The organism is Burkholderia sp. 9777_1386 (assembly GCF_015712265.1).
GTDB lineage: Bacteria > Pseudomonadota > Gammaproteobacteria > Burkholderiales > Burkholderiaceae > Burkholderia > Burkholderia cenocepacia.
Genome location: NZ_JACCQB010000004.1, coordinates 1 through 113,588, shown reverse-complemented (window position 1 = coordinate 113,588; position 113,588 = coordinate 1). Strand labels below are relative to the sequence as shown.

Genomic DNA, 113,588 nt, shown 5'->3' with positions numbered 1-113,588 from the left:
ACTTCGGCTTTCCCGCAAATTTAGAATCGCCTACGATGGCTTACGCATCATTTTCTGCGCCGCCCCGGATTCGCCACCACCCGCGCGAAGGCCCGTCGCATAGCCTTTCCCGCGGGACATCGACGCGCACCCCTGTGGTTTTCAGCTTTCGGCATTATCGGCCACTCGGTTATTTGCCAACCCATTTCCCTTTCGACGAATCGCAGCACTTCGATTAATTCCCGCCATTCGCCAGAATGAATACAAGACGGGATCAAACGGACTCAAGATTCGCCGATTAGAACATCCGGATAAAAAATCGCCAGTCATCAGGAGGGACATCAACATGCATCGCCTTGCGAAGTCGCTGTGTCTCGGGCTCGTCTGTGCCGGCCTGCTGTCGGCCTGCAACGACGACGACGTCCAGTCGAACACCCCGCCATCGAACACCGCCGCGTTGTCGTTCCGCATGGATACCGGCGGCCAGATCAACGCGTTCTACCGGCAGGACAAGGTCGCCGCACACCTGCTGGTGCGCTCGTCGACGAAGCCGCGCCTGCTGGTGGTCTTCCCCGCCGGCAACAGCGGCACCGGACTATGGTTCGACGACACCGCGCAGCCGGTGAACTGGAGCCTCGACACGCCGCCGTCCGCGCTGTCGGCCCCTGATGCGCATGGCCGCCCGCTGTACGGCATCGGCGCCGACGTGTCGGTCGACACCACGTCGCTGACGATCCGCCAGGGCGTGCTCAGCAACGTGCGCTTCCTGCGCGACTTCAACGGCGGCGCCACGATTCCGCCGCAGATCCTCACCGCGCCGACGGTCCAGGGCAGCACCGCGCAATGGCAACGCGACCGCATCGACGGCGCACCGGGCTATGCGCTGCGCATCACGCTGCGCGACGGCGGCAGCATCGCGCCGGCTGCGGGTGGCAAGCTGGTGCTGAACGCGCCGGCGGGCGCACGCACGCTGAAGCTGCACATCGATGCGCTGTCGGGCGAGACGCCGCTGTCGCCGATCACGCACGCCGACCTGTTCGCGCCGTCCGTGAATCCCGACCCGGTCAGCCAGAACGTGCTCGAATTCCTGAGCTTCAACGACAAGCTGCTGGCCGGTTCGTGGCAATACGACACGTACTTCGGCCGCGACACGCTGATTTCGGTCCGCATGCTGATGCCCGTGCTCGAACCCGCGGCGATCGAGGCCGGCCTGTCGTCGGTGCTCAGCCGCCTGTCGGCGGACGGCAAGGTCGCGCACGAGGAAGGCATCGGCGAATTCGCGCTGATCGACAACCAGAAGAACGGGCGGCCTAACGATGCGACGCCGACCTACGACTACAAGATGATCGACAGCGACTACCTGCTCGCGCCGATCGCGGCCGCGTGGCTGATCGACGATACGCGCGGCCAGGCCCGCGCGGCCGCGTATCTGGCGCAGCGCGGCAGCGACGGGCAGACCAACGGCAGCCGCCTCGTCGTCAATCTGCTGCACGTCGCGACGACCGCGCAGCCGTTCGCGCAGCAGCCGTCGGTCGCGAACCTGATCCACCTGCGGCCCGGCGAAATCGTCGGCAACTGGCGCGACAGCACCGATGGCCTCGGCGGCGGCGTCTACCCGTACGACGTGAACGCGGTGCTCGTGCCGGCCGCGCTGCGCGCGGCGAACGCGTTCCTCGCCCGCGGCCTGCTCGATCCGTACCTCGATGCCGGGCAGCGTGCGACGCTCGCCAACACGGCGAATCAGGCGGCCACCTGGGAAACGCAGGCGCCGCCGCTGTTCCAGGTCAGCGTGCCGGCCGCACAGGCGGCCACCGACGTGTCGGCCTATGCGCCGTCTGCCGGCGTGCCGGCCGGCGCCGCGCCCAACGCCCCGCTGGCCTTCTACGCGCTGTCGCTCGATCAGCAGGGCAACCCGATTCCGGTGATGAATTCGGACGGCGGCTTCGCGCTGCTGTTCGGCACGCCGCCGGACGATCAGCTCCAGCGGATCGTCAGCGACGTCACGCGGCCGTTCCCGACCGGGCTCGTGACCGATGCCGGGATGCTGATCGCGAACCCCGCGTATGCGAGCCAGACGCTGTGGCCGAAGTTCACGAGCTCCGCGTATCACGGCACGGTGATCTGGTCGTGGCAGCAGGCGATGTGGGTGGCCGGGCTCGATCGCCAGCTCGCGCGTCAGGACCTGTCGGCCACGACCCGCACGCTGCTCACGCAAGCGCGGCAGACGATCTGGCAGGTGATCTCGAACGGGCGCGACATGCGCACGTCGGAAATGTGGACGTGGTCGTACGTGAACGGCAAGTACCAGACCGACGCATTCGGCACGCGCAGCGCCGATGCGACCGAAGCCAACGCGGCGCAGCTCTGGAGTACGACGTATCTCGCGATCCGTGATCCGCAGCAGCGCGCGGGCAAGTACTGGTGGCAGGCGTCGCAGCCGACGCAGGACGCACAGCCGAAACAGGCGACGGCGGTGGCGGCGCGCTAGCGCGTCGCCGCGCGCATACCGACGGGCAACGGCATCGGCATGCAAAAAACCCGGCGGCACGCCCGCCGCCGGGACGTCGAAGGAATCCGGATCACCGCGACACCACGCGATTCCGCCCTTCCCGCTTCGCCTGATACAGCCGCTCGTCGACCACCCGCAGCAGCGTATCGACCGTGCTGCCGTCGACCCCGTACTGCGCGACGCCGACGCTGACCGTCACCTGCACGCGCTTGAAGTCGAGCCCGAACGGCGAACTCGAGATCGACGAACGCACGCGCTCGGCCGTCATCCGTGCACCTTCGAGCGGCATCTCCGGCAACAGCGCCATGAACTCCTCGCCGCCGACCCGCGCGAGCGCGCCCGCCGGCCGAATTGCCTCGAGGCACTGGCGCACGACGCCGCGCAGCACCTCGTCGCCGATCTGGTGCCCGTACGCATCGTTGATGTTCTTGAAATTGTCGAGATCGAGCGCGAGCAGGCAGAACGGCGTGCCGTCGCGCTCGGCCCGCACGATCTCGCGCTCGACTTGCGCGATGAACTGCCGGCGGTTCGACGCGCCCGTCATCGGATCGGTCGCGGCCATGTATTCGAGCTTCTGGTTCGTGCGCCGCAGCTCCTGCAGCGCGCTTTCGGTGCGCGCCATCGATTCCGACAGCCGGCTCATCAGGTCTTCCTGGCTGTAGATCGCCGAGAACGAGCGCGTCGTCTGCAGCGCCTGCACGACGCCGTAACTGAGCAGGAAGAATCCGCCCGCGAAGATCGCATGCGCGAGCCACCACATGTGATTCCATGGCTTGCCGAGGATGAACGCGAGCGACGACAGCGCGAACGCCATGATCGACACGCCGTAGATCACCATCAGCGGCGAGCGGATCCGCCGCGCGAGCAGCAGGCACACGTTCAGCAGCGAAAACACCAGCGCGCCGCCTTCCATCGACAGCCGCGTGCCCGGCGCGCCGGCGACCGGCGAATAGGCGATGTACGCGACCGCCACGTTGACGATCAGGAAGAACACGATCCACGGCAGCCAGGTGCGCACGCTCGTGCGCTTGTCGAGCCGGTCGGGCGGCCGCGAATACGACAGCAGGCCCGTGAGCAGCAGCGCCGACATCACGAACCGCGACGCGGGCCCGTACAGCAGGAACAGCCAGATATTGTGGTGCGCCATCCCGGTGAACGCCCCGTGCAGCGCATAGATCATCGCGAAGCCGAGGAAGCCGAGCGTGAGCCAGCGCAGCAGCGGCTCGCCGGACGACCGGTAGCACACCCACGTCACGTAGGTGACGAACGCGCCTTCGACCGTCGCCGCCGCAATCGCGATTTCATGGAAAGCGTGGCTCTCGAACACGACGCCCGGGTCGCTGAAGAACCACAGATAGGCAATCAGATAGGCGGGCAGCAACGCGAATCCGACCAGCAGGCATTTCGCGTAGAGCCTCGCGGCCGCGCTGACGACGCGCGGCGGTTCCCCGGCTGCATAGGTCGTACTCATTCGGTCCCCGGTCGGTCTGCTGCGTTGGTTCGATTCTTCGCGGCACGGATCGCACGACGCACGATCTGGCCCATCGTGCCGAAAGGCAAATGTCAGAGCAAGTATAGGTGGGGCAATTCGTTTGACAAGTCAGGGGAAACGGCATTGCCGGGCGCATGCCTTTTACTTCCCGATCGTTGCGAATCGCGCGTGCGCCGCGCCGATTCACCACGGCGGCGGGCGGTGACGCGAAAGCGCAACCGCGGCCGCCGCCGGTCAAAGATCAGAGGATTTCGAACAGGCCGGCCGCGCCCTGCCCGCCGCCGATGCACATCGTGACGACCACGTACTTGACGCCGCGCCGCTTGCCTTCGATCAGCGCATGGCCCGTCAGGCGTGCGCCCGACACGCCGTACGGGTGGCCGACCGCGATCGCGCCGCCGTTCACGTTCAGGCGATCCTCAGGGATCCCGAGCGTGTCGCGGCAATACAGCACCTGCACCGCGAACGCCTCGTTCAGCTCCCACAGGCCGATGTCGTCGACCTTCAGCCCCGCCTGCTTCAGGAGCTTGGGCACCGCGAACACCGGGCCGATGCCCATTTCGTCGGGTTCGCAACCGGCCACCGCGAAGCCGCGGAACGCACCCAGCGGCTGCAGCCCTTCGCGCTGCGCGGCCTCGGCGCTCATCACGACGCACGCCGACGCGCCGTCCGAGAACTGGCTCGCGTTGCCCGCGGTGATCACGCCGCCCGGCACCGCCGAACGGATCTTCGACACGCCTTCGAGCGTCGTGTCGGGCCGGATGCCTTCGTCGGCCGACACCGTCACTTCCTGCGTGAACAGGCGGCCCGTCGCCTTGTCGGCGATGCCCGCGAGCACGGTGATCGGTACGATCTCGTCGCGGAACAGCCCGGCTTCCTGCGCGGCCGCCGCGCGCAGTTGCGACTGCACGCCGTACGCGTCCTGCCGCTCCTTCGAGATACCGTAGCGCTTCGCGACGTTCTCGGCGGTCTGCAGCATGTTCCAGTAGATCTCGGGCTTGTGCTGGACGAGCCAGCCTTCCTGGATCATGTGCCGGTTCATCTCGTTCTGCACGCACGAGATCGACTCGACGCCACCGGCCACATAGATCTCGCCTTCGCCCGCGATGATCCGCTGCGCGGCCAGCGCAATGGTCTGCAGCCCTGACGAACAGAAGCGGTTCACCGTCATCCCCGGCACGCTCACCGGCAAGCCGGCGCGCAACGCGATCTGCCGCGCGATGTTCGCGCCCGTCGCGCCTTCGGGGTTCGCGCAGCCCATGATCACGTCCTCGACGCGGGCGGGGTCGAGCTTCGCGCGCTCGAGCGCGGCCGCGACCACGTGGCCGCCGAGCGTCGCGCCGTGCGTCATGTTGAATGCACCGCGCCAGGATTTCGCCAGCGGCGTGCGTGCGGTCGATACGATTACGGCTTCGGTCATGCGAGTCTCCTTCGGTCCTGCTTCATGTCCTGAATCGGATGGGAAATGCGCTACGCCGCCGGGCGCGCGCCCGCGGACGTCGCATGCGCGACACCCGCTGCCTGCATCTGCTGCCATGCGTGCGCGAGCGACCCGTTCAGGTCGATCGCACGGCACGCATCGTTGATCACCGCGGCTTCGAAGCCTGCCGCGCGCGCATCGAGCGCCGACCACGCGACGCAATAGTCGGTCGCGAGCCCGCAGCACCACACGCGTTTCGCGCCGAGTTCGCGCAGATAGCCCGCGAGCCCGGTACGCGTCGTGCGGTCGGCTTCGACGAACGCGGAATAGCTGTCGACCTGCGCGTCGCCGCCCTTGCGGATCACGAGCCGCGCGTGCGGAATGTCGAGGTCGCGATGCAGCGCCGCGCCGTCGGTGTCCTGCACGCAGTGCACGGGCCACAGCACCTGCTCGCCGTACGGCAGCGCGAGCGTCGAGAACGGCTCGCGGCCCGGATGGTTCGCCGCGAACGACACGTGTTCGCGCGGATGCCAGTCCTGCGTGAGCACGACCTGGTCGAAGCGTTGCGCCAGTGCGTTGATCACCGGCACGACCGCATCGCCGTCGGGCACCGCGAGCGCGCCGCCCGGCATGAAGTCGTATTGCACGTCGATCACGAGCAGGACGTCGTCGGTGCGTTTCATTGCGTGTCTCCAGACAGGATCGGTCGCGCCGCGATACGGCGGCGTCAGCCGTTGAACCCGCGGCCGGCCTTCGCCAGTTCCACGATCGACGGCGCGAGCTGCCATGCGTCGCCGTTCGGCGCGGCCGCATAACGGCGAATCGCGCGCTCGACGTTGTAGAGACCGACCGTATCCGCGTACAGCATCGGGCCGCCGCGCCACAGCGGGAAGCCATAGCCGGTCAGGTAGACCATGTCGATGTCGGACGCCTTCGACGCGATCTTCTCTTCGAGGATCTTCGCGCCTTCGTTGACGAGCGCGAACACGAGCCGCTCGACGATCTCGTCGTCGCCGATCTTGCGCCGCTCGACGCCGCGCTCCTTCGAGTACGCGACGACCATCTCGTCGACGAGCGACGACGGCTTCGCCTTGCGGTCGCCCGGCACGTAGTCGTACCAGCCGGCGCCCGTCTTCTGACCGAAACGGCCCTGTTCGCACAGACGGTCGGCGATCTTCGAATACTGCAGGCCGGGCTGCTCGACGTAGCGCCGCTTGCGGATCGCCCAGCCGATGTCGTTGCCGGCGAGGTCGCTCATCCGGAACGGCCCCATCGCGAAGCCGAATTTCTCGATCGCGCGATCGACCTGCGCGGGCAGCGCGCCTTCCTCGAGCATGAACAGTGCCTGGCGGATGTACTGCTCGATCATCCGGTTGCCGATGAAGCCGTCGCACACGCCCGACACGACCGCCGTCTTGCGGATCTTCTTCGCCACCGCCATCACGGTCGCGAGCACGTCCTTCGCGGTCTGCGCGCCGCGCACGACCTCGAGCAGCTTCATCACGTTCGCCGGGCTGAAGAAGTGCATGCCGACCACGTCCTGCGGACGCTTCGTGAACGCGGCGATCTTGTCGACGTCGAGCGTCGACGTGTTCGACGCGAGGATTGCGCCCGGCTTCGCGACTTCGTCGAGCTTCTTGAACACCTGCTCCTTCACGCCGAGTTCCTCGAACACGGCTTCGACGATCAGGTCGGCGTCCTTCAGGTCGTCGTAGGACAGCGTCGGCGTGATCAGCGCCATGCGCGCGTCGAGCTTCTCCTGCGTGAGCTTGCCCTTCTTCACCTGCGCGTCGTAGTTCTTGCGGATCGTCGCGAGGCCGCGCTCCAGCGCGTCCTGCTTCGTCTCGAGCAGCGTGACGGGCAGCCCGGCGTTGATGAAGTTCATCGCGATCCCGCCGCCCATCGTGCCCGCGCCGATCACGCCGACCCGGCGGATTTCGCGCAGCGGCGTGTCGGCCGGCACGTCGGGAATCTTGCTCGCCGCCCGCTCGCCGAAGAACGCGTGGCGCAGCGCGCGGCTTTCCGGCGTCATCATCAGCGCGACGAAACCTTCGCGCTCGGCGACGCTGCCCTTGTCGAAACCGTTCAGCACGCCGGCCTCGATCGCGTCGATGCACTTGTGCGGCGCGGGGTAGTTCGGCGCGGCGGCCCGCGCGGAATTGCGCGCGAACTGGATGAAACCGGCCGCGTTGTCGTGGACGATCTTGCGATCGCGCACGCGCGGATGCGGCCCCTTCTGTGCGCCGACCTTGCGGGCGAACGCCACGGCCGCGTCGAGCAGGTCGCCGTCGGCCATTTCGTCGAACAGCCCGCTCTTCGCGAGCTGCTCCGACGGCACCGGCGCGCCCGACACGATCATGTTCAGCGCGGTTTCGAGGCCGACCGCGCGCGGCAGGCGTTGCGTGCCGCCCGCGCCCGGCAGCAGCCCGAGCTTCACCTCGGGCAGCGCGACTTGCGCGCCCGGCGCCGCGACGCGGTAATGCGCGCCGAGCGCGAGCTCGAGGCCGCCGCCCATCACGACGCTGTGCAGCGCCGCGACGACCGGCTTCGCGCTCGCCTCCACCGCGCGGATCACGGTGTGCAGCGTCGGCTCCTGCAGCGCCTTCGGCGTATTGAATTCGGTGATGTCGGCACCGCCCGAGAACGCGCGGCCCGCGCCGGTCAGCACGATGGCCGTGACCGACGGGTCCTGCGCGGCGCGATCGAGCGCGTCCATGACGCCCTGGCGGGTCGACAGGCCGAGCCCGTTGACGGGCGGATTGTTGAGCGTGATGACGGCCACGCCGTCGCGAGTCGAGTAATCCACTGCCATCTGCCTGCCTCCATGCATCGCGCGCCGGATTGGCTGCGCTTCATTGTGCGCGGTCGAACAGCCGCATGTCCGGGTGAACGGAGGCAGCATACAACGAAAAAGCACGGTCGTTCAATTTGAATTTTGTTCCCGATCCGGGGACGGATCGGGCGACCGATGCGGAGGTTGAAGCGGCGGCGGCCCGGGCCTGGGCCTTACGGCGCGCACACCGCCGTGGGCAACACGTAATCGCGGAACGTCTCGCGCAGCTTCAGCTTCTGCAGCTTGCCGGTCGCGGTGTGCGGCAGCGATTCGACGAACACGACGTCGTCCGGAATCCACCATTTCGCGACCTTGCCCTCGTAGAACGCGAGCAGCGTGTCGCGGGTCAGGTTCGCGCCTTCGCGCGGCACCACGACGAGCAGCGGCCGCTCGGTCCATTTCGGGTGCGCACACGCGATGCACGCGGCTTCGGCCACCCCGGGATGCGCGATCGCGACGTTCTCGATGTCGATCGAACTGATCCACTCGCCGCCCGACTTGATTACGTCCTTGCTGCGGTCGGTGATCTGCAGGAAGCCGTCGGGGTCGATCGTCGCGACGTCACCGGTCGGGAACCAGCCGTCCGCGAGCGGCGACGCGTCGCCGCGAAAGTAGTGGTCGATCACCCACGGCCCGCGCACCTGCAGTTCGCCGAACGCGACGCCGTCCCACGGCAGCTCGCGGCCATCGTCGCCGACGATGCGCATGTCGACGCCGCAGATCACGCGCCCCTGCTTCTCGAGCAGCCGGCGCTGCGCGTCGAGCGGCCGCTGCGACTGCGCCCAGTTGAGCTTCGCGAGCGTGCCGAGCGGCGACAGTTCGGTCATCCCCCACGCATGGATCACGCGCACGCCGTATTCGTCCTCGAACGTGCGCAGCATCGCGGGCGGGCACGCGGAGCCGCCGATCACCGTGCGGTTCAGCGTCGAGAAACGGACACCGGCTTCGCGCATGTAGTTCAGCAGCCCGAGCCACACGGTCGGCACGCCTGCGGAAAACGTCACGCGCTCGGCCTCCATCAGCTCGTACAGCGATTTCCCGTCGAGATCCTTGCCCGGCAGCGCCAGCTTGCCGCCCGTCAGCGGCACCGCGTACGGCAGCCCCCATGCGTTGACGTGGAACATCGGCACGACGGGCAGCACGGCGTCCATCGCGGACAGGTTCATCGCGTCGGGCAGCGCGGCGCCGTACGCATGCAGCACGGTCGAACGATTCGAATACAGCACGCCCTTCGGGTTGCCGGTCGTGCCGGACGTGTAGCAGAGCCCCGACGCCTGCTGTTCGTCGAGGCGCGGCCAATCGTAGTGGCCGTCTTCCGCTTCGACGAGCGTTTCGTAGCAGAGCAGCGGCGTGGCGGCGGACGGCAGGTGTGCGGCGCCCGTCATCGCGATCCAGCCCTTCACGTGCGGGCATTGCGGCGCGATCGCGTCGACCAGCGGCGCGAAATTGATGTCGAACAGCACGTAGCGGTCTTCCGCGTGATTGACGATGTACGCGATCTGTTCGGGAAACAGGCGCGGATTGATCGTATGGCACACGGCGCCCATCCCGCCGATCCCGTAGTACGCTTCCAGATGCCGGTAGCCGTTCCACGCCAGCGTGCCGACGCGGTCGCCGGTTTCGACGCCGAGCCGCGCCAGCGCCTGCGCCAGCTGCTTCGCGCGGCGTTCGCAATCGCGGTACGTGTAGCGATGCAGGTCGCCTTCCACGCGCTTCGACACGATCTCCGTGTCGCCGGCGTGCCGCGCGGCATGCGAAATCAGCGACGACACGAGCAACGGCACATCCATCATCTGGCCCAGCAACGGCTTACCCATCGTCTTGTTCTCCCTGAGGATGCGAATCGGTGACCAGCCTGGGGGCTGTTTCCGTAGCGAAGCAGCCCTGGTGTGCGCCCGTCAGCGGCCCCGGACGGGCGTGGCGCACGGTGCGCGGGCCGCCATGCGGGCGGCGCGGCGCCGCCTTACAATATCGGCTTACCCAGAGGCGCTCAACATGTCGTTTTCCCGAAGCGCAGCCGATGCGGCTGACACCCTCCCCGACCTCGCCGCGACGCTCGGCGCGCCCGCCGAGGGCGCGTTCGTCACGCTCGGCGACGCGTTTCATACGCGGCTGCCGGCCGCGCCGCTTGCCGCGCCGTACGTCGTCGGCTTTTCCGACGAAGTCGCGCAGCTGCTCGATCTGCCGCCCACGCTCGCCGCGCAGCCCGGCTTCGCCGAGCTGTTCGCCGGCAACCCGACGCGCGACTGGCCCGCGAACGCGATGCCGTATGCGTCGGTCTATTCCGGCCACCAGTTCGGCGTGTGGGCCGGCCAGCTCGGCGACGGCCGCGCGCTGACGATCGGCGAATTGCCCGGCACCGACGGCCGGCGCTACGAACTGCAGCTCAAGGGCGGCGGCCGCACGCCGTATTCGCGGATGGGCGACGGCCGCGCGGTGCTGCGCTCGTCGATCCGCGAGTTCCTGTGCTCGGAAGCGATGCATCACCTCGGCATCCCGACCACGCGCGCGCTGACGGTGATCGGCTCCGACCAGCCGGTGGTGCGCGAGGAGATCGAGACGGCGGCCGTCGTCACGCGCGTGTCGGAAAGCTTCGTGCGCTTCGGCCACTTCGAGCACTTCTTCTCGAACGATCGCCCCGACCTGCTGCGCCAGCTTGCCGATCACGTGATCGACCGCTTCCATCCGGCGTGCCGCGACGCGGACGATCCGTACCTCGCGCTGCTCGAGGCCGCGACGCTGCGCACGGCCGACCTCGTCGCGCAATGGCAGGCCGTCGGTTTCTGCCACGGCGTGATGAACACCGACAACATGTCGATCCTCGGCGTGACGATCGACTACGGTCCGTTCGGCTTCGTCGACGCGTTCGATGCGAACCATATCTGCAACCACTCCGATACCGGCGGCCGCTATGCGTACCGGATGCAGCCGCGCATCGCGCACTGGAACTGCTACTGCCTCGCGCAGGCGCTGCTGCCGCTGATCGGGCTGCAGCACGGCATCGCCGACGACGATGCGCGCGCCGAGCGCGCGGTGGACGACGCACAGGCCGTGCTCGCGAAGTTTCCGGAACGCTTCGGCCCCGCGCTCGAACGCGCGATGCGCGCGAAGCTCGGCCTCGCGCTCGAACGCGAGGGCGACGCCGAACTCGCGAACAAGCTGCTTGAGACGATGCATGCGAGCCACGCGGATTTCACGCTGACGTTCCGCCGGCTCGCGCAGATCTCGAAGCACGACGCGAGCCGCGACGCGCCCGTGCGCGACCTCTTCATCGACCGTGAAGCGTTCGACGCATGGGCGAACCTCTATCGCGCGCGGCTGTCCGAGGAAACGCGCGACGACGTGGCACGCGCGGTTGCAATGAACCGCGCGAACCCCAAATACGTGCTTCGCAACCATCTGGCCGAAGTCGCGATCCGGCGCGCGAAGGAAAAGGATTTTTCGGAAGTCGAGCGGCTCGCGCAGATCCTGCGCCGCCCGTTCGACGAACAACCGGAGCATGAAGCGTATGCGGCGTTGCCGCCCGACTGGGCCGGCTCGCTCGAAGTGAGCTGCTCGTCCTGAGCCCGCAACCCGCGCATCTCGACCGACCGATCAGGAGAACCCCCATGTCCCACGATTCCGACGACAAGACCTTCCCGTACCAGAAAGACGACGCCGAGCTGCGCCGCCGGCTCACGCCGATGCAGTACGAGGTCACGCAGCACGCGGCGACCGAGCGCGCGTTCACCGGCGAATACACCGACACCGAGGATGCCGGCATCTACAAGTGCGTCGTCTGCAGCACGCCGCTGTTCGAATCCGGCGCCAAGTTCCACTCGGGCTGCGGCTGGCCCAGCTACTTCAAGCCGCTCAACGGCGAGGTGATCGACGAGAAGATCGACTACTCGCACGGAATGGTGCGCGTCGAGGTGCGCTGCAACCACTGCGGCGCGCATCTGGGCCACGTCTTCGAGGACGGCCCGCGCGACAAGACCGGTTTGCGGTACTGCATCAATTCGGCTGCGTTAAACTTCGAGTCCCGACCCGAAAACGAATGAGCGGCGCCGGGCGGATCGCCGCGGCAGCCAGCCCCGGGCTGGCCGCCCCGATCCGCGACGGCGATGCCTGGCGGGTCCCTACAACGGTGACAGGCCGCGCCCGCGGCCCGTCACGCAGCTGCGAGCGCCATGAAATTCCTGTTCGATCTGTTTCCGATCATCCTGTTTTTTGTCGCCTTCAAGGTCTGGGGCATCTTTACCGCCACCGCCGTCGCGATCGTCGCGACGCTGGCCCAGGTCGCATGGGTCGCCTTCCGGCACCGGAAGGTCGACACGATGCTGTGGGTCAGCCTCGGCGTGATCGTCGTGTTCGGTGGCGCCACCCTCGTCCTGCATGACGAGAAATTCATTCAATGGAAACCGACTGTGCTGTACTGGCTGTTTGCGATCGGGTTGCTCGCCGCGCGCTATGCGTTCAGCAAGAACCTGATCGAGAAGATGATGGGCAAGCAGCTCACGCTGCCGTCCCCCGTGTGGGACAAGCTGAACCTCGCGTGGGCGCTGTTCTTCGCGGTGCTCGGCGTCGCGAACCTGTACGTGGTGCACAACTTCACCGAATCGCAATGGGTGAACTTCAAGCTGTTCGGGACGACGGGCGCGATGGTCGTATTCATCATCCTGCAGAGCCTGTGGCTCACGAAGTACCTGAAGGACGAGTGACATGACCGACGCCTTTCTCCACGCCTCCGCCGACGAACGCATCGCGCTGATCGAAGCGCGCCTCACCGCGTCGCTCGCGCCGCTGTCGCTCACCGTGCGCGACGACAGCGCGCAGCACGCAGGCCACGCCGGCGCGGCCGCCGGCGGCCACTTCACGGTCACGATCGTGTCGTCCGCGTTCGCGGGCAAGCCGCGCGTCGCGCGGCACCGGCTGGTGTATGATGCGCTCGCTGATGCGATGCAGCGCGGCATTCACGCGCTCGCGATCGTGGCTTACACGCCCGAAGAATTCAACGAATCTTCAATCTAGTCTCATTAGGAATTCCCGATGATCCTGACATCCCCCCGCCTGTGGGTCGCGGCGGCTGCATTTGCAGCGGCACCGGCATTCGCCCAGAACATCGCCGTCGTCAACGGCACGCCGATTCCGAAGTCGCGCGCCGACGCGATGGTCGCGCAGCTCGTCCAGCAAGGCCAGACCGACGGCCCGCAACTGCAGCAGGCCGTGCGCCAGGAGCTCGTGAACCGCGAAATCCTGATGCAGGAAGCGATTCGCGAAGGCATCCCGAACCGTCCGGACGTAAAGGCGCAAGTCGCCGTCGCGCAGCAGACCGTCGTGCTGCGCTCGATGATCGAGGGCTTCCTGAAGAAGAACCAGCCGACCGACGCCGAAGTGAAGGCGCGCTACGACGAGCTCGTCAAGGGCGTGGGCGGCAACCGCGAGTATCACCTGCACCACATCCTCGTCGACAACGAGCAGCAGGCGAAGGACCTGATCGCGAAGATCAAGGGCGGCGCGAAGTTCGAGGATCTCGCGAAGCAATACTCGAAGGATCCGGGTTCGGGCAAGAACGGCGGCGATCTCGACTGGTCCGATCCGAAGGCGTACGTGCCGGAATTCGCGGCGGCCGCGCAGAAGCTGCAGAAAGGCCAGATGACCGACACGCCGGTGAAGACGCAGTTCGGCTGGCACATCATCCGCGTCGACGACATCCGTGACATCGCCCCGCCGCCGTTCGACCAGGTGAAGGCGCAGATCGCGCAGCAGCTCGTGCAGCAGAAGCTGCAGGCGTTCGAGGAAGGTCTGCGCCAGCAGGCCAAGATCCAGTAACGCCGGCGCACGTCACACGCGCATCGATCAGCCGCTCTTCGGAGCGGCTTTTTCTTTTGGCGCGCACGAACAGGGGTGCCGCGATGCGATGGGGCTTAGCCGACGCACAATAAAAAACCGCTCCGAGGAGCGGTTTTTTATTGTGCCAGGCCGTCACCCGCCCGCAGCGTTCGCTACGCGGGATAAAACACGTCGTGGTAACGCACGTCGCCTGCCGGAAGCGGCGCGGAATCATCGAGCGACAGCGCGAGGAAATACTCGGCCGGCACGCCCGCAAACACGATGTCGCCGTGCGGTTCGAATCCGAAACGCGCGTAATACGCCGGCTCGCCGAGCACCACGCAGCCACGCGCGCCGAGCCGGCGCAATGCGTCGAGCCCCGTGCGCACGAGCCCCGCGCCGATGCTCTGCCGCTGGCAATCGGGCCGCACCGCGAGCGGCGCCAGCCCGTACCACTGCTGACTGCCGGCCGGCTCGCCGCCGATCGCGACCGGCGAGAACGCGACGTGCCCGACGATGCGCCCGTCGCGCTCCGCGACGAGCGATACGCTCAGCGCACCGTCGGCACGCAGCGTGTCGACGATGCGCTGCTCGAACGCGCCGCCCTGCGGCTCGCCCGCGAACGCCGCACGGATCACGCGGCCGATCGCGTCGGCCTCGCTCGCACGCTCGTCACGCAGCGTGACGATCTCGACCGGCGCGTTCGGGTCGAACATCATCCGGATCAGCCGATCCAGCGACGTGCGTTGCGGAACACCCGCATCCACGGGCTCGCGTCACCCCAGCCTTCCGGGTGCCAGCTCATCGTCACCGTACGATGCACGCGCTCCATGTGCGGCATCAGCACCGAGAAGCGGCCATCAGCCGTCGTGACCGACGTGATGCCGGCGGGCGACCCGTTCGGGTTGAACGGATAGCGCTCGGTCGCTTCGCCGCGGTGGTCGACGTAACGCATCGCGACCGCGACGCGGTCGATGTCGCCTTGCTGCGAGAAGTCCGCATAGCCTTCGCCGTGCGCGACCGCGACCGGAATCCGCGAGCCTTCCATTCCCGCGAAGAAGATCGACGGCGATTTCTCCACTTCGACGAACGAGAAACGCGCCTCGAACTGCTCGGACTTGTTGCGCGTGAACTTCGGCCACGCTTGCGCGCCCGGGATCATCGACGCGATGCTCGACAGCATCTGGCAGCCATTGCAGATACCGAGGGCGAACGTATCGGGACGCGCAAAGAAGGCCGAGAACATGTCGGCGAGGTTCGCGTTGAAACGGATCGTCTTCGCCCAGCCTTCGCCCGCGCCCAGCACGTCGCCGTACGAGAAGCCGCCGCACGCGACCGCACCCGCGAAATCGGCCAGCGTCGCGCGGCCCGCGAGCAGGTCGCTCATGTGCACGTCGTGCGCATCGAAGCCGGCGCGGTCGAACGCATACGCCGTTTCCAGATGCGAGTTCACGCCCTGCTCGCGCAGGATCGCGACGCGCGGCCGTGCGCCCGTCGCGATGAACGGCGCGGCGATGTCGTCGGCCGGATCGAACGTGAGCACCGGCGAGAGGCCCGGGTCGGCCGCGTCGAGCAGCGCGTCGTATTCGGCATCCGCGCAGGCGGGGTTGTCACGCAGGCGCGCGATGCGCCAGCTCACTTCGCTCCAGGCGCGATGGAGCTCGGTACGCGGCGCGTCGAAGATCTTCTTCGCATCGCGGTACACCTCGATCACGTCGCGATCGTTGACCGAGCCGATCACGTGCGAGCACGTCGACAGGCCGAATTCGCGCAGCGCGCCGAGCACCGCGTCGCGGTCGGACGCGCGCACCTGCACGACGGCGCCGAGCTCTTCGGAGAACAGCGCGCGCAGCGTGCGGTCGTCGCGACGGCCGCTCGTCTGCTTCGCCCAGTCCTTCGCGTCGCCGTAGTCGGATTCGTGGTTCGGGTCGAGCGTCAGCATGTCGACGTTCAGCGATACGCCCGCGTGGCCCGCGAACGCCATTTCGCACACGGTCGCCCACAGGCCGCCGTCCGAGCGGTCGTGGTACGCGAGCAGCTTGTCCTGCGCATTGAGCGACTGGATCGCGTTGAAGAAGCGCTTCAGGTCTTCCGCGTCGTCGACGTCCGGCGTCGTGTCGCCGACCTGCTGCGTGACCTGCGCGAAGATGCTGCCGCCCATCCGGTTCTTGCCGCGGCCGAGGTCGATCGCGATCAGCACGCTGTCGCCCGCATCCGCCACGCGGCGCAGTTGCGGCGTGAGATGGCGGCGCACGTCCTCGACCGGCGCGAACGCGGAGATGATCAGCGACACCGGCGACACCACTTCCTTCGCGACGCCCTGCTCGTCCCACTTCGTCTTCATCGACAGCGAATCCTTGCCGACCGGGATGCCGATCCCGAGCGCCGGGCACAGCTCCATGCCGATCGCCTTGACCGTGTCGAACAGCGCGGCGTCTTCGCCGGCCGTGCCGCACGCGGCCATCCAGTTCGCGGACAGCTTCAGCTTGTCGAGCGACGCGATCGGCGCGCTCGCGATGTTCGTGATCGCTTCGCCGACGGCCATGCGGCCCGATGCGGGTGCATCGATCACGGCGAGCGGCGTGCGCTCGGCCATCGTCATCGCCTCGCCCTTGAAGCCCGCGTAGTCGAGCGCGGTGATCGCGCAGTCGGCCACCGGCACCTGCCACGGGCCGACCATCTGGTCGCGCACCGACGTACCGCCGACCGAACGGTCGCCGATCGTGATCAGGAACGACTTGCTGCCGACCGTCGGGTGCTTCAGCACGTCGAGCGCGACCGCCGACAGCGCGATGCCGGTCACGTCGACCGGCGCACGCTCGGTGTTCACGCGCGTGACGTCGCGGTGCATGCGCGGCGGCTTGCCGAGCAGCACTTCCATCGGCATGTCGACCGGGTATTCGTCGGCGCCCGTCGCTTCGTCGTCGACGAGCTTCAACTGGCGTTCGTCGGTCGCGACACCGACCACCGCGAACGGGCAGCGCTCGCGCGCGCAGATCGCCTCGAAGCGCGGCAGGTCGGCCGGCGCGATCGCCAGCACGTAGCGCTCCTGCGCCTCGTTCGACCAGATTTCGCGCGGCGACAGGCCCGATTCCTCGAGCGCGACCTTGCGCAGTTCGAAGCGCGCGCCCTTGCCCGCGCCGTCGACGATTTCAGGGAACGCGTTCGACAGGCCGCCCGCGCCGACGTCGTGGATGCTCAGGATCGGGTTTTCCGCGCCGAGCTGCCAGCAGCCGTTGATCACTTCCTGCGCGCGCCGCTCGATTTCCGGGTTGCCGCGCTGCACCGAGTCGAAGTCGAGTTCGGCCGTGTTCGCGCCGGTCGCCATCGAGCTCGCGGCGCCGCCGCCCATGCCGATCCGCATGCCGGGGCCGCCGATCTGGATCAGCAGCGAGCCCGCCGGCACGTCGTGCTTGTGCGTGTGCTGATCCGCGATGTTGCCGAGGCCGCCCGCGATCATGATCGGCTTGTGATAGCCGTGCACCGTGCCGCCGACGTTCTGCTCGTACACGCGGAAGTAGCCGCCGAGGTTCGGGCGGCCGAATTCGTTGTTGAAGGCGGCGCCGCCGAGCGGGCCGTCGATCATGATCTGCAGCGGCGACGCGATGCGGTCCGGGCGGCCGTACGGGCCGTGCTGCTCGTTCGGGTTGCGCTCGGTCACCGGCTGCGCGGCGTCGCGCGCGTTTTCCCACGGCTGGCGGGCGTCCGGCAGGTCGAGGTTCGACACGGTGAAGCCCGTGAGGCCGGCCTTCGGGCGCGCACCGCGGCCCGTCGCGCCTTCGTCGCGAATCTCGCCGCCCGCGCCGGTCGCCGCTCCCGGGAACGGCGAGATCGCCGTCGGGTGGTTGTGCGTCTCGACCTTCATCAGCGTGTGCGTGAGTTCGGTGTGGCGGCCGTAGCGCTCGCCCGGCTCGCCGGGCGCACCGGCCTTGCGCGGGAACCAGCGCTCGGCCTCGGCGCCGACCATGATCGACGAGTTGTCCGAATACGCGACGATCGTGCCCTGCGGGCTCAGCTTCTCGGTGTTGCGGATCATCGCGAACAGCGACATGTCCTGCGCTTCGCCGTCGATCGTCCACTGCGCGTTGAAGATCTTGTGGCGGCAGTGCTCGCTGTTCGCCTGCGCGAACATCATCAGTTCGACGTCGGTCGGGTTGCGTTCGAGCTTGCGGAACGCGTCGACCAGATAGTCGATCTCGTCGTCGGCGAGCGCGAGGCCCAGCTCGACGTTCGCGCGCTCCAGCGCGCCGCGGCCGACGCCCAGCACGTCGACGGTCGACAGCGGCTTGGCCGGCAGTTCGTCGAACAGGTGCTTCGCGTCGTCGCGCGCCGCGACCACGCTTTCGGTCATCCGGTCATGCAGCGCGGCCGCGACGGCCGCGCGCGCGTCGTCCGACAGCGCCTTCTTGCCGCCGAGCAGGCCCGACTTCAGCGTGACCGTGAATTCGACGCCGCGCTCGATGCGGCGCACCTGCGTGAGGCCGCAGTGCTGCGCGATGTCGGTCGCCTTGCTCGCCCACGGCGAGACCGTGCCGAAGCGCGGCAGCACGACGAAGGTCTCGGTCGTGCCCTTCTCGCCCGCCGGCTGGAACGGCTCGCCATAGTGCATCAGCGCATCGATGCGCGCGCTGTCGTCGGCCGACAGCGGCTCGGCCGCATTGACGAAGTGCAGGAACTGGCCGCGTACCGCGACGATGTTGGCGTCGATTTGCCTGAGCGTATCGAGCAGACGGGTTTGACGGAAATCGGAGAGGGCCGAAGCGCCGGGAAAACACGAGAAGTGAGCCATGGGCTGGACTGACGTCGATGAGTCGCGCGAGGTGGCGACGTGGGGCGAAAGGAAGGCCGTAATTATACCCGGAAGTCGGCCGCCCAAGACCGACCGATCGGTAGTCCGCATGCACCGCGACGGTGCCGGGACGCGTGGCGCGCACGGCCGCCCGCCGGGCCGGCCTGCGCGGGCCCAGGATGCCCGCCGCCGTGGCCCGACCGCACGACCCATGCTCGGCCGGCGCCGGCTCGCGCACTTTTGGCGCTATCATTCCGGGTTCACCGGGCCCGGCCCTCAGCGAATTCTCACCGGGCGGCGTGCGCGCCGCCCGTCATCGAAGCACTCCATGGATGTCATCGTCATCGGCGGCGGAATCAGCGGCGTCGCCACCGCCTACCAGCTGCGCGCGGCCGGCCATCGCGTGTGCGTGGTCGAACGCCACGCGACCGTCGCGCAAGGTGCGACCTACGGCGACGGCGGCGCGCTGCTGCCGAGCCCGCTCGACGTCTGGTTCGGCCCGACTTTCATGCGCCAGCGCCAGCCGCGCGACAGCGGCATCGTCTACAAGCCGGGCTTCAACGGCGGCGTGCGCCGCTTCGTCAAGCAGCTCGGCACGCTGCGCGAGCCCGACGCGTTCGCCGCGCAGTACGCGCGGCTGCGTCCGCTGATCGACGCGTCGCGCGACGCGCTCGCCGATATCGACGCGCGTTTCGAGCTCGAATTCGAACAGAAACCCGGCATCCTGCACGTCGTGCGCGATCCGCGCGACTGGGATGCGCTGCAACCGGCGCTCGACCTGCTGCGCACGCTCGACCAGCCGTACCGCACCCTCACCGCCGACGAATGCGCGGCGCTCGAACCGTCGGTGCCGGCCGAACCCGGCTTTGCCGGCGGCGTGCTGCTCGAAACCGAGCGCACCGGCAATTGCCCGCTGTTCGCGAAACTGATCAAGCAGACGCTGGACGAGCACGGCGTGCAGTTCCGCTTCGGCGCGGACGTCGCCGCGATCCGCGTCGACAGCGGCCGCGCCGCGGTCGAGCTCGTGCCGCCGGGCAACCGGCGCGCGGCGCAGGCGCGCGAGGTCGACGTGATTTCCGCGGACGCGATCGTGGTCGCCGCCGGCGCCGGCAGCCTCCCGCTGCTCGAACGGCTCGGCTGGCGCCTGCCGCTGCACCCGGCGCGCGTCCATACGCTCACCGCACCGGTCGCGTACGAGGAACACTCGCCGCACCTTTGCGTCGTCGATTCGATCAAGCGGATCTCGATCACGCGCACCCACCAGCGGCTGCGCGTCGGCGGCGCCGCCGTGCTGCAGAGCGTCGCCGATACCGCGAAACCGCTTGCCGAGCCGTTGTCCGAGGCCGCGCTCGCGTTGCTCGGCCAGGCCGTCCATGACTGGGTGCCCGGCGCCGCCAAGATCTCCGCCGCCCTGCCGTGGCGGGGCATGCAACTGCTGTCGCCGGACGGCCTGCCCGTCGTGGGTCCGACCCCGCACCCACGCGTGTTCGTCAATTTCGGCCATGGCCCGGCCGGCTGGGGCCTCGCGTGCGGGTCTGCTAAAGTGGTGACCGACTATCTGGGCGGCAACGTCCAGCACTGGCCCGCCGACACGCTCGCCGCGCTGAGCGCCGGCCGCTTCACGATCTGACCGCCGCGGGCCGACCCGTGGCGGCCTCCTTGCCCGCCGCCACGATCCCGCGATGACCGTTACCCGCCCGCTTCCCGATTCCGATCCGATCGCACTGCTGCGCGTCGCCGACCTGCGCGCGGCCGAAGCCGACGCCGCCGCCGCGCTGCCGCCGCACACGCTGATGGGCCGCGCCGGCGCCGCCGCCGCGCACTGGCTGTCCGAACGCGTCGCCGGCGACGATCGCCCCGTCTGGTTCGCGGTCGGCCCCGGCAACAACGGCGGCGACGCGCTGGTGGCCGCCGCGCAGCTCCAGCAGCTCGGTGTCGCCACGCATGCGTGGATGCCGGTGCCGGTCAAGCCGGACGACGCGCAATGGGCGCTGGGCCTCGCGCGCACCGCCGGCGTGCCGTTGTCGGCCACCGCGCCCGCGTCGCTGGAGGGCTACGCGTGGGTCGTCGACGGGCTGTTCGGCATCGGCCTCGGCCGTGCGCTCGACGGCGCGTTCGCGGAGCAGGCCGCACGCATCGCCGCCCATGCGCGCAGCGGCGGCCGCGTACTCGCGCTCGACGTGCCGAGCGGGCTCGACAGCGACACGGGCCGGATCGTCGGCGCGGGCGTCGCCGTCGCGGCCACCCACACGCTCACCTTCATCGGCGCGAAGCCCGGCCTCTACACGGGCGACGGCCGCGATCTCGCCGGCGAGATCCACGTCGCGTCGCTCGACGTCGCGCCGCCCGCCGCGCCGGCCATCGTGCTGAATACGCCCGCGCGGTTCGCCGCGGCGCTGCCCGCGCGCGCCTTCGCGTCCCACAAGGGCACGTACGGCAGCCTCGCGGTGCTCGGCGGCGACACGGGCATGTGCGGCGCGCCGATCCTCGCCGCCCGCGCCGCGCTGTTCGCGGGCACCGGCAAGGTGCACGTCGGCTTCCTTGGCGCGGGCGCGCCGCCGTACGACCCGCCGTTCCCCGAACTGATGCTGCATCCGGCCGACACGCTCGACCTCGGCGCGATGACCGCGATCGCGGCCGGTTGCGGGCTCGGCACGCGCGAGGCCGCGGCGACGCTCGTGCGCGACGTGCTCGCGCACGACCTCCCGACGCTGCTCGATGCCGACGCGCTGAACCTCGTCGCGACGCACGCGGACCTCGCGGCCGCCGTCGCCGCGCGCGGCGCACGCGGCAAGCCGTGCGTGCTGACGCCGCATCCGCTCGAAGCCGCGCGCCTGCACGGCAGCGACACGGCCGCGGTGCAGCGCGATCGCGTCGCGGCCGCGCAGACGCTCGCCGCCCGTTACGCCGGCATCGTCGTGCTGAAAGGCTCGGGCACGGTGATCGCCGCGCCCGACGGACGCGTAGCGATCAACCCGACCGGCAACGCGGCGCTCGCCACCGGCGGCACCGGCGACGTGCTCGGCGGCCTGATCGGCGCGCTGCTCGCGCAACGGGTCGCGCCATACGAAGCCGCGCTGGCCGGCGTCTACCTGCACGGCCTCGCGGCCGACACGCTGACCGCGAACGGCACCGGCCCGGCCGGGCTCACCGCGGGCGAGCTCGCGCCGATGGTGCGCACGCTGATCAATCGCCTTTTTTATCCGTCGCCGCGCGCCGACACGTAACGCCGCTATACTGACTGCCCCGCCGCACGGCGGGCCTTCTCGTCCGCCGGCTTTCCGATCCCGATGAGCCGGCGCGGCATTCCTCCCGATTCACGCTTCACTCGAACCGTCATGACGCTGAAATCGCTCCCCGCCTGGACTGCCCTTCAATCCCACTTCGAACAGATCCGCCACGCGCGGCTGCGCGACTGGTTCGCGCCGGAAAACGACCGCGCGCCGACCCGCGCCGAACGCTTCACGATTCCGGGCGGCGGTCTTGCGGCCGATTTCTCGAAGAACCGCATCGACGACGAAACGGTGCGCCTGCTCGTGCAACTCGCGCGCGACGCGGGCGTCGAAGCGCGCCGCGACGCGATGTTCGCGGGCGAGATCGTCAACCCGACCGAAGGCCGCGCCGCGCTGCACACCGCGCTGCGCGCGACCGACCCGCAAGCGCCGTTCCACGCGCAGGTGAGCGCCGAGCGCGCGAAGATGGCGACGTTCGCGCGCGCCGTGCGCAGCGGCACGTGGACGGGCTATACGGGCAAGCGGATCCGCCACGTGATCAACATCGGCATCGGCGGCTCGGATCTCGGGCCGAAGATGGTCGTGCATGCGCTGCACCACGTCGCGACGCCCGAGATCTCGACCCACTTCGTGTCGAACGTCGACGGCGCCGATCTCGCGCGCGTGCTCGAACAGGTCGATCCCGAGGAAACGCTCGCGATCATCGTGTCGAAGACCTTCACGACGCTCGAGACGATGACGAACGCACGCTCGCTGCGCGACTGGTTCGTCGCGCGCGGCTGCCCCGAGGACGCGCTCGCGAAGCACTTCGTCGGCGTGTCGGCGAACCCGGCCGAAGTCGTGAAGTTCGGCATCGCCGCGGACAACGTGTTCGAAATGTGGGATTGGGTCGGCGGCCGCTATTCGCTGTGGTCGGCGGTCGGCCTGTCGATCATGATCGCGGTCGGCCCGGAGCAGTTCGACGAGCTGCTGGCCGGCGCGAACGACATGGACCGCCACTTCCGCGAAGCGCCGCTCGAGCGCAACCTGCCGGTGCTGCTCGGCCTGATCGGCATCTGGTACCGGAATTTCTTCGGCTCGCAGAGCTATCTCGTCGCGCCGTATTCGGAAGCGCTGCACTACCTGCCGTCGTACCTGCAGCAGCTCGAAATGGAGAGCAACGGCAAATCCGCGCGGCTGGACGGCACCTTCGTCGACTATCCGACGTCGGCCGTCACGTGGGGCGAGCCGGGCACCAACGGCCAGCATGCGTTCTTCCAGATGCTGCACCAGGGGCCGACGATCGTGCCGATCGACTTCATCGCGGTGCTGACGCCCGAGCATCCGCTCGCCAGCCACCATCCGAAGCTGCTCGCGAACTGCTTCGCGCAGAGCGAGGCGCTGATGCTCGGCCGCACGCTCGAAGAAGCGCGCCAGGTCGCCGGGCCCGGCAAGGAAGCGCTCGCGCCGCACCTGACGTTCCCCGGCAACCGCCCGACCACGACGCTGCTCGTCGATGCGCTGACGCCGCGCGCGCTCGGTGCGCTGATCGCGCTCTACGAGCACAAGGTGCTGGTGCAGGCGACGGTGTGGGACATCAATCCGTTCGACCAGTGGGGCGTCGAGCTCGGCAAGATTCTCGGCAAGGTCGTCGAAGCCGACCTGTCCGCCGAATCGGTCGACCCGGCGAAGCACGACTCGTCGACCACGGCGCTGATCGAGCGCGCCCGTGCGGCGCTCAAGCGTTGAAGCACTGACGCATCAACGCCCATGCCCGTGCGGGCCGCGCCACTCAGGTTGCGCGGCCCGCACGACCCTTCACGCGTTGCGCGATGCCGCGTGCGGCGCGACGATGCGCCCCGCTTCGATCGTCACCGTCGTCGCACAGCGGCGCGCGAGTTCGGCATCGTGTGTGACGAGCACGAGTGTCGCGCCGTGCGTGCGGTTCAGTTCGAACATCAGGTCGATGACCGCGTGGCCGGTGGCCGCGTCGAGGCTGCCGGTCGGCTCGTCGGCGAACAGGATCGCCGGACGCGTGACGAACGCGCGTGCGAGTGCGACGCGCTGCTGTTCGCCGCCCGACAGCAGCTTCGGATAATGCGTGGTGCGTTCGCCCAGACCGACCTGCACGAGCAGCGCCCGGGCACGCTCGGCCGCCTCGCGCGCGCTGATGCCGCCCTGCAGTTCGAGCGGCAGCATCACGTTCTCGAGCGCCGTCAGGTGCGGCATCAACTGGAACGACTGGAACACGAATCCGACCGCGCCGTTGCGCAGCGCCGCGCGCTCGTCCTCGTCGAGCTGGTCGAGCGCGCGGCCGAGCAGGCGAACCGTGCCGCTCGTCGCGCTGTCCAACCCCGCAAGCAGGCCGAGCAGCGTCGATTTGCCCGACCCCGATGCGCCGACGATCGCGAGGCTGCTGCCCGGTTGCACGGCGAGCGTGATGCCGTCGAGGATCGTCAGCTCGCCCGTTGCATCGGCAACCCGCTTGCACACGTCATGGACTTCGATGATCGGATCGGTAATCTTGAACATGGACACGACATTTCGCTGGAAAAGACGCGCGGCGGCCGCCGCGCTGCTGGGCACCCTGCTGGCCGTCACCGTACCCGCGCGCGCCGCGACGGCGTCGGCATCGAGCCAGCCCGTGATCGTCGTGCTCGGCGACAGTCTCTCGGCCGAATACGGACTGCCGCGCGACACAGGCTGGGTTGCACTGCTGCGGCAACGGCTCACGACCGAGCGAATCGATTATAGCGTCGCGAACGCCAGCGTCAGCGGCGACACCACGAGCGGCGGCCGTGCGCGGTTGCCCGCGGTGCTGCAGCGACTCAAGCCGTCGATCGTCGTCGTCGAACTCGGTTCGAACGATGCGCTGCGCGGCGTGCCGCTCGCGACGACCGAGCAGAACCTGCGCGACATCATCGCCAGTGCGCAGCGTGCGCGGGCGAAGGTCGTGCTGGTCGGCATGTACGTGCCGCCCAATTACGGCCCCGACTACACGCAGAAGTTCCACGCGGTCTATACGCGGCTGTCGAAGGACCTCGCCGTGCCGCTCGTGCCGTTCCTGCTGGCCGGTATCGAGAACAAGCCGGAGATGTTCCAGGCCGACCAGATGCATCCCGCGCAGCAAGCCCAGGGCATTCTGCTCGACAACGTGTGGCCGGCGCTGAAACCGTTGCTCGGCAAGCCGCACGGCTGAGCGCAGCCGCGCACCGGAAAACAAAAAGCCCCGCTTCGAGCGGGGCTTTTTGATGGTTGCGGGCGAAACGACGTTCAGTTGTCGCCGTCTTGCTGCTGGCTGGCCGTCGTGCCGTACAGCTTCACCTTCGAGCGATCGCGCAGCGCGGCGAGATACGCCTCGCCTTCGCTTTGCGCGTCGACCTGCGCCATCTGCTGCTGCGCGGCCGCCAGTTGCTGCGGATCGACCGCCGAACCCGGGATCACCGCGTTCACGCGATAGATCGCATAACCGTCCGCACCAAGATCGACCCCGACGTACGCCGGCAGCGTCTTCGCATCGACCTTGTAGACGGCGCTCAGCGCAGCCGGCGTCAGGCCCTGCGATTGCGTGCGCGACACCTTCTGCGCGGCCGCGAAGCCGTCGGTCGACTTCGACTTCTGCAGCTCGGCCAGCTTCGCCGCCCCATCCTTCTTCGCGAGTTCCGCGGCTTGCTCGGCGATGACCTTCTGGCGCACGACGTCCTTGATCGCATCGAGTGCGGGCACGGCAGCCGGCTTGTAGTCGGTCACGCGCGCGGAGATCAACGTATTGTTGCCGACGTCGATCGCCTGCGTGTTGTTCTGGTTCTTCACCGAGTCGTTCGCGAACACGGCGGCCAGGAACTTCGCGTTGTTCAGCGGGCTCGTCGCCGGCAGTTGCGGATTCGGCGTCGGCGTGACGGTGGCCGTCTGGATCGTCAGCTTGTACTTGTCCGCGGCCGGTTGCAGCGTCTTCGCCTTTTCGTAGACGGTTGACGTGAACCCTTCCGCGTTGTCCGAGAACGCCTTCGATGCGTACTGCTGCTTCAGGTCGATCGCGATCTGGTCCTTCACTTCCGCGAACGGTTTGACGACCGCCGGCTTCACTTCGGTCGCCTTCAGGATGTGGAAACCGAGGTCCGACTGCACGATACCGCTCACGTCGCCCTGCTTGAGCGAGAACGCGGCATCGTCGAACGCCTTGCCGCCCGCGGTCGAGCCGCGCGTGATGAAGCCGAGGTCGCCGCCCTTCGCCGCCGACGGCGCGTCCTGCGAGCTCTTCTGTGCGATCTGCGCGAACTGGTCCGGATGCGCCTTCACGTCGGCGAGCAATTGCTCCGCCTTCGCTTTCGCGGCCGCCTTGTCGGCCGCGCTGGCGCTGCCCGGCGCGGCGATGAAGATGTGGCTCACGCGCACCTGCGCTTCGGTACGGAAGTGCGTCGGATTGTCGTCGTAGAACTTCTTGATGTCCGCTTCGGTCGGCTGCGCGCTCGCGGCCGCTGCGGCCGGCGAATAGACGAGGTACTGGATCGTCGCGGTTTCCGGCGTCGCGAAGCTCTGCTTGTGTGCGTCGTAGTACGCGGTGAGCTGCGCGTCGGTCGGCTGCACCTTCGCTGCGAAGTCGCTCGTCTTCAGCACGAGCGCCTGCACTTCACGCTGTTGCGCGGCGAGTTCGGACAGGCGTTGCGCGAGGCTCTTCGGCGTGAACGCACTCGACACGATGCTCGCCGGAATCTGCTGCAGCGCGAGGCTGTAACGCACACGCTCCTGGTACTGCTCGGGCGTCATTCCCTGGAACGACAGCAGCTGTGCATAGCGTTCGACGTCGATCGATCCGTCGGGCTTCTTCAGCGACGCGATCATCGGGTCGCTCATCAGCGCGTCGCGCACGGCGTTGTCGGAGGCGGTCAGGTGCAGACGTTGCGTCTCGTCGGCCAGCACGCGTTGCTGGATCAGGCCGTCGAGGACCTGCTTGCGATGCTCGGGCGTGTCGAACATCTTGATGTCGAACTGCCCGCCGAGCGCCTGGCGCGCCTGGTCGATCTGCTGGCGAAACGCGCCGTCGAATTCGACCCGCGTGATCTTGTGCCCGTTGACTGCCGCGACGTTCGCACTGTCGTCGAAGAAGCCGCGGAAGCCTTGGATCCCGACGAAACCCAGCCCCGGCAACACGATCAGGAGCAGGAGCGCCATCATCAGGCGCTGGTGATTACGGAAGAAATCGAGCATGCGTGACGGGAAAATTGGACAAAACGTCCGATATTACAACATACGGGGTGGGACGGGAAAAAACGCAGACGTACCGTGCGCGAGCGGGATGCGACAACGGGACACGGGAAATGAAAAAGCCGGCACGAGAGACGGGCTTCTTCACGCACCCGCCAGCGGGCGCAAAACCGAATGCCCGAATGCACAAACGACAATGCCCGCACGACGCGGGCACTGTCGTTTGTTTAGCGGAGCGGACGAGACTCGCCTGCATCCCGCAGGCCGCGGATACGCGTACACGCGCATCCCTTCTCGTCCCGCCGCAAGCCGCGCAAGCGGCTTCCTCCGCCCCGCCGTCACACTGCCCGCAAGCGGGCACGACGCACGATGCAAATGAAAAAGCCCGCACGAGGCGGGCTTCTTCATTTTCTGGCGGAGCGGACGGGACTCGAACCCGCGACCCCCGGCGTGACAGGCCGGTATTCTAACCGACTGAACTACCGCTCCTTGGTCTGGCTGAATCGGGAAACTGGTGGGTGCTGAGGGGTTCGAACCCCCGACCTACGCCTTGTAAGGGCGCCGCTCTACCAGCTGAGCTAAGCACCCGTTTCCGATTCGTTCTGACTGCGATCTGCGTTTCCGCATCAACAATCAGCGAGCCCGCAAGTTTAATTCATCCCCGATCATTTTGCCAAGCCCGCACGCGAATTTTTTTAACGCGCGCGCACGATTCCGATACGCATAAAAAAACCCGCGGACAGCGCCGCGGGTTTCGTGAACGACCGTCAGCAACGACGGCGTTCAGGGCTTCAGTGCTTGACCACTTCGGTCGAGCCGGCATCCTTCGCCGCCTCACCGACCGGCGCTGCTGCCTTCGCTTCTTCTTCCGGCGGCAGCGGCGTCGGCGAACGCTCGAGCGCGAGCTCCAGCACCTTGTCGATCCAGCGGACCGGCACGATCTCGATCGCGTTCTTCACGTTGTCCGGAATGTCCGCGAGATCCTTCACGTTTTCTTCCGGGATCAGCACGAGCTTGATGCCGCCGCGATGCGCAGCCAGCAGCTTTTCCTTCAGCCCGCCGATCGGCAGCACTTCGCCACGCAACGTGATTTCGCCCGTCATCGCGACATCGGCACGCACGGGGATACCCGTCAGCACCGATACCAGCGCGGTCGTCATCGCACCGCCGGCGGACGGACCGTCCTTCGGCGTCGCGCCTTCCGGCACGTGGATGTGGATGTCCTGCTTCTCGAACGCTTCGTCCTTGATGCCCAGACGGCGCGAACGCGAGCGCACGACCGAACGTGCGGCCTCGACCGACTCCTTCATCACGTCGCCGAGCGAACCCGTACGAATCACGTTGCCCTTGCCGGGCATCACCGCGGCTTCGATCGTCAGCAGATCGCCGCCGACTTCCGTCCACGCGAGGCCCGTCACCTGACCGACCTGGTTTTCCTTCGCCGCGAGGCCGAAGTCGTACTTGCGCACGCCGAGGAACGTGTCGAGATTTTGGCCATCGACCTTGATCGCGCCCGATGCCTTCTTCAGCAGCAGCATCTTCACGACCTTGCGGCAGATCTTCGACACTTCCCGCTCGAGCGAACGCACACCGGCTTCGCGCGTGTAGTAGCGGATGATGTCGCGGATCGCCTGCTCGGTGACGTCGATCTCGCCTTCCTTCAGCCCGTTGTTCTTCTTCTGCTTCGGCAGCAGGTAACGCTGGGCAATGCTGACCTTCTCGTCTTCCGTGTAGCCCGACAGACGGATCACTTCCATCCGGTCGAGCAGCGGCGGCGGGATGTTCAGCGAGTTCGACGTCGCGACGAACATCACGTCCGACAGATCGAAGTCGACCTCGATGTAGTGGTCGGCGAACGTGTGGTTCTGTTCCGGATCGAGCACTTCGAGCAGCGCCGACGACGGATCGCCGCGGAAATCCATGCCCATCTTGTCGACTTCGTCGAGCAGGAAGAGCGGATTGCGCACGCCGACCTTCGCGAGGCTTTGCAGGATCTTGCCCGGCATCGAACCGATGTACGTACGGCGGTGGCCGCGGATCTCGGCTTCGTCACGCACGCCGCCGAGCGCCATGCGGACGAACTTGCGGTTCGTCGCACGGGCGATCGACTGGCCGAGCGAGGTCTTGCCGACGCCCGGAGGCCCGACGAGGCACAGGATCGGCGCCTTGACCTTGTCCACGCGCTGTTGCACCGCGAGATACTCGAGGATCCGTTCCTTGACCTTCTCGAGGCCGAAGTGATCCTCGTCGAGCACCTGCTCGGCGTTCGACAGGTCGTTGTTGACCTTGCTCTTCTTGCGCCACGGCAGGCCGATCAGCGTGTCGATGTAGTTGCGCACGACGGTGGCTTCCGCCGACATCGGCGACATCAGCTTCAGCTTCTTCAGCTCGGCGTCGGCCTTCTTCTTGGCTTCCTTCGGCATGCGCGCGGCGTTGATGCGCTTCTCGAGCTCCTCGAGATCCGCGCCTTCTTCGCCTTCGCCCAGTTCCTTCTGGATCGCCTTGACCTGTTCGTTCAGGTAGTACTCGCGCTGGCTCTTTTCCATCTGGCGCTTCACGCGCCCGCGGATGCGCTTTTCGACCTGCAGGATGTCGATCTCGGCTTCGAGTTGCGCGAGCAGGTGCTCGAGGCGCTCGATGACCGGGAACATCTCGAGGATGTGCTGCTTCTGGTCGAGCTTCAGCGGCAGGCGCTCGGCGATCATGTCGGCGAGGCGGCCTGCTTCGTCGATGCCCGACAGCGACGTGAGAATCTCCGGCGGGATCTTCTTGTTCAGCTTCACGTACTGATCGAACTGCGACACGATCGCACGGCGCAGCGCTTCCGTTTCGGCGCTGTCGGCGTGATCGGGCTCGAGCGGCATCACTTCGCAGGAGAATTGGGTCTCCTGTTCTTCGATGGACAATGCCTTCGCACGCTGCAGGCCCTCGACGAGCACCTTCACGGTGCCGTCCGGCAGCTTCAGCATCTGCAGGATGTTGGCGATACAACCGACCTCGTACATGTCCTTTTCGGTCGGTTCGTCCTTGGCCGCGGTTTTCTGGGCGACGAGCATGATGTGCTTGCCGCCTTCCATCGCTGCTTCGAGGGCCTTGATCGATTTCGGCCGGCCCACGAAGAGCGGAATGACCATGTGCGGGAAAACGACGACGTCCCGCAGCGGCAGCAGCGGGAGCGTGATGCGTTCCGGCGGGAGAAGTTGGGTGCCTGACATTTCATTTCCCCATGAGTGGAATCAATTGTTCGGTAATTGAGGCCGCCACAACGAATTGCAAGCCTTCAAGTGCGGGAAATATTCGGTAAGAAAGTAACCACCGCGTGTCGAGTCAGAGTTACCCACAAGATAAACGAAAAAAAGCCGCCCACGGACTCATGAACGGCCTTTTTCGCTGAACATCGTCGGCAAGCCGGTCAGTTCGAACCCGCCACCTTCGGCGTGTCCTCGTAGATCAGCAAGGGCTTGCCGTCCCCATCGATGACGTTCTCGTCGATGATGACCTTGCTGACCCCTTTCATCGTCGGCAGCTCGTACATCACGTCGAGCAACGCCTGTTCGATGATCGAACGCAAACCGCGCGCGCCGGTCTTGCGGCGAATCGCCTTGCGGGCGACTGCCTGCAACGCGCCCGGCCGGATTTCCAGCTCGACACGCTCCATCGCGAACAGCTTGTGATACTGCTTGACGAGCGCATTCTTCGGCTCGACCAGGATCTTCATCAGCGCGGCTTCGTCCAGCTTGCCGAGCGTCGCGACCACCGGCAGGCGGCCGATCAATTCGGGGATCAGACCGAATTTGATCAGGTCTTCCGGTTCCGTTTCGCGCAGCACTTCGCCCGCGTCGCGTTCCTGCTTGCTCTTGACCGTCGCGCCGAAGCCGATGCCGGTCTTCTCGGTGCGATCGGTGATCACCTTTTCGAGACCGTCGAACGCGCCGCCGCAGATGAACAGGATGTTGGTCGTGTCGACCTGGATGAAATCCTGGTTCGGGTGCTTGCGGCCGCCCTGCGGCGGCACCGACGCCATCGTGCCCTCGACGAGCTTCAGCAGCGCCTGCTGGACGCCCTCGCCCGACACGTCGCGCGTGATCGACGGGTTGTCCGACTTGCGGCTGATCTTGTCGATTTCGTCGATGTAGACGATCCCGCGCTGAGCCTTGTCGACCTCGTAGTTGCAGTTCTGCAACAGCTTCTGGATGATGTTCTCGACGTCCTCGCCGACGTAGCCGGCTTCGGTCAGCGTCGTCGCGTCGGCGATCACGAACGGCACGTTGAGCAACCGCGCGAGCGTCTGCGCGAGCAGCGTCTTGCCGGAGCCCGTCGGGCCGATCAGCAGGATGTTGCTCTTCGACAACTCGACGTCGTCCTTCTTGTCGAGATGCTTCAGGCGCTTGTAGTGGTTGTACACGGCCACCGCGAGGATTTTCTTCGCGCGCTCCTGGCCGATCACGTACTGATCGAGGATGTCGCGAATTTCCTGCGGGCTCGGCAGATCCGACCGGGACAGGCTGGCCTCGACGCCGGCGGCAGCCGCCTCGTCGCGAATGATTTCGTTGCAGAGGTCGATACATTCATCGCAGATGAACACCGACGGGCCCGCGATGAGTTTTTTCACCTCATGCTGGCTCTTCCCGCAAAACGAGCAATACAACAGCTTCTCGCTGTTCGAACCTTTTTTGTCCGCCATGAATGTAGAGCCTCCGGACAGGTAAATGACATGATACGCCGATTGCTCCGAACGCCGCGCCTAGGGCGCGACCGGAGCCGGCTGGATGCGCTTGCCGCAGATGCTCAGGGCACTCGGGACGTTGCGGGGCGCCGCGCGAATCGGGGCGGCACCCCGTTTAAGCTCACGGGCGCTTCAGCAGCACCTGATCGATCAGCCCGTACGCCTTCGCGTCCTCGCTCGACATGAAGTTATCACGGTCGGTGTCGCGCGCGATGCGCTCGACGTCCTGGCCCGTGTGCTGCGCGAGCAGGTTGTTCAACCGTTCCTTCAGGTAGAGGATCTCGCGTGCCTGGATCTCGATGTCGGATGCCTGGCCGCGCGCGCCACCCAGCGGCTGGTGAATCATCACACGCGAATTCGGCAGCGCGAAGCGCTTGCCCTTCGCGCCCGACGCGAGCAGGAACGCGCCCATGCTGGCCGCGAGGCCCATGCACAGGGTCGACACGTCCGGCTTGATGAACTGCATCGTGTCGTAGATCGCCATCCCGGCCGACACCGAGCCGCCCGGGCTGTTGATGTAGAGGCTGATGTCCTTGTCGGGATTCTCGCTCTCGAGGAACAGCAATTGCGCGACCACGAGATTGGCGGTCTGGTCGTTCACTTCGCCGACCATGAACACCAGGCGCTCCTTCAGGAGACGCGAATAGATATCGTACGAACGCTCGCCGCGGCCGCTCGTTTCGACGACGATCGGCACCAGCCCCAGCGCTTGCGCCTCGAAACCCTGCGGCGCGTTCGAAGCAAGCATGTCCAGCAATTCAGCGCGAGTGATCATTCAATGAACCTTGTTCGAATGGAAATTGAACGGAAGGAAGCCGCCCGCTCAATCGCCATATTAATGGCAACCGTGCGCTTGACGTAAAAACGGCGTGCGGGCCGTCGCTCCGACAGCCGGCACGCCGCTAGAGCAACACTTACGCTTGCGCCGATGCGCTCGCGAGTGCCTCGAAGCTCACTTCCTTGTCCGTCACCTTTGCCTTGCCCAGCACGAAGTCGACGACGTTGCTTTCAACGACGAACGCTTCCATCTCGGCGAGGCGCTGCTGGTTGGAATAATACCAGCGGACCACTTCCTTCGGGTCTTCGTAGCTCTTCGCGAACTCGTCGACTTCCGCGCGGATCTGTTCCGGCTTCGCTTCGAGGCCGTTCGCCTTCACGAGTTCAGCCAGCACGAGGCCCAGCTTCACGCGGCGCTCGGCCTGCTCGGCGAACATCTCGGCCGGGATCGGTGCGTCCTTCGCGTTCGGCACGCCGCGCTGCGCCAGATCCTGGCGAGCCATTTCGACGAGACGTTGCTGGTCCTGCTCGATCAGCGCCTTCGGCACATCGAGTTCGGAAATCTTCAGCAGCGCGTCCATCACCTGGTTCTTGACGATCGACTGCGTGCGACGCTTCGCTTCGCGCTCGAGGTTTTCCTTGATCTCGGCGCGCATCTTCGTGAGGTCGCCGTCTTCGATGCCGAGCGACTTCGCGAATTCAGCGTCGATTTCCGGCAGGTGCGGCCACTCGATCTTCTTCATCGTGACCGTGAACTGTGCCGTTTTGCCGGCGACGTCCTTGCCGTGGTAATCATCCGGGAACTTGAGGTCGAACGTACGTTGTTCGCCGACCTTCAGGCCCAGCGCCGCCGTTTCGAATTCCGGCAGCATGCGGCCTTCGCCGAGCACGAACGGGAAATCTTCGGCCGTGCCGCCCTGGAACGCGACATCGTCGATCTTGCCGACGAAGTCGACCGTCACGCGGTCGCCGTTCTTCGCTGCGGTGTCCGCGCCGCCGTCGCCGTGCTCGCCGGCTTCGCCGCGTGCGTGGAAGTGCACGCGCTGCTTGCGCAGGATGTCCAGCGTGCGGTCGATTTCGGCGTCGCCGATCGTCGTCGTCGAGCGCTCGACTTCAGCCGTCGCCAGATCGCCGATCTTCACTTCCGGGTAAACCTCGAACGTCGCGTCGAACGCGTATGCATCTTCAGCCTGCTCCTGCTTCGGCTCGAAGCTCGGCTGGCCGGCGACGCGCAGGTTTTCCGCGCGGCTGATCGTGAAGAATTCCTGGCCGATCTTGTCGCTCAGCACTTCCGCTTCGACCTGGCCCGAGTACTGTTGCGCGACCATCTTGAGCGGCACCTTGCCCGGGCGGAAACCCGGCATGCGCACGTTCTTCGCGAGTTTCTGGATACGGGCGTCGATTTCCTTCTGCACGGTGTCTTTCGGCAGGGAAATCGTCACGCGGCGTTCAAGCTTGCCGAGGTTCTCAACAACGTTAGCCATGGCTTCAATCGTCCTAAAATTATTCGAGCGAATCGGGTTTTCCTTGCCGTGCCTGCCTGCAGCGTGCGGTGCGTCGCACTCGCACGCCGCGCCGGAGCGCCACGCCATCCCTGCACGCGCCGGATGGCTAGCGCAAGCGGCTCGGAGCACGGCTTTGGCCGGAAGAATCGACTATTCTAGCAAACAATTTTCCTCGTACCGCCAGATCAGCGCGACACGCGTGTGTCCCCGCCACGTCGACGGCCCGTTGCACGGCGATGCATGCAGATCGCCGCTATGCCGAACGGCGTATCCACCACGGGCCCGCCATCCTGTAAGCTCCGATTGCGTGTGAGCCCGCTCGTCGCCTCACCGTGCATTCTTCACACCAATCACGCCTTCCGGAGACACCATGCCGCAACACCCGTCCGCGCCTGTCGTCGTCATCGCGCCCGATTCGTTCAAAGGCTCGCTTTCCGCCGAGCAGGTCGCGGACGCGATCGCCACCGGCATCCGCCGCGCCCGGCCCGACGCCGTGGTGCGCTGCTGCCCGATGGCCGACGGCGGCGAAGGCACGCTCGACGCGATGCTGGCGGGTGGCGGTACGCGGCGCACGCTGCGGGTGGCCGGCGCGTCGCTGGCGGCACGCGACGCGGCGGTCGGCGTGATCGATGCGCGCACCGCGATCGTCGAAACGGCCGAGATCGTCGGCATTACCGATCCGGTCGGCATGAGCGTGCCGGTCGACGCGCGCAGCACGCGCGGAATGGGCGAGGCGATCCGCGCGCTGCTCGACGACGGCGTGCGCCGCTTCTTCGTCGCGCTCGGCGGCAGCAGCACCAACGACGCGGGCGCCGGGCTGCTCGCGGGCCTCGGCCTGCAATGCTTCGACGCGAGCGGCCAGCCGGTCGAGCCCGTGCCGTCGCGGCTCGCCGACATCGCGCGCATCGACGCGTCGGGGCTCGATGCGCGCCTGGAGGAAACGGAATTCGTCGGCATGTCCGACGTCGACAACCCGCTGACGGGCGCCCACGGCGCCACTGCCGTGTTCGGTCCGCAAAAGGGTGTGACGGCCGCGCAGGTTGCGACCCTCGATGCCGCGCTCGGCCACTTCGCCGATCTGCTCGAAGCCGCGCTCGACCGCCGCGGCCGCGATCTGCCCGGCGCGGGCGCCGCCGGCGGCCTGGGTTTCGCGCTGCACATGCTCGGCGCGCGGTTCGAGGCCGGCGCCGAAGTCGTCGCGCGCCAGGTCGGGCTCGACGCCGCGCTCGCCGGCGCCGACTGGCTGATCACCGGCGAAGGCCGCTCCGACGTTCAGACGCTGCACGGCAAGGCGCCGTTCATCGCGTGCCGGCACGCGCAGGCCGCTGGCGTCCCCGCCTCGCTGCTGTCGGGCGCGGTCGACCCGGCCGCGCTGCCGCGCCTGTCCGAGCATTTCTCCGGCTGCTTTTCGCCGGCCCCCGGGCCGATCACGCTCGACGTCGCGATCCGCGATGCGGCCGATCTGCTCGCGAACGAAGCGGAACAGTTGACACGCCTGAAGTACGGTGCACACTGACCGTTGACCCGAGCGCGCGATACAGGAACAATCGGGCCCGCCCTTTTTCTTCAGGATTCGACATGAAAGGCCGTCAAGCCGGGCTCGATCAGTTTCTGACCTATCGCCTCCATGCGCTCACGAAGCGCTCCGACCGCGGGATCGGCGAGGTGTACCGGCACAAGCTCGACATCTCGCTGCCCGAGGCGCGCGTGATCGCCGCCGTCGGCGCATTCGGCCCGTTCTCGATCATGGATCTCGCGCGCCACACCAACCTCGACAAGAGCCAGGCGAGCCGCGCGGCCGAAGCACTGCTGCGCCAGGGGCTGCTCGAGCGCAGCGCGAGCGACGAGGACGGCCGGATCGTGCTGATCGCGCTGACCACCGACGGCCGGGCGCTGCATCGCAAGATCATGCCGATCGTGCGCAAGTGGAACGACGGCTTGCTCGCGTGCCTGTCCGACAGCGAGCGCCAGACGTTCGAGCGGCTGCTCGACAAGGTCGTCGCGCACGCGACCGAACGCGACGACTGAGCCGCGCGCCGGCCCGGCATCGCGCGATGGCCGGGTGCTGCGCGCAGCATTGATCCGACGAATCAGACAGGCCGCCCGGGTCGCGTCACGCGCAATCCGGGCGGCCCGTTTTGCATCATGCGGCGGCATCGCGTGAAGCGCGTGTTGCCACGTTACCGGCGGCGGCCGCGCATTCAGCGGCCTCGTCGCGCTACAACCCGCTGTTCGTCGCGCGCTGGCGCAACAACCCCAGCACCGCGTCGCAATACGGCGTCGGCACGCCAAGCTTGCGGCCGAGCTCCGGAAACACGCCGAGGATCGGCCCGATCTCGAGCGAGCGCCCCGCCTCGAAATCCTGGAGCATCGACGTCTTGAACGCGCCGAGCTTGCGCGTGACCGCGATCCGCTCGGGGCCGCTCATCCCGGTGGACAGGCCGAGCTTCGCACCGATCGCGGCCGCCTCCTCCATCATCCGCAGCGCGAGATCCTGCGTGAACGGATCGTCGAGCAACTGCTCGGCCGTCGACCCGGTCAGCGCGCTCAACGGGTTCATGTTCATGTTGCCCCACAGCTTCGTCCAGATCTCGGTCCGGATCGCGCGCGTCGACTCGACGTCGAAACCGCCCGCCGCGAGCGCCGCGGCGAACCGCGCCGTGGCCATGTCGAGCCGCGGATCGGGCGTGCCGACGATCAGCCGGTTGCCGCGCCCGCGACGCACGACGCCGGGCGCGTCGGTACTCGACGACAGGTGCACGACGCAGCCGATCGCCTGCGCCGGCGGCAACGCGGCCGACACCGCGCCGGCCGGATCGACCGCATCGAGCGGCACGCCGTCGATCGCGCCTCCGAGCCCGTGCGTGAACCACCATGGCAGCCCGTTCATCGCCGCGACGATCACGGTGTCCGGCCCGACCAGCGGCGCAATGCGCCCGGCCAGCGCGGGCAGCGCCTGCGCCTTCAGCGCGATCACCACGTAGTCCTGCACGCCGAGCGCGGCCGCATCGTCGCTGGCGCGCACCGGCACCGACGAGATTGCGCCCGCCTCGTCGATCACGCGCACGCCGTGCGTATTCAGCGCATCGAGCGTCGCGCCGCGCGCGTACGCGCTCACGGTCATGCCGGCTCGCGACAGCGCGGCCGCGAGCAGACCGCCGATCGCGCCGACGCCGACCACCGCCGCGCGCACCGACCCTGAATTCGTGTCGTTCATGATGGCATTCCGTCTCCTGGAAGCTGACGAGCATAACGCTCAATGGTTGCGGGCACAACCATTCGGGCAGCGTACCGCGCACCGCGCGGCCCACGCGTGCGTTCGCCTCAGCGCGGCACGCCGCCGGCTTCCACCGCCTCGTCGTCGGTCGCGCCGCCCGTCGCGCCCAGCACGCCGGCGATCTGGCTCTTGTCGTGCATGCCGAGCTTGCGGTACGCGCAACGCAGGTAGTGACGCACGGTCGTCGGCGAGATCGCCATCTGCTGCGCGACCTCCTTGTGCGAACGCCCGGCGCCGTAATAGCGGATCGCCGCGAGTTCGCGCGGGCTCAGCCGGTCGAGCAGCGAGCGCGGCCGCGCCTCGATCTGGAACAGCCCCGCGACCGGCACGCACTGGATGCGCAGCGCGTCGCCGACGAACGGCTGGCCCGACTGGCGCCGCAGGTGTGCGACGAGCGGCTCCGGCACGCGCGCGCCGGCCCACGACGGCCATTCGGTGCGCAGCACGTCGTCGAAACCGTGATCGGCATGGTGCAGCACCCCGAAGTTGTCGCACAGCGCCCGCGCTGCCGGCGCGACCGTGTCGGCGCGCTCGCGCGTGAGTTGAGCCGCGCGATTGATCGTCAGCGCGGCGGCCAGATGCGGGATCACTTCCTCGAAACGTCGCGCGTCGTCGTCGCTGAACGGCCGGTTCAGGCCCTGGCGGTAGATCGACATGAACGTCGTCAGGCCGAAGCGGCGATCGAGCGTACACACGCACATCAGCTGCGCGAGCCCGTACTTCACGCACCAGTCGCGAAACCGCGCATCGAGCCCCGGCTCGACGACCGTCAGCCGCACCGCGCGGCCGTGCGCGCCATGCAACGTGCGGTGCGCCAGCGGGTCGCAATCGCGCACGCGCTTCCAGTCGGTGAAGAACGCATGCGGCAACCGGTACAAAAAGCTGTTGTGCATCACCGGGCCGGTCGGCACATGGGTCGCGACGCCCGTCCACGCCGCATCGAACGGCATGAGCGCCTGCAGCAGCGAAAAGAACCGGCATTCGAATTCGCCGATGCCGGACTGCGCGGCCACCGCGTACAGGTCGAGCAGCATCAGCCCGAGTTCGCGCTGCGCTGCGTCGCCGCGCGTGACGCCGTCGAAGTCGGCGCGCCGGGACGGCAGCGGCGGCCACGCGAACTCGTCGAGGACGATGGCGGCCGGCACGTCGCGCAGCGCGTCGAGATCCTGCCCGATATCCGTCGTGATCCTCACCTTCCGCTCCCCTGCCCGGTCGGGCTGCTGATGTGCGCAACGACACCGGCCGATTATAGCCAGCGGCTTTTTTGGCGGGCCACGGCACCGGAACGCGCGCCAGCCCCATCCATTTGAACGGTGCGCCGCCCGTTGCTGCTGCGCAGCACGGCGCGCGACGGCATCGCGCGGCGCACATGCCGTGCACCGCGGGTTTTCCGCACCGTTCATCTGGACGACTGTTCGACTGTTTTCCCGCTGCGGACACTGCGTCGCGACAACACCAACGACAAACCGATGCAGCACGGTATGGAGAACCCCACGTGACGACACCCCGCTTCATCCGCACGGCCGCGGCCGCCGCGACGCTGGCCGCCTGCAACGCCGCCGCGCACGCGCAGTCCGCCCTCACGCTGTACGGCGCGCTCGACGCCGGCGTGCAATACCTGACGCACGCCGACGGGCATCGTTCGGCCGTGCGGTTGCAGAACTACGGCATCCTGCCTTCGCAGGTCGGGATCAAGGGCCACGAGGATCTCGGCGGCGGCTGGCGTGCGCTGTTCAAGCTCGAACAGGGCCTCAACCTCAACGACGGCACCGCGACCGTGCCCGGCTACGCGTTCTTCCGCGGCGCATACGTGGGCCTCGCGGGGCCGGTCGGCACCGTCACGCTCGGCCGCCAGTTCAGCGTGCTGTTCGACAAGACGCTGTTCTACGACCCGCTCTGGTACGGGTCGTACAGCGGCCAGGGCGTGCTCGTGCCGATGTACGCGAACTTCATCGATCACTCGGTCAAATACCAGTCGCCGACGTTCGCCGGCTTCGACGTCGAAGCGCTCGCCGCGACCTCCGGCGTCGCCGGCAATACGCGCGCCGGACGCGTGCTCGAGCTCGGCGGGCAGTACACGAGCAATGGCCTGTCGGTCAGCGCGGTGCTGCACCAGGCGCACGGCGAGGTATCGGCAGCCGACGACGCGTCCGCGCGGCGTCGCGAACTCGGCACGCTCGCCGCGCGTTATGCGTTCGCCACGCTGCCGCTCACCGTCTATGCCGGCGTCGAACGCCTGACCGGCGACCTCGACGCGGCGCGCACGATCGTCTGGGGCGGCGCGCGCTACCTGGCGTCGAACGGGATCGGCCTGAACGCGGGCGTGTACCACACCGATTCGCGCACGCCGGCGATCGGCCACCCGACGCTGTTCATCGCGAGCACCACCTACGCGCTGTCGAAACGCACCGTCGCGTACGTGAACCTCGGCTATGCGCGCAACAGCGGCCAGAGCTCGCAGACCGTCTACGAATACGACCCGACACCGCTTGCCGGCGCGTCGCAGTTCGGCGCGATGGTCGGCATGTACCACCTGTTCTGATTCCCTCCACGAGACCCCGCCATGAAGACCTTGTCCCCGGATGCCGCCCTCTCGCCCGACGGCCACGCGTCGCCGTTCGCGCGCTCGACGCTCGTCGCGCTCGTCGTGTTCGCGGCCATCACACCGTTGTTGCTGCTCGTGGCGCCCGCCGTCGCCGGTCAGCTCGCGACGCAGCTCGGCTTGTCCGCGTCGCAGATCGGCACCTACTTCTTCGTCGAACTCGGCGCGTTCAGCCTCGCGACCGTGCCGTCGTACCTGTGGCTCGGCCGTGTCGACGCGCGCCACATCGCGGCGCTCGCCATCGCGCTGTTCGGCGCGGGCAACCTGCTGACCGCGCTGTGGATGCCGGGCTTTGCCGTGCTGCTCGCGCTGCGCGCCGTCACCGCGCTCGGCGGCGGTTCGCTGATGGTGCTCTGCATGACGAGCGCCGCGACGAGCAGCAACAGCGACCGCGTGTACGGCCTGTGGGTCGTCGGCCAGCTGATCGCGGGCGCGATCGGCCTGTTCGTGTTGCCGCACGTGTTCGCCGCGTTCGGGCTGCGTGCGCTGTACGTCGCGCTCGCCGGGCTCGCGCTGCTCGCGGCGCCGCTGTCGCGCGGCTTTTCGCCGTCGCTCGGCACGCGAGCCGCGGCTGCGACCAGCGCACGCGGCGACGCGCCGCAAACGCCGCGACACTTCGTCGTGCTCGCCATCGGCGCGGTGCTGACGTTCTATCTCGCGATCGGCAGCGTATGGACGTTCGCGAGCCGCGCGGCGGCCGAGGCCGGGCTCGATCCGCAGTCGACCGGCAACGTGCTCGCGATCGCGAGCGTGATGGGGATCGCCGGCGCGGCGCTTGCCTCGTGCGCGGGCGGCCGGCTTGCGCGCCGCGCGATGCTGGCGGCCGGCTACGCACTGCTCGCGGCGTCGCTCGTCGCACTCGCCGCGATGCGTCATACCGGTGGCTACAGCGCGGCGATCTTCGCGTTCAAGTTTGCATGGACCTTCGTGCTGCCGTTCATTCTCGCGACGGTCGCGCAGATCGACACGTCGGGCCGCCTCGTCGCGACGCTCAATTTCGTGATCGGCGCGGGTCTCGCCGCCGGCCCGCTGCTGGCCGGCCTGATGCTCGACGCCGGCGGCACGATGCGCACGCTGTTCGTGGCCGCGACGGCCGTCGCGATCGTGTCGTTCGCCGCGCTGCGCCACATCGATCGCCGCGCACGCCCTTCCGTTTCCTCCCAACCGTGACAGGTCACGCCTCCATGAATCGCACTGCCTTTTTCACCGACGAACGCACTTTCTGGCATACCGGCGGCACGCACGCGCTGTTCTTCCCGGTCGGCGGCTGGGTCCAGCCGCCGTCGAGCGCCGGCTACGCGGAATCGCCCGATTCGAAGCGCCGCTTCCTGTCGCTCGTACAGGCGTCGGGCCTCGCCGCGCAGCTCGACCTGCGCGGCGCCGCGCCCGCGACGACGGCCGACCTGCTGCGCATTCATCCGGCGCACTATCTCGACGCGTTCCGCGCCCTCAGCGACGCGAACGGCGGCGACCTCGGCGATCTCGCGCCATTCGGCAAGGGCAGCTACGAGATCGCCGCGCTGTCGGCCGGCCTCGCGATCGCAGCGGTCGATGCGGTCGTCGGCGAGCGCGCGGCGAATGCGTTCTCGCTGTCGCGGCCGCCCGGCCATCACTGCCTGCGCGATCGCCCGATGGGCTTTTGCATGCTGGCGAACATCCCGATCGCGATCGAGGCCGCACGCGCGAAGCACGGCGTCGAGCGTGTCGCGGTGATCGACTGGGACGTGCATCACGGCAACGGCACGCAGTCGATCTACTACGACGATCCGGATACGCTGACGATCTCGCTGCACCAGGACCGCTGTTTCCCGCCCGGCTACAGCGGCGCGGACGATCGCGGCGAAGGCGCGGGCATCGGCGCGAACCTGAACGTGCCGCTGCTCGCCGGCAGCGGCGACGACGCGTACCGGTATGCGTTCGAGCGGATCGTGCTGCCGGCGCTCGCGCGCTTCCGCCCCGAGCTGATCGTCATCGCGAGCGGCCTCGACGCGAGCGCGGTCGATCCGCTCGCGCGCATGCAGCTGCATACCGACAGCTACCGGTTCATGACGCGCGCGGTGAAGGAAGCCGCGCAGCGCCATTGCGGCGGGCGGCTCGTGATCGTTCACGAAGGCGGTTATTCGGAGGCGTACGTGCCGTTCTGCGGGCTCGCGATCGTCGAGGAACTGGCAGGCGTGCGCACCGAGGTCGCCGATCCGATGCTCGACCTGGCGATCGCGCAGCAGCCGGGCGAGCGGTTCGTCGCGTTCCAGCGCGAACTGCTCGACGAACTGGCCGCGTCGTTCGGGTTGTAACGCGCGGGAACGGGCGTGACGGGGCCGGCCCGCGCCGGCCCTTGCGCGATCCGTGCGGATGGGGTTTCCTGTGGCTTTACCCCTGTTCCGGCCCGAGGCCACACTCTTCCGATGAAATCGTCCCCGCGCGATAACAACGACAACGCCAAAACGCGCCGCCAGCCGTCGAAGCTGGCCCTGAACATCGCCGCCGTGACGGTCGGCCTCATCACGTTCGCAATCGGTGCGGCGTGGGTGATCTATAGCTGGGTCGTCGATCGCGAAGCGCAGTATTTCGCGATTCCGCTGGTGTTCTCGGTACCGGTGATCGTGGCCGTCGCGATCCGCAGCTTCTGGGAATAGGCGCGCCGGAAACGACGAAGCGCAGCGGTCGTGCGACGCGCGGGGAGGTTTGTCGAGCCGGGCATGTCAGTTGAAGCGGTGCGCCCGGCGATTCGACTGCACGCGCGTCACAGGCCCGGACGCTGGCACGGATTGGGGACTGCGCCCTGATATCCGCCGGCGACGGCGCCCAGCGCGGCGCCGGCCAGCGACGTGCCGAGCGCTTTGAGCACACCCTCCGTCGACAGCGGCTCGCCACTCGACATCGCCCGTCCCGAGTACGCCGTGCACGCCGACGACGATGCGACCGTCTTCACCGGTTTGGCGCTCCAGACGACATTGTCGGCGGGCGTATTGGCGAAGGCCGGCGCGGCGAACATCAGCGCCAGAACGGAAATCGGAATGCGGACGGTGCGTTTCATCGGCGACCCCTCGGTGTCGTGGTGCTTCTTGTATGAAAAGTGAGCACGATATTACACGCGGCCGTTTTTTCGGGCGAATGCGGACGCCTGGCGAGGAAACCGGTATCAATGGACGATAAAAAAGCGCTGCGGTCAGCCGACCGGCAGCGCTTTTTCGCGAACGAGACCCTGACGGGGGCTCGTTCGACTTCTGGTGCGTGAGGCCGGACTCGAACCGGCACACCCTTGCGGGCGTCAGGACCTAAACCTGGTGCGTCTACCAATTTCGCCACTCACGCGCATTTCCGTCGCCTGACCGCGCGGGACGCAAGATGCGTGCTCCACGCGCCCGGGACTTCACGCCGGCCCGAAAACCGGCACGCCCGATCAGGCGAGCGCGAGATTCTACCCGATCCGTGCGGCCTTGTCTCGCCCTGCCGGCACCCGTCGTGCCGCGGTGCTAGAATGCCGCGCTCGACGTTTCGGCAGCGCGCCGCCGCGCGTCCCCCGAACCCGCCCCACACGATTTCGCCCGTGAACTTCGACGACTACTGTCAGCAAAAGGCCGCCCCCGCAGGCTCCAGCGTCTACTACGCGCTGCGCCAGGCGCCGCTCGCCACGCAGCCGCGCCTGACCGCGCTGTTCGCGCTGCGCCGCGAACTCGAGGAAACCGTCAAGGAAACCAGCGATCCGACCGTCGGACACACGAAACTCGCGTGGTGGCACAAGGAACTCGCGGCACTCGCCGACGGGCAACCGTCGCACCCGGTCACGAAGGCGCTCGCACAGCATCACCCGGCGATCGCCGCCGAGGCCGATGCGCTGCGCACGCTCGTCAACGGTTACGGGATGGACCTCGAACAGGCACGCTACCTCGACTTCGCGAACCTGCAGCGCTATATCGCGCAGGTCGGCGGCACCTTCGCGTCGCTGGTTGCGCGCGCCAGCTCGGCGGACCCGACCGACCCGCAGCCGTGGGCCGAGGACGTCGGCCGCGCGCTGATGCTCGCGCAATTCGTGCAGGAACTCGGCAACGACGCACGCCACGGCCGCATCTATCTGCCGATCGACGAACTGCAGCGCTACAACGTGACCGCCGCCGATCTGCTGAACCGTCGCTATAGCCCGGCCTTCACCGAATTGCTGCAATTCCAGACGACCCGCGCGCGCGACGCGCTCGCGGCGGCCGGTGCGGCGATTCCCGCCGCCGAACGCCGTGCACAGCGCACGCTGCGCGCGCAGATCGCGCTGGCCGGCGCGCTGCTCGACGAAATCGCGCGCGACGGCTACCAGGTGCTGCACCAGCGCATTGCGCTGACGCCGATCCGCAAGCTGTGGATCGCGTGGCGCGCCGCGCGCCGCCGCTGAGCCGCGCGCATCACGCCTTCAGCAACGGCAGCGTGTCGAAACGCTGCTGCAGCACGCGCGTCGCATCGAGCCCCCACCACGGCCCAAGCACGGTCGCATAAAGCTGGCGGAAATCGACCGCGACCGGCAGGTTGCCGTTGCCGTCGAGCCGCCCGAGCGCCGGCGGCGCACCGTACAGGCCGCCCGCCACGCGGCCGCCCATCACGAAATGCGGCGCGGCCGTGCCGTGATCGGTGCCGTTGCTCTGGTTCTCGCGCACGCGCCGCCCGAATTCCGCATACGTCATCACGAGCGTCTCGTTCCAGCGCCCGAGTTCGACCAACGCCGCGCGCATCGCGCTCATCCCTTGCGCGAACTGCTTGAGCAGCGCGGCCTGCTGCCCTGGCTGGTTCTGGTGCGTGTCGAAGCCGTTGAGCGTCAGGCGCAGCACCGCGACCCCATCCTGCGCGCCGGGCCCGGACGCTTCGCACGCGGCCAGCACTTGCATCGCGGTCTTGACCGACGTGCCGAACGCGCCGGCCGGAAAGGCCGTCCTGAATTCGCGCATCCCGCCGCGCGGGCGCAGCCGGTCGGCCGCCTTCACGATGTCGTTCTCGACGTCGATGATGTGCGCGAGCGCCGGGTTCTGCTCGCGCAGCGACGACGGCTCGGCGAGCCGGGCCGCCCGGATGAACTGCGCAGGATTGACGAGTGCGATCGCGCGCGCGCCGTTCGACAGCGGCCCCATCTCGGCGCTGCCGAGCACGACGCCGTCCGCCGCGAAACCGGGCGGGACCGGCGCCTGCGCGAAGGTGCGCGTGAGCCAGCCTTCGTGCAGGTACTGATCCGAGCGCGATGCGGTGTCCCAGATCTCGATCGAGCGGAAATGCGACAGGTTCGGCTGCGGATAGCCGACGCCCTGCACGACCGCGACCTGCCCGTCGCGCCACAGCGGCATCAACGGCGCGAGCGACGGGTGCAGCCCCGTCTGCGCGTCGAGCTGCAGCACCTGGTCGCGCTTGATGCCGATGCTGCGCCGGAACTGGTAGTACAGCGGATCGGCATACGGCACCACCGTGTTGAGGCCGTCGTTGCCGCCCTTCAGCTCGACGAGGACCAGCACGTTCGCATACCCGGCCGCCGGCTTTCGCCCGGCCTGCGGCACGGTGGCCGCCATCGCGGGGGCTTGCCACATCGACACGCCGGCCGCCGCCGCCGCAGCGCCGGTCAGCGTCAGAAAATCACGTCGGTTCATCGCACATCCTTTGGTTCGCCGCCGGGCACCTTTGCCGCGGCGGCTGCCCGCTTCGTCGTCGTTCGCATCATTTCAGTTGATAGGCGGGATCCATCAGCAGCGCCTCGAGATACGCGCTGCCGGTCGAATCCGTATCGATCGCCGCGACCGGCGAGAGTTGCAGCACCGCATGCTGCAACTGCAGCTCGGTCGACAATCCCGCGATCGCCTGCGGCCGCGCACGATACTGGGCCAGCCAGCGCTCGAGGTCGAAGCGCAGGCCGCCGCGCGCCGGCTTCGCGGGCGTGCCCCGCAGGCCGGCGGCGGACGCCGCATCGGTCACCGGCATCGCATGCGCCCGCGCGTTCGGCGGCTGCGCGATCGCGCGAGCCGGCGGCCGCATGCCGACCGTTTCGGTCGCGCGGAACAACTGCTCGACGAACTGCTTGCGCGACAGCAGCGTGGTGCTGTTGATCCACAGCGCGCCGCCCGGCCAGCCTTTCACGTTCGGCGGATAGAACAGGTTCTGCCCGAGCGTGCGCACGGTGTTCGCGAGCAGCTGCGGATCGCCGTACGCGACGTCGAACAGCCGCACCGACCCGACGACGAATTCCGCCGGCGACTTCACGAGCACGCCGCGGTTGCGCGGATCCCAGAACGCGTCGGTCGACCACAGCACGGCGAGCGCCGCGCGAATGTCGTAGCCGCTCGCGCGAAACCGCTCGGCCACCGCATCGAGTGCGCCCGGTTCCGGCGTATCGGACACGAACTCGCGCCACAGCTTGCCGGCGATGAAGCGCGCGGTGCCCGGCCGCTTCAGCAGGATGTCGAGAAAGCCGTCGCCGTCGAACGGCCCGGTTTCGCCGAGGATCGTCTTGTCGCCGGTATCGTGCCACTCGGGCCGCACCGTGAAGCGCAACGTGTCGGGATCGACCGTCCAGCCGGTCATCGCGCGCGCGGCTTCGGTCACGTCGGATTGCGTGTAGTGCCCTTCGCCGAGCGTGAACAGCTCCATCACCTCGCGCGCGAAATTCTCGTTCGGCCGCCCCTTGCGATTGCTCGCGCCGTCGAGATACTGGAGCATCGCCGGATCCTTCGCGACCGCGTGCAGCAGCGTGCCGAAGTTGCCGAGCGCCTCGCGGCGAAACAGCGCGTTCTGCGCGGCCATCGTCTGCGGGTACGGCACCTTGTCCTGCCCGGACGTGAAATGCCCGTGCCAGAACAGCGTCATGCGCTCGGTGAGCGGCGACGGCGTCGCGACCATCTCGTGGACCCAGGCCGCGCGCAACGCATCGTAGCGGCGATTGCGCTCGCGCTGCTCGTCGCGCCGCATGTCGGGCGTCAGCGCCTGGCGCTGCGCGCGCGTCGGCGGCAACTCGCCGAGCCAGTCGGGCCACGTCGTGACGGGTTCGTGTCGCGCATTGCCGAGCGTGTCGGCCACGACCTGCGCGCGCGTCATGCCGACGATGCGCGCGACCTCGGCGGGCGCGGGAGAAAAACCGGTGCGACTGAGGAAAAACAGCGCGTCGTCGGCATCGAGCGTCGCCTGCATCGCAGGCGACGGCGCCGGTGCGGCAGCGTTCGCTTTCATCGTCATGGACTCCCGGAACGCACCGGCGGTGCGGATGCCCGTACAACGGCATTCGGCGCCTGAAAGTTGACGGCAAAAGTGCTACGAATTTTTTCCGCGCGGAGATTTCCGCGCAAGACGAACGACGACACGCGTCAGCGCTTGTACAGCTCGCGAACGGCGTCTTCGATGTGCTGGCGCAACAGGTGCCGCTCTTCGGGCGTCATGTGCCCGTCGCGGCGGCGCTGCTCGAGATCGGGAGGCACGGCGGAACGGACCGTCATATCGGCGGCACGATCGGACTGCGGCGCTTTGCCGCGCGGCAGCTTGCGCGACGATGCGCCCTGCTCGGGGCGCTGCGCATACGCGAAGTTCGACGCATATGGACCGGCAAGCGCGATCGTCAGCATCAGTGCAATCCGGGCAGATCGCATGACCGTCCTCGCTTCTTTGGTCGATTTGTTCCCTTCGTCACGCGGCAACCGGCTACCTCTGGTACTTGAAAAACCCTGCGGAATTCGGGTGTGCAAAGATGAAAGATGGAGTGCAGGGGAGTATCTACCGAATTTCGGCTTCGAGTAAAGGAATCTCTATAGCCTGCCTTTACTCGGCGCGACACTACGGGTAAATTTTGTAACCGACTGTAACGCACGAAAATACGCGGCCGTGCGTCAATTCCCATTCGCGATAAGATGCCGATCATGGAAACGAAAAACCCCTCCAAGATTCTCGTCGTCGACGACGACCCTCGCCTGCGCGATCTGCTGCGCCGTTACCTCGGCGAACAGGGTTTCAACGTCTATGTCGCGGAAAACGCGACCGCGATGAACAAGCTCTGGGTACGCGAGCGTTTCGACCTGCTCGTGCTCGACCTGATGCTGCCCGGCGAAGACGGCCTGTCGATCTGCCGCCGGCTGCGCGGCAGCAACGACCGCACGCCGATCATCATGCTCACCGCGAAGGGCGAGGACGTCGATCGCATCGTCGGCCTCGAGATGGGCGCCGACGATTACCTGCCGAAGCCGTTCAACCCGCGCGAGCTGGTCGCGCGCATTCATGCGGTGCTGCGTCGCCAGGCGCCGGCCGAACTGCCGGGCGCCCCGTCCGAAACCACCGAGGTGTTCGAGTTCGGCGAATTCTCGCTGAATCTCGCCACGCGCACGCTGACGAAGTCCGGCCAGGAAATTCCGCTGACCACCGGCGAATTCTCGGTGCTGAAAGTATTCGCGCGTCATCCGCGCCAGCCGCTGTCACGTGAAAAGCTGATGGAACTCGCACGCGGCCGTGAATACGAAGTGTTCGACCGCAGCCTCGACGTGCAGATCTCGCGCCTGCGCAAGCTGATCGAACCCGATCCGGGCAGCCCGCGCTTCATCCAGACGGTCTGGGGCCTCGGCTACGTGTTCATCCCGGACGGCGCCGCCTGAGCTTTTTCCTTTCCGGTTTCGCCCCGTCCACGGCCCGTCCCATGCGTATCGACCGGCGCCTTCTGCAGCTCGCGTTCGGCGGGCTGTTCTGGCGCACCTTCCTGCTGATCGCGCTGCTGATCTCGGTCAGTCTCGCCGCGTGGTTCCAGAGCTTTCGCGTGATCGAGCGCGAGCCGCGTGCGCAGCGCGTCGCGCTCCAGCTCGTCGCGGTCGTGAAGCTCACGCGCACCGCCCTGCTCTATTCCGATCCCGATTTGCGGCGCGCGCTGCTGCAGGATCTCGAGAGCAACGAGGGCGTGCGCGTGTACCCGCGCGAGAAAACCGACAAATTCAAGCTGCAGCCCGACGAATCGCTGAACCGCCTGATCGAACACGACATCCGCAGCCGCCTCGGCGACGATACCGTGATCGCGCAGTCGGTCAACGACATTCCCGGCGTGTGGATCAGCTTCAAGATCGACGACGACGATTACTGGGTCGCGCTCGACCGCGACCAGCTCGACAACGTCACGGGCCTGCAGTGGGCCGGCTGGGGGCTGTTCGCGCTCGCGCTGTCGCTGTTCGGCTCCGCGTTCATCACGAGCCTCGTGAACCGGCCGTTCTCGCGGCTCGCGCTCGCCGCGCGCCAGGTCGGGTCGGGCCAGGCGCCCGAGCCGCTGCCCGAGCGCGGGATGGGCGTCGCGGCCGAGACCAACCGCAGCTTCAACCAGATGGTGCGCGACCTCGAACAGCTCGAAGCCGATCGCGCGCTGATGCTCGCGGGCATTTCGCACGACCTGCGCACGCCGCTCGCGCGGTTGCGGCTCGAAACCGAGATGAGCCCGTCCGACCAGGCGACCAAGGACGCGATGGTCGACGACATCGAACAGATGGACCGCATCATCGCGGCCTTCATCGACTACGCGCGCCCGTCGCAGCGCAAGCCGGAACCCGTCGACCTGTCGTCGATCGCGCACGAAGTCGCCGCGCGCGTGTCGGGCGAGGACGGCGTCGAGATCCGCACGCGGCTCGCGCCGAGCGCGATCATCGAAGCCGACGAGACCGACATGCGCCGCGTGATCGGCAACCTCGTCGAGAACGCGCGCAAGTACGGCCAGAGCAAGCAGGACGGCATCTCGCGCATCACGCTCGAGACGCGCGTGTCGCATGCGCGCGTCGAGCTGTCGGTGAGCGACGAAGGCCCCGGCATCCCCGAGGATCAGCTGCCGCTCGTGATGCGGCCGTTCTACCGCGTCGACACCGCGCGCACCAAGGCCGACGGCACGGGCCTCGGGATGGCGATCGTGCTGCGGCTCGTCGGCCGCTACCGCGGCGCGCTGCGCCTGCGCAATCGCCAGCCGGAAGCCGGCCTCGAAGTCACGCTCGAATTCCCCGGCGCCGGCAAGGCGCGTGCGACCGCGTGACACGCGCACGCACGCATCTTGCGCGTCACACTATCGAGGCGGTTGACAAAAGCTATGAGAGTAGTTAGTCAAAATCTATTGAAGCGTCTTGCTAATAGTGTTATAGTTTTACCCATGCTGTCACATCATCGTTGCAGCACCGAGGTAGCTTGACTCAGTCTTCTTCCCAACTCACACAGGAGTATCCGCATGAAAACCGTGGGCGATAAACTCGAAGCTTTCACCGTCGTAGCCGCGAAGCCGGGCTTCAACAATCACGAGGAAAACGGCCAGTCGGCGTTCGAGACCGTCACCGAAGCGTCGTTCCCGGGCAAGTGGAAGATCATCTACTTCTATCCGAAGGATTTCACGTTCGTGTGCCCGACGGAAATCGTCGAATTCGCGAAGCTCACGAAGCAGTTCGAAGAGCGCGACGCCGTCCTGCTCGGCGGCAGCTCGGACAACGAATTCGTCAAGCTCGCATGGCGCCGTGAGCACAAGGACCTGGACAAGCTGAACCACTACTCGTTCGGCGACGTCAAGGGCGAACTGATCGACCAGCTCGGCGTGCGCGACAAGGAAGCCGGCGTGGCCCTGCGTGCAACGTTCATCGTCGATCCGGACAACACGATCCAGCACGTTTCGGTGAACAACCTGAACGTCGGCCGCAGCCCGGAAGAAGTCCTGCGCATTCTGGACGGCCTGCAAACGGACGAACTCTGCCCGTGCAACCGCGCAGTCGGCGGCGCAACGCTGTAAGCGCAGCAATGCACGAAGCCCGCGGCGCGCGTTCTGCCTGCGGGCTTTTTTAACGGCCAACCCATAGGAGATATCAATGGAATTCATCGACTCGATTAAGGCACGTATCCCCGACTACGCGAAGGACATTCGCCTGAACCTCGACGGCACGATCTCGCGCTCGTCGCTCGAAGGCACGGACGCGGTCGGCGTGGCGCTGGCGGCGGCCATCGCGGCGAAGAGCACGGTGCTCGTCAAGACGATTCGCGAAGCCGGCGTCCTGTCGTCCGAAGAGACGAACGCCGTGCTGACGGCGGCCGCGCTGATGGGGATGAACAACACCTGGTATCCGTATGTCGAGATGGCCGACGACGCCGACCTGAAGACGCAGCGCGCCGAATTGCGGATGGGCGCGTACGCGACGCACGGCGGCGTCGACAAGCGCAAGTTCGAGATGTACGCGCTGGCCGCATCGATCGTCGGCAAGTGCCACTTCTGCGTGAAGTCGCACTATGCGCTGCTGAAGAACGAGCAAGGGATGACCGTCACGCAACTGCGCGACGTGGGCCGCATCGCGTCGGTGATCAACGCCGCCGCGCAGGTGATCGCCGCCGAAGGCGAATGAGCGAGCCGGCCGCGCGGCCATGAGCCGCGCGCCGGCTGCAAACGAAAATGCCACGCATTCGCGTGGCATTTTTCATTCCGGCGGCGCGGCGCGCCGCACGAACCGCACGCCGCAACGGCCGGACGTCAGCCGCCCTGCTTCACCAGCAGCGCGGCGGCCTGCGCCTCGATCCCCTCGCCGCGGCCGAGATAGCCGAGCTTCTCGTTGGTCTTCGCCTTCACGTTCACGCGCTCGAGCGGCAACCCGAGATCCGCCGCGATGTTCGCGCGCATCCCGTCGATATGCGGCGCGAGCTTCGGCGCCTGCGCGATCACGGTGCTGTCGACGTTCTGGATCGTGAAACCGGCCGCCTTCACGCGCTCCGCGCACGCGCGCAGCAGCACGCGGCTGTCCGCACCCTTGAACGCCGCGTCCGTGTCGGAGAAATGGCGGCCGATGTCGCCGAGCGCCGCCGCGCCGAACAGCGCGTCGGTGATCGCATGCAGCAGCACGTCCGCGTCCGAGTGGCCGAGCAGGCCGCGCTCGTACGGAATCGTCACGCCGCCGATGATGAGAGGGCGCCCTTCGACGAGCTGGTGCACGTCGTAGCCTTGTCCGATTCTGAAATCCATGCGTGTTCCGATTGAGATGGGGTGAAAGTCAGGAAGCGTTCGCGGGACGCGCGAGGATCGCCTCCGCGAGCGCGAAATCTTCCGGGTACGTGACCTTGAAGTTGCGCAGGCTGCCCTGCACGACGCGCGGCGTATGGCCGGCCCATTCGATCGCGCTCGCTTCGTCGGTCAGGTCGTGCCCTTCGCGCTGCGCGCGCAGGATCGCCTCGCGCAACATGCCGATGCGGAACATCTGCGGCGTCTGCGCCTGCCACAGCGCGTCGCGCGATTCCGTGCGCGCGATCGCGTCGCCGCCGGCCGGCACGCGCTTGAGCGTGTCGGCCACCGGCAGCGCGACGATGCCGCCGACCGGGTCGTCCTTCAGCGTCGCGACGAGCGTGCGGATCAACTCCGGCGTGATGCCCGGGCGCGCGGCGTCGTGCACCAGCACCCAGTCGTGGTCGGTCGCGCCGAATTCGGCCAGCTCCAGCAACCCGTTCAGCACCGACGCCTGCCGCGAGCCGCCGCCGCAGCGGCGCACCGCGAAACGCAGGCCAGCGAAACGGCGGGCGTCGAAATGGGAATCGTCGGGCGCGAGCACGACGAGCGTCTGCGCGAATTCGCTGCACGCGTCGAACGCGGCGAGCGTGTAGTGCAGCAGCGCGCGGCCGGCCAGCGTGCGGTATTGCTTCGGCACGGCCGAACCGGAACGGCTGCCCGTGCCGGCGCAGGGAATCAGGGCGAAAAGTCGGGGAGTCACGAAGGGAAACGCCGGAAAGGTGAAATCGAGAAGCGGATTTTATAATAGGTCTTTCGTCTCGACCGGCGCACCGCGCTGCGCCCGTGCACGCCACCCCTGTCGTCCCTATGCCAGATAACGCTTCCACCCCGTCCGCTTCACCCGTTGCCCGCGTCAAGCCCGGCCAGCGTTTCGCCTTCGACGGCGCGCACGGCTCCGCCGACGCGCTCGCCATCGCCCGTTATCTCGCCGACAACCGCCAGGACGTGCCGCTCCTCGCGGTGATCTGCGCGAACGCGGTCGATGCACAGCGGCTGTCGCAGGAAATCCGCTACTTTTCGCCCGATGCGCGCGTGCGCCTGCTGCCCGACTGGGAAACGCTGCCGTACGACACCTTCTCGCCGCACCAGGACCTGGTGTCCGAGCGGCTCGCGACGCTGCACGACCTCGGCGAGGGCCGCTGCGACATCCTGCTCGTGCCCGCGACCACCGCGCTGTACCGGATGCCGCCCGCGTCGTTCATGGCCGCGTACACGTTCGCGTTCGCGCAGGGCGAGCGGCTCGACGAGGCGAAGCTGAAGGCGCAACTCACGCTGGCCGGCTACGAGCACGTGAGCCAGGTCGTGCGGCCCGGCGAATACTGCGTGCGCGGCTCGCTGATCGACCTGTACCCGATGGGTTCGCCGCTGCCGTACCGGATCGACCTGTTCGACGACCAGGTCGATTCGATCCGCGCGTTCGATCCCGATACGCAGCGCAGCCTCTACCCGGTGCGCGACGTGCGGCTGCTGCCCGGCCGCGAGTTTCCGTTCGACGAAGCCGCGCGCACGGCGTTTCGCAGCCGCTGGCGCGAAACCTTCGAAGGCGACCCGAGCCGCGCGCCGATCTACAAGGACATCGGCAACGGCGTGCCGTCGGCCGGCATCGAGTATTACCTGCCGCTGTTCTTCGACGAGACGGCCACGCTGTTCCACTACCTGCCGCAGGACGCGCACCTCGTGTTCACCGGCGACCTCGAGGCGTCGATCCGCCGCTTCACGGCCGACACGAAGCAGCGTCACGCGTTCCTCGCGCACGATCGCGAGCGGCCGATCCTCGAGCCGCAGCGCCTGTTCCTGTCCGACGAGGATTTCTTCGCGTTCGCGAAGCCGTTCGCGCGCGTCGTGCTGCCCGCGCAGCCGGCCGGCGGCTGGGCGACCGCCCTGCCCGAGCTCACCGTCGACCGCCATGCGGACGATCCGCTCGCGTCGCTGCGCACGTTCGTCGAATCGTCGGGCAAGCGTGTGCTGCTGACGGTCGAATCGGCCGGCCGCCGCGAGACGATCCTGCAACTGCTGGCCGAACACCACCTGCGCCCCGCGTCGAACGACGACTTCGCGAGCTGGCTTGCAAGCGACGAACGCTTCGCGCTCGGCGTCGCGCCACTCGCGAACGGCTTCGCGGTGCCGGGCGAAGGCTATGCGGTCGTCACTGAGACCGAGCTGTACGGCGCGCTCGGCCGCCGCGCGGGCCGTCGTCGGCAGGAGCAGGCAAGCAACGTCGACGCGATGGTGCGCGACCTGTCCGAGCTGAAGGTCGGCGACCCGGTCGTCCACGCGCAGCACGGCATCGGCCGCTACATGGGCCTCGTGTCGATGGATCTCGGCGAAGGCGAAACCGAATTCCTGCATCTCGAATACTCGGGCGACAGCAAGCTCTACGTGCCGGTCGCGCAACTGCACGTGATCTCGCGCTACAGCGGCGCCGATCCCGACAGCGCGCCGCTGCACGCGCTCGGCTCCGGCCAGTGGGAGCGCGCGAAGCGCAAGGCCGCCCAGCAGATCCGCGATACGGCCGCCGAACTGCTGAACCTGTACGCGCGCCGCGCGGCCCGCGAAGGCCACGCGTTCTCGCTCGACCCGCGCGACTACGTGAAATTCGCGGAAAGCTTCGGCTTCGAGGAAACGCCCGACCAGGCCGCGGCGATCGCGGCCGTGATCGGCGACATGACGAGCGGCAAGCCGATGGACCGCCTCGTGTGCGGCGACGTCGGCTTCGGCAAGACCGAGGTCGCGCTGCGCGCGGCGTTCATCGCGGTGCTGGGCGGCAAGCAGGTCGCGCTGCTGTCGCCGACCACGCTGCTCGCCGAGCAGCACACGCAGACCTTCGCCGACCGCTTCGCGGACTGGCCGGTGCGCATCGTCGAGCTGTCGCGCTTCAAGACCGCGAAGGAAGTGAATGCGGCGATCGCGCAGATCAACGAAGGCAGCGTCGACATCGTGATCGGCACGCACAAGCTGCTGTCGTCGGACGTGCAGTTCAAGCGTCTCGGCCTCGTGATCATCGACGAGGAACACCGCTTCGGCGTGCGCCAGAAGGAAGCGCTGAAGGCGCTGCGCGCGGAAGTCGACGTGCTGACGCTCACCGCGACGCCGATCCCGCGTACGCTCGGGATGGCGCTCGAAGGGCTGCGCGATTTCTCGGTGATCGCGACCGCACCGCAGAAGCGGCTCGCGATCAAGACCTTCGTGCGCCGCGAGGAGGAAAGCGTGATCCGCGAGGCGATGCTGCGCGAGCTCAAGCGCGGCGGCCAGGTGTACTTCCTGCACAACGAAGTCGAGACGATCGAGAACCGCAAGGCGATGCTCGAGGCGCTCGTGCCCGAGGCGCGCATCGTGATCGCGCACGGCCAGATGCACGAGCGCGAGCTCGAACGCGTGATGCGCGATTTCGTCGCGCAGCGCGCGAACGTGCTGCTGTGCACGACCATCATCGAGACCGGCATCGACGTGCCGAGCGCGAACACGATCATCATGCACCGCGCGGACAAGTTCGGCCTCGCGCAGCTTCACCAGTTGCGCGGCCGCGTCGGCCGCTCGCACCACCAGGCCTACGCGTACCTGCTGGTCCACGATCCGCAGTCGCTGACCAAGCAGGCGCAGCGCCGCCTGGAAGCGATCCAGCAGATGGAGGAACTCGGCTCGGGCTTCTATCTCGCGATGCACGACCTCGAGATCCGCGGCACCGGCGAAGTGCTCGGCGACAAGCAGTCGGGCGAAATCCACGAGATCGGCTTCCAGCTCTATACGGACATGCTGAACGACGCGGTGAAGGCGCTGAAGAACGGCAAGGAGCCCGACCTCACCGCCCCGCTCGCCGCGACGACCGAAATCAACCTGCATGCGCCCGCGATCCTGCCGGCCGACTACTGCGCGGACGTGCAGGAGCGGCTGTCGCTGTACAAGCGGCTCGCGAACTGCGAGCACGGCGACGCGATCGACGGCATCCAGGAGGAACTGATCGACCGCTTCGGCAAGCTGCCGCCGCAGGCGCACGCGCTCGTCGAGACGCACCGGCTGCGGATCGCCGCGAAGCCGCTCGGCATCGTGAAGATCGATGCGAGCGAGGTCGCGATCGGGCTGCAGTTCGAGCCGAATCCGCCGATCGACCCGATGCGGATCATCGAGATGGTGCAGAAGCATCGCCACATCAAGCTCGCGGGCCAGGACAAGCTGCGCATCGAGACGCGCTCGCCCGATCTCGCGATCCGCGTGTCGACGATCAAGGAAACGCTGCGCGCGCTCGGCCCGAAACAGGGGGCGGCCGTCGCGGCCCGCTGATGCAATCCTGACGGGCGCGACGTTGCTGCACCGCATCGCGCCCGACGAAGGCGGGCGGGCGCGTTTTTGAGTATGATTTCCCATTCATCAGACGGAGTTTTGCCATGTCCACTCTCGACGCGCCGGCGCCGTCCGCCGCAACCGAAGGCGACGCATCGCTCGTCAGCCTGCCCTGGGTCAAGCAACTCGTGTCGATGGACACGACGAGCCGCGTGCCGAACCTCGGCCTGATCGAAACGGTGCGCGACGCGCTCGCCGCGAAGGGCATCGTGTCGACGATCACGCACGATCCGCGCGACGGCTGGGCGAACCTGTTCGCCACCGTGCCCGCGCACGACGGCTCGACGAACGGCGGCATCGTGCTGTCGGGCCACACCGACGTCGTGCCGGTCGACGGCCAGCAGTGGGACAGCAACCCGTTCGCGCCGGAAATCCGCGACGGCCGCCTGTACGGCCGCGGCACCTGCGACATGAAGGGCTTCATCGGCGCGGCGCTCGCGCTGCTGCCCGAGATGCAGGCGACGAAGCTCGCGAAGCCGATCCATTTCGCGCTGTCCTACGACGAGGAAATCGGCTGCGCGGGCGCGCCGTTGATGATCGCCGATCTCGTGAAGCGCGGCGTGCAACCGTCGGGCTGCATCGTCGGCGAACCGACCAGCATGCGGCCGATTATCGCGCACAAGGGCATCAACGCGTACCGCTGCTGCGTGCGCGGCCACGCGGCGCATTCGTCGCTGACGCCGAAGGGGCTCAACGCGATCGAGTATGCGGCGCGCCTCATCTGCCACATCCGCGACATCGCCGAGCGTTTTCGCGCCGAAGGCCCGTTCGACGAACTGTACGACGTGCCGTTCACCACCGCGCAGACGAGCACGATCCAGGGCGGCAACGCGATCAACACGGTGCCGGCCGAGTGCCGCTTCGACTTCGAATTCCGCAACCTGCCGACCCTCGATCCCGAGCAGATCTTCACGCGCATCGAAGCGTATGCGCAGGAAACGCTGCTGCCGCAGATGCTGCGCGAGCATCCGAACGCCGCGATCGAATTCTCGAAGATCGCCGCGGCGCCCGGCCTCGATGCGACCGAGCAAGCCGCGATCACGCAGCTCGTGCGCGCGCTGACGGCCGACCAGGACAAGCGCAAGGTCGCGTACGGCACCGAGGCCGGCCTGTTCGCCCGCGCGGGCATTCCGAGCGTCGTGTGCGGGCCCGGCAACATCGAGCAGGCGCACAAACCGAACGAATATGTCGAGCTCGCGCAGCTCGCCGGCTGCGAGCAGTTCCTGCGCAAGTTCATCCGCAGCATGTCGGTCGACGCGCACTGACTGCCTCCCGCCACGCCGGCCCGCGTGTGCGGGTCGGCCCACTCCGCCACCCGCCACGTCATGTCGACTGAACAACAGGGCACTGCCCATACGACGATCGACGGCGAGCCGATTCCGACGCTCGACGAAATCGCCGCGCAGCATTTCGCGTTGTCGCCGTGGGTCGCGCGCACGCCCGTGTTCGAGCGCGCCGACCTGCCCTCCCTCGAAGGCACGCACGTCAATTTCAAGTTCGAGCTGCTGCAGGCGAGCGGCAGCTTCAAGGCGCGCGGCGCGTTCACGCACCTGCTCGCGCTCGACGAAGCCCGCAAGAACGCCGGCGTCACCTGCGTGTCGGCCGGCAATCATGCGGCGGCCGTCGCGTATGCGGCGATGCGGCTCGGCAGCAGCGCGAAGGTCGTGATGTTCCATACCGCGAGCCCGACGCGCATCGCGCAGTGCAAGCAGTACCGCGCGGAAGTCGTGCTGGCGGGCAGCGCGTCGCAGGCATTCGACCTCGTGCGGCGCATCGAGGCCGAGGAAGGCCGCTTCTTCATTCATCCGTTCAACGGCTATCACACGATCCTCGGCACCGCGACGCTCGGCTACGAATGGGCGACGCAGACGCCCGACCTCGACGCGGTGATCGTGCCGATCGGCGGCGGCGGGCTCGCGGCCGGCATGGCGACCGCGCTGCGGCTCGCGAATCCGCGCGTGCACGTGTACGGCGTCGAGCCGGACGGCGCCGACGCGATGAGCCGCAGCTTCGCGGCCAATCACACGATCAAGATGAGCGCGATGCAGACGATCGCCGATTCGCTGATGGCGCCGCATACCGAGGAATACAGCTACCAGCTGTGCCGGCGCCACCTCGACCGCATCGTCACCGTCTCCGACGATGCGCTGCGCGCCGCGATGCTGTTCCTGTTCTCGCACCTGAAACTGTCGGTCGAGCCGGCCTGCGCGGCCGCGCTCGCCGCGCTGCTCGGCCCGCTGCGCGAAACGCTGCAGGGCAAGCGCGTCGGCGTGCTGCTGTCGGGCACGAATACCGACCCCGCCACACTCGGCATGCATCTCGCGCACGCGCAACTGCAGCACTGACCGCGACTCGGCGCGTGCGGGCCAACCTAGGGTTATCCCCAGATTATGTTGACAGCCCTGTTGATAACCCGCCGGACCCGCACGCAAGTGGTTGAGCGCGCAGCGTTTTGCGCGCGCGAAGGTCGATCGTCACGAAATGGGCAGATGCGGCGGCTGGCCGCATGCACGGCGGTGCTCGCGCTGCTCGCCGGTTGCGCGGCGCCAGCCTCGTCCACCGCCGGCGCGCAATCCGCGTCCTGCACGCAACCGGGTGAAAGCCGCATGCTGCAGGCCGACCTGCTGTTCGGGCGCGACGTCGCCGGGCGCGGCCCCGTCACCGATGCCGAACGCGCGGCCTTCCTCGCCGACACGGTCACGCCGCGCTTCCCCGACGGCATCACCTACTGGGACACGCACGGCCAATGGCACGACCGCTCGACCGACAGGATCACGCACGAAGACAGCTTCGTGATCCGCATCATCGCCGACGATACGCCCGACACGCGCGCACGGCTCGCCGCGATCCGGCAGGCATACGTCCAGCGATTCCATCAGCAATCGGTCGGCATCGCCACCGTGCCGGCCTGCGCGTCGTTCTGATTCACCGCGCTCCACTGCCGGCCGCGCACGACAAAACGGGCGCCCGAAGGCGCCCGTCGGCATGTCTGAAGCACGGCGTACCGCTTACCTGTTCTCGAACATGTCCATGATCTGCTGCTTCTCCTGCGGCGTGACGGGCGGCGGCGCCAGCCCGGCCGCGCCGGCCGAACCCAGTGCGTCGTTCGCGCTGATCGCGTTCTCCGCCGGGTTGATGTCGACGTTCGCGACGAAGCCGTTGCCCGGCGTGCGATCGGCGTAGTACAGCTCTCCGTCGATCGTGGTCAGGCCGTCCGGCATCGGCATCTGCTGCTCGGGCACGCCGTTCAGCGCGGTGCGCATGTAGTTCACCCAGATCGGCAACGCGAGCTGCGCACCGAATTCGCGGCTACCGAGGCTCTTTGGCTGGTCGAAGCCCATCCACGCGACCGCGACGAGCGACTGCTGGTAGCCGGCGAACCAGCCGTCCTTCGCATCGTTCGTGGTACCCGTCTTGCCCTGCAGGTCGTTGCGGCCCAGCGCGTTGGTGCCCGCGCCCGTGCCGGCCGTCGCGACCGAATGCAGCAGGCTGTTCATCACGTACGCGTTGCGGCCTTCGATCGTGCGCGGCGCCGTGCCGCCCGCGACCACCGGCTGCGACTTCTGCAGCGGCTGGCCGCGTGCGTCGTCGACTTCGGCGATCAGGTACGGGTCGACCTTGTACCCGCCGTTCGCGAACACCGCGTAGCCGGTCGCGAGCTGCAGCGGCGTCACGAGGCCCGCGCCGAGCGCCATCGGCAGGTACGGCGGCGTCTTCGCCGGATCGAAGCCGAAGCGCTGTGTCACGTACTGCTGCGCATACTGCGTGCCGATCGACGCGAGGATCCGGATCGACACGAGGTTCTTCGAACGCTGCAGGCCGGTGCGCATCGTCATCGGGCCGTCCGGCTGGTCGTCGTCCTTCGGCTCCCATGCGGTGCCACCCGGCACGCTCGGCGGGAAGTACAGCGGCGCGTCGTTGATCATCGTCGCCGGCCCGAGCCCCTTGTCGAGCGACGCCGAATAGATGAACGGCTTGAACGACGAGCCCGGCTGCCGCCACGCCTGCGTCACGTGGTTGAACTTGCTCTTGTTGAAGTCGAAGCCGCCGACGAGCGAGCGGATCGCACCGTCCTGCGGCGCAATCGCGACGAGCGCGCCTTCGACCTGCGGCAGCTGCACGACCTGCCAGCCCGTCTTGCCGTCCTTCAGCACGCGCACGACCGAGCCCGGCTTGATGCGCAGCGTGTTGTTCGCACGGGCGCCCAGCGCGGCCGCGACGAAACGCAGCCCGGCCGGGCCGATCGTCGTGGTCGCCCCGCCGACGAACTGCACCTCGACCGCGTTCGGCGACGCCGACAGCACGACCGCCGACTGCAGGTCGCCGTTGTCCGGGTGATCGGCGAGCGCATCATCGATCGCCTCGTCGCGTTCGTCGCCGGCCGCGGGCAGGTTGATCGATGCCTCGGGGCCGCGATAGCCGTGGCGGCGCTCGTAGTCGAGAATGCCGCGACGCACGGCCTGATACGCGGCTTCCTGGTCGGCCGAATTGATCGTCGTCGTGACGGTCAGCCCGCGCGTATAGGTTTCGTCCTTGTATTGCTCGTACATCATCTGCCGCACCATCTCGGCGACATACTCGCCGTGCACCGCGTACTGGTTGCCCGGCGTACGCACGTGGATCTCTTCCTTGATCGCTTCGTCGTACTGCGGCTGCGTGATGTAGCCGATGTCGAGCATGCGCTTCAGGATGTATTCCTGCCGCACCTTCGCGCGCTTCGGATTGACGACCGGGTTGTACGCGGACGGCGCCTTCGGCAGCCCCGCGAGCATCGCCGCTTCCGCGAGCGTGATGTCCTTCAGGTCCTTGCCGAAGTACACGCGCGCCGCGGCCGCGAAACCGTACGATCGCTGGCCGAGATAGATCTGGTTCATGTACAGCTCGAGGATCTGGTCCTTCGTCAGGGCCTTCTCGATCTTGTACGCGAGCAGCATTTCGTAGATCTTGCGCGTGTAGGTCTTCTCGCTCGACAGGAAGAAGTTGCGCGCGACCTGCATCGTGATCGTGCTCGCGCCCTGGCGCGCGCCGCCGTGCATCAGGTCGGCCACGCCCGCGCGCAGGATGCCGACGAAATCGACGCCGCCGTGCTCGTAGAAGCGGTAGTCCTCGATCGCGAGCACGGCCTTCTTCATCACGTCGGGAATATCCTGGAAGCGCACGAGGCTGCGGCGCTCCTCGCCGAACTCGCCGATCAGCACGTGGTCGGCGGTGAACACGCGCAGCGGCACCTTCGGCTGGTAGTTCGTCAGCGCGTCGAGCGACGGCAGTTGCGGCGCCATCACGACCAGCGCGTAGCCGACGATCAGCGCGCCGACCACCGCCAGGGTCGCGAACAAGCCGACGAACCACAGCGCGACGCGCGAGCCGAACGTACGGCGGCGCCCTCCGCCACCGCCGCTGCGCTGCTGCGCGCGGCGGCCGTCGTCGCGATCGTCGTCATCGGGGTAATAGGCTCCGGACGGCGAACGGCGCAGCGTGTAGTGGGGCTCGTTCCTGTCGGAAGAAGAAGGCGGTCGTTTGATAATTGGCATGTCGGAATGGCGGGCGTACGTGGCGCCCTCGGACGCATGCGGAAATGCAAGCGGATGAATCAGAGTGGGTGCATCGAGATGCGGCTGTCACGTCGACAGACCCCGCCGCGCGGCGATCCGTTCCCGCGACGTGACAGCGCATTTTAATGAAATCGCCCGGGGGCCTTCGCGATTTTTTGTAAAAATTCCCGCAATGCCGTGATTTGCGGAACGTATTGTCGGCATCCTCGGCCTATGATGGACACGCGATACGGCGCGCGCGGGCATTTTTCTTTCAGTCGCGAAAGGTTTGGCGTCCTGATGCGTGCGCCGCTTGAACTCGCGCGTTTAAGCCGTATTTAAGTGAACCGGTGGTGTAATATCCGCCGGCTCACGCGGGCCGGAACCGGCTCGCGACGGGCATTGCCGCGGTCACGCGGCGCCTTTCAACCACGGAGGATTTCATGTCGCTTTTCGACTCTATTTCGCGCACGATCAAAGGCCTGCTGAACGATGCGGCCGATTCGGTACAGGATCCGTCGCGCGACGCACGGCAGATCGTGCGGGAGCTCGACGACAGCATCGGCCGTGCCGAGAATTCGCTGATCGAGATCGAGGCACAGGTCGCGACCCAGCGCAGCAAGCGCGATGCGGCCGACGACAAGGTCAGGAAGTACGAGGACGGCGCGAAGCGCGCGCTGCAGGGCGGCGACGAAGCGCTTGCGCGCGAGGCGCTCGCGGCGCAGTCGAACGCGGAAGCCGAGCGCGATGCGCTCGCGGCCGAACTGACGACGCTCGAGCCGTCGGTCGACAAGCTGAAGGGGCAGATCGCCGACATGCGCCAGCGCCGCAACGACCTGAATGCGCGCTCGAACATCCTGCAGGCCAAGCAGGAAATCGCGCAGGCGAAGGACGTGGCCGCCAGCGCGCTGGGCGGCATCGGCGGCAAGAACCTGTCCGAGGACTTCCAGAAGCTCGAGGACAAGGTCGCGTTGCAGAACGCGCGCTCGGACGCGCGCCTCAACTCGGCCGACACGTCGAGCGGCAAGGCGCTCGACGACAAGCTCGCCGCGCTGAACAAGGGCCCGTCGGTGGAAGATCGCCTCGCCGCGCTGAAGAAGCAGCTCGATACGCCCGCGCAGTAACCGCCATCGCGGGCCACCGCGCCGCGCCCCGGCCCGGGCGCGCGGCGCGAACCGATCGTCAGGAGACGGGCGCGTGCGCCCGGTTCGACCATGAAGAAATCTCTCGCCGCACTCGGCCTCTCGCTGATGTTGCTGTCGTCCGCCGCGTTTGCGGTCCCGTCGCTGCAGCAGGTCGAGCAGTCGATCGCGCAGCGTGACTGGCAACGCGCCGACACGCAGCTGTCGCAAGTCATCGACGCCCATCCGAACAACGCGCACGCGCGCTACCTGTATGCGCAGGTGCTGGACCGCGAAGGCCGCGCGTCCGATGCGCTCGTGCAACTGCAGCGCGCGAAATCGCTCGATCCGCAACTGCGCTTCACCGACGCGTCGCGTTTCGCGCAAACGGAGTCGCGCATTCGCGCCGACGCCGCGCGCGTGAGCGGCAACACGCCGTCGGCCACGCAGGCCGGCACGCTGCAGCCGGGGCTCGCCCCCGCCGTCGCGCCGGCCGAAAAACACGGCCCGTCGACCGGCATGTGGATCGGCCTCGGGCTGATCGTCGCCGTGATCGCGCTGGTGCTGCGCTGGACGCTGCGGCGCGCGCGCACGGCCGACAACGGCCGCGCCGACGACGAACGCCGCACGCAGCTCAAGCGCGCGACCGACGTGCTGAACGACATCCGGCCGCTCAAGCTCGATGCGAAGCTGTCGACGGCGCCGGGCGCCGCGGCGCTGACCGGCGAACTCGAAGCGATCGAGAACGACGCGCGTACGCTCGTCGAAACGCTGTCGAACGGCAAGAATCCGGTGCCGCCGTATCGCGTCGACGAACTCGAACAGCGTCACGCCAGCGTGAAGGCGCGCGTCGAGGGCCGCCCCGACCCGGCCGCGCAGCCCGCGGCGCCGACGAACGGCAGCGGCTCCGTGTACGCGCAGGAAGCCGATCGCGTGACGGGCGCCCAGGGCCAGCCCTATCAGCAGCAGCCCTACCCGCCGCAACAACCCTATCCGCAACAGCAGCCGCCCGTCGTGATCCAGCAAGGCGGCGGTTTCGGCGGCGGGATGGGCGGACTGCTGACCGGCGTGCTGCTCGGCCAGGCGATGTCCGGCGGCCGCGATCGCGTGGTCGAACACGACGTGATCGTCGACGGCGAGCGCCGCCGGCAGGAAGCCGACCCGGGCTTCGACCTCGGCCGCGGCGACGATTCGAACTGGAGCGACGGCAACGGCGGTGGCGGGATGGACCTCGGCAGCAACGACGACGGCTGGACCGACGACAACACCTGAGCCCCTGCCCACCGGGCGTCGACGTGCATGTCGACGCCCTGACACGCACGCCACGCCCCGTTGCATGACCGGCCGCGCCGACGCGCGGATTTGTCAATCATTTCAAGATGGACTACCGGCAATGGGGCACGTTCGCTATCATGCGGCCATCGGCGTGCCACCGACCCTGATTCGACGCAAAGCAATCCTGCGCGTCGCGGCACGCCTCCTCTCGCCCCCAACCAGGAGAAAGCCGCTCATGAGCATCATCAAGGAATTCAAGGAGTTCGCCGTCAAGGGCAACGTGATGGATCTCGCCGTCGGCGTGATCATCGGCGGCGCGTTCTCGAAAATCGTCGACTCGGTCGTGAAAGACCTCATCATGCCGGTCATCGGTGTGCTGACCGGCGGTCTGGATTTCTCGAACAAGTTCGTTCTGCTCGGCACCATCCCCCCGACGTTCAAGGGTAATCCCGACTCGTTCAAGGACCTGCAGGCCGCAGGCGTCGCCGCATTCGGCTACGGCTCGTTCATCACCGTGGCGATCAATTTCGTTATCCTCGCGTTCATCATTTTCCTGATGGTGAAATTCATCAACAAGCTGCGCAAGCCGGAAGAAGCCGCGCCGGCCGCGACGCCGGAAGACACCGTGCTGCTGCGCGAGATCCGCGATTCGCTCAAGCAGCGCTGATCGCCACGCGCTCCGCCCGCCAGGCCCGCCTCGTGCGGGCCTTTTTATTGCGTACACGATGCACCGCCGCATGCGGCCCATCTCATTTTTTTGTGACGAGCGAATGCACGCGCGGGAAAAGCAGGTCTATGATGGAGACTAAACGACAGTACGGGCGCCAAGACGCTGGCTGTGTCGATCATGGCGAGCAGGTCGACGGGAGACATTGATCGTCGTACCGCACGAATGCAGCATTTTCGTGTGCTATAAAGGATCGACATGCGGCGTACATAGCCGGGAGTGGGTCGCATGAAAGTGCCGCATTTCTTGCAATTGTTTTTGAGGCGAGTGTTTATGTCCTTCCCGAAAAAACGTCGGCGTGCGCCGCAGGATGGCCAGGAGTCGTTCCTCGCGGTCCTGCGTCACTCGAAACCGTTTGCCCAGCTCGACACCAAGATTGCCCGCGCCCGCGCGCAGGACGAACCCGTCCTCTATGCGCATGTGCTGCCCGGCCTCGACGTGCTCCTGTGCAGCGTGCGCGGCGCACAGCCGCCTTATCCGGCCATCGCCGAATTGCGCAAGCGCTGCATCGAATCGATCGCCAACGCGCTCGAGCAGCCGCTCGACGGCCTCGAGAACGGCGGATATTGGTACGAAGCAAACGGCTTCGGCTTCCTCGTCTTCGCGAGCCGCGCCCGTGCGCGCATCCTGCCCGAGTTTGGTGCAGGCACGAAAGCGAGCCTGCGCGGCGGCCTCGGCCGCCAGAACGCGGGCGACACGACACCCCGCTCGCTCGGCTGATCCGCCAGTCATTCGATGGGCCGCCTTTGGGCGGCCCATCTGCCATTCACACGCTCCGCTTGCCCGTCACGACACCTGTTGACGGCCGTTGTTCGGCCGCACGATGTCGATGAACGCGGCGAAATCGGCGCCGGCGAGCCCCTGTGCCGCGCCGAGCCTCAGCACCTGCTGCACGGTGGCCGACACGGGCATCACCGCGCCCGTGTCGCGCGCGGCGTCGGCGATGGCATCGACATCCTTCTGGAACGTCGCGAGCGCGCCGATCGGCGGATGCCCGCCCGACGTCATGCGCGGCACGAACGTCTGCAGCAGCACCGAATCGGCCCAGCCACCGGCCAGTGCCTCGGCCAGACGCGCGGCGTCGATGCCGCTCGCCTGCGCGAGGCCGACCGCCTCGGCGATCGCGGTGACCGTCGCGGTCACGATCGCCTGATTGCACAGCTTCGCCGTCTGGCCCGCGCCGGCGTCGCCCATGTGCGTGATGCGCGACGCGTACGTATCGATCAGCGGGCGCACCGCGTCGAGATCGGCCGCGCGGCCGCCGGCCATCACCGCGAGCGTGCCGGCCTGCGCGCCCGGCACGCCGCCGGACACCGGCGCATCGACCCAGCCGACCCCGAGCGCGGCCGCGCGCGCCGCGTAGTCGCGCGTGGCGGCAGGCGGAATGCTCGAATGATCGACGATGCGCTGCAGGCGACGCGCATTCGCGCCACCGGAAAGCAGCCCGTGCTCGCCGAACACCACGTCGCCGACCGCACGACCGTCGAGCACGCACACGAATACCGTATCGACGCGCTCGGCCAGCTCGCGCGGCGTGCCGACTACCTGCGCGCCGTCCTTCACGAGCGCCTCGGCCTTCTCGCGCGAGCGATTCCACACGCTGACGCGATGCCCGGCCGCCAGCAAATGCCGAATCATCGGCGCGCCCATCAATCCCGGTCCGCAAAATCCGACTTCCACGATGTTCCTCGTCTCCGATATGGGTTGCACTTGCCGCCCATCATACCTATCACTCAAGAAGCCGGGCACGCACGGCGCCGTTGCGGGCGCGCGCCTTGCACCGGCCCATCATGCGAACGTCCCAGGGAGGCATCATGAGCGACCACGTGTACAAGATGATCGAACTGACCGGCTCGTCGCGGCAATCGAGCGACGACGCGATTCGCAACGCGATCTCGAAAGCCGGCAAGACGCTGCACAACCTGCACTGGTTCCAGGTGACCGAAACGCGCGGTCACATCGAAGGCGACCAGGTCGTGCACTGGCAGGTCACGCTGAAGGTCGGCATGCGCATCGACGACTGACGCGCGCACCGCCGCACCCGCCGCGCCGCGATCCGGATCCGCGCAAGGCGGAGCCGTGCGGCGCCGCGCGCCCCGCATTGCATCCCGTTCGGGCCCCTTGTCGCGGCCCGGCCGCCGCGTGCCTGCGGGTATCCATCTCTTGACGCTGATTTTCGTTCATATTAAAAACGATATACCCCACCTGCCCCTCGATCAGCCCAGCCATATAAACCGGAGATAACATGAGTCAGCAACGCGAGGCGATCGACACGTACCTCTTGCGCGTCTTGCATACCTTGTTGATGGAGCGCAGCGTCACGCGCGCGGCCGTCAAACTGAACCAGTCGCAACCGGCGATCAGCGCCGCGCTGCGGCGCCTGCGCGACATCACCGGCGACCCGCTGCTGGTGCGCGGCAAATCCGGCATGGTGCCGACCGAATACGGGCTGCGCCTGCTCGAGCCCGTGCAGAACGCGCTGCGTGAAATCGAGCGCATCAAGTTCCAGCAGCACAACTTCGATCCGGCCACGTCGATCCGCTGCTACCGGATCGGCTGCCCCGACTACCTGAACGTGCTGTTCGTCCCGACCGTCGTCGAACGCTTCCGCCAGGCCGCGCCGAATGCGACGCTCGAGTTCCATTCGCTCGGCCCCGCGTTCGACTACGAGCTCGCGCTGGAAGACGGCAAGCTCGACATCGTCGTCGGCAACTGGCCCGAGCCGCCCGAGCAACTGCACCTGTCGAACCTGTTCGTCGACGAAATCGTCTGCCTGATGAGCAATACGCACCCGTTCGCGAAGCGCGGCGGGCTCACGCTCGACCAGTACCTGAACGCACCGCACCTCGCGCCGACGCCGTACTCGGTCGGCCAGCGCGGCGCGATCGACGTGCATCTCGCGCGCGAGCGGCTCAAGCGCCACGTGGTCGTCACGCTGCCGTACTTCAACCTCGCGCCGTACGTGCTCGTGAAGTCGGACCTGATCTTCACGACCACGCGGCTGTTCGCCGATCACTACGCGAAGTTCCTTCCGCTGTCCGTCGTGCCGGCGCCGCTCGACTTCCCGCCGATGCAGTACTACCAGCTGTGGCACGAACGCTGCCATTACTCCGACGAAGTGCGCTGGCTGCGCAGCCTCGTCGCCGAAGCCACCCGCACGCTGATCGAGCCGTAACGGCCTGCACGCGCCCGCGCTTTCACGGCGCGGGGCGACGATGGCCGGGGGCGGCGCGCCCGGCCTGGCCGCCGCCGCGCGGCTTCAGCGCGGCTTCAGCGCGATGCCTCGACGAGTGCGTGCGCGAGTGCATTGTGACGCTCGACCACGGGCGGCAGATCGAGCGTCGCCAGCCGCCCTTCCCGCACCACCACCTTCCCGTTCACCACCGTGTACGCCGTCTGCGACGGCGCGCAGAACACGAGCGCCGCGACCGGATCGTGCAACGCGCCCGCGAACAGCGGCTGCCGCAGGTCGAACGCGGCGAAATCCGCGGCCATGCCGGGTTTCAGCGCGCCGATGTCGTCGCGGTTCAGCACCTTCGCGCCGCCGAGCGTCGCGATCTCGAGCGCTTCGCGCGCGGTCATCGCATCGGGCCCGAAGCCGACCCGCTGCAGCAGCAGCGCCTGGCGCACTTCCGCCACCATCTGCGCACCGTCGTTCGACGCGGAACCGTCGACGCCAAGCCCGACCGGCACGCCCGCGAGCCGCATCTTCTTCACGGGCGCGATGCCGGACGCGAGCCGCATGTTCGAACACGGACAGTGCGCGACGCCCGTGCCGGTACGCGCGAACAGGCCGATGCCCGCATCGTCGAGCTGCACGCAGTGCGCATGCCACACGTCGTGGCCGACCCAGCCGAGATCTTCTGCATATTCGGCAGGCGTCATCCCGAACTTCTCGCGGCTGTACGCGATGTCGTTGACGTTCTCCGCGAGGTGCGTGTGCAGCGACACGCCGTATTCGCGCGCCAGCACGGCCGCGTCGCGCATCAGCTCGCGGCTCACCGAGAACGGCGAGCACGGCGCGACCACCACGCGCAGCATCGCGTAGCGGCCTTCGTCGTGATAGGTCTCGATCAGGCGCTGCGCGTCGCGCAGGATGTCGGGTTCGCGCTCGACGACCGAATCGGGCGGCAGCCCGCCGTCGCGCTGGCCGACGCTCATCGCGCCGCGGCTCGCGTGAAAGCGCATGCCGATCCGCTGCGCGGCGCCGATGCTGTCGTCGAGCCGGCTGCCGTTCGGGTAGATGTACAGATGGTCGCTCGACGTCGTGCAGCCCGACTGCAGCAGCTCGGCCATCGCGGTGAGCGTCGACACCTCGATCATCTCGGGCGTCAGGTGCGCCCAGATCCGGTACAGGTTCGTGAGCCAGCCGAACAGCTCGGCGTTCTGCGCGGCCGGCACCGCGCGCGTGAGGCTCTGGTACATGTGGTGGTGCGTGTTCACGAGCCCCGGGATCACGAGGTGGCCGCGCAGGTCGAGCACTTCGTCGGCCGTGTCCGGCAGCTCGGCGCTCGGGCCGACCGCGACGATCCGGTTGTCTTCGATGTAGAGCCCTGCGTCGCGCAGCTCGCGACGCGTGTCGTCCATGGTCACGAGCACGTCGGCGTGCTTGACCAGCAGGGTCGTCGGGCGGGATGAGGAGGGGTTCGGCGCGCGTGCGCCAGCGTGCTGCTCGAGATTCATGCGTTCTCCGCGTCGGTCTGCCTCCAGGGGCTGTCCTGGAGGCGGTCACACAGCCGTTCGAACGCTGAATCGCGGCACGCCCCGGTGCCTGCGTCCGTTCGAACGCCCTGGCCCGGTTACCCGGCGTGCTCGCCGTCTTCGGGGTACGCGCGGGCCACGGGCCGACGCGCACGGCGGGAGGATCGCCCAAGCGCGCGCCGCGCACAATGCGCGATCCGGAATACCGCCCTTCAGGGATTCGGTATGGTACGCCGCCCGCCGCCCTGCCGGGCGCCCGCAACCGCCGCTCGAAGCCCTATCCGGCGGGCCGTCGACAGCCGCTCATGCGCGGCGCATTATCTTTGATATCGCGCCCGTATTTGCGTGGGGAACCTTTTTACAATGCCTGCACGGCGCTCGCTTCACTCTCGCCGACGGGTATGTAGCCACGTGACGTGGAGCCTCGATCCGCCGCACAGTCATGGATCGAGCCGCCGCCGAACCTCGCATTCACACAAGGAACAACGAATGGGAAAGCTCACTACCCACGTACTCGATACGGCGCACGGCCGTCCCGGCGCCGCCATCAAGGTGGACCTCTACGCGCTGGACGGCGAATCGCGCCGCGCGATCAAGACCGTGCTGACCAATAGCGACGGCCGCTGCGACGAACCCCTGCTCGAAGGCGCGGCGCTCGCCGCCGGCGAATACGAACTCGTATTCCATGCCGGCGACTACTTCGCGGCGCTCGGCGTGAAGGTGCCCGAACCCCGCTTCGTCGACCGCGTCGTGCTCCGCTTCGGCATCGCCGACACCGCATCGCACTACCACGTGCCGCTGCTCGTGTCGCCGTGGTCGTACAGCACCTATCGCGGCAGCTGACATACGCATCAGCGCCCGCATCAAGACAAAATCTGAGTCTGGAGGAGTTTCATGGAAGGCTTCATCACCGACTGGCTGAACCTCGCGCTGCGATGGCTGCACGTCATCGTCGCGATTGCGTGGATCGGCGAGTCGTTCTATTTCGTCGCGCTCGACAACAGCCTGAAACCGCCGACCGACCCGAACCAGCGCAAGCGCGGCGTGTTCGGCGAGCTGTGGCACGTCCACGGCGGCGGCTTCTACAACATGCAGAAGTACACGGTCGCCCCGCCGGAAATGCCGGATGACCTGCACTGGTCGAAGTGGCCGTCGTACACGACGTGGCTGTCGGGCTTCACGCTGTTCTTCGTGCTGTACCTGCTCGCCCCGAACACGTACCTGATCGACAAGAACGTGCTCGACATGGGCCCGGTCGTCGCCGTCGCGTCCGCGCTCGGCTTCCTCGCCGCCGGCTGGATCGTCTACGACTCGCTGTGCCGCATCCTCGGCACCAACGACCGCGTGCTGGGCATCTGCGTCGGCCTGTACGTCGTCGTCGCGGCGTACCTCGCGTGCCACATCTTCTCGGGCCGTGCCGCCTACCTGATCGTCGGCGCGATGCTCGCGACGATCATGTCGGCGAACGTGTTCTTCGTGATCATCCCCGGCCAGCGCAAGATGGTCGACAAGATGCTCAAGGGCGAAGAGCCGAACCCGATCTACGGCAAGCGCGGCAAGCAGCGTTCGGTGCACAACACGTACTTCACGCTGCCGGTCGTGTTCGCGATGCTGTCGAACCACTATGCGATGACGTACACGAACAAGTTCAACTGGGTCGTGCTCGTGCTGATCATGCTGGCCGGCGCGCTGATTCGCCAGTTCTTCGTGATGCGTCACCGCGGCAAGCAGCTGTGGTACTTGCCGATCGGCGGCGTCGCGCTGCTGTCGGGCGCGCTGGTGTGGACGATGCCGAAGCCGGTCGCCCCGGAAGCGCAAGCGGCCAACGCACCGAAGATCGTGATCAACGACATCATGCCGATCCTGCAGCAGCGCTGCGTCGAGTGCCACTCGGCCAAGCCGACGCTGATGGGCAGCGCGCCCGCGGGCGTGATGTTCGATACGCCGGACGAAGTGTCGAAGAACGCGCAGCGCATCTACGACCAGGCCGTGCGCCTGAAGGCGATGCCGATCGGCAACGTCACGCACATGACCGACGACGAGCGGACCAAGCTCGCCGCCTGGTTCGAGGGCGGCGCGGTCAAGTAAGCCGCCCGGCGCCGGCACGGTCATGCGCCGGCGCCATCCTCTCCGTTCGCGGGCCCGGTCACGGGCCCGTTTTTTTGCCCGCTCAGAATGCCTTGCGCGCGTCAGCCGCGCATCGCGTCGCGCTGCAGTGCGACGAGTGCATCGCGGGCGCGCGGGCCGTCGTCGAACGGCACGAAGATGTGATCGTGGTACGCGGCGGCCATCACGTTGCAACTGATGCCGGCCGCACCGAGCGCGCGTGCGAACGCGGCCGTGAGGCCGACGGCCGCGAGGTCGGAATGCACGGTGAGCGTGATCCAGGCGGCGCGGAACAGCACCGGCCAGCCGCGCCGGGCGGCCGTCTGCTCGTCGACCACGACCGTCAGCCCTTCCGCTTCGCGGAACGTCGCGATCACGTCGGATACCGATACGTCGGCGTCGTGCGGCAGCGCGATGAACGCGAACGCGCCCGGATGCAGTTCGGGCCGCATCGTGCGCAGCAGGACCGCGAGGTCGTTTTCAGGCTGGCTCATCGGAAGATCGCGCCCGGAAGCGGGCGTCGTGCAGTGGCGCTGCGGGCACGATAGCACGCGCTACACGCGCACCGTCGCGACTTCGTCCGCGAGCCAGCCGCGCAACGCGACGATGCGCGGATCATCCTGCAGGTGCGCCGGATATACGACGTGATACGCGAGCGCCGGCGCCACGTCGACGCTCACGTCGAACAGCCGCACGAGGCGCCCGTCCGCGAGATCGCGCACGATCATGTGCGGCTCGGCCAGCCCGACCGCCGCGCCGTCCGCCACGGCCTGCACGACGTGGCTGGAATCCGGAAACGCGACGCACCGGCTGTCGTCGAAACCTGCGACCCCGGCTGCCGTCATCCATGCCGACCAGCGCGGCCAGCGCACGCCGTCGACTTCGCAGTCGGCGTGGCACAGCGTGTAGCGCAGCAGGTCGCGCGGCACGCGCGGCGGCTGCCCGGCCGACAGCAGCGCCGGGCTGCAGACCGCGACGACCGACGTGCCGAACAGGCGCTGCGCACCTGCATCGCGGTAACGCCCGGTGCCGAAGCGGATCGCGACGTCCACATCGTCGTCGGCGAAATCGCGCAGGCGATCGGTGATGTCGAACGTGAGTTCGAGCGCGGGATGGGCGGCCCTGAAACGCGGCAGGCGCGGCAGCAGCCAGTGCGTCGCGAAGCGTGCGCCGACCGACACGCGCAGTTCGGTCTGCTCGCGCGCGAGGCGGCGCGCCCGTGCGGTCGCACGTTGCAGGCCCGCCAGCGCGTCGGCGGCCGCGCCGGCCAGCACGACGCCGGCGGGCGTCAGCCGGATGCTGCGGCTCGTACGGACGAACAGGTCCATGCCGAGTTGCGCTTCGATTTCCTTGATCTGGTGACTGACGGCGGCCGGCGTCAACCCGACCTCGTCGGCCGCCCGCGAGAAATTCAGGTGCCGCGCCGCTGCATCGAACGTCCTCAGCGCGCGCGTACCGGGCCACATGCGTTCCATCGATCTTCAAAAGGAATTTGATGACCGTCCGAAAACTACTCGTTTTTCATGACGCCATCAATGAGCAAACAATAGCCGTTCTTGAAGATGCCGCGCGCCGCCCCGTGCCCGCGGCCGAACCCGGAGATTTGCCGATGACCGCCGTATCGTTCCCGTCCGTCACTCAACTCAACGGCACGACCACCGCGCCGGATGCACTCGCCGCGCTGGCCTTCGCGGGCCACGCGCATTTCACCGCGATGCAGGTCCGCGACGGGCGCGTGCGCGGCCTCGACCTGCATCTCGCCCGGCTGCGCGAAGCATCGAATGCACTGTTCGGGCAGGCGCTGCCCGACGCACGAATGCGCACGTTCCTGCACGCCGCGCTCGAGCACGCGCCATCGGCGCTGTCGCTGACCGCGACCGTTCATGCGACGAGCGGCGAATTCGTCGCGCCGCGCGCCGATGAAACGCTCGACGTGCTGGTGCGCACCGCGGCGCCGTCGTCGGGGCCCGCAGGCCCACTCGATCTCGCGCTGTTCGACTACGAGCGCGTGCTGCCGGCGATCAAGCACGTCGGCGAAGTCGCGAAAACGCACTTTCTGCGCCGCGCGGTCTCACTGGATTTCGACGATGCGGCGTTCATCGATCGCCACGGGCGCATCAGCGAAGGCTCGATCTGGAATCTGGCGTTCTGGACCGGCGACGCGGTCGTGTGGCCGGTGGCCGGCATGCTCGGCGGTGTCACGATGGGCATCCTGCGGCGGCAACTGGCACGCCTCGGCGTCGCGCAGCACGATCGTGAAGTCAGGCCGGCCGACCTGCCGTCACTGGCCGGCGCCGTCGTGATGAATTCATGGACGCCGGCCATCGCGGTGCGCCGGCTCGGCACGGCGACGCTGCCCGATTCGTCGTCGTTCGTCGCGCTGCTGCATCGCGCGTATGAACACGAGCCGGCCGTCGCGCCGTGATGCACGCCAAGCTGAAACCCAGGCGCCGAATGCTCATGCGTCGCCCGTCTCCGGCAACCGCGCAATCACCTTGATCTCGAACTGAAACCCATACAGCCAGGTCGCGCCGACGGCGGTCAGCGTCGGATGCGGTGCGTCGCCCCAGTATTCGGGCACGATCTCCCAGACCCGCTTGAACGTCGCTTCGGGATCGACGAGGAACACCGTCACGTCGACGACGTCGTCGAACGTGCAGCCGGCCGCGCGCAGCACCGCATTCAGGTTGTCGAACGCACGGCGCACCTGCGCGCCCAGTTCCGGCTCGGGCGAGCCGTCCTCGCGGCTGCCCACCTGCCCGGATACGAACAGGAAGCCGTTCGCGCGCAGCGCCGGCGAATAACGGTTGCGGTCGTACAGCGCCTGGCGACCCGGCGGAAAAACTGCGCTACGCTTTGCCATTCGACACCTCCATCGGTCTTGGGCGGCATGCCCGTGCATCAACGATGAAGGCACTTTAAGGACCGTTGCGCGGCGGATAAACCGGCAACCCTGTCCAACACTGTTTGCACATCCCAAACAATCCTGCGACCGACGCGGAGCCCCGACCCGATGGATCGATTCGACGCAATGCAGGCGTTCGCCCGCGTGGTGGAAGCCGGCAGCTTCACGAAGGCAGCCGACACGCTGCACATGAGCCGCACCACCGTCACGCAACTGGTGCAGCAGCTCGAAGCGCGGCTGCGCGTGAAGCTGTTCAACCGCACGACCCGCAAGGTCGTCGTCACGGCCGACGGCGCCGCGTACTACGAACGTGTCGTGCGGCTGCTGGCCGACATGGACGATGCCGAAACGAGCCTGTCCGCGGCGTCGGCGTCGCCGCGCGGGCGGCTGCGGGTGGACGTGCCGAGCCCGTTCGCGCGCCTGATCCTGATCCCCGCGCTACCCGCGTTTCATGCGCGCCATCCGGACATCCAGCTCGACATGGGCGTGAGCGACCGCGTGGTCGACGTGATCGGCGAGAACGTCGATTGCGTCGTGCGCGGCGGCGAGCCGACCGACCGCTCGCTGGTCGCGCGCCACATCGGCGACCTGCGGCTCGGCGTGTACGCATCGCCCGCCTATCTCGCGCGCGCCGGTACGCCGTCGCATCCGGCCGAACTGGACGACACGCATCATCGCGTCGTGGGCTTTCTGTGGGCGCGCACCGGCAAGACGCTGCCGTTCGCGATGGCATGCGACGGCGAGCAGGTCCACGTGCGTGGGCGCTACGTGCTCGCGGTCGACGACGGCAATGCGTACCTCGCAGCCGGCCTCGCAGGGCTCGGCATCCTGTGGCTGCCCGACTACATGGCCGCCGCGTATCGCGCGAACGGCGAACTGGTGCCGCTGTTCGCGCAATGGCAACTCGAACCGATGCCGATGTACGTCGCCTTCCCGCCGAACCGGCACGTCAGCGCGAAGCTGCGCGTGTTCGTCGACTGGGTGGCCGAGCTGATGACGCAGCATGCGCCGGTCGCCACCCGGCGGCGCGGCGGCCAGGGTTCGCGCGCGATGCGCCAGTCCTCGTCCATCTGATTCGCGCGCAGGTGAGCGTCCATGAAAAAACCCGCGCAGGCTGCGCGGGTTTCGACGGGAGGACGATCGGATCGGCCTGACTCAGGCCGTCACCGCATCCAGTGCATCCTCGGTGAGCCACAGCGATTCCGGCAGATCCTGCTCGTTCAGGTTCAGGCCGTCGCCGCCGCGATCGACGACGATGAAGTCGCTGACGCCGCCGAGCGCGATCAGCGGGTGATGCCACACGCCCTTCGCGTAGTTGACGCCCTGCCAGCCGCTCGTCACGAACGCACGGATCTTCGCCGGGTCGAGATCGCCCGCGGGCGCGACGACGACGAGATACGGCTGGTCGTTCAGCGGCACGAACGCCTGGCTGCCGAGCGGGTGCCGCTCCAGCATCTTCACTTCGAACGGCAGCGTGCGCGGCTGGCCGCGGAACAGGTTGACGAGCGTGCGGCCGCCTTCATCGGTCACGTCGACTTTCGCGAGATCGTGAAAGCGGATCGTCGTGCCGAGGTTGATCGGGATCTGCTTCGCCCCTTCCGTTTCGATCACGTCGCCGAACGGCGCGAAGGCTTCCTTGGTCAGCGGTTCGATGGCAAGCGTCTTCATTTGTCGAGCGTCCCCCACAGACGCAGGCGCGACACGCCGCCGTCCGGAATGATGTTCAGTCGCACGTGCGTGACGGGGCCGAGCGACGCGATGTCCTGTTCGAAGTAGTGCTGCTTGTCCATCTGCAGCTTCTGTTCGCCGAGCAGCACCGGCCAGAACATCGACTGCGTGATCAGCGAGCTGTCCGTGCCGCCCGACACGTACGCGGCCTGGATCGAGCAGCGATCCGGATAGTTGCCCTTGAAGAACGCGGTATCGACTTCGATCTTGCGGATCACGCCCGGCTGCGCGAGCGCGATGATCGCCCAGTCGTTGCCCGGCTCGCGGCGGCGGCGGGTTTCCCAGCCGTCGCCCATGTTCACGCCGCGGCCCGGCAGCAGCAGGTTCGACGCGACGCCGAAGTGCTGGTTGTTCGCGGCCACCACGTAACCGCCGTTTTCCATCGCCGCGAGGTCGAACTGCTCGGTCGCGCTCGCGCCGGCCCAGTCGAGCTGCGGCTGGCCGTACACGCGCAGGCGCGCGATGCCGCCGTCCGGGTAGATGTTCACGCGCAGATGCGTGAACGCCCGTGCGTCGTGCGCTTCGACGTAGTGATGGCTGTTGCCCTGCAGCGTCGTCGACGGCACGATCTCGACCCACTCGGTCGCATGCGTCGGCGCGCCGTCGGCCACGAACGCGGCCTCGATCGACGCGGCCGGCGGGAAGTTGCCGGTGAAATGGCTCGTGTCGATGTCGAAGCCCTTGATCACGCCCGGGCGCGCGAGCTTGACGATGCACCAGTCGTAGCCGGTCGTACGCTTGCGGCGCGTTTCCCAGCCGTCCATCCACTTGCCGTGGTCGTCGTACTTGCCGGGAATGAAGACGGCCGGCTCGGGGTTCAGCATCCGGTCCTTCGGCGCGAAGAAGTCGTCGCTGGCCTCGAGCGCCTGCGCACCGAGACGCGGGTCGGCAAGATTCACGTAGCGCCGCGTGAAATCGGGTGCGTTCGGATCGAGAAGCGGAACAGCCATGATGTTTCCTTGTTTCAGTGAGGCGATCAGGCCGCTGCGACGCAGCAGGCCGTATTGCGGTGTCAGGCGTCGATCAGGTCGTCGAGGCGGAAGCGCGCGATCCGGTAGATCTGGTCGAGGCTCGTGCGCAGTTCCTCGGTGCGCGAATGATTCACGCGCGACTCGAAGTTCGCGATGATGCCGTGGCGATCATAACCGCGCACCGCGAGGATGAACGGGAAGCCGAACTTCTCGCGATACGTGCGGTTCAGCGTCAGCAGCTTGTCGAATTCTTCCTGCGTGCACTGGTCGAGGCCCGCGCCGCTCTGTTCGCGGGTCGACTCGGCCGTCAGCTCGCCGCGCACGGCGGCCTTGCCGGCCAGTTCCGGGTGAGCGTTGATCAGCGCGAGCTGGCGCACTTCGCCGCCGTTTTCCACCGCGCCCGACATCGTCTTGTGCAGCGCGTCGATGCTCGCGAACGGCCGCTCGCCCGCGGCGACTTCGGCCACCCACGGCGAATGTTCGAAAATCCCCGACAGCGCCGCGACAAATGCGCTCGGCGCCATCGTGTTCAGTTGCTCCAACGTGTAGCGCATCGCCTTCATGCTTTCCCTTCGTTTCGATGATTGGGCTGATACGGATGATGTTCACGCCAGTGACGCGCGATATCGACACGGCGCGTCACCCATACGCGATCGTGCTTCTCGATGTGATCGAGGAAACGCTGCAGCCCGCGGAACCGGCCCGGCCGGCCGAGCAGTCGGCAGTGCATGCCGATCGACAGCATCTTCGGCGCCTCGTCGCCTTCCGCGTACAGCACGTCGAATGCGTCGCGCAAGTAGTCGAAGAAGTGGTCGCCGGTGTTGAAGCCCTGCGGCGTCGCGAAACGCATGTCGTTCGTGTCGAGCGTGTACGGCACGATCAGCTGCGGCGACGTGCGGCCGCCCGACACTTCGACGTCCATCCAGAACGGCAGGTCGTCGCCGTAGTTGTCGGAGTCGTACAGGAAGCCGCCGTATTCGGCGACCAGGCGGTGCGTATTGGGGCTGTCGCGGCCGGTATACCAGCCGAGCGGGCGCTCGCCCGTCACGCGCTCGATCGCCTCCATCCCGAGGCGCATGTGCTCGGCTTCGAGCTCCGGCGCCATGCTCTGGTAGTGGATCCAGCGCCAGCCGTGGCATGCGATCTCATGGCCGAGCTCGACGAAGGCGCGCGCGAGTTCCGGATGCCGCTCGATCGCCATGCCGACGCCGAATACCGTCAGCGGCAACCCGCGCTTCTCGAATTCGCGCAGGATGCGCCACACGCCGGCCCGCGACCCGTATTCGTAGATCGACTCCATGCTCATGTGGCGGTCCGGATACGCGGCCGCGCCGACGATTTCGGACAGGAACTGCTCGGAGCCCGGATCGCCGTGCAGCACGCAGTTCTCGCCGCCCTCCTCGTAGTTCAGCACGAATTGCACGGCGACGCGGGCGCGCCCCGGCCAGTTCGCCTGAACGGGATGGCGGCCGTAGCCGATCAGGTCGCGAGGATAGTTGGGATCGAGTGACATGGTTCGAAGTGCAACGAAAACGGGCTGAATGAGCGGGCTGAAATAATGGGTTCGCATCGACCGCGCGGTGCCGGAGGCCGGCCGCACAAGCCGATGCGATGACGGCCCAGTGTAGCGAAAAGGTTCATACGCGCCCATACAGCGGCGCAGATAGTGCGTGTCAGACGGTGTGTATGTGCGGTTGCGGCAAATTCGGGACCGGTTCCGCCGCATCCCCGTCCGACGGGCTGAAGCGGGCGAACGCGCCGTCGTAGCGCTTCGGCAGCGGCCGCGCGTAGTCGCCGCGTTTCGCGGTCGCGAGGCGCAGCGCGACCAGCGCCTCGGCCCACTTCACGGCCGCCGTGACGCCCTCGACCACCGGCGCGCCGATCTGCTGCTCGACCTCGTGCGCGAATTCGGCCATCCCCGCGCAGCCGAGCACGATCGCGTCGGCGCCGTCCTCGTCGAGCGCGCGCCGGCATTCGTCGACGATGATCCGGCGCGCGGCCGAGCCGGGCCGGTCGAGTTCGAGCACCGCGACGTCGGTCGCGCGCACGTTGCGGCAGAACCGCTTCATCCCGTAGCGCTCCGCGAGGTGCCACGCCATCCCGCAGGTGCGCGCGAGCGTCGTGACGACCGAGAAGCCCGGCGCGAGCACGCTCGCCGCATGCATCGCGGCCTCGGCGATGCCGATCACCGGCCCGCGCGCGAGCTCGCGCGCGGCGTACAGGCCCGGATCGCCGAAACACGCGATCACGTATGCGTCGCAGCCGTCGCGCTCGCCCTGCGCGATCTCCGCGAGGAGGCCCGGCGTCGCGAGCGCCTCGTCGTAATATCCTTCGATCGACGGCGGCCCCATCGGCGGGCTCACGGCGACGATCTCCGTGCCGGCGGCCGCGACCTCGCGCGCGCAGCGGCCCATCGCGTCGGTCATCCGCTGCGTCGTGTTCGGATTGATCAGTCGGATCTTCATCGCACGCTCCTTACGCCTTCGCGCTCGCGAGCAGCCGGTAGAACACGAAGCCGAGCCCCGCGCCGATGAACCACGAGAAATTCGCGACACCCTGCCAGCCCGGCACCATCACGCAGGCCACCGCGATCACCGCGGCCGGCAACAGCGCGGCGAGCGCGCGGCGGTTCACGCCGCCCGTGTACCAGTAGCTGCCGCTTTCCGACATCGTGTACAGGTCGTCGCGCACGAGGCGGCCGCGCTTGACGAGGTAGAAGTCGGCGATCAGCACGCCGTACAGCGGGCCGATGAACGCGCCGAGCACGTCGAGCGTGTAGTGGATCACGGCCGGGTTGTTGAACAGGTTCCACGGCGTGATGAAGATCGACGCGACGGCCGCGAGCATCCCGCCCGCGCGCCAGCTGATCAGGCGCGGTGCGACGTTCGAGAAATCGAACGCGGGCGACACGAAGTTCGCGACGATGTTGATGCCGATCGTCGCGATCGTGAACGTCAGCGCGCCGAGGATCACCGCGGTCGGATGGTCGATGCGGCCGACCGTCTCGACCGGGTCGGTGATCAGTTCGCCGAACACCGGCAGCGTCGCGGCCGTCGTGATCACCGTGACCAGCGAGAACGCGAGGAAGTTGACCGGCAGCCCCCAGAAATTGCCGCGCTTCACTTCGCCGAACGAGCGGCAGTAGCGCGAGAAATCGCCGAAGTTCAGCATCGGCCCGGAGAAGTACGACACGACGAGCGACACGGCGGTAATCATCACCGGAATCACTTCCGCGCCGTGATACTTGACGCCGCCGAGGTTGATGCCGATGTTGCGCCAGCCCGCGCGCCACACCATGTAGCCGGCGAGGATGAACATCACGACGTAGACGGCCGGGCCCGCGAAGTCGATGAACTTCTTGATCGTCTCCATCCCGTTCCAGAACACGAACGCCTGCAGCACCCACAACAGCATGAAGCCGGCCCAGCCGACCGCCGACAGCCCGAGGAAGCCGTAGCGATGGACGTCCGCATACGGCAGCCATTGCGGGAAGAATTTCAGCACGACGATCACGAGCGCGCTCGACGCAAGATAAGTCTGGATGCCGTACCACGCGATCGCGATCAGCCCGCGGATCACGGCCGGCACGTTCGCGCCGAGCACGCCGAACGTCGCGCGGCACGCGACCGGATACGGCACGCCGATCTGCTGGCTCGGCCGCGCGATCAGGTTGCACAGCGCGTTCACGAGGCCGATGCCGACGATCAGCGCGATCAGCACCTGCCAGCTCGTCAGCCCGAGCGCGAACAGGCTGCCCGCGAACACGTAGCCGCCGACGCTGTGCACGTCCGACATCCAGAACGCGAAGATGTTGTACGAGCCCCATGTCTGATTTTTAAGGGGTGCCAAATCTTCGTTGTACAGACGTTCGCTGTAACCATCCGGCAACGCCGGACCGCCGCCCTCGCCGCCTTCTTCCGCCGGATAGGCGCTGTCGTGCGCCACACTGAACTGAGCCATGACTTCTCCTTGACGCGGCCGGAAGGCCGCTCCACCGTCATCGATATCGCTCCGGATCGTCGCCCGGAGTCGGACCAGCGGCCCGCGGCAAACACCGCGGGCCCGCATTTCGCTCGTTCTGTGGCGCGCGGCCGGGTTCGCGTCGCCGCTCAGGCGCCGCCGAACACTTCGCGCAAATCGACCTGCCCTTGCGCGGGCCGGTCCAGCATCTTCAGTTCGACATGCTGCAGGTGGCGCGCCATCAGCGTCACCGCCTGCTTCGGATCGCCCGCCTCCAGCGCGGCGAGGATCTCGTCGTGGTCGTCGCACGAGCACGGGCTGCGCCCGTGCGATTCGTACAGCGCCGACATCAGCGTCGAGCGTGCGACGAGCCCTTCGAGGCACTCGCTGAGCGTCGCATTGCCCATCAGCGTCGCGAGCGCCGTATGGAATTCGCCCGACAGCCGGATCCACGCGGCGAAGTCGTGCCGCTCGAACGCCTTGCGCTCCTTGTCGATCAGCGCGGCGACGCCCTTCAAGCGCCTGGCGCCGGGGCCGGTGGCGAGCCGCTCGACCACGGCCAGCTCGATGATCCGGCGCATCTCGAACACTTCGTGCACGTCCTGCAGCGTCGGGCTCGCGACGAACGCCCCGCGGTTCGGCTCGAGGTCGACCAGCTTGTCGGTCGCGAGCTGCGCGAGCGCCTGGCGGATCGTCCCGCGCTTCACACCGAACACGTCGCAGAGCTGCGCCTCCGTCAGCTTCGCGCCGGGCGCGAGCCGATGCTCGAGGATCGCCGTGCGGATGCGCTCGGCGATCGCTTCGGGACCGGCTGCACCGGACGGAGAGGAATCGGGCTCGTTCATGATCTGCATCGTGTGATGGTCCTCATCCTAGGGCGGACATAAAGATTGTCAACAATTCTTTTGCAGGATTCCGCACAATCGGCGTGCGCCGGCATGTCTCCATTCGGTGCAGTGCGCACGAATTCCATGCACGACAAGCCTGACAGGCAATACGGAGGCCCTTCTCGTCGTATACCTTTCCGGCCATTTTGTTGACAAAAATGGTGCACAGACGGGCGAAAGTCGCGTGGACGTCGACGAAAAATATGGACCGTTAGTTGCGCGTTTACATGAAGAAAAAGGCGGGAAAACCCGCCTTTCGATCGATCGCGCCGGCATCAGCCGAGATGCGGATAGTCCGACACCGTGAGCCGGAACCCGTGCGCATTCGCGACCAGTTGCGCCTGCGCGCCGAACGGCAGCGTCAGCAGGTCGGGCACGTGGCCGAACTGGAGCCCCGTGACGACCGGAATCCCGACCACCGCGCGCACCTGGTCGATCATCGCCTGCATGTCGTAGCCGTTGTCGTACTCGAACGGCCGCGCGCCGGTGAACTGGCCGAGCACGAGCGCCTGCTGGCGTGCGAGCAGCCCCGACAGATGCAGCTGATAGATCATCCGCTCGATCCGGAACGGCTGCTCGTTGACGTCCTCGATGAACAGGATGCCGCCCTCGATGTCGGGCATGTACGGCGTGCCGACCAGCGACGTGAGGATCGCCAGGTTGCCGCCCCACAGCGTGCCGGTCACGTTCACCGCCTGCACCTGCGGTGCGTCGGCGACGATCGTCGTGCTCGGCTGCGTCAGCGTCTGCCAGAAATGCCGCATCGTGAAGTCGCTCGGCGTTTCGGCGCCGAAGTCGGCCGACAGCATCGGGCCGCCGAACGTCTTGATGCGCGCCTTCGCATACAGCGCCAGCTGGATCGCCGTGAAGTCGCTGTGACCGACGAGCGCGACCGGCTGGTCGCGCAGCCGGCGCTCGAGGCCGCGATAGTCGAGCCCATGCAGGATGCGTGCGGCGCCGTAGCCGCCGCGCACCGCGAGCGCGATGTCCGGCAGCGGCCGCTCGGGATCCGCGAGGCGGTTCAGGTCGCCTGCGCGCTCGCCGTCGGTGCCGCCGAAGCGCTGGAAGCGCCGCTGCGTCGCCTCGATGTTCTCGATGCGCTGCTGCGCGGTGCTGAGGCGCTCGAGCGCGCGGTTGATCGCGTCGGGGTCGTGCGGATAGCCGGACGGCGCCAGCAGGCGGATGGTGTAGGACGCGGCGGGCTGGAAGGACATGGCGAAAGGTATCGGGATCGTCAAACCTGCTTAGAGGGTCCGAACCGGGTCCGGTTCACGGAAACCGTGCGCGCGCGGAACGACGGGCGCGGCGGCGGCGACTATGACGCGCCGGATTCGGCGTCGCGGGCGAGCCGTGCCTCGCGCAACGCGCGACGGCGCTCGGCGAAGAACGACTTCAGCGCGGCGCCGCATTCGTCGGCGAGCACGCCGCCCGTCACTTCGGTGTGGTGGTTCAGCTGCGGATTCGCGAATGCGTCGATCACGCTGCCGCACGCGCCCGTCTTCGGGTCGGCCGCACCATAGACGACCCGCGCGATGCGGGCGTGCATGATCGCGCCGGCGCACATCAGGCATGGCTCGAGCGTCACGTACAGCTCGCAGCCCGGCATCCGGTAATTCTGCAACTGCTGCGCGGCCATGCGCAGCGCGGCCATTTCGGCATGCGCGGACGGGTCGTGCCCGCCGATCGGATGATTGAAGCCGCGTGCGATCACTTCGTCGCCGCGCACGAGCACCGCGCCGACCGGCACTTCGCCCGCCGCACGCGCCTCTTCGGCGGCGGCTTGCGCAAGACGCATGAAATGGAGGTCGCGCGCCGAGATAGGCGCGGCTTCGTGAACGGGAGAATCGGCGACGGGTTCAGCGGCCGGGGCGGCTGCCGAGCGGGCTGCGTCGTGCAGCGCGTCGGACGTCACATCGTCCCCGCTTCGGCGGACGCGTCGTCGAGCCCGCGCTCGCACAGGCGTTCCGCGATGCGCCGGCAGTAGTCGCGCGGCATCACCATCGGGCCGCCGCGCAGCGATTCCAGCGCCATGTCGAGCGCGAGGATCTTCGCCTGCAGCCGGCAACGCGCGGCACGGTCGCTGACCGCCTGCACTTCGTCGTGCAGATTGCGCAGCGCGCGCAGTTGCTCGACGGCCGGCGGCACGAAGCCCGCGTTCTTCAGGATACGGTTGGCCACCCGCACCTCCTCGGGCACGAGCAGGTCGTCATCCAGCGCCTGCGGCGCGCCGGTACCCGGCAAATCGTCGAACTCGCCCCGCGCGGCGGCGGCAATACGTTGTTCGACCAGGGCGTCAAGCAATCTCATCAGTCAATCGGAACAATGCGGCAGGCCGAATTCTAGCAGGGTGACGCCGGTATGACAGGCCCTTCGAATATATGCTCGATATTGCGTTTTTTAGGGGCCGAATCGCTGCGCATGCGCGCCGATCGCCGTCAGTTGCCGCTCTGCTGCGCCGCAGCAGGCTAAGCGCCGTTCGCACGCTTCCAAACGCATGCGCTGCCCGGACCCATTTTTTAATTCGCGACGAGACGATCGGCCCCTGTCGAGCCGGCGAAAACGCCCACCGCCGCCACTTCCGCCGTCGCATTCGACGACGTGGCCCGATTACGCAGTCACCGTTTCCGGCCGCGCTTTCGCGAACGGGCGGAACATCGTCGCGATCAGGAACGCGCCGATCCCGATCGCGAACGACCCGAGGTACAGCCAGCCGTAGCTGCCGAACGCATCGACGATCAGCCCGCCCGCGACCGGGCCCGTGGCCATCCCTAGGCTGCCCGCCATCGCGCAGCCGCCGATCACGGTGCCCATCATCCGCAGCGGGAAATTCTCGCGCGCGAGCACCGAATACAGCGGCATCACGCCCGCATAGATGAAGCCGAACAGCGTCGCGACCGCGTAGAAGCCGTCGAGCGTGCGCACGAAGTAGTAGCCGAGCGCGCCGAGCGCCTGCGCGAGCAGCCCCGCCACCAGCATGCGCTTCGCGCCGAGGCGATCGCCGAGCAGCCCGAACGCGATCCGGCCGCCCATCCCCGCCAGCCCTTCGACGCTGTAGATCGACACCGCGACGATCAGCGGAATCCCGCAGGTCACCGCGTAGCTGACCGTATGGAAGATCGGGCCGGAATGCGTCGCGCAGCAGAAGAAATTGGTCAGCAGCAGCACCATGAACTGCGGCGAGCGCAGCGCATCCGCGACCGACATCGCGGCGGGCGCGCCGCCGGCCGCAGGCGCCGCGTGCGCGGGGGCCGCGTCGAGCGCGGGCGCCCGGCGCACCAGCAGCGACACCGGAATCATCACGGCGGCCGCCAGCGCGGCAATCAGCAGCATCGACGTGCGCCAGTCGCGCACCGACACGAGCCAGGCGGCGAGCGGCGCCATCGTCATCGGCGCCATCCCCATGCCGGCCGACACCAGCGACACCGCGAGGCTGCGGTGCGTGTCGAACCAGCCGGTCACGCACGCCATCATCGGCGCGAATATCGCGGCCGTCGCGCTGCCGACGGCCAGGCCGAAGGTCAACTGGAACACGAGCAACGACGGCGCGCGGCTCGCCAGCGCCAGGCTCGCCGACAGCAGCACGGCGCCCGCGATCACGACCGGCCGCGTGCCGACGCGGTCCGACAGGCTGCCCCACGCCATGCTCGCAAACGCCATCGCGATGAAACCGAGCGTCATCGCGGCGGAAATACCGGTCATCGACCAGCCCGTATCGCGCGCAATGGATCGCAGGAACACCGGTAACGAAAACATCGCGCCGATCGCGACGCAGCCCATCAGGCCGCCCGCGGCGACGATCACCCAGCGGTATCGGGAATCCGGCATGTGGCGTGTCATGGGGTCTCTCCTCGTTCGTTGCGCCAATCGCGGAAGCCGGGTGGCGGCCGCCTGGCGCGGCGCACTGCCCGGTCGATATCGATACGACGGGCGACGCAGCGGGAAATCGACACGCGCGGCGCACGAAACCGCGCTTTTTTATTGTCGACGATGCCGCACGGCTCGCAAGGGCCGGATCACCCGCCCGCCGCGCCGCCTGCCGCCCCGCTTTTCCGCAACCGGAAATTCGAAATCACAAATAGTTGGTTGGGGCGCGCCATCGCGCTGGCTACACTCGTCCCATCTTGTCATAACAAGTTGACCGATGCCCCCACCCAACGTCGTGCCGCTGTCCGCGGCCCCGCTCTACGTGCAGATCAAGGACACGCTGCGCGCGCGCATCCTCGACGGCACCTACGCGCCGCACAGCCGGATGCCGTCCGAGCACGAGCTCTGCGCGATGTTCGACGTCAGCCGCATCACGGTGCGCCAGGCGCTCGGCGACCTGCAGAAGGAAGGCCTGCTGTTCAAGCTGCACGGCAAGGGCACGTTCGTGTCGAAGCCGAAGGCGTTCCAGAACGTGACGTCGCTGCAGGGGTTCGCCGAGGCGATGTCGTCGATGGGTTACGAGATCGTCAACCAGTTGCGCAGCCTGCGCACGGTGAAGGCCGATCGCCATCTCGCGACGAAGCTGAACGTGCCCGAAGGCGCGCCGCTCGTCGAGATCCATCGCGTGCGGCTGCTGAACCGCGAACCCGTGTCGCTCGAACAGACCTGGGTGCCGGAAGCGCTCGGCAAGCGCCTCGCCGGCGCCGATCTCGCGACCCGCGACATCTTCCTGATCCTGGAGAACGACTGCGGCATCCCGCTCGGCCATGCCGACGTGTCGATCGACGCGATCCTCGCGGACGACGAAATCGTCGACGCGCTGCACGTCGAGGAAAGCAGCCCCGTGCTGCGCATCGAGCGCCTCACGCACGACGCGTCGGGCGCGCCGATCGACTACGAATACCTCTACTTCCGCGGCGACGCCTTCCAGTACCGGTTGCGCGTCGACCGGCAGAAGGCGCGCAAACCTGCAAGGAACCCGCGATGAATACCCATGTGCATGAATACGACATCGTCGTGGTCGGCGGCGGCACGGCCGGCCCGATGGCGGCCATCAAGGCGAAGGAGCGCGATCCGTCGCTGCGCGTGCTGCTGCTCGAGAAGGCCAACGTGAAACGCAGCGGCGCGATCTCGATGGGGATGGACGGCCTGAACAACGCGGTGATTCCCGGTCATGCGACGCCCGAGCAATACACGCGCGAGATCACGATCGCCAACGACGGGATCGTCGATCAAGAGGCCGTGTACGCATACGCGACGCACAGCTTCACGACGATCGAGCAGCTCGACCGCTGGGGCGTGAAGTTCGAGAAGGACGGCACCGGCGATTACGCGGTGAAGAAGGTTCACCACATGGGCTCGTACGTGCTGCCGATGCCGGAAGGCCACGACATCAAGAAGGTGCTGTACCGGCAACTGAAGCGCGCCCGCATCGCGATCACGAACCGGATCGTCGCGACGCGCGTGCTGACCGACGCGCAGGGCCGCGCGAGCGGCGTGCTCGGCTTCGACTGCCGCACCGCCGACTTCCACGTGATCCGCGCGAAGGCGGTGATCCTCTGCTGCGGCGCGGCCGGCCGCCTCGGCCTGCCGGCATCGGGCTACCTGATGGGCACGTACGAGAACCCGACCAACGCGGGCGACGGCTATGCGATGGCCTATCACGCGGGCGCCGCGCTCGCGAACCTCGAATGCTTCCAGATCAATCCGCTGATCAAGGATTACAACGGCCCGGCCTGCGCGTACGTGACCGGCCCGCTCGGCGGCTTCACCGCGAATGGCAAGGGCGAGCGCTTCATCGAATGCGACTACTGGAGCGGCCAGATGATGTGGGAGTTCTACCAGGAACTGCAGAGCGGCAACGGCCCCGTGTTCCTGAAGCTCGACCATCTCGCGGAAGAAACGATCCAAACCATCGAGCAGATCCTGCATACCAACGAACGGCCGAGCCGTGGACGCTTCCATGCCGGGCGCGGCACCGACTACCGCAGCCAGATGGTCGAGATGCACATCTCCGAAATCGGCTTCTGCAGCGGCCACAGCGCATCGGGCGTGTACGTGAACGCACGCGCGGAGACGACCGTGCCGGGGTTGTACGCAGCCGGCGACATGGCGGCCGTCCCGCACAACTACATGCTCGGCGCATTCACGTACGGCTGGTTCGCCGGACAAAACGCGGCCGATGACGTGGCCGGCCGCGACCACGCGCCGGTGGACGACCAACAGGTCGATGCCGAGCGTACCCGCGTGCTCGCGCCGCTGCTGCGCGAGCGCGGGCTGGCGCCGGCGCAGGTCGAGTACAAGCTGCGCCGCATGGTGAACGACTACCTGCAACCGCCGAAGGTGACGCGCAAGATGGAAATCGGGCTGCAACGTTTTGACGGAATTATTGAGGATATCGAAGAAATAAAGGCCGACAACCCGCACGAGCTGATGCGCGCGGCCGAAGTGCGCGCGATCCGCGACTGCGCGGAAATGGCCGCACGCGCGTCGTTGTTCCGCACCGAAAGCCGCTGGGGGCTGTACCACCACCGCGTCGATTTTCCGCACCGCAACGATGCCGAATGGTTCTGCCACACGTGGCTGCGCAAGGACGCCGCGGGCGCGATGCGCAGCGAGAAGCGGCCGGTCGAACCGTACGTCGTGCCGCTCGCCGACGACGAACGCGGCGCCTATGCGCAGTTGCGCATCCGCGAACCGGCCCCGCTCGCGGCCGCCCTTTGAGGAACCTTGCCATGCCCCATACCCCGCACGACATCTTCCAGCGCAGCAGCGCGCCCGTGACGATCGACGAGTCGCTGTGCATCGCCGACAAGGGCTGCACCGTGTGCGTCGACGTGTGTCCGCTCGACCTGCTCGCGATCGACGTCACCAAGGGCAAGGCCTATATGCAGTTCGACGAATGCTGGTACTGCATGCCGTGCGAACGCGATTGCCCGACCGGCGCGGTCAAGGTCGACATCCCTTACCTGCTGCGCTGACACGGCGCGCCGACCCGCGCCCCGCTTCCCTCCTACCGGACTCACGACACATGAACACCACGCTACGGATGTTTCGCCTGCTCGCCGCGTCGCTCGCGGTCGCGACCGCCGGTTTCGCGCATGCGGAGACGATCCGCGTCGCGATCGGCACGCAGGACACGACGATCAACTGCGCGACCGGCGGCCTGTTGATCCGCGAACTGCATCTGCTCGACAAGTACCTGCCGCGCACCGGCAAGTACCAGGACGTGAAGTACGACGTGCAGTGGAAAGACTTCACGTCCGGCGCGCCGCTGACCAACGAGATGGTCGCCGGCAAGCTCGACTTCGGCGCGATGGCCGATTTCCCCGGCGCGCTGAACGGCGCGGCGTTTCGCAAGGCCGGCCGCAAGAGTGTGTTCATCACGGTGCTCGACGGCAGCATCGACGGCAGCGGCAACGGGATCGTCGTGCCGACGAATTCGACGGTGCGCGGGCTGGCCGACCTGAAGGGCAAGACGATCTCGGTGCCGTTCGCGTCGACCGCGCACGGCATGCTGCTGCGCGCGATCAAGGCCCAGGGCTGGAACCCCGACACCGACGTGAACATCGTCACGCAGGCGCCGGAAGTGGCCGGCAGCGCGCTGAAGGCGAACAAGATCGACGCGCATGCGGACTTCGTGCCGTTCGCCGACCTGTTCCCGTACCGCGGCATCGCGCGCAAGGTCTACGACGGCGCGCAGACCCACGCGCCGACTTTCCATGGCGCGCTCGTCGACGCGGACTACGCGCAGCGCTATCCGGAAATCGTGGTGGCCTATCTGCGCGCCGCGATCGAAGCGAACCGCCTGCTCGCGCAGAATCCCGAAAAGTACAGCCTGCTGATCGAGAAAGTCACCGGCATCGAGGCGCCGGTCGACTACCTGTATCACGGGCCGCTCGGCATCCAGACCCGCGACCTGACGTGGAAGCCCGAATACCGGCAAGCGGTCGCGACGGCGATCGATACGCTGAAGCTGCTGAAGAAGACCGACTCCGCGCCCGACCCCGCGACGTTCGTCGACGATCGCTATATCCGCGCGGCGTTCAAGGCGTCCGGGCTCGACTACGACGCGGCGCTGAAACACTACGGCAAGCAGCCGCTCGTCGCGAACGATGCGTCGACCGGCAAGCCGATCCGCGATTTCAACGACGTCGCGCAGGTCTGGCTCGCCGGCGACGAAGCCGTGCGTCACTATGCCAGCCCCGCAGCCGCCTTTGCGGCGCTCGGCAAGCTCGGCCCGTCCGCGAAGGTGCGCGCGGTGTTCGTGCACGACCACGGCAGCGGCCTGAAGCTGTTCGCCGACCAGGCGTGGTACGTGAAAGACGCACACGGCGTGCTGACCGCGTTCCTGCTGAAGTCGGGCGCCGATGCGTACGCGCAGCAGGTATCGGGCGCGGTGGTCGACTACGCGGCCGCGAAGACCGTCACCGCGCAGGCGCTCGCCGCGCGCTGAGCATCGCGCCCTTCTCTTTCCATTCGTCGACACCGGACTCCCGCATGGCTGCCACCCTCGACCTCGTCAAACGCCGTCACGCCGACGCACCGCGCGCCGCCGACGCCCGCTCGCCGCATTCGGCCGCGCGCCGCCGCCCGACACCGATGCGCCGCCGCGCGTGGCGCATCGCATCGCTCGCCGCCTGCATCGCGCTGTGGCAGGCGGCCGTCCACTGGCGGCTGTCGCTCGGCATCGTCACGTTCGCGAACGTGCCCGCGCCGGCCGACGTGGGCCCCGCGCTGGCCTCGTTCCTGCAATCGCCGAAGCTGCCGATGCATCTGTTCGCGAGCATCACGCGCGTGCTGGCCGGCTTCGTCGCGGCGGCGTTCGCCGGCATCGGCCTCGGGCTCGCGATCGGCCGCTATCGCGCGCTCGAGGACACGCTGCTGCCGCCGCTCGAGATGCTGCGGCCGATTCCGGCCGTCGCGTGGATTCCGCTCGCGATCCTGATGTTTCCATCGTCCGAGCTGAGCATGATGTTCATCACGTTCGTCGGCGCGCTGTTCCCGATCCTGCTCAATACCGTGCACGGCGCCGAAGCCGTCGACCCGCGGCTCGTCGCGACCGCGCGCAGCCTCGGCACGCGCGGCCTCGCGCTCTATGCGGAAGTGATCCTGCCCGGCGCCGCGCCGTCGATCTTCACCGGCCTGTCGATCGGGATGGGCACCGCGTGGTTCTGCCTGGTCACGGCCGAGATGATCGCGGGCCAGTACGGCATCGGCTATTTCACATGGGAGTCCTATACGCTGCAGAACTACCCGGACATCGTGGTCGGCATGGCGCTGATCGGCCTGCTCGGGATGGGCAGCAGCCTGCTCGTCAAGCGGATCGGCGCGGTGCTCACGCCGTGGTACGCACCGCGTGGAGGCCGGTCATGAGCACCGCCGAGATTACCGCACCCGCTCCCGGCCGTGTCGGCGTGCGTGCGCTGACGATCGAACTCGGCCCGCCTCATGCGCGCTTCGCGGCGCTCGATGCGCTCGACGTCGATATCGCGCCCGGCGAATTCGTCTGCGTGCTCGGGCCGTCCGGCTGCGGAAAATCGACGCTGCTCGGCGCGCTCGCCGGCCACGTCGCGGCCACGCACGGCGAGATCGTCGTCGATGGCGAACCGGTCGACCGCCCGCATCCCGATCGCGGGCTCGTGTTCCAGCAGCACACGTTGTTTCCGTGGAAGCGCGTGATCGACAACGTCGCGTTCGGCCTGAAGATGAAGGGCGTGCCCGCGCACGAGCGCCGCCGCGAGGCGGCCGAGCTGCTCGAACTCGTCGGGCTCGGCGACTTCGGCGCGCACTACCCTTCGCAGCTGTCCGGCGGCATGCAGCAGCGCGTCGAGATCGCCCGCGTGCTGATCAACCGGCCGCGCGTGCTGCTGATGGACGAACCGTTCGGTGCGCTCGACGCGCAGACGCGCCGGATGATGCAGACGCTGCTGCTCGACATCTGGTCGCGCATCGGCACGACCGTGCTGTTCGTCACGCACGACATCGAGGAAGCGCTGTTTCTCGGCGACCGCATCCTGATGCTGTCGCCGCGGCCCGCACGCATCGTCGCCGACATCCGCGTGCCGCTCGCGCGGCCCCGCACCGACGACAGCACGACCGAGCCCGCGTTCGTCGAGATCAAGCGCCGCTGCCTCGCGCTGCTGCGCGACGCCGCCTGAGCCCGTGCCTGCCCATTCACCGTACCGACTTTTTCCATGACCGCTTCTTCTTCCGCTTTCCCGCTGCCCGGCGTGCCGGCCGCCGATCATGCCGCGCTCGTCGCGCGCCTCGCCGCAGGCGATGCATCGGTGCGCCGCATCGCGCTGCTCGAACTCGCCGATCTCGAGACGCCCGAACTCGTGCCGTCGTTCGTCGCGGCGCTGCGTGACGATCCGTCCGCCGACGTACGCAGCGAGGCCGCGCGCGTGCTCGACGCGTGGGAGCAGCCCGATGTCGTCGACGCGCTGTGCCACGCGCTGCTCGATCCGGACGACAGCGTGCGCGCGACGGCCGCGCAAAGCCTGTCCGAACTGAAGGACGCGGCATCGGGCGCCGTGCTGTGCCGATGGGCCGACCGGCCCGAGCCGTTCGTACGCGGCGCCGTGCTGCGCGGCTTGCGCGAGTTGCGCGACCCCGGCGCGTTCGCGCCCGCGCTGCGTGCGCTCGACGCGTGCACCGCGGCCGTACGCGCCGAGGCGGTCGTCGTGCTCGGCTGGCTCAAGGACGGCCGCGCGCTGGCGCCGCTCGCCCGCATCGCGACCACGGACGCCGATGCGGACGTGCGGCGCGCCGCGGTCGGCGCAATTGGGTTTGCGGCGCCGGGCGACGCCGCCGTCGTCACCGCGTTGCTCGCGGCGCTGCGTGACGCCGAATGGCAGGTGCGGGAGGAAGCGGCGACCACGCTCGGCAAGCTGCGCATCGCGACCGCACGCGAGCCGCTCGTCGCCGCGCTCGACGACGACTACTGGCAGGTGCGCCTGCGCGCCGCGCGCGCACTCGGGCAATTGCGCGATGCGGCTGCGGCGCCGGCCGTCGTCGCGCTGCTCTCGCATGCGATCAGCAACCTGCGCAAGGAAGCCGCGCTCGCGCTCGGCGAATTGCGCGACCGGGCGACGCTGCCCGCGCTGAGCGCTGCGCTCGACGATCGCGACCCCGAAGTCCGCAAGGCCGTGCGGATAGCGATCGGCCAGGTCGACGAGGCGTCGCGATGATCGCGCCGATCGAAATCGCACTCGATCACCCGGCGCGCACACTGACGCTGCGCTGGTCCGACGGCGCGTCGCAACGTATCGACTATGCGCAATTGCGCGGCGGTTGCCCATGCGCGGAATGCCGAAAGATCCGGCTCGACGGCGGCCACGTCGACGCGCGGCCCGGCCTGACGCTCGACGGCGTGGAAGCGCTCGGCTACGGTATCCGCTTCGTGTTCGGCGACGGCCATGCCCGCGGCATTTATCCGTGGCCGTACCTGGCGGACCTCGCGTAGCGACGACGACGCGGCTTGCGCGCTCGCGCGAGCCGGATGGCAGGCATGCGAAAACGCTGCGATACTGACGCCCACGATCGTCGCCACCTACCGTGGGAGCCGCACCATGCAAACCGCAGTCGGATTCATCGGCCTTGGCGTGATGGGCACGCCGATGGCGCTCAATCTCGCGCGGGCCGGCACGCCGCTCGTCGTGTGGAGCCGTTCGCACGGCAGCGACGATGCGCTGCGCGACGCCGGCGCACGCGTGGCCGACGACATCGACGACGTATTCGCATCCTGCCGCACCGTGATCCTGATGCTCGCGAACGATGCGGCAATCGATGCCGCCCTCGCACGCGGCACGCGCGCTTTTGCCGCCCGGGTCGGCGCGCACACGATCGTCAACATGGGCACGAATGCGCCGGACTATTCCCGCGCGCTCGCCGACGAAATCGCCGCCGCGTCCGGCCGCTACGTCGAGGCGCCCGTATCGGGCTCGCGCAAGCCGGCCGAAGCCGGTCAGCTCGTCGTGATGCTGGCCGGCGCGCCGGACGACGTCGATGCCGTCCGCGCGCTCGTGAAGCCGCTGTGCCGCGACAGCTTCGTGTGCGGCGACGTACCGTCGGCGCTGACGATGAAGCTCGCCGTCAACCTGTTCCTGATCACGATGGTCACCGGTCTCACCGAAGCCACGCACTTCGCGCAACGCCACGGTATCGATCTCGCGCGCTTCGCCGACGTGCTGAATGCCGGCCCGATGGCGAGCGACGTGTCGCGCGTGAAGCTCGGCAAGCTCGTCGCGGCAGATTTCTCGGTGCAGGCCGCGATCACCGACGTGCTGAAGAATGCGCGCCTCGTCGCCGAATCCGCGCGCGGCATCGGCATCGCGTCGCCGCTGCTCGACATTTGCCACGCACTGTACGGCGAAACCGAGCGGGCCGGACACGGCGCGGCCGACATGGTCGCCGTGATCCGCGCGATCGAACAGCGTACCGGGGACGTGCGATGAGCCGCGTACACGTAGTACCCGCGTTCGTTCGAACCGACAGGTAGGCGCGACCATGTCCACAACCGGCACGTCCACAACCGGCACGTCCGTAACCGGCACGTCCGTAACCGGCATGTCCGCAACCGGCATGTCCGCAACCGGCAACGCTACGCCCTTGCGCCCCGTTCCCGCGGTGATCGGCATCGTGCTGCGCGAACGCGACGTGCTGCTCGTGCGCCGCGCGAATCCACCCGATGCAGGCTGCTGGGGCTTCCCCGGCGGCAAGATCGAACCGGGCGAGCCGTTCGCGGATGCGGTCGTGCGCGAAATCGCGGAAGAAACGACGGTCGACGTGGAAGCGCTCGACGCCTTTACCGCGCTGGACGCGTTCGATTACGATGCGCACGGCGCCGTGCGCCAGCATTTCGTCATGGTCGCCGTGCTGTGCAGATGGCTGCGCGGCACGCCGGCCGCCGGCGACGATGCGCTCGACGCGCGCTGGTTCGGCATCGACGAACTCGACCGCGACGATTTGCCGATGAGCGCCGGCGTGCGCGACGTTGCGCGGCGAGCGATCGAGCGGGCTGCGGCGCTGGGCGACGCGCGTCCGCCATCCGCCTGACACACCGCTGTCGCTGGCGCATCACCGTGCGCGCGACGCGTTCGATTCACCACGGCGCCGGCTACCGGTCGAGCACCGGATCATCACATATCAAACATGATCAGCATTCGACAATCCACCAAGGCCGACGGCACACGCGTGCTGGATATCTGGCGCCATGCCGTCGATGCCACGCATCACTTCCTGAGCGACGACGATCGTCGTTCGATCGAATCCGAAGTCGTCGCATTTCTGCCGGGCGCGCCGCTCGATCTGGCCGTCGACGAAACCGATCGCCCGATCGGTTTCATGCTGCTCGACGGCGGCCACATGGAAGCGCTGTTCGTCGATCCTGCCCACCATGGTGCGGGGGTCGGGCGACGGCTGGTCGAAGAAGCGCTCAAGCGCCATCCCGACCTGTCGACCGACGTCAACGAACAGAACCAAGCGGCAGCGGGATTTTATGAGCGCCTCGGATTCGAGCGCTGCGGACGATCGGAGCTCGATGGACAGGGGCGGCCTTATCCGCTGCTTCATCTTCGTTATCGCGGGGGTGGTCGGGACTGAGCTGGAGTCCGGGCGAGCACGGAACGCGGCACCGACCTGGTCCGGATGCGCTGAAACGGCACCGCCCTTACGACATCGCGATCATCCCGGGGAGCGGCCGGTCGCCAGCGGCCAGCGCCCCAACACGTCGTAGTGCGACTTGCCGAGCCAGCTATCGACCAGGACGAAGTCGAACGCGGTCCAGGCAATCGGCTCGATCCGATACTCATCGGGCCGCTGCGGGCCATACAGCAGCGTCACGTGCGGGGTGAAACCCGAGGGAAAAACAGGTACGCCTACCCGTTTCAACGCATCTCGCAACTGCCGCCGAAAGTCGATCAAGTCTTCCAGACCGTTCCGCCCCGTCAGCACCAGCGGCTGATGACCGGGCCGCCCGTTGAAGCTGATGATCTTGTCGAACCTCACGGAGAAAGACGGCCCATCCATGCGGTCCGCGACCGCGCGGGCCCGTGCAAGCGCAGCGTCCGGCACGTAAGCGAAGTCGCCTAGCGAGCCCAGCGTGATGTGCAGACGCTCGGTGCCCACCGGACTGTCCTTCTTCTGCTGCAAGCTTTTGGCGATACCGGCAATGCGCGCGGCCGTGGCCGTATCCGGCATCACGGCGAAAAAGAAGCGGTGCACGGGAACCGGCGGCGGCGCATCGAATCCGGGTAGCGTCAGTTGAGTCACGGCAACATGTCCGACTGGCCTGGAGCGAGATTTCATTATCGTCAATCGGCAGCCGGCCCGCTCGCCGCTCCACGAATCCGCCGTTTGCACGCCCGAAGATGCTACCCTCTCGGGCCAAACTCGACACCCTCTGATGACGCCCCCGAATTCAACCATGCAAACCGTCGCGGTACTGGACTTCGAAACCACCGGCCTGTCGCCGAATCTGGGCGACCGTGCCACCGAAATTGCGGTCATCCTGCTGCGCGACGGGGAAGTCGTCGACCGTTTCCAGAGTTTGATGAATGCCGGCCGACGCATCCCGTCCGATGTCGTTGCGCTCACCGGCATCACGAACGACATGATCGCGGCGGCACCACCCGCGTCCGAAGTCATGAAGGAAGCGGCCGCGTTCGTCGGCAAGCATGCGGTCGTAGCCCACAACGCCGGTTTCGACAAGCGCTTCTGGCAGTCGGAACTCGGGTTGCTCGGCATGGCGGCCGACCACGCGTTTGCGTGCACGATGCTGGTGGCGAGACGGATCTATCCGGACGCCCGGAGTCACCGCCTGTCGAGCCTGGTCGAGATGCTGCGGCTGCCGCAATCGGGCCGTGCGCACCGTGCGATGGTCGATGCCGAGATGGCTGGGCATCTGTGGTGCCGGTTGCAGCAGGATATTTCCCGGACTTATGGGCTGGATCGGATCGATCACGCGCTGATGTCGCGGGTTCAGGCGACGACCAAGGCGAAGGTGCCGATGTATTTGCGGTCGCTCGGGCGGGCGTGTGCGTGATGAATCCGGTCCGGGACTGCGAACACGGCGCTTCTTGACCGACTTCACGCGTTAACGCAAAACGGCCTGGCAATCGCCAGGCCGCTTCTTGCCCACGCGTGAACCGGGGCAGCACGCCAACCGAACCGGCAGCCCGCTTGCGAATTATCGCGACATCAAACGACGCGCAACAACGCAGGCGAGACCGATGCCGCTTCGGCCGGAAAGCTTATTCCCACTCGATCGTCGCCGGCGGCTTCCCCGAGATGTCGTACACCACACGATTGATCCCGCGCACTTCGTTGATGATCCGGTTCGACGCGCGACCGAGCAGCGCGTACGGCAGGTGCGCCCAGTGTGCGGTCATGAAGTCGGTCGTCTGCACCGCGCGCAGCGACGTCACATAGTCGTACGTCCGGCCATCGCCCATCACGCCGACCGACTTGACCGGCAGAAACACCGCGAACGCCTGGCTCGTCAGGTCGTACCAGCTCTTGCCGACGTCGGCCTCGCCGCACAGGCCGGCAGCCGCATCCTGCACGGTTGCCGTCGTGCCGCGCAGTTCCTCGATGAAGATCGCGTCCGCGCGGCGCAGCAGGTCCGCGTACTCGCGCTTCACTTCGCCGAGAATCCGCACGCCGAGACCCGGGCCCGGGAACGGATGGCGGTATACCATCTCCGGCGGCAGGCCGAGCGCGACGCCCAGCTCGCGCACTTCGTCCTTGAACAGGTCGCGCAGCGGCTCGAGCAGCTTCAGGCCGAGCGTTTCCGGCAGGCCGCCGACGTTGTGGTGGCTCTTGATCGTCGTCGCCTTCTTCGTCTTGGTGCCGCCCGATTCGACCACATCCGGGTAGATCGTGCCCTGCGCGAGCCACTTCGCCTTCGACAGCTTCTTCGCCTCGGCCTGGAACACCTCGACGAACTCGCGGCCGATGATCTTGCGCTTCGCTTCCGGATCGGTCACGCCGGCCAGATGGCCGAGGAACTGGTCGGATGCATCGACGTGCACGACCTTCGCATGCAGGCGGCCCTCGAACATGTCGAGCACCATCTTGCCTTCGTTCAGGCGCAGCAGGCCATGGTCGACGAACACGCAGGTCAGCTGATCGCCGATCGCGCGATGGATCAGCGCGGCCGCGACGCTCGAATCGACGCCGCCCGACAGGCCGAGAATCACTTCCTCGTCACCGACCTGCTCGCGAATCTTCGCGACGGCTTCCTCGATGTGGTTCTTCATGATCCAGTCGGGCTTCGCGCCGGCGATCTGCAGCACGAAGCGTTCGATGATCTGGCGGCCCTTCACGGTGTGCGTGACTTCCGGGTGGAACTGCACCGCGTAGTAGCCGCGCGCCTCGTCGGCCATGCCGGCGATCGGGCAGCTCGGCGTCGACGCCATCAGCGCGAAGCCCGGCGGCAGCTCGGCAACCTTGTCGCCGTGGCTCATCCAGACTTTCAGCATCCCGTGGCCTTCGGCCGTCGTGAAATCCTCGATGCCGTCGAGCAGGCGCGTATGGCCGTGCGCACGCATTTCCGCATAGCCGAATTCGCGATGGTCGCTCCACTCGACCTTGCCGCCGAGCTGCACGGCCATCGTCTGCATGCCGTAGCAGATGCCGAGCACCGGCACGCCGAGATCCCATACGGCCTGCGGCGCGCGCAGTTGGTGGTCTTCGTACGTGCTCGCGTGGCTGCCCGACAGGATCACCGCCTTCGGCGCGAACTCGCGGACGAAGTCGTCGGACACGTCGTTCGGATGGATTTCGCAGTAGACGTGCGCTTCACGCACGCGCCGTGCAATCAGTTGGGTGACTTGCGAACCGAAGTCGAGAATCAGGATTTTGTCGTGCATGGCTGCGGACGGGATGAAGAGAATAAGAAAAGCAGCGCATCGAGCGCTGCGTCAAAAGCATGGACAGCGGCGTCGGGCGGCAGGCGGCACGCGCGACGCATCGCCGGTCAATCCTGCATCGGCGGGCGTTCGTCGAGGGCGACGCCGCCGCCCGACGATGCGCGGGAACCGGACGAGGCCGGCGACGATCCGGCCGGCGCCACGGGGCGGCCGACGACCGGCTCGACACGCTGCGCGGCAGGCGCCGACGCCGGCGCCATCGCCGGTTCGGCCGGCCGCTGCGCCGGTGCGCGCGCCTCGAGCGCCTGCGCTTTCTCGCGCCGGCGCACGGCCGATGCGAGCCGCACGCCGCCGAGGCCCAGCACGATCAGCGCGACCCCGGCCACGGCCGACAGCACCCGGCCGGCGGCCGCGAGCGCGGGCCCGCTGCCGGTGCCGATCGACCACACGACCGTCAGCACGCCGGTCAACCAGTACACATGGCCGACCGAGCGCGCGACGGGCGCCGTGAGGTCACCGTTGAACGCCGCATGAAACGCGAGCCACGCGAGCCCGAGCAGCGCGATGCCGAACGCCTGGCCGAGCATCGCCGGCTGGATGTTCGCCAGTTGCAGCGCATTGAACAGCGCCTGCCAGGGCGTCAGCACGAACAGCACGCCGAACGCCAGCAGCAGCACGGCGTCGACGATCAGCACGGCTCGCAGCAGCGGTTTCATCGGCGCTCAGTCCACGTGGTAGTTCGGCGCTTCCTTCGTGATCTGCACGTCGTGCACGTGCGACTCGCGCATGCCCGCCGCGGTGATCTGGACGAATTCGGCCTTCTCGTGCAGCTCGTCGATCGTCTTGCAACCGCAGTAGCCCATGCTCGCGCGCACGCCGCCGACCAGCTGGAACAGGATCGCGTTGACCGAACCCTTGTACGCGACGCGGCCTTCGATGCCTTCCGGCACGAGCTTGTCGATGTTCGCCGAATTGTCCTGGAAGTAGCGGTCAGCCGCGCCGTCCTTCATCGCACCGACCGAACCCATGCCGCGGTACGACTTGTACTGGCGGCCCTGGTACAGGAACACGTCGCCCGGCGCCTCTTCGGTGCCGGCGAACATGCTGCCCATCATCACGGCGTTCGCGCCGGCCGCGAGGGCCTTCGACACGTCGCCCGAGAAGCGCACGCCGCCGTCGGCGATGCACGGCACGCCGGTGCCCTTCAGCGCTTCCGCGACGTTCGCGATCGCGCTGATCTGCGGCACGCCGACACCCGCGACGATCCGCGTCGTGCAGATCGAGCCCGGGCCGATACCGACCTTGACCGCGTCCGCGCCGTATTCGACCAGCGCCTTCGCGGCGGCGGCCGTCGCGATGTTGCCGCCGATCACCTCGACGTGCGGGAAGTTCTGCTTGACCCAGCGCACGCGCTCGAGCACGCCCTTGCTGTGGCCGTGCGCGGTATCGACGACGATCACGTCGACACCGGCCTGCACCAGCAGCTCGACACGCTCTTCGTTGTCCGGACCGACGCCGACCGCCGCGCCTGCGCGCAGCTTGCCGTGTTCGTCCTTGCACGCGTCCGGGTGTTCGGTCTGCTTCGTGATGTCCTTGACGGTCATCAGGCCGCGCAGTTCGAACGCGTCGTTGACGACCAGCACGCGCTCGAGGCGGTGGCTGTGCATCAGCGCCTTCGCTTCGGCGAGCGGCGTGCCTTCCTTGACCGTGACGAGGCGCTCGCGCGGCGTCATGATCGACTTGACCGGCTCGTCGAGGCGCGTTTCGAAACGCAGGTCGCGGTTCGTGACGATGCCGACCAGTTGCGGGCCTTCGACGACCGGGAAGCCCGAGATGCCATGCTGGCGCGACAGCGCGATCACGTCGCGCACCTTCATTTGCGGCGGCACCGTGATCGGGTCGCGGACGACGCCCGACTCGAAACGCTTGACCTTCGCGACTTCGCGGGCCTGTTCGGCCGGCGTGAGATTCTTGTGGACGATACCGACGCCACCCTGCTGCGCCATCGCGATCGCGAGGCGACCTTCGGTGACCGTGTCCATCGCGGCGGACACGAGCGGCATGTTCAGGGAGATGTTGCGGGTCAGCTTGGTCTTGAGGCTGGTGTCGCGCGGGAGAACGTCGGAGAAGGCGGGAACGAGGAGCACGTCATCGAAAGTGAGTGCTTTTTGGATCAGACGCATGGCAAATCCTATGGGCGCAAAAGCGAATTATACGCGAAGCGCCGCGAATTTTCACAACACGAACAACGGCTTAGCCGGTTTCGGCCGTTCGGGGGCCGAATCGTTCGGATCGCCGTTCGGTTCGTTTTCGATCGCCTTTCGTTTCACCGCCGCATCGCGCCATTCGCGCAACCGGCCGCCGGGCGGCGAGTGCCCGTGTCGCAGCGGGGCCACACGGCCGCGACGGCGGCGGCCGCGCGCACGGCCCGGCGCCCCACCGAAGCGGCTTGCCCGCCCTGCCTCACGCCAGCCCGGCGGCACGGGCGATCATCGCCACGCCGCCCGCCACCACCCCGCAACCGACGATCCGCGCGACGCGCCCGCCGATCGATGCAGCGCGTTCGGCGGCGATTGCGACCGTCACGACGGCCATCACGCGCAGATCCATCATGCCGGCCGCCAGCGCGACGACCATCAGGTTCCCGCAACACGCGCCGCACCGGATCGCGGCGCGCACGCCGTACCGCCACGCCGTGACGACCGCCACCCGCGACGGGTGCACGCCATGTGCCGCCGCGTGCCGGCAACCCGCCAGCCGGCGCGCCTTCCACGCGGAGAATTGCAACGCGCCCGCGGCCAGCACGACGACGCCCGCCGCGACCGGCATCGCACGGGCAAGCGCCGGCAGCCGGGCGGCGGCCGTCGTCAGCACCGCGCCGGCCGGAAACACGAGTGCCCCGAGCGCCATCCAGACCGAGAAGTACCCTGCGCCCGCGACGACGACGAGCCAGGCCGACCGCGCCGCCGCCGCCGGACCGATGCGCTGGCGGTAGCACCAGAGCATCGGCGCGAGCACGGGCAGCATCATCGTCACCGTCATCGCGCCCCACATTCCGGCGAACGCCGCGAATGCGCGCCCGGCGCTCTGGCCGCACGGCCGCAGCCAGGCGGCCGAGGCCATCCAGCCGCCGGTCATCGGCTCGCCGCCCATCGCCGCCATCGACGTGTGCTGGGCCAGCGTCGCCACCGCGGCGACCGCGAACACGGCCGCGACCGCCGCGCCGAATGCGCGCGGATCGGCGGCCGCCTCACCGGTGGTCGTTCGTATCATCGCGCGCGCCCGTCCGTGGCCGGCCCGCTCAGCCGCGCGCGTACTCATCGTGACGGCGCCACCACGGGCCGGCCTCGTTGCGTCCGCGCGGCGCGCGGTCGAGCCACTGGTACATCCCCCACAGCCCGTCGAGGCCGCGCGCGTAGGTCGAATACGTGTGATAGATCGCGCCATCCTCGCGCACGAACGCGCTCATCCCCGGCCGGTCGAGCGAATACGTGACCGCGTCGGTGCCGCACGTGGCCGCGAACTGCACGACGGGCGCCGGCGGCGGATCCATGTCCATCGCGTGATCGGCCCGCGCGTAGTTGTATTCGACGTCGCCCGCGCGCTGCTGCGTTTCGGTGAACGACACGTTGAAGTCGAAGTTGAAATCGCTGCCGACCGACGACGCCCACGGGAACGTCCACCCCATCCGCTGCCGGTACGCGAGCAGTTTCGCGAGCGGCGCGCGCGACACGGCCGCGAGCGTCACGTCGTGGTGCGCCAGATGCACGGCGAAGCCGTCGAAGCCGTCGGCGAGCGCCGAGCACGACGGGCAGCCGGCCTTGTAGTCGGGGCCGAACATGAAGTGATAGACCAGCAGTTGCGAACGGCCGCGAAACAGGTCGTCGAGCGTCGCCTGCCCTGCCTCGGTATCGAACCGGTAAGTCTTGTCGACGCGCACCCACGGCAGCGCCTGGCGCCGCCGCGCGAGTTCGTCGCTTTGCCGCGTCAGCGCCTTTTCCGCGTCGAGCAGCGCGCGGCGTTCGACCAGCCATTCGTCGCGGGTTCCGGTGAGATGGGTCGTCATTGCGGGTTCCTCCTTCCGATGGGTATCCGGGCACGGCGTACGGGGCCGTGTGCGTGGTGCTAGATTAGTGCCGGGCATCGGACCGGAGGGAGTGACAACTGTGTCGGGATTCGGATGGATTCGCTGATCACGGCGGCCGCGCGCGCGCTCGCGGCCGGTGACGCGCTCGGTGCGCTGAACCGCGTCGCGCTGCGCGACGATGCGCCGGCGCTCGCACTGCGCGGGATCGCGCTCGCGCAGCTCGGCGATTTCGAACGCGCGCGCGCGCTCGTCCGCGGCGCCGCGCGTGCGTTCGGTGCGAAGGAAGCGGTTGCACGGGCGCGCTGCGTCGTCGCGGAAGCCGACATCGCGCTCGCGTCGCGCGACCTGCGCTGGCCGACGCGTGCGCTCGAGGCGGCCTGCGCGACGCTCGACGCACACGGCGACCGCGCGAACGCCGCGCATGCCCGCTATCTCGGGGTACGCCGGTTGCTGCTGATCGGCCATCTGGACGAGGCCGAGCAGCTGCTGGCGCATCTCGATCCCGCACCGCTGCCGCCCGCGTCGCGCGCCGCCCATGAATTGATCGCGGCCGGCATCGCGATGCGCCGCATCCGCACGCACGCAGCCCGTGCGGCGCTTGCCCGTGCCCGCGCGGCCGCCCGCGCCGCCGGCATTGCCGCGCTGACGGCCGAGGTCGACACCGCGGCGCGCGTGCTCGACGCACCGGCCGCCCGGCTCATCGCACGCGGCACGTCGCGGCTCGTGCCGCTCGACGAAGTGGAGACGCTGTTCGAATCGAATGCGCTCGTCGTCGACGCGTGCCGCCACACGGTGCGCGATGCGCGCACGACCGTGTCGCTCGCGCGCCGCCCGGTGCTGTTCGTGCTCGCCCGTGCGCTCGGCGAGGCGTGGCCGGCCGACGTGTCGAGAAACGCGCTCGTCGCCGCCGCGTTCCGCGCGAAACAGGCGGACGAATCGCATCGCGCGCGGCTGCGCGTCGAGATCGGCCGGCTGCGGGCGGTGCTGCGCCCGCTCGCGAACGTCGTCGCGACGCCGCGCGGCTTCGCGCTCGAACCGCTCGGCGTGCGCGAAACCGTCGTCCTCGCGCGCCCGGTCGACGATCGCCATGCGGCCGTGCTCGCGCTCCTCGCCGACGGCGAAGCGTGGTCGAGTTCCGCGCTGGCGCTTGCGCTCGGCGCCAGCCAGCGCACGGTGCAGCGGGCGCTCGATTCGCTCGCGGAAACCGGCAAGGTCCAGGCGCTCGGCCGCGCACGCGCGCGCCGCTGGCTGACGCCGCCGCTGCCCGGATTCGCGACGACCTTGTTACTCCCGGTTGCGCTGCCGGGAGATTAGGATGGCCGCATCGAACGACGAGGTGACGAACATGAAACGCTCCACTGCAGACATCCTTCACGAGTACGGTCCGTTTCCGGGCGTCGACGGCGTGCACGGCGTCACGTTCGACGGGCAGCACGTGTGGTACGCGTCCGGCGACAAGCTGAACGCGCTCGACCCCGAGCGCGGCACGACGGTCCGTTCGCTCGACGTCGCCGCGCACGCGGGCACCGCGTTCGACGGTCGCCACCTGTTCCAGATCGTCGAGGACCGCATCGAGAAGATCGACCCCGAATCGGGTCGCGTGCTCGCGACGATCCCGGCGCCCGGCGGCGGCGCCGATTCGGGGCTCGCGTGGGCCGAAGGCACGCTGTGGGTCGGTCAGTACCGCGAACGCAAGATTCATCAGGTGGATCCGCAATCGGGCGCCGTGCTGCGCACGATCGAATCGAACCGCTTCGTCACCGGCGTGACGTGGGTCGACGGCGAGCTGTGGCATGGCACGTGGGAAGGCGACCAGAGCGACCTGCGGCGCATCGACCCGCGCACGGGCCAGGTGCTCGAGCAGATCGACATGCCGGCCGGCGTCGGCGTCTCGGGGCTCGAATCCGACGGTCACGACCGCTTCTACTGCGGCGGCGGCAACAGCGGCAAGCTGCGCGCCGTGCGCCGCCCGACGCGCACGCATGCCGACAGCGACGGCACGGCGGCGACACCCGATCCGGCAGACGGCTGATCCACCGCGCGCCCACGCTGCCAGGACGCGCCGCCCCGCGCCGAGTGCAGGAATGAACAAGACGCCGCCGCGACGGCATCGCTAAGATGCGCGCACGTCAATCATTTGTTCGGAGCGGTCGATGCAGCGCGGCGTGGTGTACGGTGTCCTGGCAGGCGCCCTGTGGGGCATGGTGTTTCTCGTGCCGCGGCTGCTGACCGATTTCTCGCCGCTGCTGCTGAGCGCCGGCCGCTATACGATGTACGGACTCGTGTCGCTCGCGGCCGCGTTGCCGGCCGCCCGCTCGCTGCTCGCGCGGCTGACCCGCGAGGATCTCGTCGCACTGGTGAAGCTCGCCGTCGTCGGCAACGTCGCGTATTACATGCTGCTGTCCGGCGCCGTGCACCTGATCGGCATCGCGCCCAGCTCCCTGATCGTCGGCGTACTGCCCGTGACCGTCACGCTCGCGGGCCTCGGCGACCACGGCGCCGTGCCGCTGCGGCGGCTCGCCGCCCCGCTCGCGCTGGTGATCGCGGGCATCGTCTGCATCAACGTCGACCTGTTCACGTCCGAAACCGCGCACGCCACGACGCTCGCCCAGAAGCTCGCGGGCATCGCCTGCGCGGCGGGCGCGCTCGCGAGCTGGACCTGGTATGCGGTGGCGAACGCGCGCTACCTGCAGCGCCATCATCGCTTCGGCGGCAACGAATGGTCGGTGCTGTGGGGTGTCGTGACGGGTTTGATCGGCGGGCTCTGCTGGCTCGCGATCCTCGCAGTGCCCGCCGGCACGGTGCAGGCGGCCGTCCCGGCATCGCGCTGGCAATTGTTCTGGCTGCTGAATCTCGTGCTCGCGATCGGCGCGTCGTGGCTCGGCAACGGGCTGTGGAATGCCGCGTCGAAGCGGCTGCCGCTCACGCTGTCGGGCCAGTTGATCGTGTTCGAAACCGTGTTCGCGATGCTGTACGCGTTCGTGTACGACCAGCGGATGCCGCACGCGCTCGAGATCGCCGCGCTCGTACTGCTGCTCGCCGGCGTGTACGGCTCGGTGCGACGGCACGGCGACACGCCGGGCAGCGCATCGACAAATGCAAACGCCGCGGCGCACTGAGCGCCGCGGCGTTTGATCAGATCAATCGGAACGAAAAGCGCGTCAGCGCGCGTCCTTGTGCATCCACTTGCGGCCCTCGATCGAGCCGGCGCGGCGGGATTTGTCGACGCGCCGCTGGCGCGCGAGCTTCGGATCGACGATCAGCGGGCGGTAGATCTCGACGCGATCGTGATCGACGAGCGGCGCATCGAGCGGCGCGAGCTTGCCGTAGACACCCGTCTTCGCGTGCGCGAGATCGATCTCCGGGTGCAGCGCGAGCACGCCGCTCGCATCGATGGCCGAACGCACGGTCGCGCCTTCGGGCAGCGACAGCGGAATCAGCGTCTGGCGGTCCGGCAGTGCGTAGCAGACTTCGATCGACAGCATCGCGTCACCCCTTCCCGTAGCGCTGATCGGCGCGCTTCACGAACGAATCGACGAACGTGTTCGCGATGTGGCTGAACACCGGCCCGATGATTTTCTCGAGCAGGATGCTCGAAAACTCGTAGTGCAGCGCGAATTCGATCTTGCACGCATCGGCACGCAGCGGGATGAAGCGCCATGAGCCCGTGAACTTCTTGAACGGCCCGTCCGCGAACTCCATGTCGATCCGGGTCGGACGCTGCTGCGTGTTGCGCGTCGCGAAATGCTGCTTGATGCCCTTGAAGTTGATGTCGATGCGCGCTTCCATCCCGCTCTCGTCCTGACGGCGAATCTCGACACCGCCGCACCAGGGCAGGAAATTGGGGTAGTCGGCCACGTCGGTGACGAGGTCGAACATCTGTTCCGCCGAGTGGCGGATCAATACGGTTTTCTGGACATCTGCCATAAATCGCGCGGCATCGCTTAAAGTGGGAACGCCAAGCCGGGCGATTCCCGCCCTGCTTTGCTAAAATCGTGATTTTAAACGAGTTGGCCCGATCCTTTCATGAGCATCATCGACAACAGGAAAGCGCACTTCGATTATCACATCGAGGAACGCTACGAGGCGGGGCTCGTGCTGGAGGGCTGGGAAGTCAAGGCGCTGCGCGCCGGGCGCGGCCAGATCAAGGAAGGCTACGTCGTGGTGAAGAACGCCGAGATCTTCCTGATCGGTACCCATATCAGCCCGCTGCCCGAAGCCTCCACGCACATCAAGCCCGACCCGGTGCGCACGCGCAAGCTGCTGCTGCACCGCGAGGAAATCAAGAAGCTGATCGGCAAGGTCGAGCAGCGCGGCTACACGCTCGTGCCGCTGAACTTCCACTACAAGGGCGGCCGCGTGAAGTGCGACATCGCGCTCGCGAAGGGCAAGAAGCTGCACGACAAGCGTGAAACCGAGAAGAAACGCGACTGGGAACGCGAGAAGGCACGCATCATGCGCGCCGGCACCTGACACACCCCGCGCGCATCGCAAACGACACGGCCCGCTCGAAGCGGGCCGTGTTGCTTTGAACTGCCTGAATCGCGCGGCGGGTCGCCCGGCCGCGCGACGATTCGCCGCACGACGATGCGTGCGCGGCAACCGCGCGCGCATCGATTTCGGGCTCAGCCCTTCGCGACCGACGCCGCGCCCGCGCTCTTGACGATCGTCAGCGCCGACGAAATTGCAGTGCCGAGATCCGACAGGTTCGACGGCACGATCAGCGTGTTGCCCTGCTTCGCGAGATTCGAGAACGCGCCGACATACTGCTCGGCGACCTTCAGGTTCACCGCATCCATCCCGCCTTGCGACTGGATCGCGCTCGCGATCTTCTGGATCGCCTGCGCGTTCGCCTCGGCCACCGCCAGAATCGCGGCGGCTTCGCCCTGCGCCTGATTGATCGCGGCCTGCCGCTCGCCTTCCGACTTCTGGATCGCGGCTTCGCGCGCACCCGACGCGAGGTTGATCTGCTCCTGCTTGCGACCTTCGGATGCGGCGATCAGCGCGCGCTTTTCGCGCTCCGCGGTGATCTGCGCCTGCATCGCGTGCAGGATCTCCTTCGGCGGCGTCAGGTCCTTGATCTCGTAGCGCAGCACTTTCACGCCCCAGTTCGCCGCGGCCTGGTCGAGCGCCGACACGATGTTGTGGTTGATGAAATCGCGTTCCTCGAACGTCTTGTCGAGTTCGAGCTTGCCGACCACCGAGCGCAACGTCGTTTGCGCGAGCTGCGTGATCGCCAGCACGAAGTTGCTCGATCCATACGATGCCTTCATCGGATCGGTCACCTGGAAGTACAGCACGCCGTCCACCTGCAACTGCGTGTTGTCGCGCGTGATGCAGACCTGGCTCGGCACGTCGAGCGGAATTTCCTTCAGCACGTGCCGGTACGCGATGCGATCGACGAACGGCAGCACGATATTGAGGCCGGGCGACAACGTCGCGTGGTAGCGCCCGAAGCGCTCGAGCACCCATGCATGCTGCTGCGGCACGATCTTCACCGTCTTCGACACGATCACGATCGCGATGACGAGCAGGACAACCCAGATGATCAGCGAATCCATGAAATATTCCCTCCTTGTTGTATCAGCGGACGATCAGCCCGCGGGTTTCGCCACGACCACGAGGCAATTGCCGCGCACGGCGCTCACCTGGTACACGTGCGCATCGTCGCGCTCACCGTCCGCGAGTTCGACGTCCCAGTCGGCGCCGCGATACTGCACGCGTGCGCGGCCGTCACGCCACGCGTCGACCGTGACGGTCGAGCCAATATCGAGATTGACGTCGGGATTCGTCGACGTGTCGCGCTTCTGCTTGCGACCGAGCCCCGAGCGGCGCAGCACGATCATCGCGACGATCGCGACCGCGGCCGCCGCGCCGAACTGCACGTGCGGCGCGAAACCGGCCAGTTGCAACAGCCCGCCGGCGAGAAAGCCGAGCGCGATCATCAGCAGATAGAACGTACCGGTCAGCAATTCGGCCACGACCAGCACGCCGACCCCGACCCACCAGAACAGATGCCCCGACATCATTGTGGTCTCCAGAAAAACGTCCCCGATGCTCACTATATTCGTTGCGCTCGCAGCTGTGCGAAGCGGTCGGCACGCTTGGGACAGCCCGGCGAGTACCGACGAAAAAAAACACCCCGGTGCTTACCGGGGTGTTTATAGCACGAACCTTGCATTTTGCCTTCAACGAAAGCGCGGCGGACCGCCCTTTCGCCGAAGTTGCATCACGGCTCGTTACTTGCGGTTGGCGGCGAGCGCCTGCCACGTATCGATGATCGTGTCGGGGTTCAGCGAGATCGACACGATGCCTTCGTCCGTCAGCCATTGCGCGAAGTCCGGGTGATCGGACGGGCCCTGGCCGCAGATCCCGACGTACTTGCCCATCTTGCGGCAGGTATCGATCGCCCGCTTCAGCAGGAACTTGACGGCCGGGTCGCGTTCGTCGAAGTCGACGGCCAGCAGCTCCATGCCCGAATCGCGGTCGAGGCCCAGCGTGAGCTGCGTGAGGTCGTTCGAGCCGATCGAGAAACCGTCGAAGTGTTGCAGGAACTCCTCGGCGAGGATCGCGTTGGTCGGGACTTCGCACATCATCACGAGGCGCAGGCCGTTTTCGCCGCGCTTCAGGCCGAACTTCTCGAGCAGGCCGACGACGCGCTCCGCCTGCTTCACGGTCCGCACGAACGGCACCATGATCTCGACGTTGGTCAGGCCCATCTCGTCACGCACACGCTTCAGTGCACGGCATTCCATCTCGAACGCCTGCGCGAAGTCCTCGGCGATGTAGCGCGACGCGCCGCGGAAGCCCAGCATCGGGTTTTCCTCGTCCGGCTCGTAACGCGAACCGCCGATCAGCTTCTTGTACTCGTTCGACTTGAAGTCGGACAGACGCACGATCACGGGCTTCGGATAGAACGCCGCCGCGATCGTCGCGACGCCTTCCGTCAGCTTGTCGACGTAGAACTGGCGCGGCGACGCGTGACCGCGCGCAACGCTCTCGACCGCCTTCTTCAGGTCCTGGTCGATGTTCGGGTACTCGAGGATCGCCTTCGGGTGCACGCCGATGTTGTTGTTGATGATGAACTCGAGACGCGCGAGGCCAACACCGCCGTTCGGCAGTTGCGAGAAGTCGAACGCGAGCTGCGGGTTGCCGACGTTCATCATGATCTTGACCGGGATTTCCGGCAGTTCGCCGCGCTGCACTTCCGTGACTTCCGTCTCGAGCAGCCCGTCGTAGATCTTGCCTTCGTCGCCTTCCGCGCACGACACGGTGACGAGCGCGCCGTCCTTCAGGATGTCGGTCGCATCGCCGCAGCCGACGACGGCCGGCACGCCGAGTTCACGCGCGATGATCGCCGCGTGGCAGGTGCGGCCGCCACGGTTCGTGACGATCGCCGCCGCACGCTTCATCACCGGCTCCCAGTTCGGGTCGGTCATGTCGGCCACCAGCACGTCGCCCGGCTGCACGCGTTCCATTTCCGACGGGTCCTGGATCACGCGCACGGGGCCCGCGCCGATCTTCTGGCCGATCGCGCGACCCGTCGCGAGCACCTGCGACTGGCCCTTCAGCTTGAAGCGCTGCTCGGCCTTGCCGGTTGCCTGGCTCTTCACCGTTTCCGGACGCGCCTGCAGGATGAAGATCTTGCCGTCGCGGCCGTCCTTGCCCCACTCGATGTCCATCGGACGCTGGTAGTGCTTCTCGATGATGACCGCGTACTTCGCCAGCTCGATCACGTCTTCATCGGTGATCGAGTAGCGGTTGCGCTGCTCGTGCGGCACGTCGACCGTCTTCACGCGGCCCGGTTCGCCCGGCTGCGTGAACTCCATCTTGATCAGCTTCGAGCCGATCGAGCGGCGGATGATCGGGTACTTGTCCTGCGCGAGCGTCGTCTTGAACACGTAGAACTCGTCCGGGTTCACCGCGCCCTGCACGACGGTTTCGCCCAGGCCGTAGCTCGACGTGATGAATACGGCGTCCTTGAAGCCCGATTCGGTATCGATCGTGAACATCACGCCGGCGGCGCCGACGTCCGAGCGGACCATGCGCTGCACGCCGGCCGACAGCGCGACTTCGGCGTGCGTGAAGCCCTTGTGCACGCGATACGAGATCGCGCGGTCGTTGTACAGCGACGCGAACACGTGCTTCATGCGGTCGAGCACGTCCTCGATGCCGACGACGTTCAGGTACGACTCCTGCTGGCCGGCGAACGATGCGTCGGGCAGGTCTTCCGCGGTCGCGGACGAGCGCACGGCGAACGACAGCTCGCTCGGCGAGCCGTTCTTCAGCACTTCGAACTGCGCGCGGATTTCCTGCTCGAGGCGCGGCTGCAGCGGTGCGTCGACGATCCACTTGCGGATTTCGGCGCCGGCTTCGGCGAGCGCCTTCACGTCGTCGATGTCGAGCGACTCGAGACGCTTGGCGATGCGATCGGTGAGGTCGTTGTGCTTGAGGAAATCGCGGAACGCGAGCGCGGTCGTGGCGAAACCGGTGGGTACGCGAACGCCTGCTTCGGAAAGCTGGCTGATCATCTCGCCGAGCGACGCATTCTTGCCGCCCACGATCTCCACATCGGTCATCCGCAACTGCTCGAACGGAATTACATACGCCTGGTCCTTTGCGACGTTTGCTGCGTTAGTCATACAAGCCCCTAAGTGTGAAAAAAATGCTCGATCGCGCAAGTGGGCTCGAACGCGGGCGCTTGCAAAAAGGCGCGGCGCGTCTTGCGCAACCTGTTAGATAAACACTCGCAGCGGCGAAAATCTTTCGACCCGATTTGCAAAAATCCCGGCAGAAGGGCGATATTTGCAGACAAATCGCCAGACTTGCCGGGAATTCTGGAATCGCGCGGCCCAGCCACGGGCGCCGTTCGCGCCCCGCCCCCGCAATTGCTTATCCAACAGGTTGCCGCTATTCTACCGTGCCGGCTGCCGGATGTGGCGCGACCTTGTCACTGGGTCTGGAGGCGAACCTCCAGCCGCCCGCGCAACCGCCCTTCACGCTCGACGCCCAGATTCATGCTGCCTACCGTATTCATCGTCTCCGACGGCACCGGGATCACTGCCGAAACCTTCGCGCATTCGATCCTCTCCCAGTTCGACCAGAAATTCCGCCTCGTGCGCGTGCCGTTCGTCGACTCGCTCGACAAGGCCTATGCGACCGTCGAGAAGATCAACGAGGCCGCCGTGCACGACGGCCGTCGCGCGATCGTGTTCACGACGCTCGTCGACAGCGAGTCGAACGACATCGTCAAACGCTCGAACGCGCTCGTGCTCGACATGTTCCAGCGCTTCGTCGAACCGCTCGAGCAGGAACTGGAGCTCAAGTCGAGCCATGCGATGGGCCGCGGCCACCAGAACGCGGACACCGAGGAATACAAGACGCGGATCGAGGCGATCAATTTCTCGCTCGCGCACGACGACGGCCAGTCGAACCGCAACCTGTCGGAAGCCGACGTGATCCTCGTCGGCGTGTCGCGCAGCGGCAAGACGCCGACGAGCCTGTACCTCGCGATGCAGTACGGCGTGAAGGCGGCCAACTATCCGCTGATTCCGGAAGATTTCGAGCGCGGCAAGCTGCCGTCGGCGCTGTCGCCGTACAGCGAGAAGCTGTTCGGGCTGTCGATCGACCCGCAGCGCCTGTCGGAGATCCGCAACGAGCGCCGGCCGGGCAGCAAGTACGCGGCGCCCGAGAACTGCCGCTACGAGATCAACGAGGCCGAAGCGATGATGCGTCGCGAAGGGATCAAGTGGCTGTCGTCCACGCACAAGTCGATCGAGGAAATCGCGACGACGATCCTGCAGGAAATCCGTCTCGACCGGCAGTCGTACTGAGCGTCGGTGCGCTGGCGGCCGTCTGGCCGCCGCCCAAAGCAAAAAAAAAGGCCGCGTCGAATGAACTGACCCCACGAAGTTGGACGGTTAAAATCTAAGCGGCCAAGGGCTGAGTCCTGTATTGCACGGGACTCAGCCCATTTAATTTCAGCTTGATGCGTTCGTGGTTGTAGTAGTGAATGTAGCGGCTCAACGCATCTCGCAACTGCTCCACGCTGGCAAAGCGCGTCAGCCGATAGCACTCGGATTTCAGCGTGCCGAAGAAGCTCTCCATGGCTGCGTTATCAAGGCAGTTGCCTCTGCGCGACATGCTCTGGGTGAGCGCATGCTGCTTCAACAGCCGACGGTAGGCGGGCATCTGATACTGGGCGGATTCAACCGGTCGTCGCAACACTAAATTGTTGAACAGATTTCAGGTACTCGTCGAGAGCTTCGGCCGGCGTCTTCCAGCCGAGCGCTTTCCGGGGCCTGGTATTCAATGTATTTGCAACGG

At 67.6% G+C, this 113,588-nt stretch carries 102 protein-coding genes, 3 tRNA genes and 1 pseudogene; 53 read left to right on the top strand and 53 right to left on the bottom strand.

Annotation, left to right across the window (positions count from 1 at the left end):
* The first annotated feature begins 325 nt into the window (after positions 1-325).
* Positions 326-2,467: a hypothetical protein gene (locus tag H0X91_RS05470; protein ID WP_060211311.1), complete on the top strand. Its 2,142-nt coding sequence runs from the start codon at positions 326-328 to the stop codon at positions 2,465-2,467.
* A gap of 91 nt (positions 2,468-2,558) precedes the next feature.
* Here the strand turns inward: H0X91_RS05470 and H0X91_RS05465 are convergent, their stop codons facing one another.
* The 5 genes from H0X91_RS05465 to H0X91_RS05445 form a co-directional block, all read right to left on the bottom strand.
* Entirely contained in the window at positions 2,559-3,959 is a 1,401-nt protein-coding gene (locus H0X91_RS05465; RefSeq protein WP_006483889.1) for a sensor domain-containing diguanylate cyclase, read from the bottom strand.
* 262 nt (positions 3,960-4,221) lie between these two features.
* Positions 4,222-5,400, bottom strand: coding sequence for an acetyl-CoA C-acyltransferase (locus tag H0X91_RS05460; protein ID WP_006496361.1), 1,179 nt, complete (start codon positions 5,398-5,400; stop codon positions 4,222-4,224).
* Positions 5,401-5,450: 50 nt separating this feature from the next.
* Entirely contained in the window at positions 5,451-6,083 is a 633-nt protein-coding gene (gene pncA / locus H0X91_RS05455; protein WP_006483895.1) for a bifunctional nicotinamidase/pyrazinamidase, read from the bottom strand.
* A gap of 44 nt (positions 6,084-6,127) precedes the next feature.
* The gene (locus H0X91_RS05450) at positions 6,128-8,212 is read right to left on the bottom strand and encodes a 3-hydroxyacyl-CoA dehydrogenase NAD-binding domain-containing protein (protein ID WP_058901543.1); all 2,085 of its coding nucleotides are present in this window, start codon (positions 8,210-8,212) and stop codon (positions 6,128-6,130) included.
* Between the two features lie 194 nt (positions 8,213-8,406).
* The gene (locus tag H0X91_RS05445; protein WP_196432871.1) at positions 8,407-10,050 is read right to left on the bottom strand and encodes a 3-(methylthio)propionyl-CoA ligase; all 1,644 of its coding nucleotides are present in this window, start codon (positions 10,048-10,050) and stop codon (positions 8,407-8,409) included.
* A gap of 178 nt (positions 10,051-10,228) precedes the next feature.
* Here H0X91_RS05445 and H0X91_RS05440 point away from each other — a divergent pair, with 178 nt between their 5' ends.
* The 5 genes from H0X91_RS05440 to H0X91_RS05420 all read left to right on the top strand — a co-directional run bounded on the left by H0X91_RS05440 (position 10,229) and on the right by H0X91_RS05420 (position 14,044).
* Positions 10,229-11,797, top strand: coding sequence for a protein adenylyltransferase SelO (locus H0X91_RS05440; protein WP_062910564.1), 1,569 nt, complete (start codon positions 10,229-10,231; stop codon positions 11,795-11,797).
* A 44-nt stretch (positions 11,798-11,841) separates the two neighbouring features.
* Positions 11,842-12,273, top strand: coding sequence for a peptide-methionine (R)-S-oxide reductase MsrB (gene msrB / locus H0X91_RS05435; RefSeq protein WP_006483891.1), 432 nt, complete (start codon positions 11,842-11,844; stop codon positions 12,271-12,273).
* A gap of 129 nt (positions 12,274-12,402) precedes the next feature.
* Entirely contained in the window at positions 12,403-12,933 is a 531-nt protein-coding gene (locus tag H0X91_RS05430) for a septation protein A (protein WP_006483893.1), read from the top strand.
* 1 nt (position 12,934) lies between these two features.
* Positions 12,935-13,243, top strand: coding sequence for a BolA family protein (locus tag H0X91_RS05425; protein WP_006483904.1), 309 nt, complete (start codon positions 12,935-12,937; stop codon positions 13,241-13,243).
* 18 nt (positions 13,244-13,261) lie between these two features.
* Positions 13,262-14,044: a peptidylprolyl isomerase gene (locus H0X91_RS05420; RefSeq protein WP_006483903.1), complete on the top strand. Its 783-nt coding sequence runs from the start codon at positions 13,262-13,264 to the stop codon at positions 14,042-14,044.
* Positions 14,045-14,217: 173 nt separating this feature from the next.
* Here H0X91_RS05420 and H0X91_RS05415 read toward each other — a convergent pair whose 3' ends face one another.
* Both H0X91_RS05415 and purL read right to left on the bottom strand, forming a co-directional pair.
* Complete coding sequence (locus H0X91_RS05415) at positions 14,218-14,763, bottom strand: GNAT family N-acetyltransferase (RefSeq protein ID WP_059720657.1); 546 nt, start codon at positions 14,761-14,763, stop codon at positions 14,218-14,220.
* 5 nt (positions 14,764-14,768) lie between these two features.
* Positions 14,769-18,833 (bottom strand): phosphoribosylformylglycinamidine synthase, encoded by a 4,065-nt coding sequence (gene purL, locus H0X91_RS05410; RefSeq protein WP_196432870.1) that lies wholly within the window; start codon positions 18,831-18,833, stop codon positions 14,769-14,771.
* Positions 18,834-19,161: 328 nt separating this feature from the next.
* On the opposite strand from purL, the gene H0X91_RS05405 reads away from it, so the two are divergent.
* From H0X91_RS05405 to pgi, 3 genes are all read left to right on the top strand, one after another.
* Entirely contained in the window at positions 19,162-20,463 is a 1,302-nt protein-coding gene (locus tag H0X91_RS05405; RefSeq protein WP_112751478.1) for an FAD-dependent oxidoreductase, read from the top strand.
* Positions 20,464-20,515: 52 nt separating this feature from the next.
* A complete protein-coding gene (locus tag H0X91_RS05400) occupies positions 20,516-22,060 on the top strand; it encodes an NAD(P)H-hydrate dehydratase (RefSeq protein WP_196432869.1) in 1,545 nt (514 codons plus the stop codon).
* Positions 22,061-22,171: 111 nt separating this feature from the next.
* Positions 22,172-23,794 carry a glucose-6-phosphate isomerase gene (gene pgi / locus H0X91_RS05395; RefSeq protein ID WP_034201616.1) on the top strand — a complete coding sequence of 541 codons (1,623 nt, stop codon included), beginning with the start codon at positions 22,172-22,174 and terminating at the stop codon, positions 23,792-23,794.
* A 69-nt stretch (positions 23,795-23,863) separates the two neighbouring features.
* On the opposite strand, the gene H0X91_RS05390 is transcribed toward pgi, so the two are convergent.
* The gene (locus H0X91_RS05390) at positions 23,864-24,577 is read right to left on the bottom strand and encodes an ABC transporter ATP-binding protein (protein WP_196432868.1); all 714 of its coding nucleotides are present in this window, start codon (positions 24,575-24,577) and stop codon (positions 23,864-23,866) included.
* Between H0X91_RS05390 and H0X91_RS05385 the strand changes: the two genes are divergently transcribed.
* A complete protein-coding gene (locus tag H0X91_RS05385) occupies positions 24,576-25,244 on the top strand; it encodes an arylesterase (RefSeq protein WP_006489343.1) in 669 nt (222 codons plus the stop codon). The genes H0X91_RS05390 and H0X91_RS05385 overlap by 2 nt on opposite strands.
* 74 nt (positions 25,245-25,318) lie before the next feature.
* Here the strand turns inward: H0X91_RS05385 and H0X91_RS05380 are convergent, their stop codons facing one another.
* From H0X91_RS05380 to tig, 7 genes are all read right to left on the bottom strand, one after another.
* On the bottom strand, positions 25,319-27,253 hold the full coding sequence (locus tag H0X91_RS05380; protein WP_006496352.1) for a SurA N-terminal domain-containing protein: 1,935 nt from the start codon (positions 27,251-27,253) through the stop codon (positions 25,319-25,321).
* A 409-nt stretch (positions 27,254-27,662) separates the two neighbouring features.
* Positions 27,663-27,739 (bottom strand) — tRNA-Asp (locus H0X91_RS05375).
* 23 nt (positions 27,740-27,762) lie between these two features.
* Positions 27,763-27,838, bottom strand: a tRNA-Val gene (locus H0X91_RS05370).
* A gap of 203 nt (positions 27,839-28,041) precedes the next feature.
* Positions 28,042-30,465, bottom strand: coding sequence for an endopeptidase La (lon, locus tag H0X91_RS05365; RefSeq protein ID WP_196432867.1), 2,424 nt, complete (start codon positions 30,463-30,465; stop codon positions 28,042-28,044).
* Positions 30,466-30,662: 197 nt separating this feature from the next.
* Positions 30,663-31,934 carry an ATP-dependent Clp protease ATP-binding subunit ClpX gene (gene clpX / locus H0X91_RS05360; protein ID WP_006489345.1) on the bottom strand — a complete coding sequence of 424 codons (1,272 nt, stop codon included), beginning with the start codon at positions 31,932-31,934 and terminating at the stop codon, positions 30,663-30,665.
* Between the two features lie 163 nt (positions 31,935-32,097).
* Entirely contained in the window at positions 32,098-32,751 is a 654-nt protein-coding gene (gene clpP, locus H0X91_RS05355) for an ATP-dependent Clp endopeptidase proteolytic subunit ClpP (RefSeq protein ID WP_006496351.1), read from the bottom strand.
* A 139-nt stretch (positions 32,752-32,890) separates the two neighbouring features.
* A complete protein-coding gene (gene tig, locus H0X91_RS05350) occupies positions 32,891-34,237 on the bottom strand; it encodes a trigger factor (protein ID WP_006489335.1) in 1,347 nt (448 codons plus the stop codon).
* A gap of 391 nt (positions 34,238-34,628) precedes the next feature.
* Between tig and H0X91_RS05345 the strand changes: the two genes are divergently transcribed.
* Both H0X91_RS05345 and H0X91_RS05340 read left to right on the top strand, forming a co-directional pair.
* Positions 34,629-35,774 (top strand): glycerate kinase, encoded by a 1,146-nt coding sequence (locus tag H0X91_RS05345; RefSeq protein ID WP_058901551.1) that lies wholly within the window; start codon positions 34,629-34,631, stop codon positions 35,772-35,774.
* 62 nt (positions 35,775-35,836) lie between these two features.
* The gene (locus H0X91_RS05340) at positions 35,837-36,286 is read left to right on the top strand and encodes a MarR family winged helix-turn-helix transcriptional regulator (protein WP_006478574.1); all 450 of its coding nucleotides are present in this window, start codon (positions 35,837-35,839) and stop codon (positions 36,284-36,286) included.
* A gap of 190 nt (positions 36,287-36,476) precedes the next feature.
* On the opposite strand, the gene H0X91_RS05335 is transcribed toward H0X91_RS05340, so the two are convergent.
* Together H0X91_RS05335 and H0X91_RS05330 are read right to left on the bottom strand one after the other, a co-directional pair.
* A complete protein-coding gene (locus H0X91_RS05335; protein WP_006487983.1) occupies positions 36,477-37,475 on the bottom strand; it encodes a 2-dehydropantoate 2-reductase in 999 nt (332 codons plus the stop codon).
* 107 nt (positions 37,476-37,582) lie between these two features.
* The gene (locus H0X91_RS05330) at positions 37,583-38,728 is read right to left on the bottom strand and encodes a helix-turn-helix transcriptional regulator (protein WP_048989286.1); all 1,146 of its coding nucleotides are present in this window, start codon (positions 38,726-38,728) and stop codon (positions 37,583-37,585) included.
* A 132-nt stretch (positions 38,729-38,860) separates the two neighbouring features.
* Here H0X91_RS05330 and H0X91_RS05325 point away from each other — a divergent pair, with 132 nt between their 5' ends.
* The 5 genes from H0X91_RS05325 to H0X91_RS05305 all read left to right on the top strand — a co-directional run bounded on the left by H0X91_RS05325 (position 38,861) and on the right by H0X91_RS05305 (position 42,773).
* Positions 38,861-39,034, top strand: coding sequence for a hypothetical protein (locus tag H0X91_RS05325; protein ID WP_006496346.1), 174 nt, complete (start codon positions 38,861-38,863; stop codon positions 39,032-39,034).
* The gene (locus H0X91_RS05320; RefSeq protein WP_006496345.1) at positions 39,031-40,077 is read left to right on the top strand and encodes a porin; all 1,047 of its coding nucleotides are present in this window, start codon (positions 39,031-39,033) and stop codon (positions 40,075-40,077) included. The genes H0X91_RS05325 and H0X91_RS05320 overlap by 4 nt, the downstream gene beginning before the upstream one ends.
* Positions 40,078-40,098: 21 nt before the next feature.
* Entirely contained in the window at positions 40,099-41,307 is a 1,209-nt protein-coding gene (locus tag H0X91_RS05315; RefSeq protein WP_006496344.1) for an MFS transporter, read from the top strand.
* A gap of 14 nt (positions 41,308-41,321) precedes the next feature.
* On the top strand, positions 41,322-42,431 hold the full coding sequence (locus H0X91_RS05310) for a class II histone deacetylase (protein WP_112751474.1): 1,110 nt from the start codon (positions 41,322-41,324) through the stop codon (positions 42,429-42,431).
* A 111-nt stretch (positions 42,432-42,542) separates the two neighbouring features.
* Positions 42,543-42,773 (top strand): hypothetical protein, encoded by a 231-nt coding sequence (locus H0X91_RS05305; protein ID WP_006487995.1) that lies wholly within the window; start codon positions 42,543-42,545, stop codon positions 42,771-42,773.
* A gap of 107 nt (positions 42,774-42,880) precedes the next feature.
* Here the strand turns inward: H0X91_RS05305 and H0X91_RS05300 are convergent, their stop codons facing one another.
* Positions 42,881-43,174 carry a hypothetical protein gene (locus tag H0X91_RS05300; RefSeq protein WP_006488005.1) on the bottom strand — a complete coding sequence of 98 codons (294 nt, stop codon included), beginning with the start codon at positions 43,172-43,174 and terminating at the stop codon, positions 42,881-42,883.
* A 191-nt stretch (positions 43,175-43,365) separates the two neighbouring features.
* Positions 43,366-43,452: transfer RNA gene (locus H0X91_RS05295), tRNA-Leu, on the bottom strand.
* 235 nt (positions 43,453-43,687) lie between these two features.
* On the opposite strand from H0X91_RS05295, the gene hpnD reads away from it, so the two are divergent.
* Positions 43,688-44,521 carry a presqualene diphosphate synthase HpnD gene (gene hpnD, locus H0X91_RS05290; protein ID WP_006488013.1) on the top strand — a complete coding sequence of 278 codons (834 nt, stop codon included), beginning with the start codon at positions 43,688-43,690 and terminating at the stop codon, positions 44,519-44,521.
* A 10-nt stretch (positions 44,522-44,531) separates the two neighbouring features.
* On the opposite strand, the gene H0X91_RS05285 is transcribed toward hpnD, so the two are convergent.
* From H0X91_RS05285 to H0X91_RS05275, 3 genes are all read right to left on the bottom strand, one after another.
* Positions 44,532-45,755, bottom strand: a complete 1,224-nt coding sequence (locus H0X91_RS05285; RefSeq protein WP_196432866.1) for a DUF1501 domain-containing protein — start codon at positions 45,753-45,755, stop codon at positions 44,532-44,534.
* Positions 45,756-45,822: 67 nt separating this feature from the next.
* Entirely contained in the window at positions 45,823-47,325 is a 1,503-nt protein-coding gene (locus tag H0X91_RS05280; RefSeq protein ID WP_077056558.1) for a DUF1800 domain-containing protein, read from the bottom strand.
* A 134-nt stretch (positions 47,326-47,459) separates the two neighbouring features.
* On the bottom strand, positions 47,460-47,738 hold the full coding sequence (locus H0X91_RS05275; protein WP_012492681.1) for a hypothetical protein: 279 nt from the start codon (positions 47,736-47,738) through the stop codon (positions 47,460-47,462).
* A gap of 258 nt (positions 47,739-47,996) precedes the next feature.
* Here H0X91_RS05275 and ompR point away from each other — a divergent pair, with 258 nt between their 5' ends.
* The 4 genes from ompR (at position 47,997) to H0X91_RS05255 (ending at position 51,476) form a co-directional block, all read left to right on the top strand.
* Positions 47,997-48,731 (top strand): osmolarity response regulator transcription factor OmpR, encoded by a 735-nt coding sequence (ompR, locus tag H0X91_RS05270; protein WP_006478565.1) that lies wholly within the window; start codon positions 47,997-47,999, stop codon positions 48,729-48,731.
* 41 nt (positions 48,732-48,772) lie between these two features.
* Entirely contained in the window at positions 48,773-50,134 is a 1,362-nt protein-coding gene (locus H0X91_RS05265; RefSeq protein WP_006488007.1) for an ATP-binding protein, read from the top strand.
* Positions 50,135-50,323: 189 nt separating this feature from the next.
* Positions 50,324-50,872, top strand: coding sequence for a peroxiredoxin (locus H0X91_RS05260; RefSeq protein WP_006478563.1), 549 nt, complete (start codon positions 50,324-50,326; stop codon positions 50,870-50,872).
* A 76-nt stretch (positions 50,873-50,948) separates the two neighbouring features.
* Positions 50,949-51,476 carry a carboxymuconolactone decarboxylase family protein gene (locus tag H0X91_RS05255; RefSeq protein WP_196432865.1) on the top strand — a complete coding sequence of 176 codons (528 nt, stop codon included), beginning with the start codon at positions 50,949-50,951 and terminating at the stop codon, positions 51,474-51,476.
* A gap of 125 nt (positions 51,477-51,601) precedes the next feature.
* Here H0X91_RS05255 and ispF read toward each other — a convergent pair whose 3' ends face one another.
* Both ispF and ispD read right to left on the bottom strand, forming a co-directional pair.
* Positions 51,602-52,087, bottom strand: a complete 486-nt coding sequence (gene ispF, locus H0X91_RS05250) for a 2-C-methyl-D-erythritol 2,4-cyclodiphosphate synthase (protein WP_006488015.1) — start codon at positions 52,085-52,087, stop codon at positions 51,602-51,604.
* 28 nt (positions 52,088-52,115) lie between these two features.
* Positions 52,116-52,826, bottom strand: a complete 711-nt coding sequence (ispD, locus tag H0X91_RS05245) for a 2-C-methyl-D-erythritol 4-phosphate cytidylyltransferase (RefSeq protein WP_034201609.1) — start codon at positions 52,824-52,826, stop codon at positions 52,116-52,118.
* Positions 52,827-52,933: 107 nt separating this feature from the next.
* On the opposite strand from ispD, the gene mfd reads away from it, so the two are divergent.
* The 4 genes from mfd to H0X91_RS05225 all read left to right on the top strand — a co-directional run bounded on the left by mfd (position 52,934) and on the right by H0X91_RS05225 (position 59,388).
* Positions 52,934-56,404: a transcription-repair coupling factor gene (gene mfd / locus H0X91_RS05240; protein WP_034201608.1), complete on the top strand. Its 3,471-nt coding sequence runs from the start codon at positions 52,934-52,936 to the stop codon at positions 56,402-56,404.
* 104 nt (positions 56,405-56,508) lie between these two features.
* Positions 56,509-57,729, top strand: a complete 1,221-nt coding sequence (argE, locus tag H0X91_RS05235) for an acetylornithine deacetylase (protein ID WP_006495598.1) — start codon at positions 56,509-56,511, stop codon at positions 57,727-57,729.
* Between the two features lie 60 nt (positions 57,730-57,789).
* Positions 57,790-58,809 (top strand): threonine/serine dehydratase, encoded by a 1,020-nt coding sequence (locus H0X91_RS05230; RefSeq protein ID WP_196432864.1) that lies wholly within the window; start codon positions 57,790-57,792, stop codon positions 58,807-58,809.
* A gap of 144 nt (positions 58,810-58,953) precedes the next feature.
* Positions 58,954-59,388 carry a DUF3574 domain-containing protein gene (locus H0X91_RS05225; RefSeq protein WP_196432863.1) on the top strand — a complete coding sequence of 145 codons (435 nt, stop codon included), beginning with the start codon at positions 58,954-58,956 and terminating at the stop codon, positions 59,386-59,388.
* An 84-nt stretch (positions 59,389-59,472) separates the two neighbouring features.
* On the opposite strand, the gene H0X91_RS05220 is transcribed toward H0X91_RS05225, so the two are convergent.
* Positions 59,473-61,995: a penicillin-binding protein 1A gene (locus H0X91_RS05220; RefSeq protein ID WP_112751473.1), complete on the bottom strand. Its 2,523-nt coding sequence runs from the start codon at positions 61,993-61,995 to the stop codon at positions 59,473-59,475.
* A gap of 443 nt (positions 61,996-62,438) precedes the next feature.
* Here H0X91_RS05220 and H0X91_RS05215 point away from each other — a divergent pair, with 443 nt between their 5' ends.
* The 4 genes from H0X91_RS05215 to H0X91_RS05200 all read left to right on the top strand — a co-directional run bounded on the left by H0X91_RS05215 (position 62,439) and on the right by H0X91_RS05200 (position 65,838).
* The gene (locus tag H0X91_RS05215; RefSeq protein ID WP_006487987.1) at positions 62,439-63,119 is read left to right on the top strand and encodes a PspA/IM30 family protein; all 681 of its coding nucleotides are present in this window, start codon (positions 62,439-62,441) and stop codon (positions 63,117-63,119) included.
* Between the two features lie 90 nt (positions 63,120-63,209).
* A complete protein-coding gene (locus tag H0X91_RS05210) occupies positions 63,210-64,388 on the top strand; it encodes a tetratricopeptide repeat protein (RefSeq protein WP_006495595.1) in 1,179 nt (392 codons plus the stop codon).
* Positions 64,389-64,626: 238 nt separating this feature from the next.
* Complete coding sequence (gene mscL, locus H0X91_RS05205; protein WP_006487991.1) at positions 64,627-65,058, top strand: large conductance mechanosensitive channel protein MscL; 432 nt, start codon at positions 64,627-64,629, stop codon at positions 65,056-65,058.
* Positions 65,059-65,391: 333 nt separating this feature from the next.
* Positions 65,392-65,838: a hypothetical protein gene (locus H0X91_RS05200; RefSeq protein WP_006488003.1), complete on the top strand. Its 447-nt coding sequence runs from the start codon at positions 65,392-65,394 to the stop codon at positions 65,836-65,838.
* 66 nt (positions 65,839-65,904) lie between these two features.
* Here the strand turns inward: H0X91_RS05200 and H0X91_RS05195 are convergent, their stop codons facing one another.
* Positions 65,905-66,798, bottom strand: a complete 894-nt coding sequence (locus H0X91_RS05195; RefSeq protein WP_006495594.1) for an NAD(P)-dependent oxidoreductase — start codon at positions 66,796-66,798, stop codon at positions 65,905-65,907.
* A 134-nt stretch (positions 66,799-66,932) separates the two neighbouring features.
* Here H0X91_RS05195 and H0X91_RS05190 point away from each other — a divergent pair, with 134 nt between their 5' ends.
* A complete protein-coding gene (locus tag H0X91_RS05190) occupies positions 66,933-67,142 on the top strand; it encodes a dodecin (RefSeq protein ID WP_006493215.1) in 210 nt (69 codons plus the stop codon).
* A 221-nt stretch (positions 67,143-67,363) separates the two neighbouring features.
* Positions 67,364-68,293 carry a LysR substrate-binding domain-containing protein gene (locus H0X91_RS05185; RefSeq protein ID WP_006490213.1) on the top strand — a complete coding sequence of 310 codons (930 nt, stop codon included), beginning with the start codon at positions 67,364-67,366 and terminating at the stop codon, positions 68,291-68,293.
* Positions 68,294-68,388: 95 nt separating this feature from the next.
* On the opposite strand, the gene H0X91_RS05180 is transcribed toward H0X91_RS05185, so the two are convergent.
* Positions 68,389-69,801 (bottom strand): 8-oxoguanine deaminase, encoded by a 1,413-nt coding sequence (locus H0X91_RS05180; protein WP_080331630.1) that lies wholly within the window; start codon positions 69,799-69,801, stop codon positions 68,389-68,391.
* Positions 69,802-70,308: 507 nt separating this feature from the next.
* Between H0X91_RS05180 and uraH the strand changes: the two genes are divergently transcribed.
* Both uraH and H0X91_RS05170 read left to right on the top strand, forming a co-directional pair.
* On the top strand, positions 70,309-70,662 hold the full coding sequence (gene uraH / locus H0X91_RS05175) for a hydroxyisourate hydrolase (protein ID WP_006490200.1): 354 nt from the start codon (positions 70,309-70,311) through the stop codon (positions 70,660-70,662).
* A gap of 51 nt (positions 70,663-70,713) precedes the next feature.
* On the top strand, positions 70,714-71,907 hold the full coding sequence (locus H0X91_RS05170; RefSeq protein ID WP_006490217.1) for a urate hydroxylase PuuD: 1,194 nt from the start codon (positions 70,714-70,716) through the stop codon (positions 71,905-71,907).
* A gap of 101 nt (positions 71,908-72,008) precedes the next feature.
* Here the strand turns inward: H0X91_RS05170 and H0X91_RS05165 are convergent, their stop codons facing one another.
* Positions 72,009-72,419, bottom strand: coding sequence for an ACT domain-containing protein (locus tag H0X91_RS05165; RefSeq protein WP_006495592.1), 411 nt, complete (start codon positions 72,417-72,419; stop codon positions 72,009-72,011).
* A 60-nt stretch (positions 72,420-72,479) separates the two neighbouring features.
* Entirely contained in the window at positions 72,480-73,400 is a 921-nt protein-coding gene (locus H0X91_RS05160; protein ID WP_006490229.1) for a LysR substrate-binding domain-containing protein, read from the bottom strand.
* Between the two features lie 20 nt (positions 73,401-73,420).
* Between H0X91_RS05160 and H0X91_RS05155 the strand changes: the two genes are divergently transcribed.
* Positions 73,421-74,350 carry an aminotransferase class IV family protein gene (locus H0X91_RS05155; RefSeq protein ID WP_058901558.1) on the top strand — a complete coding sequence of 310 codons (930 nt, stop codon included), beginning with the start codon at positions 73,421-73,423 and terminating at the stop codon, positions 74,348-74,350.
* A 33-nt stretch (positions 74,351-74,383) separates the two neighbouring features.
* Here the strand turns inward: H0X91_RS05155 and H0X91_RS05150 are convergent, their stop codons facing one another.
* Positions 74,384-74,788, bottom strand: a complete 405-nt coding sequence (locus tag H0X91_RS05150; RefSeq protein ID WP_124633282.1) for a RidA family protein — start codon at positions 74,786-74,788, stop codon at positions 74,384-74,386.
* A 150-nt stretch (positions 74,789-74,938) separates the two neighbouring features.
* Here H0X91_RS05150 and H0X91_RS05145 point away from each other — a divergent pair, with 150 nt between their 5' ends.
* Positions 74,939-75,904, top strand: a complete 966-nt coding sequence (locus H0X91_RS05145) for a LysR family transcriptional regulator (RefSeq protein WP_060211345.1) — start codon at positions 74,939-74,941, stop codon at positions 75,902-75,904.
* A gap of 81 nt (positions 75,905-75,985) precedes the next feature.
* Here H0X91_RS05145 and H0X91_RS05140 read toward each other — a convergent pair whose 3' ends face one another.
* The 11 genes from H0X91_RS05140 to H0X91_RS05090 form a co-directional block, all read right to left on the bottom strand.
* The gene (locus H0X91_RS05140; protein WP_006495587.1) at positions 75,986-76,498 is read right to left on the bottom strand and encodes an ureidoglycolate lyase; all 513 of its coding nucleotides are present in this window, start codon (positions 76,496-76,498) and stop codon (positions 75,986-75,988) included.
* Positions 76,495-77,508 carry an allantoicase gene (gene alc, locus H0X91_RS05135; RefSeq protein WP_006490198.1) on the bottom strand — a complete coding sequence of 338 codons (1,014 nt, stop codon included), beginning with the start codon at positions 77,506-77,508 and terminating at the stop codon, positions 76,495-76,497. The genes H0X91_RS05140 and alc overlap by 4 nt, the downstream gene beginning before the upstream one ends.
* A gap of 62 nt (positions 77,509-77,570) precedes the next feature.
* On the bottom strand, positions 77,571-78,092 hold the full coding sequence (uraD, locus tag H0X91_RS05130; protein ID WP_006490235.1) for a 2-oxo-4-hydroxy-4-carboxy-5-ureidoimidazoline decarboxylase: 522 nt from the start codon (positions 78,090-78,092) through the stop codon (positions 77,571-77,573).
* Positions 78,089-79,042, bottom strand: a complete 954-nt coding sequence (puuE, locus tag H0X91_RS05125; RefSeq protein ID WP_006490231.1) for an allantoinase PuuE — start codon at positions 79,040-79,042, stop codon at positions 78,089-78,091. The genes uraD and puuE overlap by 4 nt, the downstream gene beginning before the upstream one ends.
* A gap of 160 nt (positions 79,043-79,202) precedes the next feature.
* Positions 79,203-79,994: an aspartate/glutamate racemase family protein gene (locus H0X91_RS05120; protein WP_058901560.1), complete on the bottom strand. Its 792-nt coding sequence runs from the start codon at positions 79,992-79,994 to the stop codon at positions 79,203-79,205.
* Positions 79,995-80,004: 10 nt separating this feature from the next.
* A complete protein-coding gene (locus tag H0X91_RS05115) occupies positions 80,005-81,489 on the bottom strand; it encodes an NCS1 family nucleobase:cation symporter-1 (RefSeq protein WP_006495585.1) in 1,485 nt (494 codons plus the stop codon).
* A 149-nt stretch (positions 81,490-81,638) separates the two neighbouring features.
* On the bottom strand, positions 81,639-82,343 hold the full coding sequence (locus tag H0X91_RS05110; RefSeq protein WP_006490206.1) for a GntR family transcriptional regulator: 705 nt from the start codon (positions 82,341-82,343) through the stop codon (positions 81,639-81,641).
* Between the two features lie 308 nt (positions 82,344-82,651).
* Positions 82,652-83,590 (bottom strand): muramoyltetrapeptide carboxypeptidase, encoded by a 939-nt coding sequence (gene ldcA, locus H0X91_RS05105; RefSeq protein ID WP_006490211.1) that lies wholly within the window; start codon positions 83,588-83,590, stop codon positions 82,652-82,654.
* Positions 83,591-83,691: 101 nt separating this feature from the next.
* Positions 83,692-84,288, bottom strand: a complete 597-nt coding sequence (gene tadA, locus H0X91_RS05100) for a tRNA adenosine(34) deaminase TadA (RefSeq protein ID WP_006495582.1) — start codon at positions 84,286-84,288, stop codon at positions 83,692-83,694.
* Positions 84,285-84,683, bottom strand: a complete 399-nt coding sequence (locus tag H0X91_RS05095) for a DnaJ family domain-containing protein (protein WP_077180624.1) — start codon at positions 84,681-84,683, stop codon at positions 84,285-84,287. Before H0X91_RS05095 ends, tadA begins: the two co-directional genes overlap by 4 nt.
* Before the next feature lie 300 nt (positions 84,684-84,983).
* Positions 84,984-86,201 (bottom strand): MFS transporter, encoded by a 1,218-nt coding sequence (locus tag H0X91_RS05090; protein WP_034201597.1) that lies wholly within the window; start codon positions 86,199-86,201, stop codon positions 84,984-84,986.
* Positions 86,202-86,517: 316 nt separating this feature from the next.
* Between H0X91_RS05090 and H0X91_RS05085 the strand changes: the two genes are divergently transcribed.
* The 11 genes from H0X91_RS05085 (at position 86,518) to H0X91_RS05035 (ending at position 95,906) form a co-directional block, all read left to right on the top strand.
* Positions 86,518-87,288 carry a GntR family transcriptional regulator gene (locus tag H0X91_RS05085; RefSeq protein ID WP_006490849.1) on the top strand — a complete coding sequence of 257 codons (771 nt, stop codon included), beginning with the start codon at positions 86,518-86,520 and terminating at the stop codon, positions 87,286-87,288.
* On the top strand, positions 87,285-89,024 hold the full coding sequence (locus tag H0X91_RS05080; protein WP_006490842.1) for a fumarate reductase/succinate dehydrogenase flavoprotein subunit: 1,740 nt from the start codon (positions 87,285-87,287) through the stop codon (positions 89,022-89,024). The genes H0X91_RS05085 and H0X91_RS05080 overlap by 4 nt, the downstream gene beginning before the upstream one ends.
* A gap of 11 nt (positions 89,025-89,035) precedes the next feature.
* Positions 89,036-89,281, top strand: coding sequence for a 4Fe-4S dicluster domain-containing protein (locus tag H0X91_RS05075; protein WP_006490846.1), 246 nt, complete (start codon positions 89,036-89,038; stop codon positions 89,279-89,281).
* Between the two features lie 50 nt (positions 89,282-89,331).
* Positions 89,332-90,756 carry an ABC transporter substrate-binding protein gene (locus H0X91_RS05070; protein WP_060211349.1) on the top strand — a complete coding sequence of 475 codons (1,425 nt, stop codon included), beginning with the start codon at positions 89,332-89,334 and terminating at the stop codon, positions 90,754-90,756.
* A 44-nt stretch (positions 90,757-90,800) separates the two neighbouring features.
* Entirely contained in the window at positions 90,801-91,676 is an 876-nt protein-coding gene (locus tag H0X91_RS05065; RefSeq protein ID WP_006495577.1) for an ABC transporter permease, read from the top strand.
* Positions 91,673-92,461: an ABC transporter ATP-binding protein gene (locus tag H0X91_RS05060; RefSeq protein ID WP_060211351.1), complete on the top strand. Its 789-nt coding sequence runs from the start codon at positions 91,673-91,675 to the stop codon at positions 92,459-92,461. The genes H0X91_RS05065 and H0X91_RS05060 overlap by 4 nt, the downstream gene beginning before the upstream one ends.
* Positions 92,462-92,497: 36 nt before the next feature.
* Complete coding sequence (locus H0X91_RS05055) at positions 92,498-93,493, top strand: HEAT repeat domain-containing protein (protein ID WP_196432862.1); 996 nt, start codon at positions 92,498-92,500, stop codon at positions 93,491-93,493.
* Entirely contained in the window at positions 93,490-93,768 is a 279-nt protein-coding gene (locus tag H0X91_RS05050) for a gamma-butyrobetaine hydroxylase-like domain-containing protein (protein ID WP_034201593.1), read from the top strand. Before H0X91_RS05055 ends, H0X91_RS05050 begins: the two co-directional genes overlap by 4 nt.
* A complete protein-coding gene (locus H0X91_RS05045) occupies positions 93,722-94,759 on the top strand; it encodes an NAD(P)-dependent oxidoreductase (RefSeq protein WP_374941903.1) in 1,038 nt (345 codons plus the stop codon). The genes H0X91_RS05050 and H0X91_RS05045 overlap by 47 nt, the downstream gene beginning before the upstream one ends.
* Positions 94,760-94,871: 112 nt before the next feature.
* Entirely contained in the window at positions 94,872-95,360 is a 489-nt protein-coding gene (locus H0X91_RS05040; protein WP_196432861.1) for an NUDIX hydrolase, read from the top strand.
* 96 nt (positions 95,361-95,456) lie between these two features.
* The gene (locus tag H0X91_RS05035; protein WP_077020242.1) at positions 95,457-95,906 is read left to right on the top strand and encodes an acetyltransferase; all 450 of its coding nucleotides are present in this window, start codon (positions 95,457-95,459) and stop codon (positions 95,904-95,906) included.
* 81 nt (positions 95,907-95,987) lie between these two features.
* Here the strand turns inward: H0X91_RS05035 and H0X91_RS05030 are convergent, their stop codons facing one another.
* The gene (locus H0X91_RS05030) at positions 95,988-96,611 is read right to left on the bottom strand and encodes a 2'-5' RNA ligase family protein (protein ID WP_124633281.1); all 624 of its coding nucleotides are present in this window, start codon (positions 96,609-96,611) and stop codon (positions 95,988-95,990) included.
* Between the two features lie 118 nt (positions 96,612-96,729).
* Here H0X91_RS05030 and H0X91_RS05025 point away from each other — a divergent pair, with 118 nt between their 5' ends.
* On the top strand, positions 96,730-97,347 hold the full coding sequence (locus H0X91_RS05025) for a 3'-5' exonuclease (protein ID WP_058901570.1): 618 nt from the start codon (positions 96,730-96,732) through the stop codon (positions 97,345-97,347).
* A 208-nt stretch (positions 97,348-97,555) separates the two neighbouring features.
* Here the strand turns inward: H0X91_RS05025 and guaA are convergent, their stop codons facing one another.
* From guaA to H0X91_RS05000, 5 genes are all read right to left on the bottom strand, one after another.
* The gene (gene guaA, locus H0X91_RS05020) at positions 97,556-99,175 is read right to left on the bottom strand and encodes a glutamine-hydrolyzing GMP synthase (protein WP_058901571.1); all 1,620 of its coding nucleotides are present in this window, start codon (positions 99,173-99,175) and stop codon (positions 97,556-97,558) included.
* Positions 99,176-99,282: 107 nt separating this feature from the next.
* Complete coding sequence (locus H0X91_RS05015; protein WP_006495568.1) at positions 99,283-99,891, bottom strand: hypothetical protein; 609 nt, start codon at positions 99,889-99,891, stop codon at positions 99,283-99,285.
* A 6-nt stretch (positions 99,892-99,897) separates the two neighbouring features.
* Positions 99,898-101,358 (bottom strand): IMP dehydrogenase, encoded by a 1,461-nt coding sequence (gene guaB / locus H0X91_RS05010; RefSeq protein WP_006488752.1) that lies wholly within the window; start codon positions 101,356-101,358, stop codon positions 99,898-99,900.
* 280 nt (positions 101,359-101,638) lie between these two features.
* Positions 101,639-102,448: a DUF2182 domain-containing protein gene (locus H0X91_RS05005; RefSeq protein ID WP_196432860.1), complete on the bottom strand. Its 810-nt coding sequence runs from the start codon at positions 102,446-102,448 to the stop codon at positions 101,639-101,641.
* Positions 102,449-102,476: 28 nt separating this feature from the next.
* Positions 102,477-103,241, bottom strand: a complete 765-nt coding sequence (locus H0X91_RS05000) for a DUF899 domain-containing protein (RefSeq protein ID WP_080331622.1) — start codon at positions 103,239-103,241, stop codon at positions 102,477-102,479.
* A 114-nt stretch (positions 103,242-103,355) separates the two neighbouring features.
* On the opposite strand from H0X91_RS05000, the gene H0X91_RS04995 reads away from it, so the two are divergent.
* The 3 genes from H0X91_RS04995 to H0X91_RS04985 all read left to right on the top strand — a co-directional run bounded on the left by H0X91_RS04995 (position 103,356) and on the right by H0X91_RS04985 (position 106,381).
* Positions 103,356-104,576, top strand: a complete 1,221-nt coding sequence (locus H0X91_RS04995; protein WP_059720675.1) for a hypothetical protein — start codon at positions 103,356-103,358, stop codon at positions 104,574-104,576.
* A gap of 31 nt (positions 104,577-104,607) precedes the next feature.
* Entirely contained in the window at positions 104,608-105,294 is a 687-nt protein-coding gene (locus H0X91_RS04990) for a Vgb family protein (RefSeq protein WP_062911487.1), read from the top strand.
* A 121-nt stretch (positions 105,295-105,415) separates the two neighbouring features.
* On the top strand, positions 105,416-106,381 hold the full coding sequence (locus H0X91_RS04985) for a DMT family transporter (protein WP_077190683.1): 966 nt from the start codon (positions 105,416-105,418) through the stop codon (positions 106,379-106,381).
* Between the two features lie 42 nt (positions 106,382-106,423).
* Here the strand turns inward: H0X91_RS04985 and H0X91_RS04980 are convergent, their stop codons facing one another.
* Positions 106,424-106,747: an RnfH family protein gene (locus H0X91_RS04980; protein ID WP_006478513.1), complete on the bottom strand. Its 324-nt coding sequence runs from the start codon at positions 106,745-106,747 to the stop codon at positions 106,424-106,426.
* Positions 106,748-106,751: 4 nt separating this feature from the next.
* On the bottom strand, positions 106,752-107,189 hold the full coding sequence (locus H0X91_RS04975; RefSeq protein WP_006483809.1) for a type II toxin-antitoxin system RatA family toxin: 438 nt from the start codon (positions 107,187-107,189) through the stop codon (positions 106,752-106,754).
* Positions 107,190-107,288: 99 nt separating this feature from the next.
* Here H0X91_RS04975 and smpB point away from each other — a divergent pair, with 99 nt between their 5' ends.
* Positions 107,289-107,735 (top strand): SsrA-binding protein SmpB, encoded by a 447-nt coding sequence (gene smpB / locus H0X91_RS04970; protein ID WP_006478511.1) that lies wholly within the window; start codon positions 107,289-107,291, stop codon positions 107,733-107,735.
* 152 nt (positions 107,736-107,887) lie between these two features.
* On the opposite strand, the gene H0X91_RS04965 is transcribed toward smpB, so the two are convergent.
* The 3 genes from H0X91_RS04965 to ppsA all read right to left on the bottom strand — a co-directional run bounded on the left by H0X91_RS04965 (position 107,888) and on the right by ppsA (position 111,904).
* Positions 107,888-108,823, bottom strand: a complete 936-nt coding sequence (locus H0X91_RS04965; RefSeq protein ID WP_006483815.1) for an SPFH domain-containing protein — start codon at positions 108,821-108,823, stop codon at positions 107,888-107,890.
* 33 nt (positions 108,824-108,856) lie between these two features.
* Entirely contained in the window at positions 108,857-109,291 is a 435-nt protein-coding gene (locus tag H0X91_RS04960; protein WP_048989269.1) for an NfeD family protein, read from the bottom strand.
* Positions 109,292-109,501: 210 nt separating this feature from the next.
* Positions 109,502-111,904 carry a phosphoenolpyruvate synthase gene (ppsA, locus tag H0X91_RS04955; protein ID WP_006483823.1) on the bottom strand — a complete coding sequence of 801 codons (2,403 nt, stop codon included), beginning with the start codon at positions 111,902-111,904 and terminating at the stop codon, positions 109,502-109,504.
* A gap of 375 nt (positions 111,905-112,279) precedes the next feature.
* Here ppsA and ppsR point away from each other — a divergent pair, with 375 nt between their 5' ends.
* On the top strand, positions 112,280-113,095 hold the full coding sequence (gene ppsR / locus H0X91_RS04950; RefSeq protein WP_006483812.1) for a posphoenolpyruvate synthetase regulatory kinase/phosphorylase PpsR: 816 nt from the start codon (positions 112,280-112,282) through the stop codon (positions 113,093-113,095).
* Positions 113,096-113,189: 94 nt separating this feature from the next.
* On the opposite strand, the pseudogene H0X91_RS04945 reads toward ppsR, so the two are convergent.
* Positions 113,190-113,462 (bottom strand): annotated as a pseudogene (locus tag H0X91_RS04945) (IS3 family transposase); the annotation flags it as partial.
* Between the last annotated feature and the right edge of the window lie 126 nt (positions 113,463-113,588).

Excerpts from the sequence above, each read along its gene's own strand:
- H0X91_RS05470 (WP_060211311.1), top strand. The coding sequence starts at position 326 with ATGCATCGCCTTGCGAAGTCGCTGTGTCTCGGGCTCGTCTGTGCCGGC.
- H0X91_RS05465 (WP_006483889.1), bottom strand. The coding sequence starts at position 3,959 with ATGAGTACGACCTATGCAGCCGGGGAACCGCCGCGCGTCGTCAGCGCG.
- H0X91_RS05460 (WP_006496361.1), bottom strand. The coding sequence starts at position 5,400 with ATGACCGAAGCCGTAATCGTATCGACCGCACGCACGCCGCTGGCGAAA.
- pncA (WP_006483895.1), bottom strand. The coding sequence starts at position 6,083 with ATGAAACGCACCGACGACGTCCTGCTCGTGATCGACGTGCAATACGAC.
- H0X91_RS05450 (WP_058901543.1), bottom strand. The coding sequence starts at position 8,212 with ATGGCAGTGGATTACTCGACTCGCGACGGCGTGGCCGTCATCACGCTC.
- H0X91_RS05445 (WP_196432871.1), bottom strand. The coding sequence starts at position 10,050 with ATGGGTAAGCCGTTGCTGGGCCAGATGATGGATGTGCCGTTGCTCGTG.
- H0X91_RS05440 (WP_062910564.1), top strand. The coding sequence starts at position 10,229 with ATGTCGTTTTCCCGAAGCGCAGCCGATGCGGCTGACACCCTCCCCGAC.
- msrB (WP_006483891.1), top strand. The coding sequence starts at position 11,842 with ATGTCCCACGATTCCGACGACAAGACCTTCCCGTACCAGAAAGACGAC.
- H0X91_RS05430 (WP_006483893.1), top strand. The coding sequence starts at position 12,403 with ATGAAATTCCTGTTCGATCTGTTTCCGATCATCCTGTTTTTTGTCGCC.
- H0X91_RS05425 (WP_006483904.1), top strand. The coding sequence starts at position 12,935 with ATGACCGACGCCTTTCTCCACGCCTCCGCCGACGAACGCATCGCGCTG.
- H0X91_RS05420 (WP_006483903.1), top strand. The coding sequence starts at position 13,262 with ATGATCCTGACATCCCCCCGCCTGTGGGTCGCGGCGGCTGCATTTGCA.
- H0X91_RS05415 (WP_059720657.1), bottom strand. The coding sequence starts at position 14,763 with ATGATGTTCGACCCGAACGCGCCGGTCGAGATCGTCACGCTGCGTGAC.
- purL (WP_196432870.1), bottom strand. The coding sequence starts at position 18,833 with ATGGCTCACTTCTCGTGTTTTCCCGGCGCTTCGGCCCTCTCCGATTTC.
- H0X91_RS05405 (WP_112751478.1), top strand. The coding sequence starts at position 19,162 with ATGGATGTCATCGTCATCGGCGGCGGAATCAGCGGCGTCGCCACCGCC.
- H0X91_RS05400 (WP_196432869.1), top strand. The coding sequence starts at position 20,516 with ATGACCGTTACCCGCCCGCTTCCCGATTCCGATCCGATCGCACTGCTG.
- pgi (WP_034201616.1), top strand. The coding sequence starts at position 22,172 with ATGACGCTGAAATCGCTCCCCGCCTGGACTGCCCTTCAATCCCACTTC.
- H0X91_RS05385 (WP_006489343.1), top strand. The coding sequence starts at position 24,576 with ATGGACACGACATTTCGCTGGAAAAGACGCGCGGCGGCCGCCGCGCTG.
- H0X91_RS05390 (WP_196432868.1), bottom strand. The coding sequence starts at position 24,577 with ATGTTCAAGATTACCGATCCGATCATCGAAGTCCATGACGTGTGCAAG.
- H0X91_RS05380 (WP_006496352.1), bottom strand. The coding sequence starts at position 27,253 with ATGCTCGATTTCTTCCGTAATCACCAGCGCCTGATGATGGCGCTCCTG.
- lon (WP_196432867.1), bottom strand. The coding sequence starts at position 30,465 with ATGTCAGGCACCCAACTTCTCCCGCCGGAACGCATCACGCTCCCGCTG.
- clpX (WP_006489345.1), bottom strand. The coding sequence starts at position 31,934 with ATGGCGGACAAAAAAGGTTCGAACAGCGAGAAGCTGTTGTATTGCTCG.
- clpP (WP_006496351.1), bottom strand. The coding sequence starts at position 32,751 with ATGATCACTCGCGCTGAATTGCTGGACATGCTTGCTTCGAACGCGCCG.
- tig (WP_006489335.1), bottom strand. The coding sequence starts at position 34,237 with ATGGCTAACGTTGTTGAGAACCTCGGCAAGCTTGAACGCCGCGTGACG.
- H0X91_RS05345 (WP_058901551.1), top strand. The coding sequence starts at position 34,629 with ATGCCGCAACACCCGTCCGCGCCTGTCGTCGTCATCGCGCCCGATTCG.
- H0X91_RS05340 (WP_006478574.1), top strand. The coding sequence starts at position 35,837 with ATGAAAGGCCGTCAAGCCGGGCTCGATCAGTTTCTGACCTATCGCCTC.
- H0X91_RS05335 (WP_006487983.1), bottom strand. The coding sequence starts at position 37,475 with ATGAACGACACGAATTCAGGGTCGGTGCGCGCGGCGGTGGTCGGCGTC.
- H0X91_RS05315 (WP_006496344.1), top strand. The coding sequence starts at position 40,099 with ATGAAGACCTTGTCCCCGGATGCCGCCCTCTCGCCCGACGGCCACGCG.
- H0X91_RS05310 (WP_112751474.1), top strand. The coding sequence starts at position 41,322 with ATGAATCGCACTGCCTTTTTCACCGACGAACGCACTTTCTGGCATACC.
- H0X91_RS05305 (WP_006487995.1), top strand. The coding sequence starts at position 42,543 with ATGAAATCGTCCCCGCGCGATAACAACGACAACGCCAAAACGCGCCGC.
- H0X91_RS05300 (WP_006488005.1), bottom strand. The coding sequence starts at position 43,174 with ATGAAACGCACCGTCCGCATTCCGATTTCCGTTCTGGCGCTGATGTTC.
- H0X91_RS05285 (WP_196432866.1), bottom strand. The coding sequence starts at position 45,755 with ATGAACCGACGTGATTTTCTGACGCTGACCGGCGCTGCGGCGGCGGCG.
- H0X91_RS05280 (WP_077056558.1), bottom strand. The coding sequence starts at position 47,325 with ATGAAAGCGAACGCTGCCGCACCGGCGCCGTCGCCTGCGATGCAGGCG.
- H0X91_RS05275 (WP_012492681.1), bottom strand. The coding sequence starts at position 47,738 with ATGCGATCTGCCCGGATTGCACTGATGCTGACGATCGCGCTTGCCGGT.
- ompR (WP_006478565.1), top strand. The coding sequence starts at position 47,997 with ATGCCGATCATGGAAACGAAAAACCCCTCCAAGATTCTCGTCGTCGAC.
- H0X91_RS05265 (WP_006488007.1), top strand. The coding sequence starts at position 48,773 with ATGCGTATCGACCGGCGCCTTCTGCAGCTCGCGTTCGGCGGGCTGTTC.
- H0X91_RS05260 (WP_006478563.1), top strand. The coding sequence starts at position 50,324 with ATGAAAACCGTGGGCGATAAACTCGAAGCTTTCACCGTCGTAGCCGCG.
- H0X91_RS05255 (WP_196432865.1), top strand. The coding sequence starts at position 50,949 with ATGGAATTCATCGACTCGATTAAGGCACGTATCCCCGACTACGCGAAG.
- ispF (WP_006488015.1), bottom strand. The coding sequence starts at position 52,087 with ATGGATTTCAGAATCGGACAAGGCTACGACGTGCACCAGCTCGTCGAA.
- mfd (WP_034201608.1), top strand. The coding sequence starts at position 52,934 with ATGCCAGATAACGCTTCCACCCCGTCCGCTTCACCCGTTGCCCGCGTC.
- argE (WP_006495598.1), top strand. The coding sequence starts at position 56,509 with ATGTCCACTCTCGACGCGCCGGCGCCGTCCGCCGCAACCGAAGGCGAC.
- H0X91_RS05230 (WP_196432864.1), top strand. The coding sequence starts at position 57,790 with ATGTCGACTGAACAACAGGGCACTGCCCATACGACGATCGACGGCGAG.
- H0X91_RS05225 (WP_196432863.1), top strand. The coding sequence starts at position 58,954 with ATGCGGCGGCTGGCCGCATGCACGGCGGTGCTCGCGCTGCTCGCCGGT.
- H0X91_RS05220 (WP_112751473.1), bottom strand. The coding sequence starts at position 61,995 with ATGCCAATTATCAAACGACCGCCTTCTTCTTCCGACAGGAACGAGCCC.
- H0X91_RS05215 (WP_006487987.1), top strand. The coding sequence starts at position 62,439 with ATGTCGCTTTTCGACTCTATTTCGCGCACGATCAAAGGCCTGCTGAAC.
- H0X91_RS05210 (WP_006495595.1), top strand. The coding sequence starts at position 63,210 with ATGAAGAAATCTCTCGCCGCACTCGGCCTCTCGCTGATGTTGCTGTCG.
- mscL (WP_006487991.1), top strand. The coding sequence starts at position 64,627 with ATGAGCATCATCAAGGAATTCAAGGAGTTCGCCGTCAAGGGCAACGTG.
- H0X91_RS05200 (WP_006488003.1), top strand. The coding sequence starts at position 65,392 with ATGTCCTTCCCGAAAAAACGTCGGCGTGCGCCGCAGGATGGCCAGGAG.
- H0X91_RS05190 (WP_006493215.1), top strand. The coding sequence starts at position 66,933 with ATGAGCGACCACGTGTACAAGATGATCGAACTGACCGGCTCGTCGCGG.
- H0X91_RS05185 (WP_006490213.1), top strand. The coding sequence starts at position 67,364 with ATGAGTCAGCAACGCGAGGCGATCGACACGTACCTCTTGCGCGTCTTG.
- H0X91_RS05180 (WP_080331630.1), bottom strand. The coding sequence starts at position 69,801 with ATGAATCTCGAGCAGCACGCTGGCGCACGCGCGCCGAACCCCTCCTCA.
- uraH (WP_006490200.1), top strand. The coding sequence starts at position 70,309 with ATGGGAAAGCTCACTACCCACGTACTCGATACGGCGCACGGCCGTCCC.
- H0X91_RS05170 (WP_006490217.1), top strand. The coding sequence starts at position 70,714 with ATGGAAGGCTTCATCACCGACTGGCTGAACCTCGCGCTGCGATGGCTG.
- H0X91_RS05165 (WP_006495592.1), bottom strand. The coding sequence starts at position 72,419 with ATGAGCCAGCCTGAAAACGACCTCGCGGTCCTGCTGCGCACGATGCGG.
- H0X91_RS05160 (WP_006490229.1), bottom strand. The coding sequence starts at position 73,400 with ATGGAACGCATGTGGCCCGGTACGCGCGCGCTGAGGACGTTCGATGCA.
- H0X91_RS05155 (WP_058901558.1), top strand. The coding sequence starts at position 73,421 with ATGACCGTCCGAAAACTACTCGTTTTTCATGACGCCATCAATGAGCAA.
- H0X91_RS05150 (WP_124633282.1), bottom strand. The coding sequence starts at position 74,788 with ATGGCAAAGCGTAGCGCAGTTTTTCCGCCGGGTCGCCAGGCGCTGTAC.
- H0X91_RS05145 (WP_060211345.1), top strand. The coding sequence starts at position 74,939 with ATGGATCGATTCGACGCAATGCAGGCGTTCGCCCGCGTGGTGGAAGCC.
- H0X91_RS05140 (WP_006495587.1), bottom strand. The coding sequence starts at position 76,498 with ATGAAGACGCTTGCCATCGAACCGCTGACCAAGGAAGCCTTCGCGCCG.
- alc (WP_006490198.1), bottom strand. The coding sequence starts at position 77,508 with ATGGCTGTTCCGCTTCTCGATCCGAACGCACCCGATTTCACGCGGCGC.
- uraD (WP_006490235.1), bottom strand. The coding sequence starts at position 78,092 with ATGAAGGCGATGCGCTACACGTTGGAGCAACTGAACACGATGGCGCCG.
- puuE (WP_006490231.1), bottom strand. The coding sequence starts at position 79,042 with ATGTCACTCGATCCCAACTATCCTCGCGACCTGATCGGCTACGGCCGC.
- H0X91_RS05120 (WP_058901560.1), bottom strand. The coding sequence starts at position 79,994 with ATGAAGATCCGACTGATCAATCCGAACACGACGCAGCGGATGACCGAC.
- H0X91_RS05115 (WP_006495585.1), bottom strand. The coding sequence starts at position 81,489 with ATGGCTCAGTTCAGTGTGGCGCACGACAGCGCCTATCCGGCGGAAGAA.
- H0X91_RS05110 (WP_006490206.1), bottom strand. The coding sequence starts at position 82,343 with ATGCAGATCATGAACGAGCCCGATTCCTCTCCGTCCGGTGCAGCCGGT.
- ldcA (WP_006490211.1), bottom strand. The coding sequence starts at position 83,590 with ATGTCCTTCCAGCCCGCCGCGTCCTACACCATCCGCCTGCTGGCGCCG.
- H0X91_RS05095 (WP_077180624.1), bottom strand. The coding sequence starts at position 84,683 with ATGAGATTGCTTGACGCCCTGGTCGAACAACGTATTGCCGCCGCCGCG.
- H0X91_RS05090 (WP_034201597.1), bottom strand. The coding sequence starts at position 86,201 with ATGCCGGATTCCCGATACCGCTGGGTGATCGTCGCCGCGGGCGGCCTG.
- H0X91_RS05085 (WP_006490849.1), top strand. The coding sequence starts at position 86,518 with ATGCCCCCACCCAACGTCGTGCCGCTGTCCGCGGCCCCGCTCTACGTG.
- H0X91_RS05080 (WP_006490842.1), top strand. The coding sequence starts at position 87,285 with ATGAATACCCATGTGCATGAATACGACATCGTCGTGGTCGGCGGCGGC.
- H0X91_RS05075 (WP_006490846.1), top strand. The coding sequence starts at position 89,036 with ATGCCCCATACCCCGCACGACATCTTCCAGCGCAGCAGCGCGCCCGTG.
- H0X91_RS05070 (WP_060211349.1), top strand. The coding sequence starts at position 89,332 with ATGAACACCACGCTACGGATGTTTCGCCTGCTCGCCGCGTCGCTCGCG.
- H0X91_RS05065 (WP_006495577.1), top strand. The coding sequence starts at position 90,801 with ATGGCTGCCACCCTCGACCTCGTCAAACGCCGTCACGCCGACGCACCG.
- H0X91_RS05060 (WP_060211351.1), top strand. The coding sequence starts at position 91,673 with ATGAGCACCGCCGAGATTACCGCACCCGCTCCCGGCCGTGTCGGCGTG.
- H0X91_RS05055 (WP_196432862.1), top strand. The coding sequence starts at position 92,498 with ATGACCGCTTCTTCTTCCGCTTTCCCGCTGCCCGGCGTGCCGGCCGCC.
- H0X91_RS05050 (WP_034201593.1), top strand. The coding sequence starts at position 93,490 with ATGATCGCGCCGATCGAAATCGCACTCGATCACCCGGCGCGCACACTG.
- H0X91_RS05045 (WP_374941903.1), top strand. The coding sequence starts at position 93,722 with ATGCCCGCGGCATTTATCCGTGGCCGTACCTGGCGGACCTCGCGTAGC.
- H0X91_RS05040 (WP_196432861.1), top strand. The coding sequence starts at position 94,872 with ATGTCCGCAACCGGCATGTCCGCAACCGGCAACGCTACGCCCTTGCGC.
- H0X91_RS05035 (WP_077020242.1), top strand. The coding sequence starts at position 95,457 with ATGATCAGCATTCGACAATCCACCAAGGCCGACGGCACACGCGTGCTG.
- H0X91_RS05030 (WP_124633281.1), bottom strand. The coding sequence starts at position 96,611 with ATGAAATCTCGCTCCAGGCCAGTCGGACATGTTGCCGTGACTCAACTG.
- H0X91_RS05025 (WP_058901570.1), top strand. The coding sequence starts at position 96,730 with ATGCAAACCGTCGCGGTACTGGACTTCGAAACCACCGGCCTGTCGCCG.
- guaA (WP_058901571.1), bottom strand. The coding sequence starts at position 99,175 with ATGCACGACAAAATCCTGATTCTCGACTTCGGTTCGCAAGTCACCCAA.
- H0X91_RS05015 (WP_006495568.1), bottom strand. The coding sequence starts at position 99,891 with ATGAAACCGCTGCTGCGAGCCGTGCTGATCGTCGACGCCGTGCTGCTG.
- guaB (WP_006488752.1), bottom strand. The coding sequence starts at position 101,358 with ATGCGTCTGATCCAAAAAGCACTCACTTTCGATGACGTGCTCCTCGTT.
- H0X91_RS05005 (WP_196432860.1), bottom strand. The coding sequence starts at position 102,448 with ATGATACGAACGACCACCGGTGAGGCGGCCGCCGATCCGCGCGCATTC.
- H0X91_RS05000 (WP_080331622.1), bottom strand. The coding sequence starts at position 103,241 with ATGACGACCCATCTCACCGGAACCCGCGACGAATGGCTGGTCGAACGC.
- H0X91_RS04995 (WP_059720675.1), top strand. The coding sequence starts at position 103,356 with ATGGATTCGCTGATCACGGCGGCCGCGCGCGCGCTCGCGGCCGGTGAC.
- H0X91_RS04990 (WP_062911487.1), top strand. The coding sequence starts at position 104,608 with ATGAAACGCTCCACTGCAGACATCCTTCACGAGTACGGTCCGTTTCCG.
- H0X91_RS04985 (WP_077190683.1), top strand. The coding sequence starts at position 105,416 with ATGCAGCGCGGCGTGGTGTACGGTGTCCTGGCAGGCGCCCTGTGGGGC.
- H0X91_RS04980 (WP_006478513.1), bottom strand. The coding sequence starts at position 106,747 with ATGCTGTCGATCGAAGTCTGCTACGCACTGCCGGACCGCCAGACGCTG.
- H0X91_RS04975 (WP_006483809.1), bottom strand. The coding sequence starts at position 107,189 with ATGGCAGATGTCCAGAAAACCGTATTGATCCGCCACTCGGCGGAACAG.
- smpB (WP_006478511.1), top strand. The coding sequence starts at position 107,289 with ATGAGCATCATCGACAACAGGAAAGCGCACTTCGATTATCACATCGAG.
- H0X91_RS04965 (WP_006483815.1), bottom strand. The coding sequence starts at position 108,823 with ATGGATTCGCTGATCATCTGGGTTGTCCTGCTCGTCATCGCGATCGTG.
- H0X91_RS04960 (WP_048989269.1), bottom strand. The coding sequence starts at position 109,291 with ATGATGTCGGGGCATCTGTTCTGGTGGGTCGGGGTCGGCGTGCTGGTC.
- ppsA (WP_006483823.1), bottom strand. The coding sequence starts at position 111,904 with ATGACTAACGCAGCAAACGTCGCAAAGGACCAGGCGTATGTAATTCCG.
- ppsR (WP_006483812.1), top strand. The coding sequence starts at position 112,280 with ATGCTGCCTACCGTATTCATCGTCTCCGACGGCACCGGGATCACTGCC.